The sequence below is a fragment of the [Zimmermannella] bifida NBRC 103089 genome (assembly GCF_001570925.1).
GTDB lineage: Bacteria > Actinomycetota > Actinomycetes > Actinomycetales > Microbacteriaceae > Gulosibacter > Gulosibacter bifidus.
The window spans coordinates 115,343-230,685 of sequence record NZ_BCSP01000001.1 but is presented as its reverse complement, the minus strand read 5'-3'; the positions used below and the strand labels follow the sequence as shown (position 1 = coordinate 230,685).

At 60.6% G+C, this 115,343-nt stretch carries 102 protein-coding genes, 4 tRNA genes, 1 other RNA gene and 1 pseudogene (2 of these 108 running past the window's edge); 57 read left to right on the top strand and 51 right to left on the bottom strand.

Going from position 1 to position 115,343, the window contains the following annotated elements:
* The 5 genes in view from sufB to ZBI01S_RS01030 are tightly spaced (at most 26 nt apart) and all read left to right on the top strand, a layout consistent with a single transcriptional unit that may run on beyond the window.
* On the top strand, positions 1–335 hold the 3' portion of the coding sequence (gene sufB / locus ZBI01S_RS01050) for a Fe-S cluster assembly protein SufB (RefSeq protein ID WP_066055035.1). It extends 1,087 nt beyond the left edge of the window; only the last 335 of its 1,422 coding nucleotides appear in the window; the start codon falls outside the window, past its left edge; it ends in the stop codon at positions 333–335.
* Positions 336–338: 3 nt separating this feature from the next.
* The gene (gene sufD, locus ZBI01S_RS01045) at positions 339–1,532 is read left to right on the top strand and encodes a Fe-S cluster assembly protein SufD (RefSeq protein ID WP_066055032.1); all 1,194 of its coding nucleotides are present in this window, start codon (positions 339–341) and stop codon (positions 1,530–1,532) included.
* Complete coding sequence (locus tag ZBI01S_RS01040) at positions 1,529–1,861, top strand: non-heme iron oxygenase ferredoxin subunit (protein ID WP_066055029.1); 333 nt, start codon at positions 1,529–1,531, stop codon at positions 1,859–1,861. Before sufD ends, ZBI01S_RS01040 begins: the two co-directional genes overlap by 4 nt.
* 2 nt (positions 1,862–1,863) lie before the next feature.
* Positions 1,864–2,628, top strand: coding sequence for a Fe-S cluster assembly ATPase SufC (gene sufC / locus ZBI01S_RS01035; protein WP_066055025.1), 765 nt, complete (start codon positions 1,864–1,866; stop codon positions 2,626–2,628).
* A 26-nt stretch (positions 2,629–2,654) separates the two neighbouring features.
* Complete coding sequence (locus tag ZBI01S_RS01030) at positions 2,655–2,987, top strand: metal-sulfur cluster assembly factor (protein WP_066055022.1); 333 nt, start codon at positions 2,655–2,657, stop codon at positions 2,985–2,987.
* A gap of 84 nt (positions 2,988–3,071) precedes the next feature.
* Here ZBI01S_RS01030 and ZBI01S_RS01025 read toward each other — a convergent pair whose 3' ends face one another.
* Positions 3,072–3,350 carry a cupin domain-containing protein gene (locus tag ZBI01S_RS01025; protein WP_066055019.1) on the bottom strand — a complete coding sequence of 93 codons (279 nt, stop codon included), beginning with the start codon at positions 3,348–3,350 and terminating at the stop codon, positions 3,072–3,074.
* Positions 3,351–3,466: 116 nt separating this feature from the next.
* Positions 3,467–4,099 (bottom strand): biotin transporter BioY, encoded by a 633-nt coding sequence (locus ZBI01S_RS01020; protein ID WP_066055016.1) that lies wholly within the window; start codon positions 4,097–4,099, stop codon positions 3,467–3,469.
* 173 nt (positions 4,100–4,272) lie between these two features.
* On the opposite strand from ZBI01S_RS01020, the gene ZBI01S_RS01015 reads away from it, so the two are divergent.
* From ZBI01S_RS01015 to ZBI01S_RS09405, 3 genes and pseudogenes are all read left to right on the top strand, one after another.
* Complete coding sequence (locus tag ZBI01S_RS01015) at positions 4,273–4,773, top strand: TetR/AcrR family transcriptional regulator (protein ID WP_159421331.1); 501 nt, start codon at positions 4,273–4,275, stop codon at positions 4,771–4,773.
* 210 nt (positions 4,774–4,983) lie between these two features.
* A complete protein-coding gene (locus ZBI01S_RS01010) occupies positions 4,984–5,874 on the top strand; it encodes an EamA family transporter (RefSeq protein ID WP_110477015.1) in 891 nt (296 codons plus the stop codon).
* A gap of 119 nt (positions 5,875–5,993) precedes the next feature.
* Positions 5,994–6,405, top strand: a pseudogene (locus ZBI01S_RS09405) (DDE-type integrase/transposase/recombinase).
* Positions 6,406–6,427: 22 nt separating this feature from the next.
* Here ZBI01S_RS09405 and ZBI01S_RS01005 read toward each other — a convergent pair.
* Complete coding sequence (locus ZBI01S_RS01005; RefSeq protein ID WP_159421330.1) at positions 6,428–7,627, bottom strand: PucR family transcriptional regulator; 1,200 nt, start codon at positions 7,625–7,627, stop codon at positions 6,428–6,430.
* A gap of 165 nt (positions 7,628–7,792) precedes the next feature.
* On the opposite strand from ZBI01S_RS01005, the gene ZBI01S_RS01000 reads away from it, so the two are divergent.
* The 3 genes from ZBI01S_RS01000 to ZBI01S_RS00990 all read left to right on the top strand — a co-directional run bounded on the left by ZBI01S_RS01000 (position 7,793) and on the right by ZBI01S_RS00990 (position 13,621).
* Positions 7,793–9,823, top strand: coding sequence for a hydantoinase/oxoprolinase family protein (locus tag ZBI01S_RS01000; protein ID WP_066055008.1), 2,031 nt, complete (start codon positions 7,793–7,795; stop codon positions 9,821–9,823).
* A gap of 2 nt (positions 9,824–9,825) precedes the next feature.
* Positions 9,826–11,802, top strand: a complete 1,977-nt coding sequence (locus tag ZBI01S_RS00995) for a hydantoinase B/oxoprolinase family protein (protein WP_066055005.1) — start codon at positions 9,826–9,828, stop codon at positions 11,800–11,802.
* Positions 11,803–12,019: 217 nt separating this feature from the next.
* Complete coding sequence (locus ZBI01S_RS00990) at positions 12,020–13,621, top strand: ABC-F family ATP-binding cassette domain-containing protein (protein ID WP_066055003.1); 1,602 nt, start codon at positions 12,020–12,022, stop codon at positions 13,619–13,621.
* 44 nt (positions 13,622–13,665) lie between these two features.
* On the opposite strand, the gene glsA is transcribed toward ZBI01S_RS00990, so the two are convergent.
* The 4 genes from glsA to ZBI01S_RS00970 all read right to left on the bottom strand — a co-directional run bounded on the left by glsA (position 13,666) and on the right by ZBI01S_RS00970 (position 16,630).
* The gene (gene glsA, locus ZBI01S_RS00985) at positions 13,666–15,048 is read right to left on the bottom strand and encodes a glutaminase A (protein WP_083524381.1); all 1,383 of its coding nucleotides are present in this window, start codon (positions 15,046–15,048) and stop codon (positions 13,666–13,668) included.
* A gap of 65 nt (positions 15,049–15,113) precedes the next feature.
* Positions 15,114–16,034 carry an SURF1 family cytochrome oxidase biogenesis protein gene (locus ZBI01S_RS00980; protein WP_245610489.1) on the bottom strand — a complete coding sequence of 307 codons (921 nt, stop codon included), beginning with the start codon at positions 16,032–16,034 and terminating at the stop codon, positions 15,114–15,116.
* Complete coding sequence (locus ZBI01S_RS00975; protein ID WP_306301607.1) at positions 16,015–16,305, bottom strand: hypothetical protein; 291 nt, start codon at positions 16,303–16,305, stop codon at positions 16,015–16,017. Before ZBI01S_RS00975 ends, ZBI01S_RS00980 begins: the two co-directional genes overlap by 20 nt.
* On the bottom strand, positions 16,298–16,630 hold the full coding sequence (locus ZBI01S_RS00970) for a DUF3099 domain-containing protein (RefSeq protein ID WP_159421329.1): 333 nt from the start codon (positions 16,628–16,630) through the stop codon (positions 16,298–16,300). Before ZBI01S_RS00970 ends, ZBI01S_RS00975 begins: the two co-directional genes overlap by 8 nt.
* Before the next feature lie 178 nt (positions 16,631–16,808).
* Here ZBI01S_RS00970 and ZBI01S_RS00965 point away from each other — a divergent pair, with 178 nt between their 5' ends.
* Complete coding sequence (locus tag ZBI01S_RS00965; protein ID WP_066055619.1) at positions 16,809–17,522, top strand: beta-ketoacyl-ACP reductase; 714 nt, start codon at positions 16,809–16,811, stop codon at positions 17,520–17,522.
* Positions 17,523–17,657: 135 nt separating this feature from the next.
* Here the strand turns inward: ZBI01S_RS00965 and serB are convergent, their stop codons facing one another.
* Entirely contained in the window at positions 17,658–18,362 is a 705-nt protein-coding gene (gene serB, locus ZBI01S_RS00960) for a phosphoserine phosphatase SerB (RefSeq protein WP_083524378.1), read from the bottom strand.
* On the bottom strand, positions 18,359–19,606 hold the full coding sequence (locus ZBI01S_RS00955) for a glucose-1-phosphate adenylyltransferase (protein WP_066054997.1): 1,248 nt from the start codon (positions 19,604–19,606) through the stop codon (positions 18,359–18,361). The genes serB and ZBI01S_RS00955 overlap by 4 nt, the downstream gene beginning before the upstream one ends.
* Positions 19,607–19,668: 62 nt before the next feature.
* Here ZBI01S_RS00955 and glgA point away from each other — a divergent pair, with 62 nt between their 5' ends.
* The 4 genes from glgA to ZBI01S_RS00935 all read left to right on the top strand — a co-directional run bounded on the left by glgA (position 19,669) and on the right by ZBI01S_RS00935 (position 23,682).
* A complete protein-coding gene (glgA, locus tag ZBI01S_RS00950; protein WP_066054994.1) occupies positions 19,669–20,868 on the top strand; it encodes a glycogen synthase in 1,200 nt (399 codons plus the stop codon).
* Between the two features lie 89 nt (positions 20,869–20,957).
* The gene (locus ZBI01S_RS00945) at positions 20,958–21,743 is read left to right on the top strand and encodes an ABC transporter ATP-binding protein (protein WP_066054991.1); all 786 of its coding nucleotides are present in this window, start codon (positions 20,958–20,960) and stop codon (positions 21,741–21,743) included.
* Between the two features lie 165 nt (positions 21,744–21,908).
* On the top strand, positions 21,909–22,166 hold the full coding sequence (locus ZBI01S_RS00940; protein WP_066054988.1) for a type B 50S ribosomal protein L31: 258 nt from the start codon (positions 21,909–21,911) through the stop codon (positions 22,164–22,166).
* A 115-nt stretch (positions 22,167–22,281) separates the two neighbouring features.
* Positions 22,282–23,682 carry an MFS transporter gene (locus ZBI01S_RS00935; RefSeq protein WP_083524377.1) on the top strand — a complete coding sequence of 467 codons (1,401 nt, stop codon included), beginning with the start codon at positions 22,282–22,284 and terminating at the stop codon, positions 23,680–23,682.
* Positions 23,683–23,808: 126 nt separating this feature from the next.
* Here the strand turns inward: ZBI01S_RS00935 and ZBI01S_RS00930 are convergent, their stop codons facing one another.
* Both ZBI01S_RS00930 and treS read right to left on the bottom strand, forming a co-directional pair.
* Positions 23,809–24,528 (bottom strand): 3'-5' exonuclease, encoded by a 720-nt coding sequence (locus ZBI01S_RS00930; protein ID WP_083524376.1) that lies wholly within the window; start codon positions 24,526–24,528, stop codon positions 23,809–23,811.
* Positions 24,528–26,261, bottom strand: coding sequence for a maltose alpha-D-glucosyltransferase (treS, locus tag ZBI01S_RS00925; protein WP_066054985.1), 1,734 nt, complete (start codon positions 26,259–26,261; stop codon positions 24,528–24,530). The genes ZBI01S_RS00930 and treS overlap by 1 nt, the downstream gene beginning before the upstream one ends.
* A 95-nt stretch (positions 26,262–26,356) precedes the next feature.
* Here treS and ZBI01S_RS00920 point away from each other — a divergent pair, with 95 nt between their 5' ends.
* The 4 genes from ZBI01S_RS00920 (at position 26,357) to ZBI01S_RS00905 (ending at position 31,375) form a co-directional block, all read left to right on the top strand.
* A complete protein-coding gene (locus tag ZBI01S_RS00920) occupies positions 26,357–27,244 on the top strand; it encodes an alpha/beta fold hydrolase (RefSeq protein ID WP_083524375.1) in 888 nt (295 codons plus the stop codon).
* A 103-nt stretch (positions 27,245–27,347) separates the two neighbouring features.
* Complete coding sequence (locus ZBI01S_RS00915) at positions 27,348–28,160, top strand: TrmH family RNA methyltransferase (RefSeq protein WP_066054982.1); 813 nt, start codon at positions 27,348–27,350, stop codon at positions 28,158–28,160.
* A 63-nt stretch (positions 28,161–28,223) separates the two neighbouring features.
* Complete coding sequence (locus ZBI01S_RS00910; protein ID WP_066054979.1) at positions 28,224–29,396, top strand: acyl-CoA dehydrogenase family protein; 1,173 nt, start codon at positions 28,224–28,226, stop codon at positions 29,394–29,396.
* Between the two features lie 176 nt (positions 29,397–29,572).
* Complete coding sequence (locus ZBI01S_RS00905; RefSeq protein WP_066054976.1) at positions 29,573–31,375, top strand: DEAD/DEAH box helicase; 1,803 nt, start codon at positions 29,573–29,575, stop codon at positions 31,373–31,375.
* Between the two features lie 150 nt (positions 31,376–31,525).
* Here ZBI01S_RS00905 and ZBI01S_RS00900 read toward each other — a convergent pair whose 3' ends face one another.
* Together ZBI01S_RS00900 and ZBI01S_RS00895 are read right to left on the bottom strand one after the other, a co-directional pair.
* Positions 31,526–32,284 carry a DedA family protein gene (locus tag ZBI01S_RS00900; protein ID WP_306301606.1) on the bottom strand — a complete coding sequence of 253 codons (759 nt, stop codon included), beginning with the start codon at positions 32,282–32,284 and terminating at the stop codon, positions 31,526–31,528.
* Between the two features lie 124 nt (positions 32,285–32,408).
* Positions 32,409–32,497: transfer RNA gene (locus ZBI01S_RS00895), tRNA-Leu, on the bottom strand.
* Positions 32,498–32,803: 306 nt separating this feature from the next.
* Here ZBI01S_RS00895 and ZBI01S_RS00890 point away from each other — a divergent pair.
* The 3 genes from ZBI01S_RS00890 to mshC all read left to right on the top strand — a co-directional run bounded on the left by ZBI01S_RS00890 (position 32,804) and on the right by mshC (position 36,477).
* Positions 32,804–34,108: a M20/M25/M40 family metallo-hydrolase gene (locus ZBI01S_RS00890; RefSeq protein ID WP_066055604.1), complete on the top strand. Its 1,305-nt coding sequence runs from the start codon at positions 32,804–32,806 to the stop codon at positions 34,106–34,108.
* Positions 34,109–34,194: 86 nt separating this feature from the next.
* A complete protein-coding gene (locus tag ZBI01S_RS00885) occupies positions 34,195–35,031 on the top strand; it encodes an undecaprenyl-diphosphate phosphatase (RefSeq protein WP_066054974.1) in 837 nt (278 codons plus the stop codon).
* A 141-nt stretch (positions 35,032–35,172) separates the two neighbouring features.
* A complete protein-coding gene (mshC, locus tag ZBI01S_RS00880) occupies positions 35,173–36,477 on the top strand; it encodes a cysteine--1-D-myo-inosityl 2-amino-2-deoxy-alpha-D-glucopyranoside ligase (protein WP_083524374.1) in 1,305 nt (434 codons plus the stop codon).
* A 41-nt stretch (positions 36,478–36,518) separates the two neighbouring features.
* Here the strand turns inward: mshC and ZBI01S_RS00875 are convergent, their stop codons facing one another.
* Entirely contained in the window at positions 36,519–37,433 is a 915-nt protein-coding gene (locus ZBI01S_RS00875; RefSeq protein WP_066054972.1) for a PAC2 family protein, read from the bottom strand.
* Positions 37,434–37,526: 93 nt separating this feature from the next.
* Here ZBI01S_RS00875 and ZBI01S_RS00870 point away from each other — a divergent pair, with 93 nt between their 5' ends.
* The 10 genes from ZBI01S_RS00870 (at position 37,527) to lnt (ending at position 47,938) form a co-directional block, all read left to right on the top strand.
* Positions 37,527–38,228, top strand: a complete 702-nt coding sequence (locus tag ZBI01S_RS00870; RefSeq protein ID WP_066054969.1) for an HAD family hydrolase — start codon at positions 37,527–37,529, stop codon at positions 38,226–38,228.
* A gap of 72 nt (positions 38,229–38,300) precedes the next feature.
* Complete coding sequence (locus ZBI01S_RS00865; RefSeq protein ID WP_083524373.1) at positions 38,301–39,380, top strand: tRNA (adenine-N1)-methyltransferase; 1,080 nt, start codon at positions 38,301–38,303, stop codon at positions 39,378–39,380.
* Between the two features lie 3 nt (positions 39,381–39,383).
* The gene (locus ZBI01S_RS00860) at positions 39,384–40,286 is read left to right on the top strand and encodes an FKBP-type peptidyl-prolyl cis-trans isomerase (protein ID WP_066054966.1); all 903 of its coding nucleotides are present in this window, start codon (positions 39,384–39,386) and stop codon (positions 40,284–40,286) included.
* Between the two features lie 59 nt (positions 40,287–40,345).
* Positions 40,346–41,401, top strand: a complete 1,056-nt coding sequence (locus ZBI01S_RS00855) for a helix-turn-helix transcriptional regulator (protein WP_066054963.1) — start codon at positions 40,346–40,348, stop codon at positions 41,399–41,401.
* Complete coding sequence (locus ZBI01S_RS00850) at positions 41,394–42,353, top strand: helix-turn-helix transcriptional regulator (RefSeq protein ID WP_066054960.1); 960 nt, start codon at positions 41,394–41,396, stop codon at positions 42,351–42,353. The genes ZBI01S_RS00855 and ZBI01S_RS00850 overlap by 8 nt, the downstream gene beginning before the upstream one ends.
* An 8-nt stretch (positions 42,354–42,361) precedes the next feature.
* Positions 42,362–42,733 carry a hypothetical protein gene (locus ZBI01S_RS00845; protein WP_066054957.1) on the top strand — a complete coding sequence of 124 codons (372 nt, stop codon included), beginning with the start codon at positions 42,362–42,364 and terminating at the stop codon, positions 42,731–42,733.
* The gene (gene tatA / locus ZBI01S_RS00840) at positions 42,733–42,978 is read left to right on the top strand and encodes a Sec-independent protein translocase subunit TatA (RefSeq protein WP_066054955.1); all 246 of its coding nucleotides are present in this window, start codon (positions 42,733–42,735) and stop codon (positions 42,976–42,978) included. The genes ZBI01S_RS00845 and tatA overlap by 1 nt, the downstream gene beginning before the upstream one ends.
* A 4-nt stretch (positions 42,979–42,982) precedes the next feature.
* Entirely contained in the window at positions 42,983–43,819 is an 837-nt protein-coding gene (gene tatC / locus ZBI01S_RS00835; RefSeq protein WP_245610488.1) for a twin-arginine translocase subunit TatC, read from the top strand.
* Positions 43,820–43,850: 31 nt separating this feature from the next.
* On the top strand, positions 43,851–46,274 hold the full coding sequence (locus tag ZBI01S_RS00830) for a DEAD/DEAH box helicase (RefSeq protein ID WP_066054950.1): 2,424 nt from the start codon (positions 43,851–43,853) through the stop codon (positions 46,272–46,274).
* A gap of 11 nt (positions 46,275–46,285) precedes the next feature.
* Entirely contained in the window at positions 46,286–47,938 is a 1,653-nt protein-coding gene (gene lnt, locus ZBI01S_RS00825; protein ID WP_066054947.1) for an apolipoprotein N-acyltransferase, read from the top strand.
* 95 nt (positions 47,939–48,033) lie between these two features.
* On the opposite strand, the gene ZBI01S_RS00820 is transcribed toward lnt, so the two are convergent.
* Positions 48,034–48,561: an RNA polymerase-binding protein RbpA gene (locus tag ZBI01S_RS00820; protein ID WP_083524371.1), complete on the bottom strand. Its 528-nt coding sequence runs from the start codon at positions 48,559–48,561 to the stop codon at positions 48,034–48,036.
* A 222-nt stretch (positions 48,562–48,783) separates the two neighbouring features.
* On the opposite strand from ZBI01S_RS00820, the gene ZBI01S_RS00815 reads away from it, so the two are divergent.
* Complete coding sequence (locus ZBI01S_RS00815) at positions 48,784–49,563, top strand: SDR family oxidoreductase (RefSeq protein ID WP_066054944.1); 780 nt, start codon at positions 48,784–48,786, stop codon at positions 49,561–49,563.
* Between the two features lie 72 nt (positions 49,564–49,635).
* Here the strand turns inward: ZBI01S_RS00815 and ZBI01S_RS00810 are convergent, their stop codons facing one another.
* The 3 genes from ZBI01S_RS00810 to ZBI01S_RS00800 form a co-directional block, all read right to left on the bottom strand.
* On the bottom strand, positions 49,636–50,109 hold the full coding sequence (locus ZBI01S_RS00810; protein ID WP_159421327.1) for an SRPBCC family protein: 474 nt from the start codon (positions 50,107–50,109) through the stop codon (positions 49,636–49,638).
* Between the two features lie 113 nt (positions 50,110–50,222).
* Positions 50,223–50,402 (bottom strand): hypothetical protein, encoded by a 180-nt coding sequence (locus ZBI01S_RS00805; protein ID WP_066054941.1) that lies wholly within the window; start codon positions 50,400–50,402, stop codon positions 50,223–50,225.
* A gap of 728 nt (positions 50,403–51,130) precedes the next feature.
* A complete protein-coding gene (locus ZBI01S_RS00800; protein WP_066054938.1) occupies positions 51,131–53,278 on the bottom strand; it encodes a prealbumin-like fold domain-containing protein in 2,148 nt (715 codons plus the stop codon).
* A 252-nt stretch (positions 53,279–53,530) separates the two neighbouring features.
* Between ZBI01S_RS00800 and ZBI01S_RS00795 the strand changes: the two genes are divergently transcribed.
* A complete protein-coding gene (locus tag ZBI01S_RS00795; RefSeq protein WP_245610487.1) occupies positions 53,531–55,018 on the top strand; it encodes a S1C family serine protease in 1,488 nt (495 codons plus the stop codon).
* A gap of 49 nt (positions 55,019–55,067) precedes the next feature.
* Here ZBI01S_RS00795 and ZBI01S_RS00790 read toward each other — a convergent pair whose 3' ends face one another.
* The 7 genes from ZBI01S_RS00790 to ZBI01S_RS00760 all read right to left on the bottom strand — a co-directional run bounded on the left by ZBI01S_RS00790 (position 55,068) and on the right by ZBI01S_RS00760 (position 64,250).
* Positions 55,068–57,197, bottom strand: a complete 2,130-nt coding sequence (locus ZBI01S_RS00790; RefSeq protein WP_066054935.1) for a DNA gyrase/topoisomerase IV subunit B — start codon at positions 57,195–57,197, stop codon at positions 55,068–55,070.
* A gap of 157 nt (positions 57,198–57,354) precedes the next feature.
* Positions 57,355–58,374 carry a sugar-transfer associated ATP-grasp domain-containing protein gene (locus tag ZBI01S_RS00785; RefSeq protein WP_066054932.1) on the bottom strand — a complete coding sequence of 340 codons (1,020 nt, stop codon included), beginning with the start codon at positions 58,372–58,374 and terminating at the stop codon, positions 57,355–57,357.
* A 5-nt stretch (positions 58,375–58,379) separates the two neighbouring features.
* Entirely contained in the window at positions 58,380–59,399 is a 1,020-nt protein-coding gene (locus ZBI01S_RS00780; protein WP_066054930.1) for a sugar-transfer associated ATP-grasp domain-containing protein, read from the bottom strand.
* A gap of 29 nt (positions 59,400–59,428) precedes the next feature.
* Positions 59,429–60,124 (bottom strand): coenzyme F420-0:L-glutamate ligase, encoded by a 696-nt coding sequence (locus tag ZBI01S_RS00775; RefSeq protein ID WP_066054927.1) that lies wholly within the window; start codon positions 60,122–60,124, stop codon positions 59,429–59,431.
* Positions 60,125–60,200: 76 nt separating this feature from the next.
* Positions 60,201–61,622, bottom strand: a complete 1,422-nt coding sequence (locus ZBI01S_RS00770) for an RNA polymerase sigma factor (protein ID WP_083524369.1) — start codon at positions 61,620–61,622, stop codon at positions 60,201–60,203.
* 219 nt (positions 61,623–61,841) lie between these two features.
* Positions 61,842–63,185 carry an MFS transporter gene (locus ZBI01S_RS00765; protein WP_066055593.1) on the bottom strand — a complete coding sequence of 448 codons (1,344 nt, stop codon included), beginning with the start codon at positions 63,183–63,185 and terminating at the stop codon, positions 61,842–61,844.
* Between the two features lie 156 nt (positions 63,186–63,341).
* Positions 63,342–64,250, bottom strand: a complete 909-nt coding sequence (locus ZBI01S_RS00760; RefSeq protein ID WP_066054925.1) for a proteasome assembly chaperone family protein — start codon at positions 64,248–64,250, stop codon at positions 63,342–63,344.
* Positions 64,251–64,288: 38 nt separating this feature from the next.
* Between ZBI01S_RS00760 and ZBI01S_RS00755 the strand changes: the two genes are divergently transcribed.
* The 3 genes from ZBI01S_RS00755 (at position 64,289) to sucB (ending at position 69,089) form a co-directional block, all read left to right on the top strand.
* Entirely contained in the window at positions 64,289–65,761 is a 1,473-nt protein-coding gene (locus tag ZBI01S_RS00755) for a leucyl aminopeptidase (protein ID WP_066054922.1), read from the top strand.
* A 207-nt stretch (positions 65,762–65,968) separates the two neighbouring features.
* Positions 65,969–67,342 carry a dihydrolipoyl dehydrogenase gene (gene lpdA / locus ZBI01S_RS00750; protein WP_066054919.1) on the top strand — a complete coding sequence of 458 codons (1,374 nt, stop codon included), beginning with the start codon at positions 65,969–65,971 and terminating at the stop codon, positions 67,340–67,342.
* Positions 67,343–67,373: 31 nt separating this feature from the next.
* The gene (sucB, locus tag ZBI01S_RS00745; protein WP_066054916.1) at positions 67,374–69,089 is read left to right on the top strand and encodes a 2-oxoglutarate dehydrogenase, E2 component, dihydrolipoamide succinyltransferase; all 1,716 of its coding nucleotides are present in this window, start codon (positions 67,374–67,376) and stop codon (positions 69,087–69,089) included.
* Positions 69,090–69,203: 114 nt separating this feature from the next.
* Here sucB and ZBI01S_RS00740 read toward each other — a convergent pair whose 3' ends face one another.
* Positions 69,204–69,989, bottom strand: a complete 786-nt coding sequence (locus ZBI01S_RS00740; protein WP_159421326.1) for a hypothetical protein — start codon at positions 69,987–69,989, stop codon at positions 69,204–69,206.
* On the opposite strand from ZBI01S_RS00740, the gene ZBI01S_RS09780 reads away from it, so the two are divergent.
* Both ZBI01S_RS09780 and ZBI01S_RS00735 read left to right on the top strand, forming a co-directional pair.
* Positions 69,951–70,394, top strand: a complete 444-nt coding sequence (locus ZBI01S_RS09780) for a hypothetical protein (protein ID WP_159421325.1) — start codon at positions 69,951–69,953, stop codon at positions 70,392–70,394. The two genes, ZBI01S_RS00740 and ZBI01S_RS09780, sit on opposite strands and share 39 nt — an antisense overlap.
* Positions 70,395–70,516: 122 nt before the next feature.
* Positions 70,517–71,221, top strand: coding sequence for a DUF4191 domain-containing protein (locus ZBI01S_RS00735; protein ID WP_066054911.1), 705 nt, complete (start codon positions 70,517–70,519; stop codon positions 71,219–71,221).
* Between the two features lie 89 nt (positions 71,222–71,310).
* On the opposite strand, the gene ZBI01S_RS00730 is transcribed toward ZBI01S_RS00735, so the two are convergent.
* The gene (locus ZBI01S_RS00730) at positions 71,311–71,727 is read right to left on the bottom strand and encodes an RDD family protein (RefSeq protein WP_066054908.1); all 417 of its coding nucleotides are present in this window, start codon (positions 71,725–71,727) and stop codon (positions 71,311–71,313) included.
* A gap of 105 nt (positions 71,728–71,832) precedes the next feature.
* On the opposite strand from ZBI01S_RS00730, the gene glnA reads away from it, so the two are divergent.
* Entirely contained in the window at positions 71,833–73,257 is a 1,425-nt protein-coding gene (gene glnA / locus ZBI01S_RS00725; RefSeq protein ID WP_066054906.1) for a type I glutamate--ammonia ligase, read from the top strand.
* A gap of 90 nt (positions 73,258–73,347) precedes the next feature.
* Here the strand turns inward: glnA and ZBI01S_RS00720 are convergent, their stop codons facing one another.
* Together ZBI01S_RS00720 and ZBI01S_RS00715 are read right to left on the bottom strand one after the other, a co-directional pair.
* Positions 73,348–76,311 carry a bifunctional [glutamine synthetase] adenylyltransferase/[glutamine synthetase]-adenylyl-L-tyrosine phosphorylase gene (locus ZBI01S_RS00720; RefSeq protein ID WP_066054903.1) on the bottom strand — a complete coding sequence of 988 codons (2,964 nt, stop codon included), beginning with the start codon at positions 76,309–76,311 and terminating at the stop codon, positions 73,348–73,350.
* Positions 76,312–76,337: 26 nt separating this feature from the next.
* On the bottom strand, positions 76,338–77,669 hold the full coding sequence (locus tag ZBI01S_RS00715; protein WP_066054901.1) for a glutamine synthetase family protein: 1,332 nt from the start codon (positions 77,667–77,669) through the stop codon (positions 76,338–76,340).
* Between the two features lie 155 nt (positions 77,670–77,824).
* On the opposite strand from ZBI01S_RS00715, the gene panB reads away from it, so the two are divergent.
* Positions 77,825–78,643, top strand: a complete 819-nt coding sequence (gene panB / locus ZBI01S_RS00710; RefSeq protein WP_066054898.1) for a 3-methyl-2-oxobutanoate hydroxymethyltransferase — start codon at positions 77,825–77,827, stop codon at positions 78,641–78,643.
* On the opposite strand, the gene ZBI01S_RS00705 is transcribed toward panB, so the two are convergent.
* Positions 78,640–78,855 carry a hypothetical protein gene (locus ZBI01S_RS00705; RefSeq protein WP_066054896.1) on the bottom strand — a complete coding sequence of 72 codons (216 nt, stop codon included), beginning with the start codon at positions 78,853–78,855 and terminating at the stop codon, positions 78,640–78,642. The genes panB and ZBI01S_RS00705 overlap by 4 nt on opposite strands.
* 12 nt (positions 78,856–78,867) lie before the next feature.
* On the opposite strand from ZBI01S_RS00705, the gene map reads away from it, so the two are divergent.
* Together map and ppgK are read left to right on the top strand one after the other, a co-directional pair.
* A complete protein-coding gene (map, locus tag ZBI01S_RS00700; RefSeq protein ID WP_066055590.1) occupies positions 78,868–79,752 on the top strand; it encodes a type I methionyl aminopeptidase in 885 nt (294 codons plus the stop codon).
* An 88-nt stretch (positions 79,753–79,840) separates the two neighbouring features.
* On the top strand, positions 79,841–80,626 hold the full coding sequence (gene ppgK / locus ZBI01S_RS00695) for a polyphosphate--glucose phosphotransferase (RefSeq protein ID WP_066054893.1): 786 nt from the start codon (positions 79,841–79,843) through the stop codon (positions 80,624–80,626).
* Between the two features lie 108 nt (positions 80,627–80,734).
* On the opposite strand, the gene rnpB is transcribed toward ppgK, so the two are convergent.
* From rnpB to ZBI01S_RS00675, 4 genes are all read right to left on the bottom strand, one after another.
* Positions 80,735–81,082: RNase P RNA component class A (gene rnpB / locus ZBI01S_RS00690), an RNA gene on the bottom strand.
* A 30-nt stretch (positions 81,083–81,112) separates the two neighbouring features.
* Complete coding sequence (locus tag ZBI01S_RS00685) at positions 81,113–81,577, bottom strand: reverse transcriptase-like protein (RefSeq protein WP_066054888.1); 465 nt, start codon at positions 81,575–81,577, stop codon at positions 81,113–81,115.
* Positions 81,574–82,308 carry a zinc ribbon domain-containing protein gene (locus ZBI01S_RS00680; RefSeq protein WP_066054885.1) on the bottom strand — a complete coding sequence of 245 codons (735 nt, stop codon included), beginning with the start codon at positions 82,306–82,308 and terminating at the stop codon, positions 81,574–81,576. The genes ZBI01S_RS00685 and ZBI01S_RS00680 overlap by 4 nt, the downstream gene beginning before the upstream one ends.
* A gap of 84 nt (positions 82,309–82,392) precedes the next feature.
* A complete protein-coding gene (locus tag ZBI01S_RS00675) occupies positions 82,393–83,232 on the bottom strand; it encodes a Nif3-like dinuclear metal center hexameric protein (protein WP_066054882.1) in 840 nt (279 codons plus the stop codon).
* A gap of 37 nt (positions 83,233–83,269) precedes the next feature.
* Between ZBI01S_RS00675 and ZBI01S_RS00670 the strand changes: the two genes are divergently transcribed.
* The 3 genes from ZBI01S_RS00670 to ZBI01S_RS00660 are packed head-to-tail and all read left to right on the top strand — an operon-like array spanning position 83,270 to position 84,913.
* On the top strand, positions 83,270–83,776 hold the full coding sequence (locus ZBI01S_RS00670) for a PH domain-containing protein (RefSeq protein WP_066054879.1): 507 nt from the start codon (positions 83,270–83,272) through the stop codon (positions 83,774–83,776).
* Positions 83,769–84,311, top strand: a complete 543-nt coding sequence (locus ZBI01S_RS00665) for an adenine phosphoribosyltransferase (RefSeq protein WP_066054876.1) — start codon at positions 83,769–83,771, stop codon at positions 84,309–84,311. Before ZBI01S_RS00670 ends, ZBI01S_RS00665 begins: the two co-directional genes overlap by 8 nt.
* Positions 84,308–84,913, top strand: a complete 606-nt coding sequence (locus ZBI01S_RS00660; RefSeq protein ID WP_066054873.1) for a DNA-3-methyladenine glycosylase I — start codon at positions 84,308–84,310, stop codon at positions 84,911–84,913. The genes ZBI01S_RS00665 and ZBI01S_RS00660 overlap by 4 nt, the downstream gene beginning before the upstream one ends.
* Before the next feature lie 357 nt (positions 84,914–85,270).
* On the opposite strand, the gene ZBI01S_RS00655 is transcribed toward ZBI01S_RS00660, so the two are convergent.
* Positions 85,271–85,344, bottom strand: a tRNA-Val gene (locus tag ZBI01S_RS00655).
* A 127-nt stretch (positions 85,345–85,471) separates the two neighbouring features.
* The gene (locus tag ZBI01S_RS00650; protein WP_066054870.1) at positions 85,472–85,951 is read right to left on the bottom strand and encodes a redoxin domain-containing protein; all 480 of its coding nucleotides are present in this window, start codon (positions 85,949–85,951) and stop codon (positions 85,472–85,474) included.
* A 376-nt stretch (positions 85,952–86,327) separates the two neighbouring features.
* Here ZBI01S_RS00650 and aceE point away from each other — a divergent pair, with 376 nt between their 5' ends.
* The 6 genes from aceE to ZBI01S_RS00620 all read left to right on the top strand — a co-directional run bounded on the left by aceE (position 86,328) and on the right by ZBI01S_RS00620 (position 93,965).
* Entirely contained in the window at positions 86,328–89,057 is a 2,730-nt protein-coding gene (gene aceE, locus ZBI01S_RS00645) for a pyruvate dehydrogenase (acetyl-transferring), homodimeric type (RefSeq protein ID WP_066055588.1), read from the top strand.
* A 15-nt stretch (positions 89,058–89,072) separates the two neighbouring features.
* Positions 89,073–90,284, top strand: a complete 1,212-nt coding sequence (locus tag ZBI01S_RS00640; RefSeq protein WP_066054867.1) for a PucR family transcriptional regulator — start codon at positions 89,073–89,075, stop codon at positions 90,282–90,284.
* Positions 90,285–90,381: 97 nt separating this feature from the next.
* On the top strand, positions 90,382–91,296 hold the full coding sequence (locus ZBI01S_RS00635) for an ACP S-malonyltransferase (protein WP_066054864.1): 915 nt from the start codon (positions 90,382–90,384) through the stop codon (positions 91,294–91,296).
* 12 nt (positions 91,297–91,308) lie between these two features.
* Positions 91,309–92,316, top strand: coding sequence for a beta-ketoacyl-ACP synthase III (locus tag ZBI01S_RS00630; protein WP_066054861.1), 1,008 nt, complete (start codon positions 91,309–91,311; stop codon positions 92,314–92,316).
* Between the two features lie 76 nt (positions 92,317–92,392).
* On the top strand, positions 92,393–92,641 hold the full coding sequence (locus ZBI01S_RS00625) for an acyl carrier protein (protein WP_066054858.1): 249 nt from the start codon (positions 92,393–92,395) through the stop codon (positions 92,639–92,641).
* 73 nt (positions 92,642–92,714) lie between these two features.
* Complete coding sequence (locus ZBI01S_RS00620) at positions 92,715–93,965, top strand: beta-ketoacyl-[acyl-carrier-protein] synthase family protein (RefSeq protein ID WP_066054855.1); 1,251 nt, start codon at positions 92,715–92,717, stop codon at positions 93,963–93,965.
* A gap of 196 nt (positions 93,966–94,161) precedes the next feature.
* Here ZBI01S_RS00620 and ZBI01S_RS00615 read toward each other — a convergent pair whose 3' ends face one another.
* Positions 94,162–94,665 (bottom strand): DUF3145 domain-containing protein, encoded by a 504-nt coding sequence (locus tag ZBI01S_RS00615; RefSeq protein WP_066054852.1) that lies wholly within the window; start codon positions 94,663–94,665, stop codon positions 94,162–94,164.
* A gap of 230 nt (positions 94,666–94,895) precedes the next feature.
* Entirely contained in the window at positions 94,896–97,451 is a 2,556-nt protein-coding gene (gene glgP, locus ZBI01S_RS00610; protein ID WP_306301605.1) for an alpha-glucan family phosphorylase, read from the bottom strand.
* Between the two features lie 68 nt (positions 97,452–97,519).
* Between glgP and ZBI01S_RS00605 the strand changes: the two genes are divergently transcribed.
* Positions 97,520–97,596: transfer RNA gene (locus ZBI01S_RS00605), tRNA-Ile, on the top strand.
* Between the two features lie 148 nt (positions 97,597–97,744).
* Here the strand turns inward: ZBI01S_RS00605 and ZBI01S_RS00600 are convergent.
* Positions 97,745–99,031, bottom strand: a complete 1,287-nt coding sequence (locus tag ZBI01S_RS00600) for a glutamate-5-semialdehyde dehydrogenase (RefSeq protein ID WP_066054846.1) — start codon at positions 99,029–99,031, stop codon at positions 97,745–97,747.
* 105 nt (positions 99,032–99,136) lie between these two features.
* Positions 99,137–100,312 carry a glutamate 5-kinase gene (gene proB / locus ZBI01S_RS00595; RefSeq protein ID WP_066054843.1) on the bottom strand — a complete coding sequence of 392 codons (1,176 nt, stop codon included), beginning with the start codon at positions 100,310–100,312 and terminating at the stop codon, positions 99,137–99,139.
* Between the two features lie 113 nt (positions 100,313–100,425).
* Here proB and ZBI01S_RS00590 point away from each other — a divergent pair, with 113 nt between their 5' ends.
* The gene (locus ZBI01S_RS00590; protein ID WP_066055584.1) at positions 100,426–100,767 is read left to right on the top strand and encodes a thiamine-binding protein; all 342 of its coding nucleotides are present in this window, start codon (positions 100,426–100,428) and stop codon (positions 100,765–100,767) included.
* Between the two features lie 57 nt (positions 100,768–100,824).
* Here the strand turns inward: ZBI01S_RS00590 and ZBI01S_RS00585 are convergent, their stop codons facing one another.
* Both ZBI01S_RS00585 and ZBI01S_RS00580 read right to left on the bottom strand, forming a co-directional pair.
* Positions 100,825–102,108 (bottom strand): glycosyltransferase, encoded by a 1,284-nt coding sequence (locus ZBI01S_RS00585; protein WP_083524366.1) that lies wholly within the window; start codon positions 102,106–102,108, stop codon positions 100,825–100,827.
* A 121-nt stretch (positions 102,109–102,229) separates the two neighbouring features.
* A complete protein-coding gene (locus tag ZBI01S_RS00580) occupies positions 102,230–103,150 on the bottom strand; it encodes a DMT family transporter (RefSeq protein ID WP_066054840.1) in 921 nt (306 codons plus the stop codon).
* 51 nt (positions 103,151–103,201) lie between these two features.
* Between ZBI01S_RS00580 and def the strand changes: the two genes are divergently transcribed.
* Entirely contained in the window at positions 103,202–103,777 is a 576-nt protein-coding gene (def, locus tag ZBI01S_RS00575) for a peptide deformylase (RefSeq protein WP_066054837.1), read from the top strand.
* A gap of 4 nt (positions 103,778–103,781) precedes the next feature.
* Positions 103,782–105,065, top strand: coding sequence for an APC family permease (locus ZBI01S_RS00570; protein ID WP_066054834.1), 1,284 nt, complete (start codon positions 103,782–103,784; stop codon positions 105,063–105,065).
* Between the two features lie 100 nt (positions 105,066–105,165).
* On the opposite strand, the gene ZBI01S_RS00565 is transcribed toward ZBI01S_RS00570, so the two are convergent.
* The 9 genes from ZBI01S_RS00565 to ZBI01S_RS00525 form a co-directional block, all read right to left on the bottom strand.
* A complete protein-coding gene (locus tag ZBI01S_RS00565; RefSeq protein ID WP_083524364.1) occupies positions 105,166–106,224 on the bottom strand; it encodes a M23 family metallopeptidase in 1,059 nt (352 codons plus the stop codon).
* Positions 106,225–106,455: 231 nt separating this feature from the next.
* A tRNA-Asn gene (locus ZBI01S_RS00560) sits at positions 106,456–106,530 on the bottom strand.
* A gap of 117 nt (positions 106,531–106,647) precedes the next feature.
* Complete coding sequence (locus ZBI01S_RS00555; RefSeq protein WP_245610486.1) at positions 106,648–107,670, bottom strand: D-isomer specific 2-hydroxyacid dehydrogenase family protein; 1,023 nt, start codon at positions 107,668–107,670, stop codon at positions 106,648–106,650.
* Entirely contained in the window at positions 107,667–108,680 is a 1,014-nt protein-coding gene (locus tag ZBI01S_RS00550) for an ATP-binding cassette domain-containing protein (RefSeq protein WP_066054829.1), read from the bottom strand. The genes ZBI01S_RS00555 and ZBI01S_RS00550 overlap by 4 nt, the downstream gene beginning before the upstream one ends.
* 115 nt (positions 108,681–108,795) lie before the next feature.
* Entirely contained in the window at positions 108,796–110,655 is a 1,860-nt protein-coding gene (gene dnaG / locus ZBI01S_RS00545; protein WP_066054826.1) for a DNA primase, read from the bottom strand.
* A 9-nt stretch (positions 110,656–110,664) separates the two neighbouring features.
* Positions 110,665–111,966: a deoxyguanosinetriphosphate triphosphohydrolase gene (locus ZBI01S_RS00540; protein ID WP_066054823.1), complete on the bottom strand. Its 1,302-nt coding sequence runs from the start codon at positions 111,964–111,966 to the stop codon at positions 110,665–110,667.
* Positions 111,967–111,971: 5 nt separating this feature from the next.
* The gene (dusB, locus tag ZBI01S_RS00535) at positions 111,972–113,150 is read right to left on the bottom strand and encodes a tRNA dihydrouridine synthase DusB (protein ID WP_110477006.1); all 1,179 of its coding nucleotides are present in this window, start codon (positions 113,148–113,150) and stop codon (positions 111,972–111,974) included.
* A complete protein-coding gene (locus tag ZBI01S_RS00530; protein ID WP_066055578.1) occupies positions 113,144–114,532 on the bottom strand; it encodes a glycine--tRNA ligase in 1,389 nt (462 codons plus the stop codon). Before ZBI01S_RS00530 ends, dusB begins: the two co-directional genes overlap by 7 nt.
* A 178-nt stretch (positions 114,533–114,710) precedes the next feature.
* Positions 114,711–115,343, bottom strand: partial view of an isoprenyl transferase gene (locus ZBI01S_RS00525; RefSeq protein ID WP_066054817.1) — the 3' portion only. Its footprint extends 153 nt past the window's final position; the window shows 633 of its 786 coding nt (coding positions 154–786); its start codon lies beyond the right edge, outside the window — the gene reads right to left on this strand; the stop codon is at positions 114,711–114,713.

Genomic DNA, 115,343 nt, shown 5'->3' with positions numbered 1-115,343 from the left:
GTTACCGCGGGGAAGTTCGTATCGCCGAAGAAGCCCACAACTCGGCGAACTCGGTTGTGTGTGACGCGCTGCTCGTCGATAACCACTCGCGTTCCGACACGTACCCGGCAATTGACATTCGTGTAGACGACGTCGAGCTCGGCCACGAAGCCACGGTGACCAAGGTCTCAGAAGACCAGCTGTTCTATCTCATGAGCCGCGGTCTTGAAGAAACCGAAGCCATGGCAATGATCGTCCGTGGCTTTATCGAGCCAATCGCTCGTGAACTGCCGATGGAATACGCACTTGAGCTCAACAAACTCATCGAAATGAACATGGAAGGATCGGTCGGCTAGCAAATGACTGTCACTGAAACCCCACGTTTGCCAGAGAACGCTGGCAAATTCGTACCGGTTCAGACCCGATCGGAACGTCCCAAGTCATTTACGCCAGAAGACTTCGCCGCGCCTAAGGGACGTGAAGTTGACTGGAAGTACTCGCCAGTAGCCAAGTTCGCCGAGCTGTTCGTTAACGAGCCGGGTGCAGGCAAGCTGAAGATTGATGTTTCGGCGCCAGAGTCGGTTTCACTCGGAACGCTTGCTGAGGGTGCAGCTCCGCGCGGTACGGGACTCGTGCCCGAAGACCTGCCGTCGGCAATCGCATCCCGTCAGACGGCGGAGGCTGCCTATATCGCGGTACCGGCAGACACCGAGCTCGATGCACCGATCACCATTACGGTTTCGGGTGAGGATGCAGCCGCTCGCGAGTTTGCCCACATCGTGCTGCACGCACAGGCGAATGCCAAGGCCACGATCGTGCTCGACCACACCGGTTCGGTGCTGCTGAGCGAGAACGTGGAAATCGTTGTTGACGAAGGTGCGTCGCTTGACGTCATCGTGATCCACGACTGGAATGACGACGCGGTGCACACCGGTTCTCACCAGGCTGTTCTGGCCAAGGATGCGTACCTCAAGCACACGATCGTCACCTTCGGTGGCGAAGTAGTTCGTGTCAACCCGAGCCTTCACCTGAACGGCACCGGCAGCGAGGGAATTGCCAAGGGGCTGTACTTCTCGGACGCTGGCCAGCACTTTGAGCACCAGGTGTACATCGATCACGTGGGCGAGCGCACCGTTAGCGATGTCAACTACAAGGGTGCCCTGCAGGGTGCTGGCGCACGCAGCGTATGGATCGGTGACGTTTTGATTCGTCAGAGCGCCGTCGGTACCGAAAGCTACGAGCAGAACCGCAACCTGGTGCTCTCGAACGGCGCTCGCGCCGATTCGGTCCCCAACCTCGAGATCGAAACAGGCGACATTGCTGGCGCGGGTCACGCATCCGCGACCGGCCGTTTCGAAGAAGACCAGCTCTTCTACCTGATGGCGCGCGGTATCGACGAACCAACTGCTCGTCGACTTGTGGTTCACGGCTTCCTCAACGAGATCGTGCAGTCGATCAGCGTGCCGGAGCTGCAAGAGCGCATGCGTGAATCGCTCGAGCGTGAGCTCGAGAACAGCATTGAAGCGCTTATGGCACAGGGAGCCGTCCGATGACCTTTGTTCGCGCTTGCGCGCTTGACGAAGTGCAGGTTGACTCGCCATTCCGTGTGGAGATCGAAGGCCAGGCGATCGCTGTCGTGCGCGACTCGGCCGGTCAGGTATTCGCCATTGGTGACCGCTGCACGCACGGTGACATTTCGCTCTCCGAAGGCTTCGTTGAAGAAGGCACTCTCGAGTGCTGGGCTCACGGCTCGAAGTTCTCGCTGTGCACTGGCTGGCCAGAAAACCTCCCGGCATTTGAGCCGGTCCCCGTATTCGACGTCAAGGTCGAAGACGACGCAATCTTTATTGATCCGACTCCGATCTACAAGGAGAACAAGTAGCAATGTCCACGCTTGAAATTCGTAACCTGCACGTTCAGGTTGAAACTGACCAGGGCCCGAAGGAGATTCTTCGCGGAGTCGACCTGACCATCAACTCGGGTGAAATCCACGCCATCATGGGTCCAAACGGTTCGGGTAAGTCGACGCTCGCGTCGGCAATCGCCGGCCACCCCGCCTACGAGGTCACCGAGGGAACCATCACCCTCGATGGTGAAGACGTCCTCGAAATGGAAGTTGACGAGCGCGCCAAGGCTGGTCTCTTCCTCGCCATGCAGTACCCGGTCGCCATTCCCGGCGTATCGCTCTCGAACTTCCTGCGCACCGCGAAGACCGCTGTGGACGGCGAAGCCCCTGCGCTCCGTAGCTGGATGACCGAGCTGCGTGACGCAATGGGCAACCTGCGCATGGGCAACGAGTTCCTCGAGCGAAACGTCAACGAGGGCTTCTCCGGTGGTGAGAAGAAGCGCGCCGAGATTCTGCAGCTCGAAATGCTCAAGCCAAAGATGGCGCTGCTCGACGAGACCGACTCCGGCCTCGACGTTGACGCACTCCGCATCGTTTCGGAAGGCGTCAACCGCGCGCAGGCCGCTAACAACTTCGGTGTCATGCTTATCACGCACTACACCCGCATCCTCAAGTACATCAAGCCGGACTTCGTGCACGTATTCGTGAACGGTCGCATCGCCGAACAGGGTGACGCTAGCCTGGCCGAGAAGCTCGAGGCCGAAGGTTACGACAGCTACCTCAAGGCGGCTTCGGACGCCTAGGCGGCCGGCAAATCAGGAGGTGCCGCATGGCATTGATTTCACTTACACCGGAACGCTACGACGAGTTCGAAGAAGCGTTGAAGGAAGTTGTCGACCCTGAACTGGGCGTCAACATCGTCGACCTAGGCCTGATCTATGGTCTGGATTGGGAAGACGAGCTCGACGCGCTTGTTATCTCGATGACGTTGACGTCGGCGGGTTGCCCGCTGACGGACATCATCGAGGACGAGATTTCGAAGTCGTTGGACGGTCACGCCGAACGATTCAAGATCAACTGGGTGTGGATGCCGCCATGGGGCCCGGAGAAGATCACCGACGACGGTCGCGAAATGATGCGCGCGCTCGGCTTCAACATTTAAGCCATACCGCCAGTACCAACGATTGTGCGGCCCCAGCCATGGAGGTTGGGGCCGCACAATCGTTTGGGTCAGTCGACCGAGCAACTATCCGAGGTATTCAACCTCGATGAACACGATGTCGTCGGTACCTCGGTTGAAACATGCATGTGCCGAGCCAGCTGCGCGGCCGTAGGACGTCCCGCGTTGCATTTGTGCCTCGAGTACCTCGCCGGTGTCGGTCTCGACATGCATCACATTGTTACTCAGCGGCACGACGACATAGTCGTACTCGTGAGTGTGCATCGGGATGCTGTCGCCGGGTGCAATTGTCCAGCGGGTAGCGCGAAAGCGTTCGTTCTCAAACTTCACTTCGTTGTGGGCCATGCAATAAGTACACACGGTTCTACGGCTGGCGGCAATAACCAAACGAAGCGCAACGAAACATGTGCGGTGAACTGGATGCGCGCATCCGGATCACCGCACATGTTCTATCGGATTGTTTATTTAACGTCGTGGTGTCGATCGAGTTTGCGCACGCCCATCCATGCCAGGGGCAGGACCGCTGCTGCGATGATCCACTTGACGATGCCGCCAGGAATAAAGGGGAGAACGCCATATTCCATCGCTAGGCTAACGTTCATCGGCACGCCAACGATGTGTTCAAGCACGTAGCTCATATACGGCACACCAACGAGGAACGGGATGCAGCTGGCACCGAAAAACGCCAGCAGTGACAGCATCGGGCGACGGTCCCACTTACGCTGCGAGCACCAGCCTGCAAACGCTGCGGCACCGATGAAACCGACGATGAAGCCGAACGAGGGCTCGGCAATCGACTGGGGGCCGCCGGTGAAACCTGCGAATACCGGAAGGCCAGCAAGGCCAGCGAGTAGATAGGTAAGCATTGCCGCAGCGCCTCGCCACGCGCCGAGACTGGCGCCAACAAGCATGACGCCGAGCGTCTGGCCGGTGATCGGAACCGGCTGCAGCGGAATCTCAACCTGCGCCAACAGCGCCACCAGTGCTGCTCCAGCCGCGATCAGCGTGGCGTGGTGGAGCCAAGTGCGAGGCATTACGAGTGCGTCAGCGAGCACTTGAACCTGGGTTGGGGCGACAGCGGTTTGCGAGGTCATGTATTTCCTCTGATCGAACGAACACGTGATTCAATAAGCGTACGGCTTGAACACCGTTCAAGAGTGTTGAGAATCGCCCTATTGTGAGCAAAATCGTTGTGAGTTCTGCACAAGTCAGCCCGTCGGTTGCGGGATCCGAATCCGTCACTCGAATCCTCGATGAAGCGGTCGAGTTGATCAACGCGCACGGGCTGGCTGGTTTTAGTATGCGTGCGCTGGCCAAAGCGCTGGGCCAACAACCTGGTGCGCTGTATTGGCATATTCGTGACAAACAGACACTCTTGGCTGCCGTTGCGCAACGATTGTTGGCGTCCATTCCGCACGATCCCGAAGAGTCACTTTTGGATGTTGTCACTGCGTTTCGCGTGCAACTGCGCGAATTGACAGATGGTGCAGAGATCGTATTGAGCTCGATCGCGATGGGCTTCAACCTTGACCAGCTTCACGCGCGATTTGTGGCTGCTGCTGAGCGTGATGGGCGTGAGCTTAACGAGGCTCGTACGCTCGCGACGACACTCGTGCATCACTGCCTGGGGCATGTCATGCATGAGCAGCAGTGTGCACAGACAAGGCGCCTTGGCCTTCACCAAGGCGCCGGTGACTCGGCATCGGTTGCCATTACCGCCGACGACGAAACATTTCAACAGTCGGTGCGGTTGATTTGCGGTACGTAGCTATCTAGGCGTTAGACTTCCCGCGGAAGTTTCACTCTGGCGCCGACGCGTCGGGAGCCGGCTTACAGCGGAAAGTTGGTTGCTTTGGGTACGGAACAGCGTAGTTCCTCGATCGTGTTGCCGGTGTCGTTGCTGGTTGTTGCAGCGCTGTCCATTCAAACCGGAGCCGCGCTGGCGGGGACGCTGTTCGATCAGATCGGCCCATGGGGTATGAATATTTTCCGAGTGGGCATTGGTGCGCTGGTGCTCGCTGCGATCGTGCGGCCAAGGTTTTGGAATTGGTCGGGCGGTCAGTGGCGCGATGTGTTGATGTTTGGGTTAGCGATGGCTGGTCTGAACGGCGTCTTTTATCTGGCGTTGGAGCGGCTGCCGTTAGGGGTTGCTGTTGCGATCGAATTTCTTGGGCCGCTGACGCTTTCGGCAGTATTGTCACGGCGGCTGCTTGATTTTTTGTGGGTCGGACTGGCCGCCGTTGGCATCGGTTTGATGGGCTGGGAAGCAGCACACGGGGCGAGCGCGCTTGATCCCCTCGGCGTCGTTTTCGCACTCATTGCCGGGGCGAGTTGGGCGGCCTATATTCTTGCCGGGGCGCGTGTGGGAAAGAGCGTGCCGGGTGCCGGTGGCTTGTCGGGTGCAATGATGATTTCGTTCATCATCGTGTTGCCATTTGGGATTCCAGGTGTGGTGTCAGGTGTCGACTCGATGCAGCTGCTGCTGCTTTCAATGGCTGCCGGTGCGATGGCTGGGTTGATTCCGTTCAGCCTGGAGTATTTCGCACTCACGCGAGTGCCGCAGCGGGTATTCGGTGTGCTGACCAGTCTCGAGCCCGCCTTCGCAACACTTATGGGGTGGCTGATCTTGCAGCAAGAAGCGAGTCTGTGGCGGTTGGGCGCCGTTGCGCTGGTGATCGCTGCAACAATCGGAATTACCCTCGGTGCTCGCAAGGTTGTCGAAGTCGAGCTGCCGGGCGGCGAAGATCTGTCAACCGGTCCGATTGAACTGCCGCTGAGTTCGGGCCATTACGACCACAACATTCTTGGCGAAACAACACAGCTCCACGATGAGGACGATGACCAGGTCACGGAGCAAGACACGAAATAGTCGCCACTGATCGGTTCGCCAAAGGCCAGTTTGCTTGCGGCCGGTTTGACCGAGATAACAGCTCCGGTGCTGTTGCAAAGTTGGGGCAGTAGGAAGAGCGACGTGAAATAATCACAGTCATGGGTATCTTCTTGGGTCGTCATTTCCCCGTGACATCATCCTGTGGGCAGTGCGGTGGTACTGCCGCTACGGAGTGAGCTACCTCGATCTGGAGGAAATGATGACCGAGCGGGGCGTGCCGGTCGATCACACCACGATCTACTGTTGGGTCCAGAAATACGCCCCTGAGCTGGACAAGCAAACACGGTACCGGCAGGTGAAATACCTCAACAACATCCTGGAAGGCGACCATGGTCGACTGAAGCGGATCCTCGGGCCGAAAGGTGCGTTTAAGAACCGGACATCTGCATATCGGACGTTGAAAGGGATGGAGGCGATGCACTCATTGCGGAAAGGGCAAGGCACGATGTTTGCCTACGGGCAACCGAACACGGACGCGGTGATCTCAACCGGGTCTTCGAGACGGCCTGAGAACGCCCACACGCAGCGGCCATCAGGGAATGAGAAACTGAGTCTTCGCTGCTTTCCGCCCAACTTCGCAACAGCACCACAGTTCCGGCAGCAGCATTAGGGTCAGATTCGCGAGGTCGATTGCCGATTGTAAATCGACACCACATAGTCGCTGGATTCGTTCTAACCGGTATCGAACCGAATTTGCGTGGAGAAATAGCGCTTGTGCGGTGCGGGGAATGTGCATCCCGCACTGTAAGTACGTGAGCAGGGTTTCTCGTAACTGTGGGGTTTCATCGAGTGGTGCCAATACGGTGCGTGACCGTTCAAATAGTTCGCGTTGTGGTAGGGCACTGGCTGCCCATGCGGTCAATGGTAGGGATGCATACCCGAGCGGAGCGGGTACGTGGTCGTCAGCGCTGTAGTCTCGAATCTGCTGGGCGAGTTTCAGGGTTGACTCGGCTTCGTGTAGCGCGCGGGGGATGTCTTCGAGAAATTGAAACTCACTGGAATGTGTCACCAGGGCGTCCGAGAACTTTGCGTGCAACCAACCGCGCGCTGACGAAGTTGCAGGCGTGACGATGTGCACGGCACCTGCGGCCGTGGTTCGCACAAGTTGGTGCGAAATCAGCAGCCCGATGCGCTGTTCGGCAGCGTCATCAATCAAATGAAGCAGTCGGGCGGTCGTCGCGTGCTGACTGTTGCGTGGAACTGCGATCGTGACCTGGAATGGGTGGTGGGCAGGAAAACCAAAGGATTCCATTCGCGGCCAGTAGTGGTGTTCATGTGAGCGGTCGATTCCGCGCGCTAAGTCGCGCAAGACTTGTGCCATCATGTTCAGGCTCCGGTGCGCTTGTGCCCGTTCGAAGGCACCCGCGGCGGTAATGGCTGCTGCGATTGCTGCCACCTGGTCTAGATGGAGTACCGCGGGGTCATTGCGGTGCGTTGCCAAGGTAAGTAGGCAGCGCTGCGTAGCCAGTTCAATTACACGGTGATGGAGCTGCCACAGGCCAATTGAGGTAATTGCCTCCTGCGTCGTGTCATCGATGCGTTTGGCGTGTGATCGAAGGGGTGACAGCGGCAGTGCACCGACCGTGGCGAGCACCTCGCCGCTATCGCTTATCAAAGCAACCGCGCAACCGAAGTGCTGAGCCACTCGATTACAGAGCTGCTGCATGGGGGCCGCTTCATCGAGGCTGTGAAATAGCTGAGCAAATAGTGAATCAATCCTTGGAGCATCCACGGTGTCAATCCTCCAGACAGCACACTCCTCGTTGAGTGCGCATCGCTTGTAGAACATGAGAATAATAAGCGGCTCTCTTGGGTGTTTCACCGTAGATTTTCTAGAAGGCGGTTGCCACGATGTTTCACACGTTCAACGAGGAACGTCTAACCCAGGAGGTAAGCAATGGCGCAACTCCGAGTTGCAGTTGACGTAGGTGGCACGTTCACCGACGTTTGTATTTTCGACGATGACAGCAAGACGATGCGTGTCACCAAGGTCCCTTCGACGCCACACGACCCGATGATCGCGGTCATGAACGGTGTCGAGCGCGGTGAGATCAACTTGGCTGATGTCTCGCTCTTCTCGCACGGTACGACCGTGGCGACGAACGCGCTGATCACCCGTCGCTTCCCGAAAGCCGCACTGGTCACGACGGAAGGTTTCCGCGACGTCATCGAAATCCGTGACGGTACCAAGGACGACCTTTGGGATGCATACAACGACGTCCCAGGTCCATACATCGCACGTCGTGACCGCTTCGAAGTTGCCGAGCGTATCGACTATGCCGGCAATGTGGTCACACCACTCGACGAGGCCAAGGCACGCGATGTGGCTCGCCTGTTGAAGAAGCGCGGCACCACGACGATCGCCGTGTGCTTCCTCAACTCGTTCGCAAACTCGAGCCACGAGCTGCGGATGCGCGAGATTCTCGAAGAAGAGATTCCAGAAGCCACCGTAACCACTTCGGCCGAGATTCTTCCCGAGATGTTTGAGTACGGCCGCTTCAACACCGCAGTTGCTAACGCCGTTCTGGCCCCGCTGGTTTCGGGTTACGTCAACCGTCTTGCTACGGCGCTTGAAGAAGGTGGCTACAAGGGCGACCTGCTGCTGCTCCATTCGGGTGGTGGCTCGATGACCCCGCGCATGGTTGAGCGATTCCCTGTTCGCCTGGCCGCATCCGGTATCGCGGCCGGTGCGATCTCAGCCCAGCACATTGCAAGCCAGTGCGGCTACAGCCACGCGGTGAGCCTTGACATGGGCGGTACTTCAACTGACATTTCCCTCGTTGCCGATGGCGAAGTCCGTGTCACCCAGGAATGGGAAGTCGAATACGGCCACCCCATCATCTTCCCCTCGATTGAGGTACTCACAATCGGTGCTGGTGGCGGCTCGCTGGCCCACATCGATATCGCCGGTTCCCTCCGCAACGGACCACAGTCGGCTGGCGCCGATCCAGGCCCTGCCTGCTACGACGGTGGCGGCACCAAACCGACCAACACCGACGCGAACATCGTCCTTGGCCGTCTTGGCACCGACCTTGCCGGTGGTGCGAAGACCCTCAAGAAGGATCTCGCCGCGAAGGCCATCATGGAGCACATCGCCGAACCACTCGGTATGGGCCTTGAAGAAGCTGCCGAAGCCATCGTCCGTGTTGCCAACGCCAACATGGCGGATGCGGTGCGACTGATCTCGATTCGTCGCGGTTACGACCCGCGCGACTTCGCGCTCCTCGCATTCGGTGGCGCTGGCGCCCTCCACGGCGTTGACGTTGCGCGTGAGCTCAACATTCCTGCCGTTATCGTGCCGCCTAACCCCGGCGTTACCAGCGCCATGGGCTGCCTGTTGGTGGACATCCAGCACGACCTCTCGACGATGGTTACCGGTCTCGCATCCGAGGTCGACACCGCCGACATCGAGCAGCGATTCAAGGAGCTCGAGGTCGAAGCCGAAGCACGTCTGCGTCACGAAGGCGTAACCGGTGACCAGGCCGTACTGCAGCGCCTCGTCTCGATGCGTTACGCGGGTCAGTGGCGTTCGCTTGTGGTGCCAATGGGCAGCGACGACAACGCGCTGCACACGGCAATCGAGGCCTTCCACCAGCAGCACGAGCGCGAATTCGCCTTCCGTAACGACGAGGCTCCGGTGGAGATCTACCAGCTGCAGCTCAAGGCCATTGGTAAGACCCCGAAGCCGAACTTCGAAGCCGCGACGCTCGAGCCCAACGCCGAAGTGTCGCCAATCGAGAACCGCCAGGTGTACTTCGACGGCGAATGGCACGACACCCCGGTGTACCAGCGTGAGACCACGCCGGCGGGCTCCAAGATTCAGGGCCCGGCGATCATTAACCAGCTCGACTCAACCACCGTTGTCCCGCCGCAGTGTCGCGCCGAGATCGACGAGTGGCTGAACATTCGCATCTACTTGGAGGACTAATCATGGCTACGAACTCGGTAACCAAGACCGACCGGACCCTTGATCCGGTCACATTCGAAGTGCTCAAGAATGCCTTCGCAACCAGCGTCGACCTCATGAGTGAGCAGATCCTTCGTACCTGCTACTCGTTCGTGATCTACTCGCGCGACTTCTCGTCGGCGCTCTGCGACGCAGAGGGCAACACAGTCATGCAGGGATCTGCTGACATTGCGGTGCACGTCGGTACCCTGCACTTCCAGGCCAAGGCGGTCATGGAAGAGTTCGGTGACGACATCCACCCAGGTGACGTCTTCATGATCAACGACCCGTACCGGGGTGGTACGCACTTCAACGATGTTTCGTTCGTGCGTCCAATCTTCAGCGAGGGCGAGATCATCGCGTTCTCGCAGAACAAGGGTCACTGGGCTGACGTGGGTGGTGTCGTTCCAGGTTCGTTCTACGTGAACGCCGGTGACCACTTTGGTGAAGGTCTGCGAATCACTCCGGTTCGCGTATGGAGCAAGGGCACGTTCCTTAAGGACGTCGCGCAGCTCATCGTCTCGAACACTCGTGCCCCCGAACAGGCACTCGGTGACCTCCACGCCCAGTCGGAAGCAACTGCGGTGTGTGAGCGCGAAATCCTGCGCCTGGTAGACCGCTACAGCAAGCAGACCGTTGTTGACGCGATGCAGGAGACGCAGGACTACGTTGAGCGCACCGTGCTGGAGCGCATCAAGGGACTGCCACGCGGCACCTGGGAGACCGTCGACTACCTCGACAACGACCCCTCGACGCCGGAGGGCATGGTGCCGATCCGTATCAAGCTCACCATCGATGACGACGGCATCCACTACGACCTGAACGGCTCGGCTCCGGCCGTCGGCACCTTCCTGAACTCCGCATACGGTACGAGCCACTCATCGCTGTACTCGGGCACCAAGACGTTCTTCCCGGATGTCCCACTGAACTCGGGCTTCTACCGTGCGGTTACCGCCGACCTCGGCCCAGAGGGCACGGTCATCAACGCACAGTGGCCGAACGCGGTGACCGGTTTCTGCGCTGGTCCGCACGAGAAGATCATGAACGGCGTCTTCGAGCTCTGGTCGCGCGTCATGCCTGAGCGTGCCATGGCTTGCTCGTTCAACCTCGAGTATCTGCTCGTTGGTGGTCGTGACGCGCGTAGCGAATCGCGTCCGTACTTCATGTGGTACGACTGGATGGCCGGCGGCTGGGGTGGCCGCTCCAACCAGGACGGCTCGAACGCCACCGCGCCAGTGTTCGGTGCCGGTCTCGCCGTACAGCCGCTTGAAGGTCAGGAACGACTTTCGCCGGTGATCACTACCGAGCATGCGATCGCCACCGACTCGGGTGGCCCGGGCCGCTTCCGCGGTGGTTGCGGTATCGAAAAGGGTGGCATGCTGACCGACGGCGATAAGACCGTCATGAGCTACTGCTGTGACCGTGCCCGCTCGATCACCTGGGGCATCGAGGGCGGCTTGCCTTCGTCGCCACAGGGCGTGTGGCTGAACAAGGGCACCGACGAGCAGCAGTTCCTCGGCTCGGTATTCTCCTCGGTGCCGATCGGCCCTGGCGACAAATTCACCCGTCCGTCGGCCGGTGGCGGCGGTTTCGGCGACCCGCTTGAGCGCGACCCGGCTGAGGTCTGCGAAGACGTCATCGACGGTTACGTTTCGGTTGAGCGTGCCGGCCTTGATTACGGCGTGGTCATTGAAGTTGGCGACCCAGAGCTCGACGAGTACTCGGTCAACGAGGACGCAACCAAGGCGTTGCGCGACGAAATTCGCAGCAAGCGTGCGGGCGGGCTCGCCGAAGATCCAGCAGCCGTAGCCGAACGCTACCGAGGCGGTGAGATCGGCGAACTCGACGCCATCCGCCGCTACGGTGTCATCCTCGACTGGGGAACCGGCGAACTGCTGGAGGAAACTACCAAGCAGTACCGCGAGCGCATGAGCGTTCGTACCAGCGGCCACTGGGCATAACCCATTCAGGGGTGTTCACGGACGGCACCATCACTGAAATGGCATGGTGGCGGTAAACACCGGATGCGGGAGGTTCACGAAACTTCTCGCATCCGGTGTCGTCGTGTTGGCAGCCCTCTTGCCGCTGCACCTGTAGTCGTGGTCGTCGACGCCCTAGACTTGTCAGGTTGTTGGCTCGCCATCGGGCGCGCCGCGTTCGCGATGTTAGGACCTGCCGATGCTTGCCGTACACGACCTCGAGATCACTCTCGGCGCTCGCACGCTCATGAGCGATGTCAATTTCCGTGTCCAAGACGGCGACAAGATCGGCCTGGTCGGACGCAACGGTGCCGGTAAAACCACGCTCACCAAAGTGCTCGCCGGTTGGACGCTGCCGACCGACGGCAAGATTGAACGCGTCGGCGAGATCGGCTACCTGCCGCAGGATCCGCGAGCGGGAGATCCGACACAGACCGCGCGTAACCGCATCCTGGATGCGCGTGGACTCGGTGACGTGCGCGCTCGGCTCGCTGAGGCGGCCACGTTGATGTCGACCGCTGAAGATGAAGCGGACCGGCAACGATTTATGCGCCGGTACGCGCGGCTTGACGACGAGTTCACGGTGCTCGGTGGGTACGCGGCGGAATCTGAAGCTGCCGCTATCGCATCGAACCTGAGCCTGCCCGATCGCATTCTCGACCAGCCGCTGGAGACCCTGTCGGGTGGTCAGCGTCGTCGTATCGAACTCGCACGCATCCTGTTCTCGAACGCACAAACGATGATTCTTGACGAGCCGACGAACCACTTGGATATTGACTCGGTCGTGTGGCTGCGTGACTTCCTCAAGACGTACAAGGGCGGGCTCATCGTGATTTCGCACGATGTCGAGCTTGTTGGTGAAACCGTAAATCGCGTGTTCTACCTGGATGCGAACCGTCAGGTCATCGACATCTACAACATGGGCTGGAAGCAGTACCTGCGTCAGCGCGAAGCCGATGAAGAGCGTCGTCGCAAGGAGCGCGCGAACATCGAGAAGAAAGCCACTGCGCTCCAGCAGCAAGCCGCACGCTTCGGGGCAAAGGCCACCAAGGCTGCTGCCGCTCATCAGATGCAGCGCCGTGCCGAGAAGATGCTCGGCCAGCTCGAAGAAGTTCGCGTGCAAGATCGCGTCGCCAAGCTGCGCTTCCCGACGCCATCGCCTGTTGGCAAAACGCCGATTCAGGCACGAGGGCTCTCTAAGTCATACGGTTCGTTGGAGATTTTCGCGGGCGTCGATCTCGCCATTGACCGCGGTTCGCGCGTTGTTGTGCTGGGACTCAACGGTGCCGGTAAGACGACGCTGCTGCGTATTCTCGCGGGAGTTGATGCTCCCGACACGGGTGAGATTATTGCCGGCCACGGGCTCAAGGTCGGCTACTACGCGCAGGAACACGAAACGCTCGACGTGGATCGCAGCGTGCTGCAGAACATGATTTCGGTATCGCAACACCTGACGGAAACCGAGGCGCGAAAGGTGCTCGGCTCGTTCTTGTTCTCGGGCGACGACGTCCACAAGCCGGCCGGTGTGCTCTCCGGTGGTGAGAAGACCCGATTGGCGTTGGCAATGCTGGTGGTCTCCAGCGCCAACGTGCTGCTGCTTGACGAACCCACGAACAACCTCGACCCGGCATCGCGCGAACAGATTCTGGATGCGCTCAGCCACTACGAGGGCGCCGTGATTCTGGTCTCGCACGATGAGGGTGCAGTGACCGCGCTGAATCCCGAACGCGTGCTCATCATGCCCGAGGCAGTCGAAGACCTTTGGACGCCGGAGTACTTCGACCTGATTGAGATGAACTAGCGGTCGTTAACAAACACGGTGTGACTCGAGCTTGAGGCGGTCGACTACGCGTCGGCTTCGCCAGTGGAGTCCGCCTGATTTTTGGCTCGGGTAGGGGAGTCGGTCGCCGAATCCGCGACCGTATCGGTGATGAGATCGATGTTGTCTTCGAGGTATTCGTCTTCTTCGAGGTAGTCCGCGACATCCTCCAGTACGGGGATGGCCGCGCGATCGTGACTGCGCGGGTTCGGGATGCGGCCATGCGGGTCAATGAGCGTGATCGCGTGGCCGTCTCGGCTCAGCCGGGCGATGCCTTCTCGTAGCATGCGTTCGCCGACATCATTGATTCGCGGAACGAGGGCCAGGTCGACGACCACCTCGCAATCACTCGCGGGAATCTCTTCGAATCGACGCAGCACCAACTCGGCTGTGGGGAAGTTGAGCGCACCTTGGATCTCGACCACCTGCGACCCCTGCTCCGAGGTGGTGCGAGACCCGATTGCGTCAATTGATGGCGCGGGCAGCGCCATCAGGTGCAGATCCATCGACTGTGAGCACTGCTCGAGCATGTCGATGCCACGAACGGAGTGCCCGACTTCGTCCAGTCGGGGCGAGAAAGCACTTAACCCGACCTGACCGGGGAGCGCGCCGAAAATGCATCCCGAGACACCGCTTTTTGCGGGGAGACCTGCCGAAGTAAGCCAGTCTCCAGCGGCGTCGTACATGCCGCAGGTGGCCATGACGCTCAGCACGCGACGACACACCTGTCGAGGGATGACCTCTTTGCCGGTGATCGGGTTCTTGCCGCCGTTCGCGAGCGTCATCGCCATTACCGCGAGGTCTCGCACGGTCACCTGCGTGGCGCACTGCGTGGTGTAGCCCCAAACCGCGTCCTCGGGTTCGACGGTGATGTAGTTGTTGCTGCGCGCCATGGCTGCGAGCGCGAGATTTCGATAGCGGCCGGTCAGTTCGGAGTCGCGCAGCTTCACGTTTACATCGAGGTCGCGGCCAGCGAAATCGCTCAAGCACGCGATCGCGTAGTCAACGCGTTCCTGCGGTGTCATGGAGGGGTCACCGATGAGGGTATGTGCCGTGATCGCGCCCATGTTGATCATTGGATTGCGTGGGCGGCCGTTGTCGGGATCGACGGAGATGTCGTTGAAGCGTTCGCCGGAAGGCTCCACATCGATGATGTCGTCAATAGCGTCGATGCCGCGGTCGCGCAGGGCGATGGCGTAAATGAATGGCTTTGACGCCGATTGCAGTGTGAACAGGTGCTCGTCGTCACCGGTCGAATACACCTTGCCAGCCGGTGTGCACAGCGCCAATGCCGTCTTCTCGGGGTCGACGTTGGCGAGTTCCGGGATGTACTCCGCAGGGCTACCGCTCGTGTCGCGGCGTGCGTTGCGACAAATTTCGTCGAGGTACTCAGGAATCGGTGTCTTCACCGTTCGAGTGTTTCGTGTCGATCTCCACTCAAGCTGAGCGGTCAACGGCGAGAGGCTCGCTGGCGCTACTTGTCGTAGGCGTCGATGAGCTCGTCTTCGAGTTCGGCATCGGTCTTGCGGGTGCGCTTCGCGCGTTTCGCGGCTTGGCGAGCTTTTGCACGCTGCACCGACGGTGCATCCGCATTGCGTTCGCGGAACTCTTCGCGAATGCCGTAAACGAGACCAATGGCGGCGATCACCGCAAAGATAATCCATTGCACGGCGTAGCTTAGGTGGTTGCCTTCGGTGAGCTCGGGCTTTGCTGTGAGCGCACCGTGCTCGGCCGAAACGGATTCGCTGCGGAGCAACCCGTAGGCACCCACGTACACCCGATCGGCTCCGAGGTTCTCAGCGAACGTCGGCAGGTGGATCGTGGCGATTTGCCCGGCGGGAGCGCTGCGGCCCGGAATCGATCGTTCACCCGGCTTCAACCGCGCCGTGACGGTCACCTTTCCGGTCGGTGCAGCGGGAATCGCATCCGGCGCATCCTGCGTCTGACCGGTTGGAATCCAACCGCGGTTGACGATGAAGATCTCGCCCGATTCCGTTTGCAGGGGAGTAAGGATCTCGAAGCCGGGCAGGCCGTTATGTGGCCGCGCACGGGCAAGCAATTGGTCGTCGACCAGGTACTCACCAGTCAATTCAACTGGCAGCCATTCCTGGTCTTCCGAGAACGCATCGAGCGACGGCAGTGCCTTGGCAATCGGTGTTGGCTGGGCATCAAAGTTGTGGCTGATGTACTGATTCTCGGCAACCTTCTCATCGCGACGCTCGAACTGCCATTGCGAAAGCCAAGTGCACGCAATGGCGAATAGCACCAACAGCACGAAGTATGAGATCCAGCGACGTGAGATGAGAAATCGCAGTCCGCCGCGATTCAAAGTTGTCTCAGCGTCGCGGGATGCCGTTGCTACCGGCTGCGTCGAATCAGTAGTTGGGGGAGTCACGAATCGGTTCCTCATTAACAGGGTCATGCACATCCGCAATGCGCATCGGGAATCCGCGAGTATCCAAGAACCCGCGAAGGAAGTCGAGGTGTGTGCCGCAGGCGAGCCAAATCTTGACTCGGTCTTCGGTATGGATGCGGGGGTTGCGCCATTCGAGTCGGTATTCGGCCGCGTTGTTGCACGCGGCACGCGAACACTGTGGCACCGGGGCTTGGTCTTCCACGAGGAATCCGCGCAACCGGCTACGCAGATCGAATTCTCCGCTACTCATGAGTGCTTCCTTGCGCTCGGGGGTTTTCGGATGCGGTGGTTGAGTCGGTTGTCGTGGCTCGGAACCACGCATCGGCAGAAATGGGTTCGCGATAGACCGTGACCGCGGTGGCGTGCGGTGTCTCGACGGGCTTGCGTCGACGCTGCGAAACGTGGTTGGCGAGGACGACGGCGATCCAGGGCATGAAAATGGCGACGGCCGCCACAACCCAGAGCCACCAGCCGCGGACAAACACCATCAGGATCAGGCAGATAGTACGAATCGCCATCATGATGAGGTATCGCTGGGTACGCGATCGGCGTTCTTCTTCGGCCGATTCGGTCATGGAAGTGATGTTGACAACTGGTGTTCCCAGAACCATCACCTCCGTACGCGGTTCGTGCATGCACCACGGCCATTTCGGCAGCATGACCGTTACCCGACAAGCCTACTCCGGCGCCGGCGAAGTACCAGCGTGACCGTATGATTGGCAGACTTCCATCACCATATTCTTGAGGAGCATGATGACGACTCAACGCACCGTACTCGTGACCGGCGGCAATCGCGGCATTGGCCGCGCAATCGCCGAAGCTTTCCTGGCCGACGGCCACCGTGTTGCCGTTACGTCGCGATCGGGCGAGGGCGGACCAGCAGGCGCTTTGACTGTGGCTGCAGACGTAACGAATGCCGAATCAATCGACAAGGCCTTCGCCGAGGTGGAAGCCGCCTACGGTCCGGTTGAAGTCCTCGTAGCTAACGCCGGCATCACCAAGGACACGCTCTTGCTGCGGATGACCGAGCAGGACTTTGAAGACGTCATCGACACCAACCTCACCGGCGCCTTCCGTGTCATCAAGCGAGCAACGAAGGGACTGCTCCGAAACAAGTGGGGTCGCGTTGTGCTGATCTCATCGGTGGTTGGACTGTATGGCTCGCCCGGTCAGATAAACTACGCTGCCTCGAAGTCGGGTCTTGTCGGAATTGCCCGTTCGCTGACCCGCGAGCTTGGCAGCCGCAACATCACTGCAAACGTTGTCGCTCCCGGGTTCATCGAAACCGAAATGACGGCTGTGCTGCCAGAAGCCACCCAGGAGCAGTACAAGTCGAGCATTCCTGCTGGCCGATTCGGTCAGGTCGAGGAAATCGCCAAGGCCGTGACCTGGCTCGCCAGTGATGACGCCGCCTATATTTCTGGCGCCGTGATTCCAGTCGATGGCGGTTTGGGCATGGGGCACTAACCGTTCAAGACAGCATGCGCGGGATGCATCCGGTACAGAAACCGGGCATCCCGCGCATTGTCGTTTGGTGAGCAAACGACGTCCTCATCATTGATGTGGACGGTCACCGTGCTGTCCTTACTCACAGCAGCGAATTTAGTGCGCTGCGGGAATGCCGAGCAGGGGGAGCAGCTGAGTCATGTCGCGGTCGCGCATGGCTACGCTTGCCTGCTCTCGCACGACAGGCTTGGCGTCGAACGCGACGGAGAGGCCCGCAATTGCCATCATGCCGAGGTCGTTAGCGCCATCGCCAACTGCGACGGTGCGTTCCATCGGCACGTCGAGTGATTGCGCCCAGCTGCGCAGCGTGCGTGCCTTGACCTCACGACCGACAATGGTGCCGGTCACTTCGCCGGTGAGCACACCCGCGTCATCGGTTGCAAAGCGGTTCGCGCGCCAGAGGTCCAGGCCTAGATCCTTAGCCAGCGGGTCGAGCACCTCATGGAATCCGCCAGATACACATCCGACTCGACCTCCGGCAGCGTGAACTGCGGCAATCATCTCGGGCACACCCTTGGTGACGGTAATACGGTCGCGTACTTCGGCAATTTGTGCGGTCGTTACGCCTTTAAGCAACGCGACGCGTTCACGCAGACTGCCTTCGAAATCGAGCTCGCCGCGCATGGCACGATCGGTGACTTCTGTCACCTGATCGCGGACATTCGCATAGTCGGCGATCAGCTCAATGACTTCGTCTTCAATCAGCGTCGAATCGACGTCGAGGACAACAAGGAAGCGGGCACCGGGAGTAATGGTGCCCTCACCGTGCATTGGCGAAAGCGTTAGATCGTTGGGGGTCATGCCTCAACGATGCCATTCTTTGGCACCACAGTGATACCCGACGCGGTGACCGTGAAGCCACGAGCCCGGTCGTGCTCGGGGTCGATACCGATGCTGGCGCCTTCGCGCACGATGACGTTCTTGTCGAGAATCGCTCGGCGTACCTGCGCACCCGGCTCAATCGAAACGCGGTCGAACGTGATCGAGTCCACAACCAACGCGCCCGAGTGCACCTGCGTCCATGGACCGAGCACCGAACGCTCAACATGCGAACCGGAAATTACCGAACCAAGCGAGATGATCGAGTCGATCATGGTGCCGGTCGAGCCGCGTGCGTCGCGCACAAACTTTGCCGGTGGCGAGTTGAGGGCCTGCGACATGATCGGCCAACGCTCGTTATAGAGGTTGAAGATCGGCATGGTCTGGATGAGGTCCATGTGTGCGTCAAAGAACGAGTCGATGGTACCCACGTCGCGCCAGTAGTCACGGTCGCGCGGGGTGGAACCCGGCACGTCGTTGTTAATGAAGTCGTAGACACCGCAGTCACCGTCACGAACGAAGGCAGGAATGATGTCGCCACCCATGTCGTGTTTCGAAGTCTCATCGGCAGCATCGCGAGTAACCGCCTCAACGAGCTTGTCAGCGTCGAACACGTAGTTACCCATTGACGCCAGAATCTCGTTCGGGCTGTCTGGCAGGCCTTCGCAGGTTTCTGGCTTCTCGAGGAACTCGCGAATCCGCGTGGGGTCTTCGGGATCAACATCGATGACACCGAAGCTGGTCGACATCGACTTAGGCTGGCGGATTGCCGCCACCGTCGCGCCGCGACCCGAGGCAATGTGTTCCTCGATCATCTGCGAGAAGTCCATGCGGTAGACGTGGTCGGCACCGACGACAACCACGATGTCCGGCTTCTCGTCGTGGATGAGGTTCAGCGACTGGAAGATTGCGTCAGCGGAACCTGAAAACCAGTGCTTACCGCGGCGCTGCTGCGCAGGCACACTCGAGACGTACGAGCCGAGCATTGCCGGCAGACGCCAGGTCTGCGACATGTGGCGGTCAAGTGAGTGTGACTTGTACTGCGTAAGTGCCACGATCTGCTGGAGACCAGAGTTCACCAAGTTTGAGATCGCAAAGTCGATCAGTCGGTACTGGCCCGCAAACGGCACGGCCGGTTTTGCCCGGTCTGCCGTGAGCGGCATCAGGCGCTTGCCCTCGCCACCAGCAAGTACGATTCCGAAAATTTTTTTCTGCCCCGTCGCCATGAACCACACTGTAAGGGGGAAACATTAATGGAACTGTTCATTTGAGTGTCTAGCCTGAGAACATGCGCGTTGATGTGATTAGTCGTGAGTACCCACCCCACGTTTATGGCGGAGCCGGAGTCCATGTAACTGAGCTTGTTCGGGCGATGCGCGCGAACATCGATGTTGCCGTTCGCTGCTTTGACGAGCCGATTGAAGAGCCGAACACCACCGGTTATGACGTTCCCGAAGACCTCCGTGACCGCAACGCGGCGCTCGGGTTCCTCGGCGCAAATGTCCGGATGGCCGCCGATGTCGAGGGTGCTGATCTGGTGCATTCACACACTTGGTACGCCAACCAGGCAGGCAATATTGCTGCGCGACTGCACGGCATCCCGCACGTCATTTCGGCACACTCACTGGAGCCACTTCGTCCGTGGAAGGCCGAGCAGCTCGGTGGCGGTTACCGCCTGTCGAGTTGGATGGAGCGGGATGCGTACGAAAACGCTGACCGCATCATCGCGGTTTCGAACGGGATGCGACGCGACATTCTTCGTTGCTACCCGCAGCTAGACCCAGACAAAGTTGTGACCATCTACAACGGCATTGACACGGAATGCTGGCACCCGGTTGATGACCCGGAGATCGTTCGTAGCCTTGGTGTAAACCCCGACCACAAGACGGTCATTTTCGTTGGCCGAATCACGCGTCAAAAGGGTCTGCCGTACCTGCTGCGCGCAGTTCGCGAGCTCCCGGCTGATGTGCAGATTGTGTTGTGTGCGGGTGCTCCGGATACTCCGGCGATCGAACGTGAAGTGCGTGAGCTTGTCTCGGTACTGCAAGCAGAGCGTGAAAACGTTCATTGGATTTCCGACCACTTGCCGCGCGAACAGATCATGGCGCTGCTCACCGCAGCCGACGTGTTCGTTTGCCCATCCATCTACGAGCCGCTGGGCATCGTCAACCTCGAAGCCATGAGCTGCGGCACCGCCGTCGTAGGCTCGGGCACCGGCGGTATCCCCGAGGTCGTTCAGGATGGCGTAACCGGACGTATTGTGCCGATCGAACAGGTTCAGGACGGAACCGGAACGCCGACTGACCCGGACAAGTACATTGCTGACCTCGCATCCGCGCTGAATGAAGTGCTTGCCGACCCGGAGCTTGCGGCAAAATACGGTCAGGCCGGTCGTGAACGCGTCGAGCGCGAGTTCACCTGGACGCAGATCGCCGATCAAACGATCGAGCTTTACCGGACTATCCTCGCTGAACGTGCCAATAGCTAACGCGCAACGAACCGCGTAAGCGTACTCATGAATTGCCGCAGTGCTACCGCAATGCGCGCAACCAATGGACTGAAAGTGGATCAATACCTATGACTGAAGTGCTCTCCTTTAGCGGCACGAGTGTCGTGCGCAACGGTCGCGCAATTCTCGACGACGTGAACTGGTCCGTTTCGGATGCGGACCGCTGGGTCATTCTGGGACCGAACGGCGCCGGAAAGTCGACGCTACTGGCGCTCGCATCGGCGTATCTGCATCCGACCAGCGGTGAGGTTGAGGTACTTGGGGAAGCGATCGGCACTTGTGACGTCAACGAGCTGCGTCCGCGAATCGGTGTTGCCAGCAGCGAGATGGCAGCGCGTCTGCCTAATACCGAAACCGTTCGTGACGCGGTCCTCACCGCTGTCTACGGTGTGACCGGACGCTGGACCGAAGAGTACGACGAGATCGACTACGCCCAGGTAGATGAGGTGCTTGAACAATGGCAGCTCAGCGAGCTGGCTGATCGAACCTTCGGCACGCTGTCGGATGGCGAACGCAAGCGCGTACTGATTGCCCGGTCGGTCATGAGTGACCCTGAGTTGCTGCTGCTGGATGAACCGAGTGCAGCACTCGATCTCGGGTCGCGTGAGCGGCTGCTCGCGTCGCTGACGGAATACGCCCAGAGTGACTTTGCGCCGGCCATCGTGATGGTCACGCACCACGTTGAGGAAATCCCGGCTGGGATTACGCACGCGATGCTGATGCGAGAGGGGAAGATCATGGCAGCGGGCCCGATTCGCGACACGCTGACCAGTGCAAACCTCGAAGCAACCTTTGGCCTACCGTTGGAGGTTCAGGAACAGTACGGGCGATTCACCGCCCGCGCGCTGGCATAACTTGCCAGTGTGCTCGCATTTGCGGTCAACCGCATGCTAGTATTGCCCCTTGGCTTTGCTTGGGCCTAACCGTACGTTCATGCGCGTGTAATTTCGTCATTGATGTACGGGGTTACGCAGCCCAGCATTTGAAACTTGCATCAACTTGTCGAAGAAGGAAACACGATGAAGGCAGACATCCACCCGGACTACCACTACGTGGTGTTCAACGACCTCGCTTCGGGTGAGAAGTTCATCACCCGTTCGACCGTCACCAGCCAGAAGACCATCGAGTGGGAAGACGGCAACACCTACCCGGTAGTTGACGTTGAAATCTCGAGCGCTTCGCACCCGTTCTACACCGGTAAGCAGCGCATCATGGACTCGGCCGGTCGCGTCGAGAAGTTCAAGAACCGCTACGCCAAGTTTGGCAAGAAGGCCTAGTTCGACTAGCACCTTCAGCACTACGCGAAGCGGTGGGAACTCGATTGAGTTCCCACCGCTTTTGCGTTTCCCATAAACTGATTCCCGAACCTGCGATACGAAAGTCGAGGATGCGATGGCTCGCAACGTTGCAAGCGATCCCTCCGAATCTCCCACTCCGTCGGGCACAACCGGCTCGAAGCTGCCCCGGGCACTGCAACCGTTTCGCTCGCCCGATTTCCGCATCCTCATGCTCGCCATGGCGATGTCATTGTTCGGTTCGGGGATGTGGGCCGTCGCGATGGTCTACGAAGTCATCGAACTTGGCGGCGATGAAGTTGCCGTGGCAATCGTCGGCACCTCAACGGCGATCGGTCTGATCACGACCGCCATTCTCGGCGGGGTTGCGGCCGATCGCTTGCCTCGACGTTGGATCTTGCGCGCCGTTGAACTGGTTAACCTACTCGCCGTGAGCTTTAGCGCCATTCTGGGTGCGCTCGGACTGCTGCAGGTCTGGCACCTTGCGGTCACCGGTGCGTTGCTCGGTATCGCCACTGGCTTTTTCTTCCCGGCATACTCGGCCTCATTGCCGCGCATCCTTCGCGAAGAAGAGCTGCTTGCCGCCAACGGTATTGAAGGGATGGGGCGGCCAGTGCTGACGCAGGCACTTGGACCAGCCGTTGCGGGCTATGTCACCGCCGCGCTTGCACCGTCCGTGGCGATCATCGTGATCGCTGGTGCTCACTTGCTTGCGTTGCTGGCGCTGTGCTGGCTGCACCCGCGCGTTGACCAGGGGGAGACCTCGGGAGCAACACCGCCAATACAGGTGAGTTCACCCGTTACCGGCGCCATCCTGCTGCCGAGCATCGCTGAAACAACGGCTGCGGAAGATTCTGGCAAGCTGGCGAAGACCACCGCATGGGAAGACCTGCGCGAAGCCGTACGTTTCGTTGCGAAGACTCCCTGGGTTGCGTGGACATTGGGATGGAGCTCGTTCATCCTGTTTTTCTACCTCGGACCGCTCGAGGTGCTGACACCGTTCTTGCTGCGTGAGCAGCTCGGTCTGGGGTCGGATGCGTTCGGTATGGTGCTTGCCGGTTTTGGCGTGGGTGCCGCGCTCGGCTCATTCGTCATTTCTTCGCTGGCGCTGCCGCGTCGCTACCTCACGGTGATGCTGAGCCTTTGGGGACTGCCGCTCGCGCTGTTCGGTCTTTTTGGATTTGTTGGGCAGCTCTGGATCATCGTGGTGCTGGCGTTCATCATGGGTGCTACTGGTGGTGCCGGAAACGTGATCTGGGGCACGCTCTTGCAGCGCCGTGTGCCGCGGCACATGCTCGGCCGAGTCTCGAGCCTGGACTTCTTTGTATCGCTCGCGTTGCTGCCGCTGTCAACGGCGATTGCGGGTCCGGTTGGCAAGTGGTTGCCGATCGAGTGGATTTTCGCCGCCGTTGCGGTGATTACGGTTGCTGCCACTGTCTATGTGCTGCTCTTTGCCGGATTGCGTCAGGACGAACTCGATCACCCGATTCGAGACTAACGACACCGCCAATCGCAGCATGAGGTTGCGCGGCGCTGCCGCAACGAATTTGGGGCGAGTTCATCTGCATCACGCAGGAACTCGCCCCAAGCGGATGTGGGTCTGGTTCGCCCACGCTCTGGCTGGCTAGCCGCGGATCGGCCAGCCGCGATCGGCGGTGAAGTTCGGGTCGCGCTGACGACGCATGTACGACTCGAAATCTGTCGCCTGCGCATCCGCCCACTGCGCCTGCAGATCGTGCAGCTCCGCCAGCGGAATAGCGAGCTGGTCGGGGTACTTGCGTGCCATCGCCTGCGCCACCTGACCGCTGGCAATCGCATCCGCGCCGGCATCATGCGCATCGAGAAGCTCGACGCCATAAACGGGCGCCGAGTCAGTAAGCGTGCGCTTACCCTTGCGGAACTTATCAACCTGACGGTCAATCACCAGCGGGTCAATCACCTGCTTGCCGAGCGGCGGGAACGGTACGCCGTGGCGATTGCACTCTGCCGCAAGCAGCGTGAGGTCGTAGGGAGCGTTGAATACGACCAGTGGCAGGCCGCTTCGTGCGACCCACTCGAGGGACTTCGCGAGCTTGGCGATGACTTCGGCAGCAGGCTCACCCTCGCTCTGCGCGGTCTCTGTGGTAACGCCGTGCACGGCAGTGGCGCGTTCGGGAATCTCGATACCCGGGTCGGCGAGCCAATCGGTGCCGCGCTCGACTTCGCCGTCCGCATCCAGAATGCCGAAAAACGCGGTCACAATTCGGTCATTCATTGGATCAATACCGGTGGTTTCGGTATCGAAAACGACCACGCGATCCGCCCACTGGGCGGAAGGTGCCGCTACAGCCGATGCGTCACTCACTATGTATTCCTTTCAAACTGCGGCTGGTGCAAACGCAGCCAATAGAACTGCTGCGCACCGAAGGTCAAATCGACAGCGCCGTCCTCACCAATAGTGGGGAATTCCTGTCCACCAAAGCAGTCTTCCATAGCCATGCCCGCAAACTCGGGCAATTGGATGCGTGCGTGTACGGGACTGTGCGCAAACGAGAACACGCACAGGATGCGTTCGGCGTGCGAATGCATGCCACCTCGGTTGGCGTGGGCTTCGTCGCTCATGCTGCGCACGAATGCCAGCACCGATTCGTGATCAGTCTCGACAACCTGCAGATTTCCGAGACCGAATACGGGATGCTCGCGGCGAAGGTGCAGGATGCGTCGGGTCCAGTGCAGGAGGGATGCAGACTGTGCCATCTGGGTCTCGACGTTCACGTGACCGTAGTTGTACACGAGCGACTGCACCACGGGCAGCGAGAGCTTGCCAGCATCGGCGCTTGAGAAGCCGGCATTCCGGTCGGGCGACCACTGCATCGGGGTACGGGAGGCGTCACGGTCATTCAGCCAGATGTTGTCGCCCATACCGATCTCATCGCCGTAGTACAAAAACGGTGAACCCTTGAGCGAAAGCAAGAGCGCATTCGCGAGTTTGATTTCGTCAAGGTTGTTTTCGAGCAGGGGAGCCAGGCGGCGTCGGATCCCGACGTTAACGCGCATCCGCGGGTCGTAGGCGTACCAGCCGTACATTGTTTGGCGATACTCCTCATCAACCATTTCCAGCGTTAACTCGTCGTGGTTACGTAGGAATACACCCCACGCTGCGGTGCTCGGGATCTCGAGTTGTTCACGAAGAACGTCTTCGAGTTCTTGCTTCTGCTGCGACCGGAGCGCATAAAAGATGCGGGGCATGGTGGGGAAGTCGAACGCCATGTGGCATTCGGGCTCCTCTTCGGTACCGAAGTAGTCAACCACTTCGTGCGGCCACTGATTAGCTTCGGCGAGCAGCACTCGGCCGGGGTATTCTTCGTCGACCATGGCGCGCAGGCGCTTGACGAATTCATGGGTGGCCGGCTCCGATTCACCGTTACCGTCTTCGGTTTCGTACAGGTACGGAATCGCATCCAAGCGGCAGCCATCGACACCCAAATCGAGCCAGAACCGAACGACGTCAAATACCTCACGTTGTACGGCCTCGGATTCAAAATTGAGATCGGGTTGATGCGAGAAGAACCGGTGGAAGAAGTACTGGCGTCGCTCAGTGTCAAACGTCCAATTGGATTCTTCGGTGTCGACGAAAATAATGCGATAGTCCTCGTATTTTTCGTCGGTATCGCTCCACACGTAATAGTCGCCATATGGACCGTCTGGGTCTCGACGCGATTCCTGAAACCACTCGTGTTGGTCAGATGTGTGGTTAATGACGATGTCAATCAGCACCCGCATATTGCGTTCGTGGGCTTTCGTGACCAATTCGCGAAAATCATCGATAGTGCCGTACTCGGGAAGCACTGAACGATAATCCTCAACGTCGTACCCACCATCGCGAAGCGGCGACTTGAAGAATGGCGGCACCCAAATCACGTCGATGCCGAGCCATTGCAGATAGTCGAGCTTGGAAATCAGCCCCTGGAAATCGCCAATACCATCACCATTTGAATCGGCAAATGCACGCACGAGCACCTCGTAGTACACGGCACGCTTGAACCAGTTCTCGTCTCGTTGCAGTCCGGGCAGTAGTGGTGGTGTGCCAAAGCTCATCGGGGGATCCTCGCTATCGGTCGTCGACGCTTGCAAGCGCTCTTGTTCGTGCGTTACGTATTGAATTCAGTAGGGACTCACTACACTTTTTCATAATGACTCCGCGCAACCCCTTGGAAACGCATCTTTCGGCAATTCCCACGAAACACACCGTGTTCACAGTGTGCGATGCCCGCACCGCGGTATGGACCTACGGGCCCGACGACGCCGCAACCACGTTCATCCTGGTGCACGGCTTTCGCGGTACCCACCACGGACTCGAGCTGCTCGCGGCAGCCATGCCCGAATGCCAGTTCATTGCTCCCGACCTCCCCGGATTCGGCGAATCGCAGCCCTTTTCGGGAACACACTCGCTCGAGCAGTACGCGGGCTGGCTCACGGAGTTTTGCGAGATCGTCGACCCGGATGCGTCGGCTATCGTCCTCGGACACTCGTTCGGTTCGATGATTGTGGCGAATGCGGTTACCAATCTGTCGCCGCGCAGGATCTCGCTCGTCAATCCAATTGCCGAGAACGCGCTTTCCGGACCGGACCGCATCCTGACCAATATCGCCATTGGCTACTACAAGCTCGGTGCACTGCTGCCAGAGCGATTGGGGAGCTGGCTGATGTCCGCCCCATTCATTACTCGCATCATGAGCGAGGTCATGGCGGTGACGCGCAATCGCGCGCTGCGACAGTGGATTCATGCGCAGCACCACGCGCACTTTTCAGACTTCGCGAACCGCCAGGTACTGCTCGAAGCATTTCGCGCATCCGTATCCGATGACGTCACCCACCACGCGGCTGATTTTCCGAGCGGTACGTCGCTGATTGTCGGCGAACGAGACAAGATTGCGCCGCTACCGAGTTCGCAGCGACTGCAGGCCGCCATGCCCGGCAGCCAATTATTCGTGATCGAAGGCGTAGGCCACCTGGTGCATTACGAGACGCCGCTGGCGCTTGCCCGGGTGCTCCGCGAGACGTACAACACCGGCAGCTAGCGTCCCGTTACTCGTTGCAGGCTGGCAGCGCTGCGTGTGTCACGGCACGCGATCGTGCTGATGGTCGCGCCTCAGCACCAACTCGCACTGGCACAATTGGTGGGTGCAGCGAATCGACATTGACTCCCTCGACCACCCCGGACTTCGCGACTACGTCAACCTGACAGATGTCGCGCTTCGCCGCGTGCTCGAGCCCGAGGGCGGGCTATACATGGCTGAATCGTCGAAAGTGATTTCGCGTGCGCTAGCCGCCGGACACCGTCCGCGTTCGGTGCTGACGCAGCCAAAGTTCTTGCCGCAGGTAGAACATCTGCTGGTGGCGCACCCCGCGACACCGGTGTTTGTTGGGAGCGAAGCGCTGCTCGAAGACTTGACCGGCTACCGGATGCACCGCGGCATGATGGCATCAATGCATCGACCCGCACTTCCGGATGCGCGCGAGTTGCTCAGCCAGACGAAGACGGCACTCGTGCTCGATGGAATTGTCGATCACACCAATGTCGGCGCTGCCTTTCGCAATGCGGCAGCGCTTGGAGCCGATGCGGTGTTCGTGACTGAGTCCTGCGCCGATCCACTGTATCGACGCAGTGTGCGGGTATCGATGGGGACGGTACTGCAGATTCCATGGACCCGGCTTCCTGCCTGGCCGAGCGCATCGCAGCTCTTTGCGGATGCGGGCGTTTCGCTTGCCGCATTGGCGCTCGACGATCGTGCGGTGACGCTCCGCAGCTTTGCCCGAAACCGTCCCGACCGAGTGGCGCTCGTGCTTGGCACCGAAGGACACGGTCTTGATGCATCAGCCCTGCGCGCCGCCGAGCACACCGTCATGATCCCGATGCAACACGGCGTAGATTCGCTAAATGTCGCGGCCACGAGTGCCGTCGCCCTCTACGCCCTCATCGACGCTGCCGAATAGTTTCTGTCACGGTCGGAATCCGCACTTCGAGGCATGTCGGAGGGGCGGCGTAGGCTTTGCCACATGGCAACAAGCGTGTTTCACCCCCTCGACCTCAGTGACGATCTGCTCGAAGCGTTCCGCGCACGCGCGGCCGAGCACGATCGCGAGAACAGTTTTCCGGTCGCCGACCTCGAAGACCTGCAGCGCATCGGTTACCTGCGCCAGTTTGTGCCGGCCGAACTTGGAGGCTCCGGTCACGGCTTGCGTGAAGTCGTACACCAACAGGCGCGCCTGGCCGCCGCTGCGCCGGCAACGGCGCTTGCCGTGAACATGCACTTGATTACCGGGGGAGTCGCGCGGGTGTTGGCCGAGCGCGGCGCACCCACCTTGGGGCCGAATGACAACGACTTGGTGTGGCAGCACATCGCCGACGACGCGGTCATCGCGCTGGGTATTTCGGAGCCTGGCAACGATGCGGTGCTGTTGGACTCAACCGTGTCCGCAGTGCCGGATGGTGCAGGCGGATATCGCCTGACGGGAACCAAGATCTTTACCTCGCTCTCGCCGGTCTGGACACACCTCTGGTGCTTTGGCCGCGACGACTCCGGTGATACTCCGATGCTGGTCCACGCGCTTATCGAGCGCGGCGATGCGGGCGTTACGATCAAAGACGATTGGGACACTCTCGGTATGCGAGGTACACAATCGTGTTCGACCACGTTCAACGATGTGCACGTGCCCGCATCCCGAATTCTGGGTACTGCACCGGTCGGCCCGAGTTCGAGCCCGATTATCTTCGGCATCTTCTCGAACTTCCTGACGCTGCTCGGTGCCTGCTACCTCGGTATTGCCGAGCGCGCCACCGAACTCGCGGTTGCTGCCGCCCACAAGCGCACCAGCCGAGTTGCTGAGAGAAGCAGCTTCGCCGAAGACGGCGGCGTGCGCGAGATCATCGCGCAGATGGGCAACCGACAGCTGGCAGCCCGGATGCAATTGGAGTCGGTCGCGCAAGATATTGATGCGCTTGAAAACTACGGTGCCGAATGGCCGGTGCGTCTCAGCGCGGCTAAGTACGCGGCAACGGCTGCGGCCCGGGCGAATGTGCAAGCAGCGCTGGAGATCGTTGGCGGTGGCGGGTTCCGTCGCGGACACGAGCTCGAACGGCTGTACCGAGACGTAGCTGCCAGCGTCTTTCACCCGTCCCAAGACCGCAAGGTGATGGCGGCTATCGCCAGCTGGCTGCTCGACGCCTAAGCTGCGTCAGCTGCCCCACCTTTCATCACAGCATCGGCGAACGCACCGCGTTCATCCCCAGACCACGACCTGCTCACGCGGGCAGTCAACGGCTAGAATCGGATGTTTGCGGTGCCCAGGTCGTGCGCCCCAAGGCATTGCCCAAGGTCACCATCATGCACTTGTGAGGAGGTCGCGTGAACCAAGCTGAACGGTCAGCTAATGCGTTCGGTACCTATGCCGCCGAGCATCTTTCACCGGCGTTTCCCGCTCGCGCACCGTGGGGTACCGCCGGCAACTTGCGTGCCTGGCAGCAAGAAGCGTTGGCGCTCTATATGGCCCGGCGTCCGAAGGACTTTCTTGCCTCGGCTACGCCAGGCGCAGGAAAGACTACGTTCGCTCTCCGCCTGGCTGCGGAACTCCTTCACGAAGGCGAAGTGAACCGCGTCATCGTGGTGGCGCCGACCGATCACCTCAAGACACAGTGGGCGGCATCGGCCGCGCGAGCCGGTATCAAGCTTGACCCAAAGTTCTCCAACGCTCAGCGATCGCTTTCGCGTGAATTTCACGGTGCCGCCGTAACGTACGCGCAGGTGGCGATGAAGCCGTACGTGCACGAGCACCTGTGTTCGTCGGCGCGTACGCTCGTCATTCTTGACGAAGTACACCACGGCGGTGACACGCTTTCGTGGGGTGACGCGCTTCGAGACGCCTACGAATTCGCCGAACGTCGCCTGTCGCTGACCGGCACGCCGTTCCGTTCTGACACCGCACCGATTCCCTTCGTGCGATACGAGCGGGATGCGGAGGGCATCCGAGTCTCGAAGGCCGACTACACCTATGGTTACGGGCGAGCGCTTCGTGACGGTGTGGTTCGCCCGGTGATGTTTATGAACTATGCCGGCAGCATGCGTTGGCGCGACACCGCGGGCGAAGAAATGTCCGCGAGTCTGTCAGACGAAAACACCAAGGACATTGTTTCGCAGGCCTGGCGCACCGCACTCGACCCCGAAGGTGAGTGGATGCAGCAGGTACTGCGCGCTGCGGATCGTCGCCTTTCCGAGGTGCGTCAAGACGTGCCGGATGCGGGTGGCTTGGTGATCGCGACCGACCACGAGTCCGCGCGAGGTTACGCAGCCCTGCTTGAGCACATTACCGGCACGCGACCGGCGCTGATTCTGAGCGATGACAAGGGCGCTTCGGCGCGCATCGACAGTTTCTCGGACTCCACCGAACGCTGGATGGTGGCGGTGCGCATGGTGTCCGAAGGTGTGGATGTGCCGCGGCTGGCAGTCGGTGTTTACGCCACGAGTTCGTCCACCCCGCTGTTCTTCGCGCAGGCGATCGGCCGTTTCGTGCGTGCACGACGTCGTGGCGAAACAGCAACGGTGTTTATGCCGTCGGTGCCAAAGCTCAGCGCGCTGGCACACGAAATGGAGACCGAACGCGATCACGCGCTTGACCGCCGCGAGTCTGGCGACGCCGACGATGTCGACGGCATGACCGAAGAAGAGCGTGAACTGGCCGAGGCCGAGCGTGAGGACAACGCCAGTGACGAGCTGACCCGGTACAAGTTCGAGGCGATTTCGTCTGAAGCGCAGTTCGAACGGGTGCTGTATGACGGCGGAGACTTTGGCTACGCGGCGGAGGTCGGGTCGCTCGAAGAGCTGGAGTATTTGGGGCTGCCAGGCATTTTGGATCATGACCAGGTCGGTGAAGTCTTGCAGGCCCGCGCGCAGCGACAGCAACGTATTCAAGAAGATCGGTCAAAGAATCTGATCAATGATGGGCACAAGACTGTGCAACCGCTGCATCGCTCACTCAAGGAACAGCGCACGCTCTTGAACTCGCTGGTTGCGGTGTACGCCCGCCAGTCGAGCATGCCGCACGGGAAAGTGCACACGGAACTGCGTCGGATTTGTGGTGGCCCTGCCGTGGCACAAGCCACTGCACATCAGATTCAACAGCGCATCAATGAGCTGCGTCGGCGCCTGCACTGACGCGGCGTACTGGCTGCCCTTGTGCAGAAAACTGGCGGCACCCGCATCCCACACGGCACTGTTGCCGCTAGCACGCGCAGGCGGGGAGGCAACGCAAACGGGACCCGCGAATATCGCAGGTCCCGAACGCATCCCGTAACAACTGACTGACTAGGCGTTGTCTCCGTCACGCAATTGCGGGTTCAAATCTGGGTGGTCCTGGGGGAGCGGGTCCTGCAAATCTGCATTCACGCCACCCTTGCGCTTCTTGGCACTCTGCCGAAGCTTATGCACGATGTACCAGATACCCACGATGGCGACGACACCGATCACCAGGTACTTGAGCCAGTCGGCAACATTAATGATTGCCTCCCAGTTCGATCCGAGCATGTAGCCGCCGTAGACAAAGATGGTGTTCCAGATCGCCGAGCCCGCAAATGTGAGCAGTCCGAACTTCCACCACTGCATCTTTTCGACACCGGCAGGAATCGAAATCAGTGACCGGAAGATTGGCAGCATGCGACCAAAGAACACAGTCCAGTAACCGTTCTTGTTGAACCACGCGATGGTCTTCTCGATGTCCTTGCGATCAACCAGGGGCAGGGCCGCCAAGAGTCGAACGGTGCGATCATGACCGAGCGCAGCACCAAGGCCGTAGAGCGCGTAGGCGCCGACCGTGGAACCAACCGTTGCCCAAATCAGCGCCTCAACCCAGGTGAAACCGGAGCCGGGCAGGCCAGAGGTGAACCCTGCCAGCGGCAGGATGACTTCCGAAGGGATCGGCGGGAAGAGGTTCTCAAGGAGCACCAGCAGGCCGACACCAATGGCACCAAGCCAATTCATGACCGATACGGCCCAGTCGCCAATGGCCCCAAACGATTCCGAGGCAGCGGGAGCCGCCTGCGTCATGAGCAAAGTTACGTTCATCATCCCGGCAAGGCTAGCAATGGGATGCGGATGCGGTGACAGGCGCGCGGCCGCGGGCGCCTGCGAAGACGCCGTGAAATGCAAATTGCCCCGAACCAAAGTTCGGGGCAATTTTGTCCAGAGGACCTGGTGCGCGAGGGGGGACTTGAACCCCCACGACCTAATGCGGTCACTAGCACCTCAAGCTAGCGCGTCTGCCTATTCCGCCACCCGCGCAGGTGTGCGGCTCAGTGAGCACGAAGTAATACATTACCGGATTTTCTGGAGTACGCAAACTGAGCACGCTCCGCGTGTCGCGTCCAGGTGGTCCTGCTGGCAGAGGTGGGCCCATTTAGTTCGAAACGCAGGTGATGCGCAGCCGCGCAATGAAGCCGCTGCGGGCGCGCCTGAAGATCTGACCCGGCGGCAGAAATTAGCATGACTGCCATGTCCGACGACCATTGCGCATCCACATCGAACCGTACGACACCTGCAACCGAGCAGCTGGCTGGTTCGACTGCGTGGATCACCCCAGAAATTGGCATGCTCGAGTCGGACCCGACGGTGGTGACCACCCGAGAACTCATTCGCATGGACACGCAGAACTGGGGCGGTGGTGTCAGTAGCGGTGAGCAAGAAGCCGCAGAATATCTCGAAGCACGGCTTCGCGGGCTTGGCGTAACGCCCACCGTGTTTGAAGCAGCGCCCGGGCGAACGTCGGTCGTGGCGCGCATTCCCGGTCGCAATCCAGATAAGCCCGCGTTAGTTGTTCACGGTCACACCGATGTCGTACCGGCCGCCGCGGACGACTGGACCTACGACCCGTTTGGGGCCGAGATCCACGACGGCATGATCTGGGGTCGGGGAGCGGTGGACATGAAGAACATGGACGCCATGATCATCACGGCACTCGAATCCATGCAGCAGCGCGGCCTCGCGCCCGAGCGTGAACTGATTGTCGCGTTCTTTGCCGATGAAGAAGATGCCGGCCGGCTTGGCGCACAGTACGCCGTCGATACGCATCCAGAACTCTTTGCCGGTGCCACCGAAGCCATCAGCGAAGTTGGCGGATTTTCGATCAACGTCGATGGCAAGCGTGCCTATCTCATGCAGACCGGTGAGAAGGGGATGCTTTGGCTTCGGTTGCACGCGCACCGTCGTGCCGGTCACGGCTCCCGCAAGATTGATCCCGCGGACAACGCGATCATCGCGCTCTCGGAGGCCATCTGCCGCATCGCGAACACCGATTGGCCGCTCGAACTTGGTGAGACCGCGAGTACGATGGTCGCGGCGATTGCGTCGCTCGCTGATGCTGCTGAGCCTGGGTCGCAGTCACCTGACGACCTCGCTGCGCGTGCGGGTACGGCGGCCAGTTGGCTGACGGCCGCACTTCGCGTCACTGCCAACCCAACCATGTTGACCGGCGGTTACAAGCACAATGTCGTTCCCGAGTCCGCATCCGTCGCCATTGACGTGCGACCGGTACCGGGCAAGGAGCAGGACACGCTGGAACGAATCCGTGAGATCGTTGGCCCCGAGATCGACGTTGAAATTGACTGGCAGGTGAGCGGATACGAGTCACCGGTTTCATCGGAATTGGTTTCGCAAGCTACGCGGTCGCTGCGATCAGCTGACCCCGGTGCAGCGATTATTCCGTACCTATTGCCAGCCGGCACCGACAACAAAGCGCTCGGACGGCTTGGCATCGCCGGCTACGGGTTTACACCGCTGCTCCTGCCAGCGGAGCTGAACTTTCCGGGAATGTTCCACGGGGTGGACGAGCGGGTGCCGATGTCTTCGCTCGTGTTTGGGCGCGTGGTGCTCGAGGATTTCCTGCTTCGGTACTAACATCAGGCGCGCTACTACGAACCCCAATCTGGTCGAATGTAGTCGGTGCGGCAACGCCATACCGAACGAATACAGAAAGTTGAATCATGGGCTGGTTAGAAGCATTCATGCTCGCCGTGGTGCAGGGGCTCACCGAGTTCCTGCCGATCTCGTCTAGTGCGCACATCCGCATCTTCGGTCAGTGGTTGGGCACCGGGGACCCCGGCGCAACCTTTACGGCGATCATTCAGATCGGTACGGAGCTTGCGGTTCTGGTGTACTTCTGGGGCGACATCGTGCGCATCATTCGAGCATGGTTCGGTTCGCTGCGCGGCACCGTCGCCAAAGATGATCCCGACGCACGCATGGGCTGGCTGGTCATCGTCGGTTCGATTCCGATCGTCGTGCTCGGATTCTGCTTCCAAGATGTCATCCGTACGAACTTCCGGTCCCTGTGGCTGGTCGCCGCAATGCTGATTCTGTTCGGCATCATCCTCGGTCTTGCCGACGTGCTGGGTCGACGGGCAAAGACGCTCGACAATCTCTCGTGGCGCGATGGCCTGCTTTTTGGTGGCGCGCAAGCCCTTGCTCTCATCCCGGGTGTATCACGCTCGGGCGGCACCATCACGGCCGGTCGAATCATGGGATACGACCGTCCGTCAGCCGCTCGATACGGCTTCCTGCTGGCGATTCCTGCGGTGCTCGGTTCGGGCGGTTACGAAGTGTTGACCGCGTTCCGTGAACCTGACCCAAACTTCGCTTGGGGACCGACGCTCATGGCAACGGTGGTCACCTTTGCTGTTGGCTGGGTGGTCATTAAGTTCCTAATGAAGTGGGTAGAAACCCGCAGCTTCATGCCGTTCGTGCTGTACCGCATTGCCCTCGGTACGCTGCTGCTCATGCTGCTGATCAGTGGTGTCTTGGATCCGATGGCGGGCGCCTAGCGATTATGCGGGCTACACCCCCAGACGGGTGCGCGGCGGCGCCGAGTGCTATTGGCTCGGCGCCGCCGCTATTTGTACCGCCGATATCGGGTTGCTCATTGGTCATGGACGGTGATTGCTCGTACTGCATAAACTGATCTGGTGAAACGTACGCACAGCTGGCCCGAGCCCACCGTTCCGACACTCGCTGGCGAGGGCTTTCCCGTAGCGCTGTACGACAGCGCCCGAGGCGAAATCGCGCCGGTTGCCGTGCACGACGGACGTGCATCCATCTATGTGTGCGGTATTACCCCCTATGACGCGACGCACCTCGGACACGCGGCAACGTACGTCGCCTTCGACACGTGCATCCGTGCGCTGCGTCAGGCCGGCGTCGCCGTTGATTACGCGCAGAACATCACCGATGTCGATGATCCGCTCTTTGATCGCGCCCGTGACACGAACGTTGACTGGCGTGAACTGGGGGAGTCGCAGACGAACCTGTTCCGCTCCGATATGGCAGCGTTGCGCGTGATCCCGCCTCGTGACTACGTGCGGGTTCAGGATGCGATCGATGACGTTGCCCAGGCCGTGGCCGCGTTGGTCGAGGCTGGATTTGCGTACTCCGTACCGACTCCCGATTCGGTAGGCGGCGAGCAAGACATCTACCTCGATATCTTGGCGGTACAGCAGCGCACCGAGTTTGCGGTGGCGCAGATCAGCCACTACTCGCCAGTCGAACTCTCTGAGAAATTCGTGGAGTTCGGTGGCGACCCCGATCGAGCCGGTAAGCGTTGCATGTACGACCCGCTGCTTTGGCGCGCAGCCCGTGCCGATGAGCCGTCCTGGACGACAGTCGTTGGTACCGGGCGCCCCGGCTGGCACGTTGAATGTGCGGTAATCGCGCTTGGCACGCTTGCGGATGCGAATACGGATGCGGATGCGCCGAGTTCAGTCACGATTCAGGCCGGGGGCCGTGACCTCAAGTTTCCCCACCACGAAATGACCGTGGCCCACGCCACCGCACTCACCTCGAAACCGTTCGCGACGCACTTCGCACACGCGGGTCTAATCGCGTATGAGGGCACAAAAATGTCGAAATCACTCGGCAACCTCGTGCTGGTCTCAAAGCTCACGGCAGCCGGTGCTGACCCCGCGGCGATCCGGTTGGCGATTCTCGCGCACCACTATCGCTCAGACTGGGAGTGGACCGATGCGGCGCTCGAAGCCGCGACCGAACGGCTGCGGAACTGGCGCGAGGCCGCGCTGACCGCATCCACCGAACCGTGTGCCGAAACCGAGCAGCTGGTGCAGCAGATGCGTCGGGCTATTGCCGATGACCTCAACACGCCCGAAGTCACTGCCATCGTGGATCGTTGGGTACAGCAACCGGTACGAGGTAGCGAATGTATCGACGCGGTGGATGCACTGCTCGGTATTGATCTGCGCGGTACCGATCTGCGCTGAGTAGCTCGGTTTGCGCACGAGCGCGGTCAGGGAGACTGCAGCTAGCGGTCTTCGCCCTCGTCGCGCGGCGACTCGTCGGCGAGGAAACGCTCGAACTCGGCGGCAATCGCCTCACCCGAAGCCGCTTCGGAATCAACGGTGTCGCGCGCCTGCTCGAGGAACTTGACGTATTGCGTCATCTCGTCATCCATAGCGATCGCATTCGTGACCTGCGTCTCCCAATGGCTGCTGGCCTCTACAAACGAATCGATGTCCACCTCAACCAGCAGCACTTCGGCAAGCGCATTGAGCAGTGCCAAGATCGCCTTCGGTGAGGATGCTTCGGGCGCAGCCGCATAGTGCGGCACCTGAGCCCAGAGCGACAGCGCCACGATGCCTTCTTGCCGCGCGCGCTCAACGATCGCGGTCATGGCACCGGTTGGGCCCTCGTATTGCGACGACTCAACGTCGAACTCCTGCTGCACGGATTCGTCTTCGCTCGTGCGAACCACCGGCACATCACGGGTGTGTGGGGTATCGGCAAGTAGCGCACCGACCACGACTAGGCGGTCGATCTCCTCGCGCTGGCAGAACTCAACCACCTCGCTGGCATATTGCCGCCAGCGCATCGAAGGCTCGGCACCGGTGAGCAGGTAGAGACGATTCGCGTTTGGCAACACGCGGGCCGCAGCGTTTGGCTGCGGGTGCTTCGCGGCATGCACCTTGGTTGCGGGCCATTCGAGGATGCGATGCCCATCGTCCTGACGCACGATTCGTGGGCGTGCGGTGCAGTAGTCGTAGAAGTCGTCACCCTCAAACGTGGCCACAACGCGGTTCAGCTCGAGCTGACGAGCGAGCGCGGTGACCGCGGTGCTCGCAGCTTCACCGGCATCGTTCCAGCCGTTCATAGCGATCACGAGCGTACGGCCACCTGCAAAACCTGCCTGTTCCAGGCCGTCGAACAGCGAGTTCTCCATCACGTAGTTGTGCTCCAAGAATTTTGTACGGGTTGTTCAAGCCTACGTGGTCGGGTCGGTCTCGCGCAGGTGCGGCCACGTAGACTCAGGCCTATGACTTCATACGGTCCCAAGGCGGTGCTGTGGGATATGGACGGCACCATTGTTGATACCGAGCCGCATTGGATCCGCTCGCAGCACGAGTTCCTGACGCGACGCGGCCTACCGCCGCTTTCGGCGGCGCAGGAAATGCGCCTGGTTGGCGCATCGCCAACGATTACTGCCGAGGTATTTCACGAGCAGGGCGCGGTCGGGAACGCCGCGGAGTTTGCCGCTGAAGTGACCGCGGAGGTTGTCGTTTCGGTCCGTAGGTCGGTGGATGCGCGCCCCGGCGCCCTCGAATTGCTGCGCGACATGCACGCGGCCGGTATCCCGCTCGCGCTCGTAACGAACTCGAGCCGTACGCTCGTCGATGCCGTGGTCGAAGGGCTCGGGATCGAAGACGTATTCGCCACCTGTGTGGCGGCCGAAGACGTGACTGAGGGCAAGCCCGACCCGGAACCGTTCGTGACGGCCGCATCCCGTCTCGGCATATCTGCTGCCCAATGTCTGGTGATCGAAGACTCTCGCAACGGTTTGCGCGGGGCGCTTGCTGCCGGATGCACGGCGCTGGCGGTTCCGCACGGCGTCGCGATTGATCCGCATCCGGATTATCTGCGACTTGATTCATTACGCGGCGTGACCTGGCAGGATTTATGCGAACTGTTCGTAGCCTTTCATCAGCGCGGCGAACACCATGCCGACGACTCTGCATAACGGTCTGACTCTCGCACCCGCTGGTTGGCGTGCCCCCACGCCACATCGACACTCTGATTTGAAAGCCCACACATGATTCCTGCCCCTCCATCCGGCCCATTTCGCGAGGGTGAGCGAGTACAGCTCACCGACCAAAAGGGCCGCATGACCACGACCTGGCTCACTTCTGGTGGCAAGATGCACTCGCAATACGGCACGATCTCGCATGACACGCTCATCGGCATGCCAGACGGTTCGCTCGTGACGAGCACGGGCGGGACCGAGTACTTGGCGCTCCGCCCACTGCTGAACGACGTCGTGATGTCGATGCCCCGCGGCGCCGCGATCATCTATCCCAAGGATGCGGCGATGATTCTCGCGAAAGCAGATATTCGCCCGGGTGCGCGCGTAATCGAAGCCGGTGTCGGTTCGGGGGCCCTCTCGCTCTGGCTGCTTCGCATGCTTGGCGGCACCGGAAAACTCACCAGCTTTGAGCGTCGCCAAGAATTTGCCGACGTTGCTCGGGGCAACGTTGAAAGCGTGTTCGGCACGAACCCGAACAACTGGGAGATCGTGATTGGTGATCTGAGCGAAGCGCTGCCCAATACGTTCGCACCCGGCACCGCCGACCGCGTGATCCTCGACATGCTGGCACCGTGGGAATGCCTGCCTGAAGTATCGCGTGCGCTCATCCCTGGCGGCGTGCTCTGCTGCTATGTCGCGACTGTTACGCAACTGTCGCGCATTGCTGAAGCCATTCGCGCACACGGGGGCTTCACCGAGCCCGAGGCCGACGAAACTATGGTGCGTGGCTGGCACGTCGAAGGACTCGCGGTCCGACCAGATCACCGCATGGTGGCGCACACCGGGTTCCTCCTCACCGCTCGCCGACTGGCTGAGGGTGCGCGGCTTCCCAAGAAGCCCGCGAGCACCAAGACACCGGGAACCGTCGAGGACGTCGAAGCCTGGACGCCGAGCGACAACGCTGCTTGGTCGCTCGATGCCATTGGCCAGCGCAATGTCAGCGACAAAGTGCTGCGAAAGCGCGGTCGGGATGCGGTGCGTGCGGCATCGCAGGCTCGTCACGAACCGCCGGTAACCTTCACGCAGGCCGACGACATCGCGACCGAAAATCCCCAAGTTGACGACGCATCCGCAAAGGAAACTGACTAAACCATGGCGAAACTGCCCACTCGTACGCTCGCTACCCTCGCATCCGTCATGGTCGTTACATCGGCACTAACCGGATGCGCGACGATCGCAACCAGCGATCAAGTATCGTCGTGCGAACCAACGCAGAAATACGCCGTCGAGCGACAGGGAACGGGGACCGGGCCGGTGATTACCGACAACGGCATCGCGACCTTCACGCTGCAGGTCGTCGACGACAAGGGCGAAGTCATTGTGCCGCAGGGGCCGGTGTATGTCGGTAGCGATATGCAGCCAGCACCCGGGCCGGTCAAAGCGCTGAACGATAACGGCTACGGCTTCATCACCGACATCATGAGGTGCGCGCAGGCGGGCCAAACCGTTACCGGTAAGGTTCCGGTCGCTGAGTTTGTGGCGTCGCAGGCGCAGCTGCCTAACAATAGTGCCGAAGGCGATGTCACCATCACCGTTGAAATCGACAAGGTATATCACTCGAGCGCATCCGGACGAGTGCAGCCACCGCAGTCGGGAATTCCGGCCGTCGTAACCGCACCAAACGGCGAGCCAGGCGTGACCATGCCAGACGGACCGGCACCAACCGAACGCAAGTCGGCAACGACGATTGCCGGATTCGGCTCCACCGTCGAGCGCGGCCAGGTTGTCACCCTCCAAGTAACAGCCTTGAGCTGGCAAACCGGTCGCGTGGTGACCTCGACCTGGCAAATGTCTGGTCCCGCGATGCAGGTACCGGTTGGTCCGGACGACCAGCTGTACGGCATTACCGAAGACCTCGTAGGTGAGCGCGTCGGCTCGCAGCGGGTCATCATTGTTCCTGGCGAAGCGATCCACGCTAACCCGATGGGATTTGAGCGCGTGATCAAGCCAGATGATGCCGCGGTCTTTGTCGTCGATGTGCTCGGCGCCGAATAGCTACCGGCTGAATACGCATGAGGTCGAGTCGTAACCGCACGAATGCGGGGGAGTAGCGGATGACCCCGCCCAACGCATCCATTTTGCCGGCTCAAGAACAGCGGCGCTGGCAACTCTTGATCGCCCTGCAGCAGGCTGGCCGCCCATTGGCCGCAAACGAACTGTTTCAGCTCGTGCCCGCATACCGTGAGTACGGCGAGGGCCGTTCTGACGCACTCGAGAAGGCCTTTGAACGCGACCGGAACACGCTCAAAGGCCAGGGAATCGAAGTCAGCGTGGTGCCTGACCCGCAGGCGCCCGACGATCGGGCACGCTGGCGGTATGCGCTTGCCGAGCATGGTGTGACACATGTGCGCTTGTCCGCCGAAGAGACGATGCTGGTCGCACTCGCTTCGGATATCTGGCTCGACCAGGATCTCGCGCTCGACGCCCGTCGCAGCTATATCAAGTTGATGGGAATGGGGCAGGCCGGCGCCAGCGCACCGGCGGCCACGCCAACGTTGACGTTGGTGACGCCACCGGCGTTTACCGCGCTTCGAGACGCGATTGCGCGAAGCATTGCCGTGCGCTTCGACTACTCGAACCAGAGCGAATCACCGGCACGTGAACGCCATGTTGCCCCATTGCAGCTCGTGCAACACGGCGGGCGATGGTTGCTCAACGCCTGGGACTTGGTTCGGGATGCTGAACGCAACTTCATTCTCGAGCGCATTACCTCGACGGTGACGTTGCTGCCGTCAGAGCCGCACACGTATCGGGCGGTGACGAACCTTCCCGAGGTACTGGGCGGTCTTGCTACCCAGAATCCAGTGTCGTTGCTGGTGCGAAACGGGTCTGATGCGGCCGTCCGACTCGGCCGCCGAAATCAGTTGGTGTCCTCTTCGGTTCCGGATGCGGGACCAACGGCGTGCGAGACCGCTCCCGTCGATACGAACACCGACGAGTGGATTCCGATGGTGCTGCACGATTGGGATCACGGCATGCTGGCGGATGAACTCGCCGCGTTCGGAACCCAGGTGCGTGTGCGTGCACCACAGGCGCTACGCGATCGGATTCGGGCACGGTTGCAAACCGCGATGACATTGCACACGGATGAGGGCGCAGGCGATGACTAACACGGCAACTGCAGATGTGCTGACCATGGTGAATGTGCTGCGCTATTTGCGCACGCAACCGCACGGCGTTGACCTGAGCGAGTTGGCAGACCAATTCGGTCAGTCACCCGAAGGCATGCGTTCAATCATTGAGTACCTATGGACCGTTGAAATCCTCGACTTGGATGGCATGCCGAGCCCGGGCAACATGATCGACTTCGATGCCGCGGGGCTGGAACTCGAAGAGCCCTGGGTCAAGCTCACTCACGACCCAGTGGGGGATTTGGCGATGTCATTCAGCCCGGCCGAACTCGCCACTGTGCGCCTAGGGCTTGCCGCATTGGCAACGGTGGCCGATGCCTCGGACGCGGCGCGCGTTCACGCACTCATCACCAAACTCGCCGGTGACGGTGCTGCGGCAGTTACGCCTGCATCCGACCCGCATGCCGAAACGCTACGTGAGAGCTTGCGTGTGCAACACGCGGTCCGGATTCGCTACCGCAGCGAAACGGCCGCGGCGCCGACCGAACGCATCATTGAACCGCTTCGCCTCGAATCACTCGATGGGCTGCTTTACGTCAATGCCTATTGCCGGCAGCGTGAAGCACTGCGGTGGTTTCGTGCTGATCGCATGCTCACGGTGGCACTTACCGACTCACCAATCGGCGTGCACAGCGAAGCGGACCGTAATCGAGAACTCACGGTTTCCGGTCGAAACTTTGTGAAGGTGCAATGTCGAGTGAACGCCGCAGGACTCACTGCACTGCAGCCGTATTTGCGGGGGCGCCGTCGTCCGGTGCAGCTTGGCGCGCAGGGGACAGCCGAGGTGCAGTTTGCGATTCGTTCGCTGGATGCGCTGGCAGCGTTGGTCGCCGGGCACTCCGGCGATATCGAGGTCACGTCCCCGCAGTCGGCGCGGACACACGTTACCGCCTGGTGCCGTGCGGTTTTGGCACATCACGACGTAGACTAGAGGGCACTATGCCGTGGTGGAGTTGGGTACTGATTTGGGGCGGACTCGTAGTCTTGCTCGTAGCAGTACTTGTTGTCGGCGGAATTTCACTGTTCCGAAAGGTCCAGTTGCTTGCGGCCGAGGCTGACAGGCTCGAATCAATCACGCAGCAATTGCGAGATGAACTTGAGTCGAATCCACCCGTGCGTGCCGAGCCCAAGCCCGCAGCAATTCTGCGTCCCCGCGAAGCGGTACGTGAGGAACGCCGGGCCTACGTCGAAGCACGAAACGAAGCAAAACAGCTTCGGCACGAAGCGAAACTGCGACGCGCTCGCGCGCTGATCGCTACCGACCCGAAACGGTTTCAACACCTGGTTGACGCCAAAACGAAGGGAAACTAATGCCTGTTGCTGGACTTCAGGGATGGCACCTTGTCATCATCCTCGTGCTCGTTCTGCTGCTGTTCGGAGCACCAAAGCTGCCGCAGCTCGCGAAGAGCCTTGGCCAGTCGATGCGCATCTTCCGTGGCGAAATGCGTGAGATGAAGCAAGAAGGAAACGCTGCCGACTCGTCGACTGCGCCGTCGAACAACGCACAGCAGTCGTCGGCTGCGAAGAACGACTCGGACTCGTCCACCACCAACTAGTCCCGTGACCGCTTCCCGTTCCGTTACAAAGCGGCCGAAGTACTCACGCAAGCACAATCCCGAAGGCGCCATGGGCCTGATGGATCACCTTGTCGAGTTTCGCAACCGCTTTGTCATCTCGACCATCGCCATTGTCCTGGCGATGGTCGTTGGGTTCGTGGTTTCGGATGCGGTCTTCGATCTGTTGCGTCGCCCCGTCGAAATGCTCACCGAAGAGCGTGGCGGCCGGGTCTCCATCAACTTCGGAAACGTCACCACCGCATTCGATTTGCGCCTGCAGATGGCGCTGACGCTGGGTGTGGTGATCGCCTCGCCGGTCTGGCTGTATCAGTTCTGGATGTTCCTCATGCCGGGCCTGAAGAAAACCGAGCGCCGGTATGCGCTCGGCTTCCTGGGCGCGGCAATTCCGCTCTTCTTGGGTGGCGTCGTGCTCGGTGTCGTGGTGATGCCGCGCATCGTGGAGGTCATGGCGACCTTCGCGCCCAAGCAAGACACTGTTTGGTACGAAGCGAAGATGTACTACTCGTTCGCACTAACACTCTGTGTGGCGGTAGGAATTGCGTTCGTAGTGCCGGTGGTCCTGGTCATGCTGAACTTTGCTGGCCTTTTGCGCGGCAAGACGATTCTGAAAGCCTGGCGTATGGCTGTCATGGTCTCAGCGCTCTTTAGCGCCATGGCAACCCCATCAGCAGATGTGCTCAGCATGTTTCTGCTGATGATCCCGATGATTTTGCTTTACTTCATCGCCACGGGCATTGCGCTCGTGCATGACCGCGGTGCTGATCGCCGCCAACGAAAACGAGAAGCTGCGCTCGAAGACGAGCTCAACACGCAGGCCTAACCGCCATCAACTACCTAGGAGCTGAGTGAGGATGTCGGAGCCGAGCCCGTCGGAACGGTACGCGCAGTCGAAGCGTGACGCCGCGCATCCGAGCCTGTCGCTCTTTTGTCGCCTGCAGCGATTCGACCTGGATGACTTCCAGCGCCGTGCCTGTGAATCGCTTGAAGAAGGCAATTCGGTGCTCGTGGCAGCACCGACCGGTGCAGGTAAGACCATCGTCGCCGAGTTCGCCGTGTTCTGCACAATGCGCGACCCGAACGCGAAGATCTTTTACACCACGCCAATCAAGGCGCTCTCGAACCAGAAGTTTCGCGAACTCGTAGAGACATACGGCGCCTCCGAAGTCGGGTTGCTGACCGGCGATGTCAACATCAATTCGCAGGCACGCATCGTGGTGATGACCACCGAAGTACTGCGAAACATGATCTACGCCTCGAGTTCGCTGCTCGATGACCTTGCCTTCGTGGTCATGGACGAAGTGCACTATCTCGCCGACCGATTCCGCGGTGCGGTTTGGGAAGAAGTCATCATTCACCTCGGCAGCGAAGTGCGCATGGTCGCGCTCTCCGCCACTGTGTCCAACGCCGAAGAGTTCGGTGATTGGCTGCAAACGGTGCGCGGTAGCACCGATGTGATCGTGTCCGAGAAACGACCCACACCGCTGTACCAGCACGTACTGGTTGGCGACCGGATGCACGACCTGTTCCGCCAGCGAGATGGTCGCAGCACAAATCAGGTGAATCCCGAACTCGAACGCGCCACGCAGGCAGCCGGTGGACGGGGGAGTAACCGATCAAAGCGTGGCGGCTATCACCGTCGGGAGCATCAGCGGTTGGACCGAGGCCCGTTCGTTGACATGCTCGACGAATTCAACCTGCTGCCGGCCATTTTCTTCATCTTTTCGCGAGCGGCCTGCGACGACGCGGTTCGCCAAGTCTGTCGATACGGCATCTCGCTGACCACCCGAGATGAGCGCGAAGAAATTCGCGAAATTGTCGAGGGCGCAACCCGCAATTTGCTCGACGAAGACCTCGCCGTGCTTGGGTTCTGGCAGTGGCGGGATGCACTTGAACGCGGTATCGCGTCGCATCACGCCGGTCTCCTCCCAGTGTTCAAGGAAGTCGTCGAAACCCTGTTTCAGCGCCGGCTGGTCAAGGTCGTGTTTGCGACCGAAACCCTTGCGCTGGGCATCAATATGCCGGCTCGAACCGTGGTGCTCGAGAAACTTGACAAGTTCAACGGTGTCGCACGTGTGCCCATCACACCAGGCGAGTACACCCAGCTCACCGGACGTGCCGGTCGACGCGGTATCGATACCGAAGGCCACGCGGTCGTACAGTGGCGCGAGGGAATGCATCCCTCAGCCGTTGCGAGCCTGGCCTCGCGTCGCTCGTACCCGCTGAACTCCTCGTTTCGCCCGACGTACAACATGGCCGTCAACCTCATCGGGCGCTTCGGCCGGGAACGTACGCGCGAACTCTTGGAATCGTCATTTGCGCAGTTCCAGGCCGACCGCGCGGTCGTGGATATCGCACAGCGAGTTACTCAGCAACAAGCGGCGCTGCAGGGGTATCGCGACGCCATGGAGTGCCATCGTGGAGACTTCCTCGAGTACTCCCGGCTGCGCCGTGAGCTCAGCGAAGTCGAAAAGCAACGCATTCCAAAGGGCGAGAGCGGCACTGCCACGGCTCGCCAACAGCGCAACGAACAGTTGACCGGCCTGCGTGATGCCATGAAGCGTCATGCCTGCCACGACTGCGCGGAGCGCGAATCGCACGCTCGTTGGGCAGAACGATACTGGCGACTTGAGCGCGACACCCAGCGACTCATCGACGAAGTTCACGACCGCACCGGCTCCGTGGCCCGAACCTTTGACCGCATCACCGACCTCCTCATCCGCTTGGGATACATCGTCGATGATCCCGCAACCGCGCGGCTGACGGCCAGCATGCACGGCACCAACCTGCAACGCATCTTTGGCGAGCGAGACCTGCTCGTTGCCGAATGCATCCGCAAGCAGGTCTGGCTCGACCTCGACCCGGCGCAATTGGCCGCCATGTGCTGCGCGCTGACGTTTGAGCCTCGACGCGAAGAAGAGAACCCGCCAGAAGGGCACCTGCCAAAGGGCAAGTTCCGCGAGGCGATGACGGCAACCGAGCAGATCTGGATGCGCCTAGACGAGCTCGAAGACGAATTCCACGTGCCGCGCACGGTTCCGCTGAGTACCGCGCTGGTGCCGGCCATGTATCGCTGGGCGAGTGGCGTACCGCTTGATCGGGTGCTGGAACGGACCGACCTCGCAGCGGGCGACTTTGTGCGTCAGGTGCGACAGGTGCTTGACCTGCTCGACCAATTGCACACGGTTGCCGGTGGCCGACTCGCTGCGACTGCCAAGCAGTCTCGACAATTGATCTTCCGCGGCATCGTCGCACACACCGGGGCCGAGGTCGAGTGAGCCGGACCTCGATGACGGTTGTCGCGTCGAATAGTCGCCAACAGTTTGCGTTGCGCGTCTGCTGGGCAGTGCTCGGCGGACTCCTGATGGTGTTCGCATTCCCCGACTATGGCCTCTGGTGGCTCATCTTGCCAGCGTTGATGTGCATGCTGGGGGCATTGCGCGGCAGCCGTCCGGGCCAGGGCGCGCTCATTGGCGCCGCGGCGGGTGCGTCGTTCTACTTGGCGCATATTTCTTGGGCGCAGGAGTTCCTCGGTCCGATTCCGTGGCTTGCGTTGGCCGGGCTGATGACGCTGTGGTGGGCCGGGTTCGGCGCAGTCATCGCCGTGGCATATCAGCGACTCCGAACAGGTTCCGCGATGGCAAAGCCGGCTACATCCGCGGCGATCATGGCACTGGCAATCGCGGGGCTCTGGACCTTCCGCGAGTGGTGTTCGTCAACGTTGCCGTACAACGGGTTCGCCTGGGGGCGCGTCGCGCAATCGCAGCAAGACTCGCCTGTTCTCGAAGCTGTCTCGTGGCTGGGTACCTCGGGCCTAAGCTTCGCCCTCGTCTGGTGCGCAGCCTTCGCGCTGGAGCTCGTCGTACAGTACCGAGCGCACGCTGCCCGGGGTGAACGAAACGTAGTTGCTGCCGGAGACCAGCACCGAACACTGGCCATCGTGAGGCACGTCCGCACCGGTACGGCAGCGCGATTCCTTGGCCAGATGGCTGGGGGACTGGCAGCACTTTCAGTCCTCGCCGTCATTCCGGCGTGGGCGACGCTGACACCGGGCGACACGCAGGGGGAGACCACCATCCTGGCCGTGCAAGGTAACTCGCCCGGCGCGAGCTATTTCATCCCGTCAGCACCCGGGCAGATCATCCGAGAGCACCTCGATGCGAGTTATGACGCCCTCGAGGCAAATCCGCAGGCGCGACCCGACCTCATCCTGTGGCCCGAAGGTTCGCTGGACGTAAATCCTGTGCTGAACACGTCGGTGGAAACCGCGTTGAACAAGCTGACTGAGCGGGCTGGGGCACCGCTTCTGGCGAATACCGTCACTTGGCAGGGCAAGCTGCAGTCTGACGATGCTGAGTTCTACAACTCGCAGGTGCTGTGGACGGATGGTGCCATCGCCGGCCAATACGACAAGCGACGCCCCGTACCATTTGGCGAATACGTGCCCGATCGGCACATCTACGAAGCGATCGTGCCAGATCTCATCGGTCTCATTCAGCGCGAATATCTACCGGGGGAGCGCAGCAATGTGCTCGCAGTGAATGACGTCGCATACGGCATATTCATTTGCTTCGACATCGTGGATGACGAGCTTGCGCGCACTGCCGTTCGTGAAGGTGCTCAGGTGCTGCTTGCTCCAACGAATAACGCTGACTTTGCCTATACCCACGAAGCGGCGCAGCAACTGGCATTTGCGCGGATGCGGGCGGTCGAGACTGGTCGTTCGCTCGTACAGGTTTCTACCGTTGGCATGAGCGCCAGCTACGCGCCCGATGGCGCCGTCCTCGATGCTCTGCCCTGGTACACCAGTGATGCCATGCTCGTGACCGTGCCCTTGCGCACGGGAACCACGCCCGCCGTTGCCATCGGACGCTGGCTCGAAGCAGCAGTGAGCGCAATGGGCGTACTGCTCGCGTTTGGAATGCGTCCCCGTCGCGAGTAGCGACGGAAACGTCGTAGCGCCGCAGCAATCAGGTGACCTGTGCGGCGCTACGGAGCAAACACAGCAAGCTGTCTTGCTAGCGACTTCTTCGCTCGTTACTTTTTCTTTTTGGCGGCAGCAGCCTTCTTCTTCTTTTCGGCCTTGGCTGCGGCTTCTTTCTCGGCCTTCGTCTGGGCGCGTGCGCGGCCCTCGATCTCGAGTGGTGCCGGGGCGGGCTCCGACGAACGGCCGGTGGTCTGTGGACGGCCAGCGGTAGGTTCGCGACGTACCTGAGTACCGCGACGCTCACGCAGGTACTCGAGACGAATGTCGAGCACCTCTTCGAGTTCTTCTGCGGTGCGACGCTCGAGCAGCATGTCCCAGTGGGTGCGTTGTGGCTTGGTTTCGGGAGCCTCGTACGGCACGAATTCGCCCGAGTCTTCGTCGATCAGACGCCCCTCGTTACCGGTCTTTGGTGACGCCCAAGTTTCCGGAGCTTCAGCATCGGCGGCAAAGGTCACCGCAAACCGCTCACCGTCTTCGGTCTGGTAGGTACGCAGCTGGTGATCAACGAGGATTACGCCCTCGTCACTCTGCAAACTCTGTGCGCCGAGGCGCATACCGCGCAAGCTTCGATCTGCCATCGCCTGGCTCCTTTCGTACGTGTGCCCGCGAGCAAGCGCGGGCAGATTTCTCCATTCTACCGCCAAACGATCGGGGAGTCTGCGATACCGCCGGATACGCATCCACGCTCATCGATATCGCCTGACCGAATGGCAGACTGTGGCATTCGCACCACGAATCTGGCAAAGACTTGGCGAATCGCCTGCAGCCGCTGTGGATGCACCACAACTAGCATTGCTCGCATGGCACTTGAAACCACAAACCCACTCGCCCCGAACTCGCTGGCAGGCAAGCGCATCCTGGTAACCGGATCGTCGCGCGGAGTCGGAGCCGACACTATTCGCTACTTTGCAGCGGCCGGCGCCCAAGTCGTCGTGAACTACCGCAACAAGGCCGCCCGCGCCGAGAAGATTGTCTCGGAGATCACTGCAGCTGGCGGTACCGCGATTGCCGTTGGTTGCGACATTACCGACGCCGACTCGGTCGCCGGCATGATGGCGACCATTCAGGATGCATTTGGCGGGCTCGACGTACTCGTCCTGAACGCTTCTGGCGGTATGGAATCGAACATGGGGGAGGACTACGCACTTCGTCTGAATCGTGACGCACAGGTTGGTCTGCTGGATGCGGCGCTCCCGCTTATGAATGAAGGTGCACGTGTCGTGTTTGTCACGAGCCACCAGGCCCACTTCATTCGCACCACACCAACGATGCCCGAGTACGAGCCCGTCGCGCTGTCAAAGCGTGCGGGGGAGGACGCCCTGCTCGCACGCGTTCCAGGGCTTGCGGAAGCCGGAATCGGGTTCGTCGTGGTATCTGGGGACATGATTGAGGGCACGATTACCGCCACGCTGCTGAATCGTCTGAACCCCGGCGCCATTGAAGCCCGCCGTGAGCAGGCTGGCAAGCTGTACAACGTAGCCGAGTTTGCTGCCGAAGTCGCACTTGCGGCGGTAGAACCGGTGCCGGAAAACAACCTGCGACTCGTCGGCGACGTTTCGAGCTTCGTAGCTGAGAACTAGGCGACGAATCGACACGAGACGATATTGGCCGCATCCCCGAGGTAATCGCTGGATGCGGCCAATATTATGTCACTAACGCGTGGGAAATTCACCGTCGAGCGTGGCACGAAGCCGAGCCAGGGTAGCTGGATTTTTGAGATGATCGGCGAGTGCGGCGACGAACGAACGCCAGCCATCACGGCACTCACTCACGATCACACCGGCGTTCTCAACATCCGGAAACTCGGTTTCGATGATGCGAAGTCGAGTCGCACTGGCAAGTTGGGCAACCTGAAGCGTGAGTTCGGTTGTGTACCCACGCGGCGTTGCGCGGACAAAAGCACGGATGTACGGCTGCTTTGCGGCGGAAATCACCTTGCCCTCGATGGTGCGCGGCCGTTTCTTGCGTGGGCGAGGTGTCACCAGATGCACCTTGCTGCCTTTGCGTCGAGTGAGTTGCAGGTCTGGCCACCAGTGAGCGGTTTCACTCGGTGTGGTGAGCACGTACCAAACGTATTCGGCCGGCACCGAGAAGCGTACGGACATGTCCAGAGAAGCGCTGTGCATGATCTTTCCTTGCAACTGGCGTGAGATGGGTGGGCTTCAGCGCAGCAATTCGGGCTGCGTGAATGCAAATCGCTCCTGATCGATGACCAGGAGCGATTACGCGTCGAAAATCGTTACTTGCGGCTGTGGCCGACGATCTGCCACGGGATGAAGAACGCCAGCGAGTTCAGCAGGATGCCTGCAGTGAACAGCAAGAACGACATGGTTGGGTCACCCATCTCGAATGCGAGAGCGTAGCAGCCAAGGCCAGCTCCAAAGATTAGGATGCAAAGTACGGTGATGATCGCAGACAAGTGTTTCTCCCAGAAACGAACGATGGAAAACGTCCGTGCGTAACGCACTGATGTTGATCTTACGTCAAGAAGTCAGTATTGCCGAACTTGAGCGCCGTTCGTGTCGGAGAATCCTGGCGAGGTTGCTTGCGGGCGCGCCGGTTCGGAGTACGTTGAACTATCTGCGTCCGTCAAGTGTGCGTATTGTTTCGCCGCACGAGCATTATCCGATAATGCACATTATGTCATTATGAGTTGAAGGCAATGCCCCCTTCCTCCTGCTCCCTGAGCGACAGTGTTGACTCAGATCTGTCGACTCCCACCCGATGTCGTCTGCTGCTAGAACAAGTCGTGGTCACCTGCAACTTAACCTGTCGACTCAACACATTTACGAATTCACTGCTGACTATCGATTTGCGCATTGCAGATGTTGTTGCGATCGCGATCATCCATTCAAGTCAGAGATCGATCGACCTAGCACTCAGCACATGACACCCAGGCAAGTCGTACACGATCTGGCAATGCGTGCTTCTGCTTGAACCGAACGGGTAATTTTGCGTTGCGAGGTCCGTATTCCGAATATTCCCACCCCGCCTGAACCGTTGCGAAATCATGTGCTGAAGGACGCTACTGCTATTTGGTGTCACCGCAAGAGCGCACCTGAGGTCGTACGTAGGTCGACCTCACTGATTCGGGAAAACAAGAGTGGGTGAGGAAGCTCGCAGCACTTCCCCACCCACTGTGGCTAGCTAGTCGAGGTTGTTAGCATTTCGACGTCGAGTCGTCATCAACAGCGCAAGGCCTGCAGCGAGTGTTGCCAGTGCTCCGATGAATACGGGCTCAGGGGTATTACCTGTGGCAGCGAGTCCAGCAGCTGGCTCGGGCGATGCTGGGATTGGCACTGGGGAAACAGTTTCGTCGCCGGGGGTTTCAGGCGTAGCCGGTGTCGTCTCGCTCGGTGTCGTCTCGCTCGGTGTCGTCTCGCTCGGTGTCGATTCGCTCGGTGTCGATTCGCTAGGTCCTGGCGGGCTTGGCTCAGGCTCGCTTGGCTCAGGCTCGCTTGGCCCCGGCACAGGAGTGTTCGTCACGCCGACTGAAACGGCGCTGATGCGTTCTTGCTCGGTGGCACGTTTGGCAACGGTAAAATCCGTGAAAGCTGCTTGCTCGGACGGAGTCTCGTATCCTTCTGGCACGGTCACCTCTCGGAGTGAGTAGGAACCCGGCTCGAGAAGCAGACCATTTTCAGTGACGATGATGCCGTGGCTGTCCGCCTGCGGCAACTGACGTACGGATTCATCGTCCGCTAGTGCAGCCAGGTCACCGTTGTAGAGACGTACCTTTCCGGATGCGTCGGTGGTGAAGGTCGCCTCTGTCAGTTTTGTGGTGTGGTCAGCGGACCATAGTTCGAACTCTGCCCCCGCAAGTGCAGCTTCAGTGGCGGCGTCCGACTTGGCAATTTCAACTGCCCCGGGGATCGAGCGATAGGTGCGGTAGAGGTGTTGGCGCAGCAGTACTTCACCAGTTACGGGGTCGGGCAAATATGTGTATGTAAGGTTCGTGTCGTCTGGTAGATCGTCATCGACAAATACATATCCCGGCACGGTCGCGTTGAGCGAGTTGGCCCATTCCTCGGATGTCGGCGAGATTGGGTAATTTGGAAAATCGTGGTTCATGAGCCGCTGTTCAAACGGACTGTCGGGCGAAACGCGTAGGCCCTGGAGGTTGTACGCCTCAACGGACGGCGCGAGTTCATCGATTCCCAATGGCAAATAACCAACACGCTGCTGACGTGGTGCGGCAGCATCCGCATTACGGTCAAGCGCAACCTTGTTTGGTCGGGTCAACAATGCCGCAGTGGGTTCGTAACCCATCAGTTCTCGATAGTTCTTGTCCAGTACGTGGTGCACTTCAACCTGCGGGATTCGCTCAAACTGTTGCCGGGTAAATACCGTTGTGGCGGAGTTGGATATTCCGGTGGTGCGGAAGTTGTTACGGAACTGCACCTGTACAAGCTGGTCCTTTGGCACATCGTAGGCAAATTGGAAGTGCCGGGTAAAGTGGTCGCCATCTGTCGAACGGTTATAGAAGTTCTGCCACACCGCCGACTCTTTACCAGCGGCATCGACGGTGATTTGTGACTCGCGCGAGTCGAAGACCGGTGATGGTGTGCCATCAATGACGAGATCTCGAAGCTCCCCGTAGCGATACTGGTTGCTTGCTTGCCAGTCGCCATTTGCACCCTTGACGACCGGCAGTTCAAACACGAACATTGCAACATCCGCTCGACTTACGATGGGTGCGGCGCCATCATTTACGTGGAACTTCACTGATCGATATAGCGTGTCGCCCGGGTTGAATCCCGTGTTTCGCCAGGACCCCGCGAATGGAATGACGAGATTCAGGTCTCCCGTTTGGTTGTCTTCACGGAGCACGAAGTCAATGATCCCAAGTCCAGTAGTCCCCTGAGTTCTGGTGGGATTGAAGAACGACGTGTATCGCTGATCATTGAGCGCCGTACGTACGGCTTCTGACTCTTCCGGAGAGTCTTTCTTGGCGAGCCAAGCGTTACGCATGTCGTTGAATGTCCAGCTCAAGTTCACGACTTTGCCGCTATTCGTGGTGATGAGGATGTCCTGGCCTTCGCGCTGAATCATGTCGCGAATCTCGGGAGCATACTCGGCACCGTGGTTGTTACCGTCGTCGAAACGAATCAGGTAGTCAGCATGGTCAGGCAAGAAATGGTTGCCGTCCTCAACCGCAATGGTCTCGGTCGCAGGTTCGTCTGGGTAGGTCTCCGCAGTGCCAGCGAATGCCTGGCTTGGCGGAAGCGTGACAGCAGACGCAACTAGGGCGCTGGCAAGGGCCGCGGTCAAAAGCGTACGCCAACGTGACGTCAAGGACCGCACAGTACTGAAATTCGTGGCCATAAAACACATTTTAACGATTTACATAACCATCGGCTGGCTCGCAGCATCCTGATGTCGACAGCATCGGCGGTCTGCTTAGTCTTACGAACCCTTCGAATTCGCCACGATCATCCCACGGGACCCTTGTGATCGTCCACATGGTGGAAAAGCCGCTGTAGTTGTCCCAGGTTTCAGTTCTCGGTGCCACACTCGTTTTACTGTCCAGAAGACGAGGATCTCAGCATGACCAATCAATTCGATCTGCCACCGTTGCCGCCACTGCCACCGCAGTCTCCCGATCTTCCCGCGGGCACAGATCCGATTCGTCAAACGGCACCATACGGTTCCTCACACGCTGCGGCCGGGAGCAGCCGCGCGTCGATGCCGATGAGTTCGAAGTACGGCGTACCGACACCGGCAAACGCGACCGAACGGATTGCGCCGCTTTCCACCCCCGCCGCTCCCCTGCATCCACCGCAGCTGCCAATGTACGCAGATGTGCGCATGCAGTCGCCGGTGATGTACCGTCGCGGTCGCGGATCTACTCGTGCACCGCGGGAACAGTTCGCAGCGCGCGTCCGCCCGAACGCAGCTACCGCACCGGGCACCTTTGGCCCTGCTACCACTCGTCCTGCGCAGTCCGGCCTGCGCCAATCAAATACGCCATGGGGTGCGATCATCGCCACTGCCGCGATCACCGCACTCGTCGTCAGCGCGGCCAATGCCATGCTTGACCGCGCATTCGCGCCCGCACCGGCCCAAGCGTCGGCTCCCGCGGCACCGGCAGAGGTCATTAGCCAGCAGGATTGGACGGTTGCCGCAGCATCCGCTGGCGAAAGTGTGGTGTCGATCAAACTTCGAGACGGCAAACAATCCTCGCAGGGGTCTGGTGTCGTTTGGGACACTGACGGTCACATTGTGACCAACCACCACGTCATTGAACTGGCGACCGCGACGGATGCCACCGAGATCACCGTGCTCGTCAATAACCAGTCGTTTACCGCCGAACTCGTCGGCTCCGACCCGGCAACCGACCTTGCCGTGCTGAAAGTCAACGGGCTCCCCGACCAAGTCGTGCCGATACCGCAGGGCGATTCTGAGAAAGTACAGATTGGCGAGAACGTCATGGCGATCGGCTCTCCACTGGGGCTCCACGATTCGTTTACTACCGGCATTGTCTCGGCACTCGATCGACCCGTGACCACGGGCAAGACCGAAGGCAACTCGGTCGTGACCAACGCCATCCAAACTTCTGCTCCCCTAAACCCCGGCAATTCCGGTGGCGCGCTAGTGAATCACCGCGGTGAGCTCATCGGCATCAACTCGTCAATTGCGACCGTTGGCGGGGCAAAGTCTGGTTCGATCGGCATTGGCTTTGCGATTCCGCAAAAGCTCGTCACCCAGGTTGCGAATGAACTGATCAAGGACGGCAAAGTAGCACACGCGTGGCTCGGCATTTCAACGGTGGATGGGGCGGCAGCAGACGGTTCGGGAACGCGCGTCGGCGCCGAGGTGCGCTCGATCGAGCCGACCGGCCCGAGCAGCGGAGTCGGCATTCAGCCCGGCGACGTCATCATTCGCGTGGGCGATACGGAAATTTCCGGAGCCTCGCAATTGGTTGGTGAAGTTCGCACCTACTTGGCCGGTGACGAGGTCACCGTGGAGTACTTGCGTGACGGTAAAACACACACCGTGGACGTCACACTCGGTGAATCCCCCACGCTGAACTAGGCTTCGGTCGACGCGAGCCTGCGGCCGAGCAGCGTTGCTGTTCGGCCGCTTAGGCGTCGATGAGCTGCGGCACGACGTGCTGGGCGCCCTCGACAATGAACTCGCGACGAGGGGCTACCTCATTACCCATGAGTACTTCAAAGACCTTCTCTGCCTCAGCGGCGTCCTGCAGGTTCATTCGGCGTAGCAGTCGAGCCTGCGGGTTCATGGTTGTCTCCCACAGCTGGTCTTCATCCATCTCACCCAGACCCTTGTAGCGCTGGATTGGGTCCTGGTACTTCTTACCGGCACGTTCGAGCTTCTTCAGCAGCTTCTGCAGCTCGGCCTCAGAATAGGTGTAGATCGTCTCGTTGGCCTTCTTGCCGGGGTTGAGCACGACAACGCGGTGCAGCGGCGGTACTGCGGCGTACACGCGCCCGGCCTCGAGCATCGGTCGCATGTATCGGAAGAACAGCGTGAGCAGCAGCGTGCGGATGTGCGCACCGTCGACATCCGCATCCGACATGATGATCACCTTGCCGTAACGTGCTGCCGAGAGGTCAAAGCTACGCCCCGAACCGGCACCCAGTACCTGAATGATGTTCGCGCACTCGGCGTTCTTCAACATGTCGGCAAGAGAGGCCTTCTGCACGTTAAGAATCTTGCCTCGGATGGGGAACAACGCTTGGTACTCCGAATCGCGCGCTGGCTTCGCCGTACCGAGTGCCGAGTCACCCTCAACGATGAACAGTTCAGAACGCTCGACCTCGTTAGTGCGGCAGTCGACGAGCTTGGCCGGCAGGGATGAATTCTCGAGCGCGTTCTTGCGCCGCTGCGTCTCTTTGTGGGCGCGCGCCGCGATGCGGCTCTTCATCTCGGTGACGATCTTCTCGAGCAGCAGCGAAGTCTCGGTCTTGTCCTGTCGCTTCGTGCTGCTGAAACGTTCCTTCATGCCGTTGACGATGGTGCGCTGCACAATGGCGCGTGCCTGCGGCGTACCGAGGACTTCTTTGGTCTGTCCCTCAAACTGCGGTTCAGGGATGCGGACGGTTACGACCGCGGTCAGCCCGGCAAGTACGTCGTCCTTCTCGAGCTTGTCATTGCCAGCCTTGAGCTTCCGTGCGTTCTTCGTGACCTCGTCGCGTACGACCTTGATGAGTCCGGCTTCGAAACCGGCCTGGTGGGTTCCGCCCTTGGGTGTGGCGATGATGTTCACGAAGCTGCGCAGTGTGGTGTCGTATCCCCCACCCCAGCGAAGGGCGAGATCCACTTCCATGTTGCGATCGACTTCGCGTGAAACCATGTGACCGGTCGCTTCATCGAGCACTGGGATCGTCTCGGTGTAGGCGCCTTCGCCCTGAAGCCGCCAGGTATCGGTCAGTGCCTGATCGGGCGCCAGGAACTCAACAAACTCTGAGATGCCGCCGTCGTACTTGAACGACTCCGCAACCGGTTCACTCCCCCGGTTGTCGCTGAGCGAAATCTCCAAACCCGGCACGAGAAACGCCGTTTGGCGAGCGCGGTCGCGGAGCTTGTCGAGCTGAAAATCCGCATCCCGTACAAACACCTGCGGGTCGGCCCAGTACCGCACACGCGTACCAGTAACGCCGCGCTTGGCCTTACCAATCTTGCGCAACGTTGCTTTGCCTGGCTCAGGGGTGAACGATGCGTCCGGCGATGGGGTTCCGGATTTGTCATCGAACACGCCCGCGTGGCCACGCTGGAAGCTCATGGCATAGGTGGCACCACCGCGATCAACTTCAACGTCCATTCGCGACGACAGCGCGTTGACAACCGAGGCGCCAACACCGTGCAGACCACCGGCTGCGCCGTAGTTGCTACCACCAAACTTTCCACCCGCGTGCAGCTTCGTGTAGACCACCTGAACGCCGGTCCAACCCGTTCTTGGCTCGATATCGGTGGGCACACCGCGGCCGTTGTCGCGGACCTCTACTGAGTGATCGGGGTGCAGGATAATTTCGATGCGCTCACCGTGGCCGCCGAGTGCTTCATCGACCGAGTTGTCGATGATTTCCCACAGGCAGTGCATGAGGCCACGCGAGTCGGTGGAACCGATGTACATGCCGGGGCGTTTGCGAACGGCTTCAAGCCCTTCAAGTACTTGCAGGTTGTCGGCGTTGTACGAATCCGCTCCGGTTTCCTTAACGGTCGTCTTGGCACCGGGGGTGGTAGCTGACATGCAGAAGGCCTCCTTGAATCTTGGCAATTCTAGGAGGCCTCTTGCATGATGTGTGTTGGACGCACCGGCCAGTCAAATACTGGCCAATCGCGACCGCATCCGTGCCATTGATCGTTGAAGCTGTGGTCGATGACTGGACAAACCGCTTCGACGTGGACTAGGCACCGTTGATCTGTCGCTGGTAGTGCGGCAGCAATCCGATCTTCGACCCCGAAACCGAGGGTTTTGCCTGGAAGACGCTCGAGTTGTGGTTGCCTTCGATGATCAGTGGCCCGTGCTCGGTTACCGCCACGTCCCAGCCAACGTACGGTACCGACGGGATGCGGCTGGCCGCGTCTTCGAGCATCGTCATGATCTCTTCGAAGTGCGGCACCTGGAATCCGGCGATCTGCTCGTTCGTCAGCGGGTGTGTGGCAAAGACTTCACCGTTCTTGTTGACGCCCGGGTACAGCGCGGTGCCGTGCTCGTCGAGCATGGTGTACATGCCGCCGCTGGCGAAGTTGTCGACGGCGTCGCCGCATCCGATGCGCAGCACGGCGGCGAGCAGGCGGAAGTCACCCTTGCCCTTGTTAAACCCGATGATGCGGATCGTGTTGACGCTCTGTGGATGCAGCCGGGCAAGCTCCGGGTGCTGTTCGATGCAGGCTTCCACCAGCGACTGGTTCGAGGCCAGCAGTTCGGCACGAAGCGCAGCAGCGTCGGTTACGTCAGTGAAATCACGCTTGGCAACCCCTGCCCCACCGTGACCATCGAATGGTTTGACGACGACCTGTGGATGTTCGGCGATGAATGCGGCAAACTCTGCATCCGTGGCGCTACGAGCGTCGATCCAGGCACGGCCAAGCAGATCATCAAAGCGCTGGTAGAACGCGAGCTTGTCGCTGAATAGCTTGCGATCGTGTTCGTCGTTGTAGCGCTCGTTAATGAGGTGCGACTTGGGGTGCGTCATCCAGGTTTTGCGTTCGCGTGCGTTGAGCGAAGCAAACTCCCACATGGCGTAGTCGCGGAAACCGAGCTCGTGCCGGACCGAGCACCACAGCATGTCGGCGATGATTACCGGCGTTGGTTTCCTGGTAATCGGCTTGGACTGTCGGGCAAACGCCGCGAGGTTTGCGGGGCTCAGCCGTGCGGCGCGCTCCGCATAGAACGCAAGCTTTGCAAGGATTGGGTTGCTCATATGGGTTACTTGAACTTCATTGCACGCTGGTAAACGGGCAACAGGCCTTCCTTGGTTCCCGTCACTGCGGGGCGAGTCTGGAACACACCGGTGTTGTGGTTACCTTCAATAACCACCGGCCCTTCAGGCGTGAGCGCAATGTCCCAACCGATGTACGGCATTTCGGGAACGCGTACTGCGAGCTTCTTCGCAAACTCGATGACCTCGTCGAACATCGGTACTTGGAAGTCAGCGATGCGGACCTTGGTGGCCGGGTGGATCTCAAACACGGTGCCGTTGCCGTCGTACGCGGCGTGCAGAGCGTGACCGTGTTCATCCATCATCGTGTACATGCCGCCACCGCTGTAGTTGTCGATGTTGCCACCGTTACCCATCTTGAGGACGCGGGCGAGCACATGCACCTTCTTCGCAGGGTCAACATACGTCACGATGCGCATCGTGTTGACGGCTTCTGGGTACAGGCGCGACATTTCGGGGTGCTGCGTCAGGAACTCTTCAACCAGTGGCGTGCGTGCACGCTTGGCTTCCTTCGCCCAAGTCTGTACATCGGCGTAGTCCGCCACGTTGTACACCTTGATGTCATCGCCACCGACACCCTCAGGGTCCTTGGCGATCACCTTGGGGTGTCGCGCTACGAAATCAGCGATTTCGGTTTCGGATGCGGTGCGCAGGTCAATCCACTCGCGACCGATGCAGTCGCTGAAGACCTTGGCGAACTCAACCTTGTCATCGAAAATCTTGCGCTTAGCCTGCGAGTTGAAGGCACGCGAAAGCATCGCCGACTTCGGCTCGGTCATGAACGTGGCGCGTTCGCGACCACGAAGCAGACGGTAGTCCCATTGCGCGTAGTGCTCGAACGTGGTCTGGTAACGCACGACGCAGAAGAACATGTCCGGGATGATGATCCACAGCGGCGTGCGTGGGGTTACGCGTTGAGCTTGGCGAGCGAACCCAATGATTCGCTTGAAGTTGATCTTGGTCGCGCGTTCAAACACGTACCGGATTCGCGCAATAAACCAGCGCATCCAAGTGCCTTTCTAATAGCGTTGAAGGATTAGTTCTTCTTGCGCAGGATGCCCATTGGCGTGGATTGTGCGCCCTGGCCAAGCGGATTGTCTTGTAGTACGGCGACCCAGTGATCGTTGAGCTCGTCATCGAGGGTCGAGCCGAGGATGTTTCCGCCGATGTCGTTGATGTCGACGATGAGCACATCAACCTTGTTGCCGAGCAGAATCTTGAGGTCGCGGGCAACGCGCTCGGGGTGTTCGGGGCCGAGCACAATCGATTCGTCATATGGCGGGATGGTGCCCTCGGTGGGGCCGTCAATGGCGCGGGCACGTTCGCCGGCCACGCGGTAGAAGTCACCGCTGCGGCCGAGCGCCTTCGAGATCACCGAGATTCCAGCGGCAGCGAGGATGCGCGGGGTACCGCATTCGCGCAGTGCCATCTCCATCGTTTCTGGCATGCCAAGACCGATGCCGTACGGCGTCTTCTTTACGTACTTCGACAGGAACGTTGCCAGCGGGCGCGGTTCGACATCGCTCACGAGCATGGAACGGCCCTGCGTGATCGCTACGATCTTTTCGGTGACGAACAGGACGTCACCCGGTTCGATGACGTCCTGCGCGTACTGCTTCACGAAGCTGCGCAGGTCATCACCGTCCATGACTACGTGAGTCTTAATTGGCAGGCGTTCATACGTGATGCCGTCAACGGTCGATTCCAGGGATTTTCCCTCGTTAGCTTGCAACGTGCAGCTCCTAAGTCAATTGTTTGTGGCGTCGATAATGACGCACGCATCAGTGCGTTGCGAGTACCCGAATTGTTTACTCGAGGTAGTCGCGCAGAGACTGTGAACGCGATGGGTGGCGCAGCTTTGCCATCGTCTTCGACTCAATCTGGCGGATGCGCTCACGGGTGACGCCGAAGGTCTCCCCGATTTGGTCGAGCGTCTTTGGCATACCGTCACCGAGGCCGAAGCGCATGCGGATGACGCCCGCTTCGCGCTCCGACAGCGAATCGAGCAGCGACTCGAGCTGGCGCTGCAGCATCGTAAAGCTCACGGCATCGGCGGGAACAACGGCTTCGGTGTCCTCAATGAGGTCACCGAACTCCGAGTCGCCGTCTTCGCCAAGCGGGGTGTGCAGCGAAATGGGCTCGCGACCGTACTTCTGAACCTCGATGACCTTCTCAGGGGTCATGTCGAGCTCGTGGGCGAGCTCTTCCGGAGTTGGTTCACGGCCGAGGTCCTGCAGCATCTGACGCTGAACACGGGCAAGCTTGTTAATGACTTCGACCATGTGCACCGGAATACGGATGGTGCGGGCCTGGTCGGCCATGGCGCGCGTGATTGCCTGACGAATCCACCAGGTTGCGTAGGTCGAGAACTTAAAGCCCTTGGTGTAGTCGAACTTCTCAACCGCGCGAATCAGACCGAGGTTACCTTCCTGAATCAAGTCGAGGAACTGCATCCCACGACCCGTGTAACGCTTTGCGAGCGAAACGACCAGACGGAGGTTGGCGCCCAGCAGGTGGCTCTTAGCGCGGCGACCGTCACGGACAATCCACTTGAGTTCGCGCTTGAACTTCGGGTCAAAGTCAGGATTGCGCAGCAGCTTGTCTTCGGCGTAGAGACCAGCTTCGATTCGCATCGCCAGGTCGACCTCTTCGGCCGCGTCCAGCAGCGGAACCTTACCGATCTGCTTCAGGTAGTCCTTGACCGGGTCGGCGGTCGCACCGGTGATCTGGGCCGAGTAGACGGGCGCCTCATCGTCGTCGGTGTTCTTCAGAACAAGCGCACCCGCAGCCTTCACGGCCGACTCTGCCTTGACCTGGTCTTCTTCGGGGTCTTCGCTCTTCTCGTCACGCTTACCCATATCTGGGTCATCGTCGTTCTCGACTTCGTCGACTTCGTCCTCGACCTCTTCGAGATCGACCTCGTCAATGTCGTCTTCGTCGATCTCGTCGTCCTCGACCTTGGACTTGGACTTGGCTGCCTCAGTCTTCTTGGGCGCGGCCTTCTTTGGTGCGGCTGACGCGCTCTTGGTCGCTGCCGACTTCTTCGCTGGTGCTGCGTCCGAGCTGGATGCGGTGTGTGCCACAAGCGCTTCCACGAGGTCGGTCTTCCGCAGCGCCGATGCGCCCTTCAGACCCGTCTCCTTAGCGATCGCGCGAAGCTCGGCGACCGTCTTACCTGCAAGCGTTTCGGCGCTGTAGGTCGAAGTGGAGGTGGATGCACGTGCTGCCATTGATACTCCCTGAGATTCGGGCAAAAAATGAGAGCCCATGTCAAGCCGCGACAACGGCTGACTGGGTCAGTGTCCACAATTCTACACGGTGCGACCCTGCACTATTCCCAGCAACAGCGTTTGTCAAGAGCTGTTTGCGATCGATCATGCGTTGTTCACACGTGCATGCGCCCGCATCTGTTGGCCGAACTAACATCGATGCCAAACACTCGTTCGTGATTACGGTTCGTTGGTGCGACGGCGCCAACGGCGGGCAATGACGCCCCAAAGCGGCGCGACAACCACACCTTCTTCGGCCGCAAGCGCACGCGTGCGGTGACGAGAATCCCAGACCCCCAAAATGCCAATGCCAATGGTGATGGGTACGGCCCAAAATGCGATGCGGAACGCCGCCCAATCGGGGGTGCTTCCGTGCGTCACCGCATCCAACAACAAACCAATCATCAGCAGAGCAATTGAGCCCGATGTGAACCCACCTACGTTGACGATGCCGGATGCGGAGCCGTAGCTCGAAGTCGGGTTGAAGGTACGCGCAAAGTCAAAGCCAATTGTGGATCCCGTCGATCCGAGACCGGTAATAATGAGCGTCAGCAAGAAGAACCACAGCGGTGGCTGACCCGGCCACATAATGACCCCGATCCAGAACAAAGCCACCACCACGCTGATCGACATGACCAGCGTCGACCGACGCAGCGGGAATCGCGCGGTAAGAATACCGAGCACCGGACCGATAACCACACCAGACAAGACGGGAATAAGCAGAAAAGCCGCGGCAACGCGTTCGTCAATACCGAGGCCCTGCACCATCAATGGGAAGCCCCAGAGCAGACCAAACACGAGCCCCGGAAAAAGCAGTGTGAAGTGTGACCAATAGCCAAGCCGGGTGCCGGGACGGGCGAACGCGGCGCCGAGTTTCGCAAACGCTTCTCGAAGCGAAACTGGATTGGACTCGAATCGCGTACCCGGTGCATCCTTGAACGCCGCAATGCCGATTACGGCAACGATGAAGCTGATCGCCGCAACACTGATAAATGCCGTCTCCCAAGCGGTTAAGTGAAGCAGCATCGCGAACGGGACCGCCGATAAGAACTGGCCGAACTGTCCACCGTTAGCAAGCCACTGCTGCATGACCGGCACTTTGCGCGGACGGAACCAGGCAGAAACTAGCCGAAGCGCGCTAACGAAGGTGGTCGCATCCCCCAGGCCAAGGAGCACTCGCCCACCGGTGGCCACCTCGATAGTTGGCGCCAGTGCCACGATTAACTGGCCCGCACCCATGAGCAGCGCACCGCCAATAATCAACCGAGACGGACCAAAGCGATCGAGCATCATGCCAACGGGAATCTGCGCCAGCGCATAGACGACGATCTGCAGCAGCGCGAGCCCCGAAAGCGCAGTTGCCGAGGCATCCCAGCGCGATTGTGCCTCCAGACCCGCCACACCAAGTGATGTTCGCTGCGTCACCGCGAAGGCATACGCAAGCAGCGCGAGCGCAAACATGATCCCGGGTAGCCGTCGAGGAATCGTTGCCAAGACTTGCGTGTTGGGTACCTGCGGATCCATGAATGTCTCACCTGCTTCGTCGGGTCGGTCGGCCACGTTGTCCGGCCGTAGTGCATGTTGGAGAACCGGTGGCGCAGTCAGCTGGGGTGCTGACTGCCGTGCCAGTTCTCGTGGTGAATTTGGGCGACAGCTTCGTCCCGTCGTGCGAGTCGATCGCTAGTCGATATTTCGGCGGGCCGAGAGGTACCGCTCTAGTTCAGCGGCGATGGCATCGGCACTTGGCAGTTCGCCATCGGCATCGGCAAACGGATTCTCCTGGGGTGTGCCCTTAATGAACCCGTCGTATTGCGATTCCAACAGCCCGATCATGCGCTGAGCTTCTTCGTTCTCCGCAATCTGCGCATCGACTTCGGCACGAACCGTTCGCTCTCGTTCACGGAGCGACTCGGTTTCGATCATGCGACCGGATGCGGTGCCAATCGACTCGAGCAAACGGTGCGCAGCTGCCGGCACGGTTCCCTCGGCAAGATAGTGCGGCACCAAGACGACCAAGTCGACGACCGGAATGGATGCGCGCGTCAGTTCAAACTCGACCAGGTGCAGTGCGTGGGCCGGGGCCTCGATATCGCTCTCCCACATGGAGAGGCGTTCGATGAGCTCTTCGCGATTCCCCGTTGCCGCCAGGCGGATTGGTCGGGTGTGCGGTACCGGCATCGGGATTGCATGCGCCCAAGTGAATGATTCCACCCGGAAATGCTGGATACATGCCAATACCGCGCGGGCGAACTTCTCCCACTTGAAGTCCGGTTCATATCCGTGCAGCAAGAGGTACTTCTGCCCAAGGGAGTCTCGCATTAAGCGCAGATCAAGCGCGGGCTGGCGAAACCGCACGATCTGGTGGTCCTCGATTTGCACTCGCGGGCGACGCGCACGGTAGTCGAGCAGCGCATCCGCATGAAACCGTGCCACGAGCTCGCCTTCGTCTTGCTGCATCAGGCTTGCATTTGCCTGGAACAGCGTGGCCCCGGCGTCGCGGTATCCAGCAAGCAGCGCGATCATCGGGAGTCCAGGCTCGACCAGAGACCAGGCTGGGGCCGGTTGGTACAACGGGTCTTCGGGGAACATGCGGCAATAGTACGCCTAGGCAGCGTAGGCTCGTCTGCATGACTATGGCTGAGTTGAAAACAGATCTGACACAGTACTCCAGCGATGCAGTAACCGTAGTCCCGGTTCTCGCTGGCACCACCCCAGAATGTTGCGCAAGCAGCGACCTCGGCATTGACGCCGATCGTCTTGCGCGCCTTGGCGTGACGGGTAAGGCAGGCGAAACGCTCCGCGTACTCGTAACCGCCGAATCCGCTTCCGAAGAAGCACCCGTGCTCCTGGTCGGTGCTGGTAAGGAACGCACCGCTGAGGCACTGCGCCGCGCCGCCGGTATTGCGGCACGTGCGCTTAAAAGCGAATCGACCGTCGTATACGACCTCAAGGAAGCGACGGATGTAGAGCTCGAGGCACTGCTGACCGGTCACTTGCTCGGTGGCTACCGTTTCGATCGCTTCCGTGGTGAAGCTGACGAGACCGTGTCGGCGGAGCCACAGCAGCTCAGCGCCGTTGGTGTGGGCGAGGCAGTCATTACCCGTGTCAACGCCATTGCTGGTGCAGTTCGCATCACTCGCGACCTGGTGAACACTCCCCCGAGTGCGCTGGTTCCAGAAGACTTTGCTGACTTTGCACTCGACCTGTTCACCGACAGCGCGGTTGAAGTTGAGGTTTGGGATGAAGAGCGCCTCGTTGAAGAGTCCTGTGGCGGCATCCTCGGTGTGGGGCAGGGTTCCGAGAACCCACCTCACGTTGTTCGCCTTAACTACGCACCTGAAGGTGCTACAACGCACGTTGCTCTGGTGGGTAAGGGCATCACCTTTGACTCGGGCGGCCTTTCGATCAAGCCTGCCGGTTCGATGGTCGGCATGAAATTCGACATGGGTGGTGCAGCGTCGGTGCTCGGCACCGTGCGCGCCGTTGCTGAGCTCGGCCTGCCTATCGCGATCACCGGTTGGTGCATGCTGGCCGAGAACATGCCATCGGGTAGCGCCATCAAGCCCGATGATGTACTCGTTACGCGTTCCGGCAAGACGGTTGAAGTCACAAACACCGACGCCGAAGGTCGACTGGTGCTCTGCGACGGACTGACGCTCGCATCCGAGCAGCAGCCAGATCTGATCATCGACATCGCTACCCTCACCGGCGCTGCCATCGTCGCGCTCGGTGACCGCACCACCGGCATGGTCGGTAACGACCAGGCGTGGGTAGACCGCGCAATGGCGGCGTCGAAGAAAAGCGGCGAAGACTTCTGGCCGATGCCGATCCCAGAAGAGATCGCTGAGCGTCTCAAGTCGCCAGTTGCTGACATGGTCAACTCGAAGCCGGGTGACCGTTCCGCAGGCATGCTGTTCGCAGCAGCGTTCCTCGAGCGTTTTGTTGGCGACGACGAATCGGGCAAGGCACTCCCCTGGCTCCACCTCGATATTGCAGGACCAGCCGAGACCAAGTCGGCCTACGGTTACGTGCCCGAAGGCGGTAGCGGTGTGCCGGTACGCACGCTCGTTTCGCTCTTCGAAGCGCTCACCAAGAACTAGTTCAAACCGGTGACCTCAGTAGCGATTTGCCGCTGAGGTCACCGCCATACTCCGGGTGTAGGCTGGCGATCCGGTGCGCAAACCATGCGCCAACCCAACCCCTTACCTAGCGCGAGATCCGAACAACCTGCGGGTCACGCATCCACTACTGGCCGAATCTCCACACTGTGGTCCACCGGCCGTGACTGAAGACAGGGAGCGATTCGAGTGGCCGAACAGAACTTCGACCTCGTCGTCCTCGGAGGCGGTAGCGCAGGCTACGCCGCTGCAATTCGAGCGACCCAGCTGGGCATGCAAGTTGCCCTCGTAGAAAAGGACAAGCTTGGTGGCACGTGTTTGCACCGCGGCTGCGTTCCTACCAAGGCCATGCTGCATGCGGCAGAAGTTGCCGAGGCCGTTGAAGACGGCGCTCGCGTAGGCGTTTCGCTGACACTCAATTCGGTCGATGCGGAACAGCTGGGAGCATTCCGTGACGGCATCGTTTCGAGCAAGTTCAAGGGCCTGCAGGGTCTGCTCAAGGCGAAGAAGGTCAACGTTTTCGCAGGTGAGGGCAAGCTGCTCGCCGCGAACAAGGTTGCTGTGGGTGACGACGTACTGGTCGCCAAGAACGTAGTCCTCGCAACGGGTTCGTACTCGCGTTCAATCCCGGGACTTGACATCACCGGCAACGTGATCACCAGCGACCAGGCACTGCAGATGACCTGGATTCCGAAGCGCGCTGTCGTGCTCGGCGGCGGTGTTATTGGACTTGAGTTTGCGAGCCTGTGGCGTTCGCTGGGCGCTGAGGTCACCATCATTGAAGGCCTACCCCACCTGGCACCTGCCGAAGACGAAGCCATTTCGAAGTCTCTGGAACGCGCCTTCAAGAAGCGCGGCATCAACTTCCAGGTCTCCACGAAATTCGAATCGGTCACGCAGGATGAATACGGCGTGCACGTCAAGACGGACAAGGGCGAAACCATCGACGGTGACGTGCTCATGGTTGCCGTTGGTCGTGGACCGGTTACCCAGAACATGGGCTTTGAAGAAGTCGGAATCGCAATGGATCGCGGTTTCGTCACTGTCAACGAGCGTCTTGAGACCAGCGTCCCCGGCGTGTATGCGATCGGTGACATCGTTCCAGGCCTGCAGCTCGCGCACCGCAGCTACCAGCACGGTGTTTTCGTGGCCGAGCAGATCGCCGGCATGGAACCGGTCATGGTTGACGATGTCAACATCCCGAAGGTCACCTACTGTGAGCCACAGATGGCATCGGTAGGCCTCAGCGAAGCAAAGGCCAAGGAAATTCACGGCGCCGACAACGTCACCGCCTATGAATACAACCTTGCCGGTAATGCAAAGAGCTCGATCCTCGGCACCGCCGGTTTCGTGAAGGCTATTCGTCTGAACGATGGCCCCGTTCTCGGCATCCACATGATCGGTGCTCGCGTTGGCGAACTTGTCGGCCAGGCACAGCTCATCGTGAACTGGGAAGCATTCCCAGAAGATGTTGCCCAGTTGATCCATGCCCACCCAACCCAGAACGAAACTATCGGCGAGACGATGATGGCCCTCGCTGGCCGTCCGCTCCACGCGATGTAACCCTCGAACTGAGATTTTTTAGGAGAACGTAATGAGTCAGGACGTCACCCTGCCCTCGCTTGGCGAGAGCGTGACTGAGGGTACTGTTACCCGCTGGTTGAAGAACGTGGGCGACACCGTGGCCGTTGACGAGCCACTGGTCGAGGTTTCGACCGACAAGGTTGACACCGAAGTGCCCTCGCCGTTTGCCGGCACCTTGCAGGAAATCCTCGTTGCCGAAGACGAAACCGCTGAGGTTGGCGCCATTCTCGCTCGCATCGGTGATGGCGCAGCCGCACCAGCCGCAGCATCGGCACCTCAAGAAGAGGCCGCGGCTCCCGCGGCGGAGCCTGCTGCGGCACCGACTGCGGAACCAGCCGCATCCCCCTCGCCGTCGCCCCAGACCGGCGATGCAAATGAAGTAACGCTGCCGTCGCTTGGTGAAAGCGTCACCGAAGGTACGGTGACCCGCTGGCTGAAGCAGGTTGGCGACCAGGTGAACGTCGACGAGGCGCTCGTTGAGGTCTCGACCGACAAGGTTGACACCGAGGTTCCTTCGCCGTTTGCCGGCACGCTGCTCGAGATCCGCGTTAACGAGGATGAAACCGCTGAAGTTGGTGCGGTCCTCGCGCTTGTTGGTGATGGTGCTGCGGCGCCAGACTCGCAGCCTGCGGCGGAGTCGCCTGCTCCCGCTGAGCCGGAACCTGCCGTTGAAGCACCGGCCGCGCCAGCTCCGTCAGCACCAGCGGCATCGGCTCCAGCCACACCTGCACCTGCTGCTGCGCCCGCCTCGGCACCCGCTGCTCCGCAGCCGCCAAAGCGTCCGGCTTCGGCAAGCGACCCGCGTTACGTCACGCCAATCGTTCGCAAGCTCGCCACGGCTAAGGGCGTAGACCTCACGCAGGTCAGCGGCACTGGTGTGGGCGGCCGCATCCGCAAGGAAGATGTACTCAAGGCCGCTGAAGCACAGGCCGCGCCGGCACCGGCAGCATCCGCTGCGCCTGACGCTACCCCGGTGGCCTCGGCGCCGGACACCTTCGAGGTTTCGGAACTGCGTGGCACCACGCAGAAGATGTCGCGCCTGCGCAAGGTTATTGCTGCTCGTGCCGTTGAATCGATGCAGCAGACCGCTCAGCTCACGACCATGGTCAAGGTTGACGTCACCCGCGTTGCTGCGCTCCGTCAGGCCAAGAAACAGGAGTTCTTGGAGAAGACTGGTAGCAAGCTGTCGTTCTTGCCGTTCTTCACGCTGGCCGCCGTCGAAGCGCTGCAGTCCTACCCGGTGATCAACTCGACCGTCAAGGACGACGAGATTCACTACCCCGACCACGAGAACATCTCGATCGCAGTGGACACCGAGCGTGGCCTGCTGACCCCGGTCGTGAAGAATGCCGGTGGCATGTCGCTTGCAGACCTGGCCAAGTCGATTGATGACCTCGCCTCGCGTACTCGTGACAACAAGCTAACCCCGGATGAACTTGCTGGTGGTACCTTCACGGTCACCAACACCGGTTCGCGTGGCGCGCTGTTCGACACGCCACTGGTGTTCCTGCCGCAGCAGGCAATCCTGGGCACAGGTGCGGTCGTTAAGGAACCTGCCGTTATCAAGACCGATGATGGTGGCGAGGCCATTGCCATTCGTTCGATGGTTTACCTGGCACTGAGCTACGATCACCGAATTATCGACGGTGCCGATGCGGCTCGCTTCCTGAGCCAGATGAAGCGGCGTCTCGAGAACGGCAACTTCGAACCAAACCTCGGAATCTAGTTCGGTCTTCGCTACGGGTATCCCTGTGGCGAGCAGGTGTGGGGCTGGCGATGTGATCGTCGGTCCCACACCGCGTTTCCAGCCCTTCGCAGTGGTTCCGGCGAGGAGTGACCGCTATGCCAACGCACCGGTCATAGTCACGAACGCACCCGTTCCGGCCAGCGCGAGCCAAATAGTGGGGCGTACGGCAGCACTGCGCGCGATCAACTGAAACTGCAGTTCCCGCATCCGTTCGCGAAGGGTCACCTGTTGCGTCGAATTCAGCGACCGACGCACGGGTCGTTTGACCGCATCCTTGGTTGGCAAGGGCAGATTGTCATCAATTAGGTCACCGCCCGGGTCGACCGATTTCGTTGACTCAGCCCGGCGATGCCCACCGCGGCGACCCGGCGCGGTGCCCGTATGTATCGCTGTTCGTATTTGCGTCGATCCTCCCGTGCTTCGATTCCGAACGTTTTTACTCGGCTGTTGGTGCCCGGTTTCGCAGCATTCATTGGCAGCTTGACCAGAATCAACTGCATTTGCCAACCCAGATCGCGCGTACAGATGCGCCGGTTCAGCAGGCGACCAGGCAAACAGAAGATCTTGCAGCACCAGGTATTCGTCAGCCCCTGCACGTCCACTCGCTAACGGGGAAAGCTGATCACGAATATGCTGCGGCACCGAGCCGCGAACACGGTGTAGTAGCGCATCGATGATGGCGAATACCTGCTTCGCATGGTCTTGTCTCAGCACGTCGCCACGAAGTGCCGAATGGTCGTCGGCGACGAACGCGGACCGCCACCATTCAAAAACGGGGCGACCCTGTGCATCCAAATAGCAGTCGCGAAGCTGGATGCGCCGTGGCAAGACACCCACGCGATGTGCCAGCATGATCGTTTCGAGCAGCGGCACGATCATCGTTACGACAACCCCCGGCGAGAATCGCACCTCATCGCCAATGATCTCGGCGTAGGAACGCAATTGCTGCCAGGGCCGAACGCCGACAACAGCCTGCTCGGTCCGGATGCATTCACTGAACTCGATAATGAAATCGCCCCCAAGCCGGCTTCGCACAGCTGCTTCGGCAGCAAGCATGGCCCCGGCTTGCTCCCCCATCGCAATTTGCAAGTGAGCGGTGCGATGCTGCGCCACCGGCGAAACGATCGCGGCATCATCCCAATGTGGGGAGGCCGGTTGCCCGATGTCCGCACCGGATTCGGCTACCGCGGCAAAATGCATGGTTCCGTCATCGTCACCGGAGGAAAGGCGACGGACAAGTTTCCAGCCGGCGATGATCGAACCGATGGCAAATGGTGGCGATGAAGTATGCATGCGTCATAGATTGCCGCACGGCACGGTGTTCGGTGACGGAATCGAAATTTTGTGAATAACTCCCGGTGTTCGACGCCTGTGGATAGCCAAGCTGGGGGTATCCTGGGGGCACTATGGCAACTACGAACGAACGCGGTGCGGGTGAGCCCGGCCGCATGAAGCAACTGGTCGACGTCTTCAAGATGACGGCCAAGTACGACAAGCCAGGCATTGCCATGATGATCGTGGCACTGGTGCTGCCGATCATCGCAGCGGTACTTGCCTCGATCTTTGTCTACGACAACAACGTCATCATGTGGATCCTGCTCATGCTGCTTGGACTGATGATCGGGTTCTTCCTGTTCATGCGCATCCTGAACTGGCGTGCCGAGCGAGTCATGTACTCGCAGATTGAGGGCCAGCCAGGTGCAACTGGCGCGGTGCTCCAGGCAAGCCTGCGCGGTCAGTGGCGATCGAGCGATATGCCCGTAGCCATCAACCCGCGCACCAAGGATGTGGTATTCCGTGCCATCGGCAAGCCAGGTGTGGTGCTGTTCACGGAGTCAAATAGTGCTGCAGCAAAGAAGCTGCTCACTGACGAACAGCGAAAGCTGCAGCGTACGCTGCCGAACGTACCCGTCCACCACATCCTCGTTGGCCCAGCAGGCGTCAAACTCGCTGACCTCCGTGGCGAAGTAAAGAAGCTGCCGAAGAAGATCCGCCGTGAGGAGATCCTGGCGATTGACGCCCGACTCGCTTCGCTGCAGCGCCAGAACCTGCCGATCCCGAAGGGTGTCGACCCCAACCGCATCCGCCCATCGCGTTCGAACCTGCGCTAGCAACGACGCTGCGCCCGTCGCAACACGAAATATCCCCGCACCACTCAGGTGCGGGGATATTTCGTTTACAGGCAGCTGCGGAAAGACCGTTAGCGGAACCGACGCAACACGAGACCAGGCAGGACATCATGGGCGCCGCGACCGTCCTCATCCACGACAAGAGCGGGTACAACAAGGGTGAGCAGCACTTGTCGGAGTGCCGGGCGCCAGTATCCGGGAGCTTCGCCTGCGACCGTATTCAGCCGCATGCCGACAACCAAGTGGCCAATGGTGCCGCCGAGCAAAATGATGCTCAGGTAGCTCAGGCCCAGGAACAGCGCCATGATCGCAATCGGGTCATATGCGAACCACGTCCACGAGATCAGTGAGGCGATGCCCCAGTCGATGATGAGGCCGAGGATGCGCGGCCCCATCGGTGCCAGCGAACCAACACCCGTCTCTGGCAGCCCGAGCCGCTGGCCCGGGAAATCATTCGTATCGTTCGAACCTCGTGTGGATGCTGGCATATCGCAATTGTACGTAGCCCGGAACACTCCCAGAACGTTCATAGTCCCCCGCCGCGGCGACGTAGACTATTCCTATTGTTTTCCAAACGCATTGGACGGAGCTACATGTTCAACTCACCCACCGAACTGATGGAGTACATCAAGGAAAAGAAGGTGCGGTTCATCGACATTCGATTCACCGACCTTCCGGGTGTGCAGCAACACTTCAACATCCCCGCCACAATGGTGGATGAAGACTTCTTTAGCGAAGGCCAACTCTTCGACGGTTCTTCGATTGCTGGATTCGCCAGCATTCAGGACAGCGACCTGCAGCTGATCCCGGACATCACGACGGCCTACATGGATCCTTTCCGTAGCGAGCCGACGCTGATCATCCTCTTTGACATCTATAGCCCCCGCACCGGCGAGATCTACCACCGCGACCCGCGTCAGGTGGCAAAGAAGGCCGAGAAGTACCTCGAGTCGACCGGCATCGCCGACACCGCGTTCTTCGCGCCCGAAGCCGAGTTCTACATCTTCGACTCGGTGCGCTTCGAAACGAAGCCGGAGCGTAGCTTCTACGAGGTTGACTCGATTGAGGGCTCGTGGAATTCCGCTCGCGAAGAAGAGGGCGGCAACCTCAGTAACAAGGTCAAGATCAAGGGCGGGTACTTCCCGGTAACCCCCGTAGACCAGACCGCGGAGGTCCGTGACGCGATCTCGGTCGCCCTCATCGAGGCCGGTTTTGACCTCGAGCGTGCCCACCATGAGGTCGGCACCGCCGGCCAGCAGGAGATCAACTACCGCTTCAACACGATGGTGCACTCAGCAGACGACCTGCTGAAGTTCAAGTACATCGTGAAGAACGTTGCTAACGACTGGAACATGGTCGCGACGTTTATGCCGAAGCCAATGTACGGTGTTGCCGGATCCGGTATGCACGTGCACCAGTCGCTGTGGAAGGGCGGCGACCCGCTGTTCTACGACGAGGCTGGCTACGGCTCGCTGTCGGACACCGCTCGCTGGTACATCGGTGGTCTGCTGAAGCACGCGAAGTCGCTTGCGGCGTTCTCGAACCCGAGCGCTAACTCGTACCACCGCCTGGTCAAGGGCTACGAAGCTCCGATCAACCTGGTGTACTCGGCCGGTAACCGTTCGGCTGCCATCCGCATCCCCACCACGGGCACGAACCCGAAGGCAAAGCGCATTGAGTTCCGCGCGCCGGACGGTTCGGCAAACCCGTATCTTTCGTTCGCAGCCCAGCTCATGGCTGGACTCGACGGCATTCAGAACCGCATTGAGCCGCTCGACCCGATCGACAAGGACCTCTACGAGCTGCCACCAGAAGAGGCAAAGAGCATCCCGCAGATGTCGACGTCGCTGCTTGAGTCGCTCAACGCGCTTGAAGCCGACCACGAATACCTGCTTAAGGGTGGCGTCTTCACCGAAGACCTCATCCGTACGTGGATCGACTACAAGATGGCCACCGAAGTGACCGCACTCGCTGAGCGTCCGCACCCATACGAGTACGACCTCACGTTCGGCTGCTAGTTTCGGCCAGCTAACGTACAGTGCGCCGCAGGATAGCATTCCTGCGGCGCACCGCCGTTTTCCGATTGTGTCAGTTGCTGCTGGAGCGAGCTAGTCGCCGTAGAACAACCGCTCAAAGGCCGAACGAGCCCTACGAGTCGCGTTCAGATAGTCATTTTCGAGCTCCACGCCGCTGCCCTCGTCGTATCCGAGTAGACGCGCGACACGCTCAAGCGCAGCGTGATCGTTCGGCAACACGTCGGTCTGCGCATTCGTGTAAAGGTAGACAGCTGAGCGCACCTGACTTGCCAATCGCCAGGCTCGGTTGAGGGTCTGCGCATCCGTATGCGAAATGATTTGGTGCTCGCTGGCAACCCGGAGCGCATCGAGTGTCGAGGTCGTGCGCAACTCGAGAATGGCATGACCGTGATTGAGCTGAATTGTTTGCGCTAGCCACTCAACATCTGAGAGCGAACCGCGGCCAAGTTTCAGGTGACGCTTTGGATCGGCACCGTGGGGCAGGCGTTCGTCTTCGACGCGGGCCTTGATGCGGCGAATCTCTCGCATCTCCGACTTACTCAAACCCGTGTCTCGATAGCGAGTGCGGTCCGCGATCGCCATAAACCCGTCGATGAGATCCGGGTCACCGGCAGCTCCGCGGGCACGAAGCAGCGCTTGTGCTTCCCAGCCGAGCGACCATTTCTCGTAATAGGTCGAGTACGCCGCAAGCGACCGAACCAACTCCCCTGCCCGACCTTCAGGACGCAGATCCGCATCCAAATCGATGGGGAGTCTCACATCGTCGAGCACCGCAGTCAGCCGGTTCACGAACGTCCGGGCAGCGCCCGCCGCGTTGCTGCCGTCGTAGCCTTCGGTGCCGAACACATAGAGCACGTCGAGGTCAGAACCGAATCCGAGTTCAGCGCCGCCGTAGCGCCCCATTGCGATGATCGCGAGTGGCGGATACTCACGGTCATCGATCCGGCGTACGGCGCGCATCCCGGCAGCGATCGTGACATCGGCGATCGTGGTGAGGCCCCGTGCGGTGGCATCGATCTCATTGACGCCAAGAACCGCGCCGAGTGCCAAACGCAGAACTTCGCGACGACGCAGCGCGCGAATAATGCGCCCGAGCCGGACTTCATCGTCGTACCGGCTGAATGCTCCCTCGAGTTCTGGCGCCAATTGTTCGCTCGTCCGTGGCCGCAACAGTTCGTCTCGGTCGAGCCACTGCACGGCCTCGGGAAAGAGTTCGAGGAACGTGGCACAGAACTCGCTATTGGCCAGCGCATCGCACAGCCGACGTGCCGCGAGATTCGAATCGCGCAGCAATCGCAGGTACCAGGATGCATCCCCGTTCTGCTCGGAGAGTTTGCGGAATGCGAGTAGCCCCTGGTCGGGATTTGAGCCCTCAGCCAGCCACTCAAGCAGCACCGGTAGGAGCTGCCGCTGCATGCTGCTCCGCCGGGCGACACCACTGGTGAGCGCACGGATATGCGTAAGCGCCCCCTGCGGGTCGAGGTAGCCGATGGCGCGCAATCGGGTGACGATCCGGTCGCTTGCCAACTGAAAGGCTTCAGGACCGAGCGATGCGGCAGCGGCGACCAGCGGACGGTAGAACAGCTTCTTGTGCAGGGTACGTACTCGGCGCTGCACCTGCGCGACTTCGCGTTGCAGGTCACTCACCGATGGGATGCGGGCCCCGCGTGCCAAGGCGCGCAGCTCTTGCTCGGAGTCTGGCAGCATGTGCGTACGGTGCAGCGTACGCAACTGAACGCGGTGCTCCAAGAGGCGCAAGAATCGATAGTCGTTGGTGAATTCGGATGCGTCATCACGTCCGATATATCCGCCTGCGGCCAGCACCGAAATCGCGTTGAGGGTCCCGGGTTCGCGTAGCGACTCGTCAATCTGGCCGTGCACGAGTTGCAGCAGCTGCACCGGAAACTCAACATCACGCAGGCCACCGGAACCGAGCTTGAGGTCGCGACCGGCTTCATTCGCCGGAATGTGGTCGATCACCCGCTTACGCATCCGTCGCATTTCTTGCACGAACTCGTCACGGCTGCCGGAGTTCCAGACCAGCGGCGTGATGGCCTCGACGAATCGCTCGGCAAGGGCACGGTCACCCGCCATCGGGCGAGCCTTGAGCAGCGCCATGAACTCCCAGTTCTTGGCCCAGCGTTCGTAGTACTGCAGGTAACTCGAGAGCGTGCGCACCAGGGCGCCGTCCTTGCCCTCGGGCCGAAGTCCCGCATCCACTTCCCACAGGGCAGGTTCCACGTCAAAATCGCTGGTAACCCGCATGAGCGTCTGCGCCAGTCGCGTACCGAGTTTCACCGCACGATGCACTTCGAGATCGCTGTCCACCTTCGGTTCGGCGATGAACATGACGTCGATGTCCGAAATGTAGTTGAGTTCTTGCGCGCCGCACTTGCCGAAACCGATCACCGCAAAGTCCAATGCCGCGAGTTCTTCAGCGCTGCACTTTCCAAATCCGGGTTCGGCCGACACCAATTGCCGCTTAGCAATCTCGAGGGCCGCGCGCATGGCCGCATCCGCAAGAGCAGCCAGCGCCTCGCCGATTCGTTGAATTGACACTACCGGTTCGGGCAGGCGCAGGTCATAGAGCGCGATCTTGGCGATCTCGATGAGGTACTGGATGCGCAGAGCCGAGACGGCCGCGTCGGTGCTATCGCCGGCCTGTGCAATTCGGTGCTGCATCCGCTGCTCGATTTGCTCCGGTGTAGCGAGTTCGTGCGATTGCTCGTGAATCTCTGCCAACGCATCCGGATGACGTCGCAAGAGACCCACGAATGCCGTAGAGGCCGACATCAATGAGATGGCACTACGCAATAACTCGGGGGTTTCAGCCCAAGCACGTGCCGCCTTGGGTTCATGCTCGGCCACTTCCTCGAGTCCCAGCAGTGCCGCGTCTGGGTCCGGATCGTGTCGCTCGACACTTTCTAGCAAGACCTCGTCACTAATTCCGAGCAGCTCGCTCAGGGCGGTTAATTTGGCAACGGCCTCGGTTGAGTCGATGAAGCCAATGCGCAGCACTCGCGTGCGAATACTCATGCGATTCATGGTGTGTGGCGTATGAGCTATCGGTTGAGTCCCGAACGCAATTCAAAGTCGGTGACCTGCGTGCGGTAGGCCTCCCACTCGGCGCGCTTGTTGTTCAAGAAGTAATCAAACAGCTGCTCGCCCAAGGTGGATGCGACGAGTTCCGATTGTTCACAGGCCGCGATTGCTTCATCCAGGCTGCCGGGCAGCGACTCGTACCCGAGCACCTTGCGTTCACGAGCGGAGAGATCCCGAAGGTCACCGTCAATCTCCTCGGGCACCTCGTATTCACCTTCGATCCCGCGTAGACCGGCCTCGAGCATGACCGCGAATGCGAGGTACGGGTTGGCGACGGTGTCGATCGCGCGGTATTCGACGCGTGCCGAACGTGGCTTGTCTGGCTTATAGGTGGGTACACGAATGAGTGCGCTCGAGTTGTTGTGTCCCCAGCAGACCCAGCTCGGGGCTTCGTCGCCGCCCCACAGTCGCTTGTACGAGTTGACCGATTGGTTGGTGATGGCGCTGATCTCGCGCGCGTGGCGGAGCATGCCGGCAATGAATCGGCGACCGGTAATCGAGAGCTGGTGCTGTGCTCCAGCCTCGTAGAAAGCATTCGTTTCGCCTTCAAAGAGCGAAATGTGACAGTGCATACCTGAGCCCGGCCAATCGGCATTTGGCTTGGGCATGAACGTGGCATGCACACCAAGTTCGGCGGCAACTTCATGCACAACTGTGCGTACCGTCATGAGGTTGTCGGCCATGGTGAGCGCGTCGGCATAGCGCAGGTCGATCTCGTTCTGGCCGGGGCCGCCTTCGTGGTGGGTGTACTCGACCGAGATGCCGAGTTCTTCAAGCATTCGGACCGCACGTCCGCGGAAACGGTGAGCTATACCTCCGGAAATATTGTCGAAGTAGCCGGCGTCATCAACCGGAACCGGTTTGCCGTCAACGAGCTCATTCGACTTAAGAATGTAGAACTCGACTTCGGGGTGAATCTGGCAGGTGAACCCGAGCTTTGCGGCCCGTTCCAGCGTGCGACGCAGCACCTGTCGCGGGTCAGCCATGGCCGGCTGGTTGTCTGGTGTGCTGAGGTCGCAGAACATCCGCCCTGTGGCGTCGTCCATCGACCACGAAAGAATCTGGAAGGTACTCGGGTCGGGGTGCAGCAGCATGTCTGACTCGCTGCGCCGGGTGAGCCCCTCGATGGTCGAACCGTCGAAGCCAATGCCTTCGGCAAATGCGCCTTCGACTTCGGCTGGGGCCAGCACGACGGACTTCAATGTGCCGAGCACATCGGTGAACCAGCAGCGAACGAACTTGATGTCACGTTCTTCGATGGTCTGGAGCACATAATCTTGCTGCTTCGTCATAGTTCTACCCTAGGCAACCACAGCCAGGGGAACATGAGCGCGCCCGGCATATCGACAAATGCCGGTCGTTCGAGCTGTCGGGCTCGGATCAATCGCCAGCGTCACGGTTCGTCAGTTCGGCGACGCGAATGCACATCCACTCGTAGACTCGAAGCATGGTTGATACTCCCCCGCGCAAACGCGTTCGCACCCGCTCGCTGGCTCAAGCGAAAGCACAGGGCACCAAGATCGTTGCGCTTACGGCCTACGACGCCCCAACTGCAGCGATCTTCGACGAGGCCGGCATCGATGTGCTCTTGGTCGGAGATTCCGCGGCAAACGTGGTCTTGGGGCAGCCGACGACCCTGTCGATCACGCTCGATCAGATGATCATGCTCACCCGCGCGGTTAGCAGTACCGTGCAGACGGCACTTGTTGTGGCCGATCTCCCCTTCGGCAGTTATGAGGCTGATAACGCGACCGCGGTTGCCAGCGCGGTTCGGCTCATGAAAGAGGGCGGCGCGCACGCGGTCAAACTCGAGGGCGGCACCCGCATGGCCGAGCGCATCCGTGCCATCACCGATGCCGGTATCCCGGTAGTTGCCCACATCGGCTACACCCCACAGGCCGAGCACGGTCTTGGCGGCCACGTGGTGCAGGGTCGCCGCGGCCAAGATGCCGCCCTTCTCGACGACGCGCGCGCTGTAGAGGCCGCGGGGGCTTTCGCCGTGGTCATCGAGATGGTCCCGGCAGATGTCGCCAGCGAACTCACCGCAGCACTACGCATCCCAACCATCGGTATCGGCGGCGGTGCCGGATGCGATGGTCAAATTCTCGTTTGGCAGGATGCGTTCGGCTGGAACCGAGGCCGCGTACCGTCATTCGTGCGTCAGTACGCGAATCTCGGCGAGCAACTCCTTGATGCAGCTGCCAAGTACGCCGACGACGTTCGCCGAGGCCATTTCCCGTCCGAGTCTGAGAGCTTTAGCCGCTAGGCATCGTCTTCTGCAGCTTCGCGGGCGTCTTCCTCGGCCCAAGCTTGCGCATTTGCCGCAAGCTTTTCGTTAGCGTGCGCGGCTTCTTCGGCCGTCGCAAACGGACCGATGCGTTCGTGTGCGGGTGAGAGCTTGCCCTGTTCAACTTCGCCGGTGCGGCTGTTGAAGAAGAACTCAGGGGTCGGGTTCGATGCGTTGTTTTCGGTAGCCATATGATCGAGGGTATGCCGCGAAATTCTGAAACAGCTCGATTGACCCCAGGAACCGTCACGCCGATGCGGAGCGTACCTAACCACATCCCGCGCCCCGAATACGTTGGCAAGGCAACACCAAACGAGCCAGACGGCACCGGTGACTTTTACACCGCCGAGGAAATCGACCGCGTGCGCGCGGCTTCGCGATTGGCCGCGGCAACGCTCGAGCACCTCGAACAGTTCGTCGTACCGGGAGTGACCACCGAAGAGCTCGACCGTATTGCGCACGAGTTCCTCGTGGCACACGACGCCTATCCGTCAACCCTCGGCTACCGCGGCTACCCAAAGTCCTGCTGCACCTCGCTCAACGAGGTCATCTGCCACGGCATTCCTGACGACACCGTGCTGCAAGACGGCGACATTCTCAACATCGATGTCACGGCCTACCTCAATGGCATGCACGGTGACACCAACCGCATGTATCTCGTCGGTGACGTTGACGAAGACGCACGCTTGCTGGTTGAACGTGCGCACGAAGCCATGATGCGCGGAATCAAGGCCGCAAAGCCCGGTCGCGAAGTAAACGTAATCGGCCGCGTGATTGAAAAGTACGCCGGCCGTTTCAACTACGAATCCGTACGCGACTACACCGGTCACGGTGTCGGCCGAGCTTTCCACTCGGGTCTGATCGTGCCGCACCACGATAGCGATCAGTTCCGCGATGTCATTGAACCAGGCATGATCTTTACGGTCGAGCCCATGCTCGTAACCGGATCCCAAGACTGGGAGCAGTGGGATGACGACTGGACCGTGGTCACCCGCGATGGTTCGTGGTGCGCGCAGTACGAGCACACCATTCTCATCACCGAGAACGGTGCGGAAATCCTGACGTTGCCGCCGTCGCAACTCGACTAGCGTCGGGCCTGCACGGGGGAGAATCTGCTGGCCGAACTATTGCCAGTCTTGCAGCTTGCCGCGCCTGAGAGCACCTACGCTAAGCCACATGACTGCTGAAGCTACGCGTTACGCAATCGGGATCGATATTGGCGGCACCGGCATTAAGGGCGCCGTCGTGAACGTGGCCGACGGCACGCTGGTTGGTGAGCGCTGCAAGGTCAAGACACCCGAGGGCGCTTCGATCACCGAGGTACTCGATGCGGTTGCTACGCTTCGTACGTCGATCTGTTCACAGGCGCTTGATCTACCGCGCTACCTGCCGGTGGGTATCTGCATGCCCTCAGTGATCCGTCACGGCCGTTCCTGCACCGCGGCGAACATTGCGCCCGAGTGGGTTGGGTACGAGGCTGCAACCGGCTTCTCAGAGGCACTTGGACAACGGGTTTCGTTGGTGAATGATGCGGATGCGGCTGGGTACGGTGAGGTGCGCTTCGGTGCGGCACGAGACACCTCCGGCAGCATCTTGGTGATCACGCTCGGTACCGGTATTGGCTCGGCGCTGATCTACAACGGCAAGCTGTTCCCAAACACCGAGCTTGGCCACTTGGAGCTTGACGGGCATCCCGACTTTGAACGAGTTGGTTCAGCCCGCGGGCGCGAAGTTTCGGGCTTGAGCTTTAAGGCTTGGGCCCAAACGCGTCTTACGCCGTACTTCCAGAAGCTTGAGCAGTTGATCTGCCCGGATGCGTTCATCGTCTCGGGTGGCGTCTCTAAACGCCCCGAAACATTTCTGCCGTACATCGACTGCCAGACACCGATCGAAGTTGCGGGACTCACCAACAACGCCGGAATCATTGGCGCAGCGCTGCTCGGTGCTGAAGGCTGGGACTAGCAGCGGCATCGCCCGAAACCGGGCGGCTGAATGTGGGCCTGCCGATGCCGGGCGCATCGGCGCAAAGCGTCGTCGGACTTTGACGGCCAACTGCTTGTAGCAAGTGATTGAGTGGGCCAGCCGATAAGCCGGGTTCTGTCCAAACACTGGGTTTGGGATGACCATCTATCTGGACGATACGTTGCCGCATCGCTCTAGCAGCACACCCGGAAACTCGGCGAGCAGCGTCGACATTTCCTGTTGGCCTTGCTCCGGACGAGGTTTACCGTGCGAGTCGCGTCACCGCGACCCCGGTGGGCTCTTACCCCACCCTTTCACCCTTACCCTTGCGGGCGGTTTGCTTTCTGTGGCACTGTCTCGCGGGTTACCCCGGGTGGGCGTTACCCACCGTCCTGCTCTGTGGAGCCCGGACTTTCCTCGAATCGACAAGCGATCCGCGACCATCTGGCTGGCCCACTCATTCGGCCAAGTTTACTTGACGTCGACCTAGTCGAACAGTGCCGCGCCCGCATCCGTGAGCGGATTTGGCCCGGCGTGTGCTGCCGGGTCGTCCATGGCAGCGTTCGCAGCCGCATCCGCCCGCTTGTTCTCGGCACGCGGTACCCAGGTATAGGTCACCGACGTAGCTGTTGCCGACACTTCACGAGCACGTGCCGCAAGCACCTTCATGTCGGGGTGCTTGATCTTCCAACGACCCGACATTTGCTCGACGACAAGCTTGGAGTCCATGCGAACGTCGATTTCAGCATCCGGGTAGTACTTCAGGATGCGTTCGAGACCGAGTACGAGTCCGGTGTATTCGGCCACGTTGTTGGTGCAGGTGCCGAGCGAGCGGGAGATCGTTTCGAGCACTTCCCCGCTTTCGCCATCGATGATCACGGTGCCGGATCCGGCAGGTCCGGGATTACCCCGCGAGCCGCCGTCTGCTTCAAGGATGAATTTGCGGCTCATACGTCAGACCGGTCGGTACGGATGAGCACGGTGCCGGTGTGCGGACAGAACGTCACATCGTCAGCCGCGAGCGACCGCATCCGCACCATATCGGCCGTTTCGATGACCTCGTTTGATGCCGAGGAAACATTGCCCACAAGCTCGGCCGCGCCGATACCGGTGCGCTTGCGGCGGTCATCGTAGAGCTTTAACAGCTCAGCATCGATACCCGACACGAGCGCTTTCCGGTCATCGCGAAGCGTCTTCGCTTCAATTTGCAGGTTGCGTTTCGCCAGTTCTCGGCGCTCAAGCAAATCGGATGCGAGATCTTCGAGTTCTCGCATTGTGTCGCGAGCAGTCTCGTAGCTGGTGGTCGCGTCTGCCACGGCTGCGGTCAGTGCATCGGCGTCGTCTCGCAGACGAGCTTCGCGACGTTCAAGCGAGTCAATCTCGCGCTGCAACCCAGCGATCACCTTCGTATCGCTCGATGCCAGCATGGTGGCCTCATCGTGTGCCCGGCGTTGACCAGCCTTGACGATGTCGTCCTGCACGCGTGCTAATTGCGTCTGCAGATCCTCGAGCTCACCCAGAGCTGATGCTGCCGCCGCGCGACGCGATCGACGATCCTGCTCGATCGACACCAAGTGTTGCTGTTCTGGCAGGTTGGATGCGAGGTGCTGCAGGCGCGCAAAGCCAGCGTCGATTCGGGCAAGTTCTAGCAGCTTGAGCTGCTCGTTCGGGTGAGCCTTCATAGTGCTAACCCTAGTTGTTTCCGCTGACACGGACGGCACCGGCTCGAAACACACCGGACGGCGGCTGCCCATGAATCCATCGGCCTAGAGCGATTGGGCGCCGATGACAAACGACCACGGGTCAGTGTTGCGGTGCGAAACCGTGACCGTAAGGTCCGGGTGACGTTCCCGCAAACGTGCGGCCAGCCCATCCAGCCACAGCCACTCACTCGCGTAGTGCGCGGTGTCAACGAGCGCTGGTCCTTCGCCAAGCGCGGTGTGTTCGAGCGACTCCGACGCGGGGTGATGGCGCAGATCGCTCGTCAGGTACACATCGGCGCTGCGTACCAGCGGATGCGATAGCAGGCTGTCCCCCGCGCCCGAACAGCAAGCGATGCGTTGCACCTGCCGCTGTGCATCCCCCGCTACCCGGACGCCACCGGCAGTTGCCGGAAACACTTCGGCCACGTGAGCCGCGAAATCGGCGAGCGATACGGGCTCGGGAAGATCCCCCACCAGCCCGATACCGCGCGGTGAGTCCGGTGCCGTGGGCTTGATCGGTGTGCGGTTGCTAGGCCCTTGCGGAATCCCGAGGCGATCAAAGATGACGCCGGTCGGTCCCGTCTCAACGACATCCGCGTTCGTGTGTGCGCTGAACAGCGCGCATCCGCCACGAATCAACCGCGCCAGCAGCGCACCCTTATACGTGTCCTCAGCAATTGTGGTCACGCCGCGAAGCAAGAGTGGATGGTGCGTGAACAGCAGTTGCGCACCAGAATCGACGGCTTCGGCAACGGTCTCGGCCACCGCATCCACGGCCAGCAGCACTCGCGTGACTTCGGCGTTCGGATCGCCGGCAGTAAGGCCGACGGAGTCCCAGGATTCGGCGTCTTGTTCTGGATAGAACTCTTGGAACGTCTGTTGCAATTCGCGCAGGGTCGTCATGACGTCAGCGTAACTGCTGCACGCTAGGGTTAGGCCTATGGCACTACCTAAGCGGCTGCTCGGCGCCGACGAACACATCGTTTTCCACCTTCGCACGCACATCAAGCGCATTCTCGGATGGCTCTTGCTCGGCGTGCTGTTGATTGCAGCAGCGATCGCCGGGTCGATCTTCATGCCCAAGGAAGCACAGCCCATTGGTAACTACATCGTTTGGGGCCTGTGCGTGGTGCTGCTCGTCCCCGTGGTCATTGTCCCCTGGTTGAACTGGCTCACCAACACCTACACGATCACCGATCGCCGCATCATTACCCGCACGGGCATCTTCAACAAGCGCGGGCACGACATTCCGCTGAGCCGGATCTCGAACGTGTCGTATGACCGTTCGCTGGTCGACCGGATGTTCCGTTGCGGCACGCTCATTCTTGAAACGAGTGCCGAGAACCCCGTGCACCTCGATGACATTCCTCGCATCGAACAGGTACACGTTCGCATGACCGAGTTGCTGTTCAATGCTGGCCAGGGCGGAAACCGCACCGATGCCTAAGTGCTCGATTCGCGACGCCCAGGCACTCATTCACCAGATTCCGGACTATCCGGAACCCGGCATCATCTTCCAAGACGTCATGCCAGTGCTGGCGAATGGTGATGCGTTGCAGGCGGTTGTGCGACACCTGATCGAACCGTTTGCGGGCATGTTTGACGTCGTGGCTGGTGTTGAAGCCCGCGGATTCTTGCTTGCCGGCGCTGTGGCCGCGCACACGGGTGTGGGAATGTTGCCGATCCGAAAGGCAGGAAAGCTCCCTCGCCCTGCAGCGAAGGTTCGCTACACCCTCGAATATGGCAGTGCCGCCATCGAGGCGCAGGCCGATATCGCAGCGGGCGCGCGCGTACTCATTCTTGATGATGTGCTTGCTACTGGCGGCACCCTGTCGGCGAGTGAAACGCTCATCAACAAGCTCGGCGCCACCGTTGTTGGCCACGCTGTGCTGCTCGAGATTGTTGAACTCGGTGGCCGAAAGCACCTCACCGCTCCCCTGCACTGCGTATTTCCCGAGCAGGTTTCCGGATACACCGAATGACTCCTGTCGGTGACAAGGTGCGCCCACGCTGGGCAGAAGCAAGCGAACTGCTGCGCGCCTACTACGACACCGAATGGGGCGTGCCGGTCACCGATGAACGTGGTGTGTTTGAACGGTTGACGTTGGAGGCGTTCCAATCCGGATTGAGCTGGTCCACGATCCTCCACAAACGGGATGCGTTCCGACGCGCGTTCGCGGGTTTTGATCCGGATGCGGTCGCGCAGTTCACCAAAGACGACATCGCACGGTGCATGGCCGATGCGTCGATCGTGCGCAACCGGCGCAAGATTCTCGCCACAATCGGGAATGCCCGTGCCAGCGTCGCTGCTCGCGATGCCGTGCCGCTTCACGAATTGGTGTGGCAGCACGTCCCGACGGTGCGTACGGGGTTTACAAATGAGCAGTCGGTCCCGACGCAGTCTCCCGAGTCTGTTGCGCTCTCGCAGACGCTCAAACGGTGGGGGTTTACGTTCGTGGGTCCGGTCACCTGCTACGCGCTGTTCTGTGCCATTGGACTGGTTAATGCGCACCCGGTGGGCACCTGGAGATACGAGACTGTCGAGCAGTTGCAATTGGATGCCCGGCGACACTTCGTTCGCTAAGGCTTCGCCACGTAGTGCCCCTGGCCAGTGGGCCCTGAGGGACTCGACTCCCCATTTGCCATCTCTGCGCACCGCGAGCGGCGCACAGAGCCTCCAGCAACGGGGCCCCACCCAAGGCGGTTCGAGACTCTGCCAGATTCCACGGAAAACGACTAGCGGCCCAGCCAAAAGGCTGGACCGCTAGTCGTATCAGTGGGCCCTGAGGGACTCGACTCCCCCGCCGCTCCTCGCAACGCTGCCCGCAGCGCCGCGAGCCTCCCGCGGCCGGGGCCCCACTAAAGGGTTCTCGTGCTCCACCAAACTCCACAGGAAACGCAATTCGGCCCAGCCAAATGGCTGGACCGAATTCCGTATCAGTGGGCCCTGAGGGACTCGAACCCCCGACCCTCTGGGTGTAAACCAGATGCTCTAACCAACTGAGCTAAAGGCCCTTGCGACTGATTAAGCATAGGTGAACGTTTTTGACCGTGTCAAATCGGCGCGTATCCAAATGATCAATGCCACCAACTTCCGCGTAACTATGCGGAACACGCCCGCATCCCTTCGGCGTGTCGAAACCTAGGTTTGTTGCTGCTCACTGGCCCAATAGACACCCTGCAGGTGGTCGCGCATGGTGCGCTTCTCGCCAGATGCCACCGCAGCCACCCGCATCCGGGTACCGTCAGCACGTATCGCCCAGGAGTGACGCAGTGCTTGTCCGAAACGCTCATCGAATGCACCCAGTCGCTTCGCCAATGCGCCGTGCGGCCAGTGATCCGACAATCCAAGCACCGTCGACGACACACCGAGATCTTGCAACCAGCGCGCCAGCGTTGCCGGCGCGTCACAGGACGCCACCATGATCTGCACGCGCAATGCCGCAGCGCGCGCGGCAAGCTCGCCAAGATCGCAAACCTCTTGTGTGCAGGTTGGCGTGAACGCGGCCGGAATAAACATGACGAGTCGAGCGCCACCCGCGCCCAGCACATCGATCTGATCTCCGCGGTGCGTTCGCACGATCAGTTGCGCAACGTTCTGGGTACCGGGCTGCTCAGTCATAGCGCCATTGTCCACCGCTGGGGTTACATCCACCAGGCAAGTTTGGTGACGCACAGGCAGCGATTGCTCGATCCGGCCCGATACTCATCCCCAACACGCCCAACCACGACAGCTCGCGTGTCGCATCCGCGACGGAAAACCCGCATCCACCACCCCAAATGAACAGGCTTCGTTTCCCTGCTATTTCTAGGATCTTGCTGCGGAAGTGAAATCCCACCGCCGGTGCTGACCGTGCCGCAAACACCTACTCCGACTGCATAAACCCTCATGCAAATTCGCGAATTCGTTGTGCGGTATCGCTAAACTGTTCGAGTGGATTCCAATCCGCCGCTCCGCAGTAGTTGCTCCACGCATGCAAACATTGAAAGAGGTTGCCGTGCCAGTACATCACCAGGACCCGTATTCGGAAGAGTACGTGGACACCGACCCGCAGGAAACTGCGGAGTGGAACGAGTCCCTCGACGCCGTCATTGACGAGCGCGGTCACCAGCGCGGTCGCGAGATCATGCTCTCACTGCTCGAGCACTCGCGCCAGAAACACCTCGGCGTGCCAATGCACCCGGTCACTGACTACATCAACACCATCGCGCCCGAAGACGAGGCTGAGTTTCCCGGCGATGAGCAGCTTGAGCGCACTTACCGCCGCTGGATTCGCTGGAATGCCGCCGTCACGGTGCACAACTCGCAGTCGCCAGACATCTCGGTTGGTGGACACATTTCGTCGTACGCCGCACAATCGGCAATGTACGAAGTCGGTCTCAACCACTTCTTCAAGGGCTACGACCACCCGCAGGGTCCAGACCAGGTGTTCTTCCAGGGCCACGCCTCCCCCGGTAACTATGCGCGTGCATTTCTTGAAGGCCGGGTAACCGAGGACCAGCTGAACGCATTCCGTCAGGAGTCGTCGAAGGCGCCGAATGGCTTGAGCTCGTACCCCCACCCTCGTCTTATGCCCGATTTCTGGCAGTTCCCCACCGTGTCCATGGGCCTTGGCCCTATGAACGCGATCTGGCAGGCACAGTTCAACCAGTACCTCACAAACCGTGGCATCAAGGATGCCTCCGGCTCTCACGTGTGGGCGTTCCTCGGCGACGGCGAGATGGATGAGCCCGAGTCGCGTGGACAGCTTCAGGTTGCGGCACAGTACGGTCTCGACAACCTCACGTTCGTGGTCAATTGCAACCTGCAGCGCCTCGACGGCCCGGTTCGCGGTAACGGCAAGATCATTCAGGAACTCGAGTCGTTCTTCCGCGGTGCCGGCTGGCACGTCATCAAGGTGATCTGGGGCCGCGAATGGGACGACCTGCTCGCCCGCGACTCACACGGCGCGCTGCGCCGCCTGATGAACGAAACCCCCGACGGCGACTTCCAGACTTACAAGGCAGAGTCCGGCAAGTTCGTGCGCGAAAACTTCTTCGCCCGCGACCCCGAAGCGCTCAAGCTCGTCGAGAACTACACCGACGACCAGATTTGGGCACTCAAGCGCGGTGGCCACGACTACCGCAAGCTTTACGCTGCATACAAGGCAGCGATGGAGCACAAGGGACAGCCAACGGTCATCCTGGCGCACACCATTAAGGGCTACGGCCTCGGCACCCGCTTTGAAGGTCGCAACGCCACTCACCAGATGAAGAAGCTGACGCTGCAGGACCTCAAGAACTTCCGCGACGGCATGCAGATTCCGATCTCGGATGCGCAGCTCGAGGGCGATCTCTACAACATTCCGTACTACCGCCCCGAGGCGAACGACCCGGCGCTCGAGTACATGATCGAGCGTCGCCGCGAGCTCGGTGGCCCGGTACCTGAGCGTCGCAGCAAGTACACGCAGATTGACCTGCCGAAGGACAAGACCTACGAGATCGCCAAGCGCGGTTCGGGTACGCAGCAGGTTGCCACCACGATGGGCTTCGTCCGTCTGCTCAAGGACCTCATGCGCGACGGTGAGTTCGGTAGTCGCATCGTGCCGATCATTCCGGATGAGGCGCGTACCTTCGGTCTGGATGCGTTCTTCCCGACCGCAAAGATCTACAACCCGCACGGCCAGAATTACATGGCGGTTGACCGTGAACAGCTCCTTGCTTACCGTGAGGGTGCCCAGGGTCAGCTCATGCACGTGGGTATCAACGAAGCCGGTGCGGTTGCCTCAATGAGTGCCGTCGGTACCTCGTACTCGACCCACGGCGAAGTCATGGTGCCGATCTACATCTTCTACTCGATGTTCGGATTCCAGCGCACCGGTGACGGGTTCTGGGCCGCTGCCGACTCGCTTACCCGCGGGTTCATCATGGGCGCTACCGCTGGCCGCACCACGCTCACCGGTGAGGGCCTCCAGCACATGGACGGCCACTCGCACGTGCTGGCCGCAACCAACCCGGCCATGGTCTGCTACGACCCTGCCTACGTCTACGAGATCGGCCACATCATGCGCGCCGGTATCGAGCGCATGTACGGCGGCAAACACGAAGACCCGAACGTGATGTACTACATCACCATCTACAACGAGCCAATGGTGCAGCCTGCCGAGCCGGAAAACCTCGACGTAGAAGGTGTCGTCAAGGGCATCTACTACGCGAAAGCCCCGACCCGCACCGACGGTCCTGAAGCGCAACTGCTCGCATCCGGTGTTGCTGTGCCGTGGATCATCGAAGCGCAGCGCATTCTCGACGAAGAGTGGGGTGTGCGCGCCCACGTTTGGTCGGTTACCAGCTGGAGCGAACTTCGTCGCGATGGTCTCGCGGCCGAAGAGTACAACTGGACGCACCCGAACGAGACCCCGCGCATCCCGTACCTCACCGACAAGCTGTCGGGCTCGAACGGTGTGTTCCTCGGCGTGAGCGACTTCTCGCACTCACTGCAGGACATGATCCGTCCGTACGTTCCGGGTGACTACGTCACCCTCGGTGCCGACGACTTCGGCTTCTCGGATACCCGTCAGGCTGCCCGTCGTCACTTCAAGATCGACTCGCACTCGATCGTGGTTCGTACGCTGGCTGAACTCGCCAAGCGCGGCGAAGTTGACCGCTCGGTGGTACAGACCGCAATTGATCGCTACGACCTCCACAACGCAGCTGCCGGTACTTCCGGTACTGCCGGTGGCGACGCGTAGGCGGCGCACTAGGACATGACTGCATCGAATTCTGCTGAACGCAGCCGCGAAGTTGCGTGGCTCCGGAGCATGACCGGCGACCTTTCGTCAACCGTCATGCGCCGCATGGAGCAAACCCTGCCGTGGTTTGCCGACATGCCACCGGGCCGTCGCTCGGCCGTTGGCATGGTCGCGCAATCGGGCATTACCGCAATCGTTGACTGGTTCGAACAGGGATCCGAGGCCACTTGGGTCGCACGAGACGTCTTCGACTCGGCACCGCGTGAACTCGTGCGCTCCGTGAGCTTGCAACAGACCCTGCAATTGGTGCAGGTCGTTGTTGAGGTGTTCGAGGAGCGCGTATCCGGTGCCTCCCCCGAGATTCGTGAGGGCGTATTGCGGTATTCGCGCGACATCGCCTTCGCGGCTGCCGAAGTCTACGCGCGTGCTGCCGAAGCTCGGGGGCTGTGGGATGCGCGCCTGGAAGCGTTGGTCGTCGACTCGATCCTCACCGGTGAACACGACGCCGAACTGCCCAGCCGCGTTGCCGCCCTCGGCTGGTCAAGCCACGGCGAAGTCGCGGTCATCGTTGGCACCACCCCCAAGGTGCTCGAAGTTGATCAACTTCGACGGATCGCCCGCCACAACCACACCGATCTGTTGGTCGGTATTCAGGGCAACCGGCTTGTGCTGTTTGTTGGCCGCAACGTCGATGCAGAACACGAGGGAAACAACGAGCACTCGTTCCTCGAGATCACCCGTTGTTTGGAGCACGGGTTCGGCACCGGTCCGCTCATCCTCGGACCGACCGTGCCCTCAGTGGTCGAGGCATCACGCAGCGCACGCGCTGCACTTGCGGCGTTCTCGGTGGCTCACGCCTACCGCAACCTCGAGCGTCCAACGCTCGCCGAAGACCTGCTGCCAGAACGGGCACTTGCCGGTGATCCGCTCGCGCGACAGGCGCTCATCCAGCGGGTCTACATGCCGCTCGCCGATCACCAGTCCGAGCTGCTCAGCACGCTGGGCTGTTATCTCGACAATGGCCGCTCGCTCGAAGCCACCGCACGCGAACTGTTCGTGCATCCCAACACGGTGCGCTACCGCCTCAAGCGCATCACCGAGATCATCGGTTGGGATGCAACCGGGCCGCGCGAGTCGCTGATCCTGCAATGCGCGCTCATCTTGGGGCGTATCGCAGAGCATCACGGCGGCGAGGGCAAGTCGACAGGCAAGTCGGCGAAACGATAGCTCACTCCTGCCAATGGGGGGCACTAGCATGTTGCACGCTCGACTCAGTCCCATTTGGCATCGATAACTCAGAACCGAAGCACATAGAAGCGAAATTATGACCGTATTCACCTTCCCCGGACAGGGCTCGCAAACACCCGGGTTCCTTGCGCCATGGCTCGAAGACGAAACGGCGCGCACCAAGCTCGCCACTATTTCTGACGCCATTGGCTGTGACCTCATCACCCACGGCACCGAATCCGACGCCGAGACAATCCGTGACACGGCAATTGCTCAGCCGCTGATCGTGGCCGCCGGAATACTCACCTGGGATGCATTCGTGGCACGCGGCATGTCGGTGGACAATCTCGCCGTTGCCGGCCACTCTGTTGGTGAAATCACCGCGGCATACGCGGCAGGAATCTTTGACGCGGAAACCGCGATGCGCTTCGTTGCGCAGCGTGCCCAGCTCATGGCTGCCGATGCCGCTGCCGTGACCACGTCGATGTCAGCGGTTCTTGGCGGTGTCGAAGAAGAAGTGATCGCCTACCTTGAGGCACGTGAGATTGTGCCGGCCAACTTCAACGGTGCCGGGCAGATCGTCGCGGCAGGAACTCCCGAGGCCCTCGCAGACCTCAAGGCAAACCCGGCGCCAGGTACGCGCGTGATTCCGCTGAAGGTGGCAGGTGCGTTCCACACGCACTGGATGCAGACAGCTCACGACGCCCTGAACGAACAGATCGATTCGTTCCCGGTTGCCGACCCCAAGCTGCCCATCTACACCAACGCCGACGGCACACGCGTCGAGTCGGGCGAAACTTTCCGCCAGCTGCTCGTGGACCAGGTTTCGCGCCCGGTGCGTTGGAACCGCTGCATGGACGCATTCGCACGCGACGGCCACCGACTGATCGCTGAGGCGACACCAGCAGGTACGCTTACCGGGCTCGCGAAGCGTGCCCTTCCCGAATTTGATCGCATCGCCATCAACGCTCCGGCGGACATCGATGCCCTCATCGACGCAATCGCAGAATAGGAGCGCTGCACGTTGTCTACTTCCGTAACGCTTAACACCGCGACCGGTCCAGCATTCACTCGCATCTACGGCCTCGGTGCCTACCGCGGTGAACATGCCGTGACCAACGAGGACATCGCCGAGCCGATCAACTCGTCTGACGAATGGATTCGTCAGCGCACCGGCATCATCACGCGTGCGCGCGCCGGCGAAGACCAGAACGTGGTCACCATGGGTGTTGCTGCCGGTGCCGATGCCCTGCAGGCCTCCGGTGTGCAGCCGGAACAGATCGGTGCGGTCATTGTCGCCACCGTCACCAACATGATGCAGACGCCAGCCGCGGCAACGCGTATCGCCGATGGTCTGGGCATCAAGGATCCAACCGCGTACGACATTTCGGCAGGTTGCGCTGGCTATTGCTACGCCATTGCCCAGGCGGATGCGCTGATTCGCGCTGGTATCGCCGAGTACGTACTCGTAGTTGGTTCCGAAAAGCTCTCGGACTTCATCGATCCAACGGACCGAAGCATCTCGTTCCTACTCGGTGACGGAGCCGGTGCCACCGTGGTTGGCCCATCGGACACCCCCGGAATCTCGCGCTCGGTAATCGGCTCAGACGGTTCCAAATGGGATGCGGTCTCGATGAGCGGTGAGCTGCACAAGCACCGTCTCGGTCTCGAGCCGTTCCCGACGCTGCGTCAGGACGGCAAGGCGGTATTCCGCTGGGCCGTATGGGAAATGGCCAAGGTCGCCCGCGAAGCCCTTGAAGTTGCCGGAATCACTGCCGACCAACTCGCTGCGTTCATCCCACACCAGGCGAACATGCGCATCATCGATGAGTTCGCAAAGCAGCTCGGTGTGCCCGAATCGGTCATCATTGCCCGCGACATTCAGGACACCGGGAACACCTCAGGCGCCTCGGTACCGCTGGCCACGCATCGCTTGCTGCAAGAGCACCCTGAGGTTCGCGGCGGATACGCGCTGCAAATCGGTTTTGGTGCCGGATTGGCATATGCTGCCCAGGTTGTTCGCCTGCCCTAGTGGCAGCGTTGACACCGAACACCACACACAAACTCCCTGACCATCCACTACGACCCCCACAAAATAAGGAGAAATCATGGCACTCACCAACGAAGAAATCCTGGCTGGCCTGGCCGAGCTCGTTAATGAAGAAACCGGTATCGCGGCTGACACCGTAACCGCCGACAAGTCGTTCACCGACGACCTCGACATCGACTCGATCTCGATGATGACCATCGTTGTTAACGCAGAATCGAAGTTCGACGTAGAGATCCCGGACTCAGAGGTCGAGAACCTCAAGACCGTTCAGGACGCAGTTAGCTTCATCGCTGCTGCCCAGGCCTAGTACGCATCGCGTGTGGGCTACGTCAAGTCGGCGTAGCCCACACGACCCCTGTTTTGATTAGGAAGCCACGCGCATGACCAAAAAAATCGTAATCACCGGAGTTGGCGCATTCAGCCCGCTCGGTCCAAATGCTGCCGCAACCTGGGAAGCATTGCTCCGGGGCGAATCCGGTGCACGTGACCTTCCGGAAGACATCTGCAAATACGACGTAGAGATCCCGGTCAACTTCGCCGCCACGGTGAAGGAACCCGCCAGCGACCACCTTGAGCGTGTCGCGGCAAAGCGACTTGACCCCTCCAGCCAGTACGCGCTGCTTGCCGGCCGTGAAGCATTCGCAAATGCGGGGCTCGAAGTGGGTAGCGTGGCACCAGAACGACTCATGGTCGACTGGGCTACCGGTATTGGCGGCGTTTGGACGCTGCTGGATGCGTGGGACACGCTCCGTGACCGCGGCGCGCGTCGTGTCCTCCCCCTTACCGTTCCCATGCTCATGCCAAACGGCCCTGCCGCAGCAATCGGCATGGATCTGGAAGCCCGCGGCGGAATCCGTTCCGCGGTGTCGGCCTGTGCCTCGAGTACCGAGTCGATCATCAACGCTTACGATCACCTGCAGGCAGGCCTTGCCGATGTGATCATTGCCGGTGGCTCAGAAGCCGCCGTGCACCCGCTGCCCATCGCCGCATTCGCTTCCATGCAGGCGCTCTCGCGAAAGAACGACGACCCGGCAACCGCATCCCGCCCGTACGACGTCAACCGTGACGGCTTCGTACTCGGTGAGGGTGCTGCCGCGCTCGTGCTGGAGACCGAAGAACACGCGCTGGCCCGCGGCGCCACGATCATTGCCGAAGTTGCCGGTGGCGGCGTCACCTCTGACGCCTACCACATCACCGCGCCTGACCCCAACGGTGCTGGTGCCATCCGCGCCATGGAAGCTGCCCTGCAGCAGGCGGGCGCCACGCCGGACGAGGTCGTGCACATCAATGCGCACGCCACTTCGACGCCGGTCGGCGACATTGCTGAAGCCACCGCGTTCGCCAACTTCTTTGGCGAACGTGCCCGGGAGATCCCGGTTTCGGCCACCAAGGCCTCGACCGGTCACCTGCTCGGTGGCGCTGGGGCAATCGAAGCCATGTTCACCGCGCTGGCCCTGCAGCAGAACCTGCTGCCACCAACGATCAACGTTGACGAAATGGACCCTGAGATCAACCTCGACGTGGTGCTTGAGCCGCGTAAGGTCGACATCCCGGTCGGAGGCCTCGCGATTTCAACCTCGTTCGGTTTCGGCGGACACAACGCCGTCGTTGCGCTGCGTAAGTACGCGTAACCACCACACACAACGAAACGGCGGGAACGTCTGGCTACAGGCCAGCGTTCCCGCCGTTTTACGTTTCGGCGTGATCGCCTACTGGAGGGAAGCGATCGCCACCACGCGGTGTGGGTCAGCTACCAAGCTCGTGGGCGCGAAGCTACGCACGAGACGATGTGCATAAGCTCGCGTGGTGGCCCAGCGCGGTCAGCGTTTAGCCGACGCGGTGCATCCACACGACGGAAGTGTCGCCACCGTCAGCACGGAATGGTTCGAGTTCCTCATCCCACGCCTGGCCCAGTGCGAGCTGCAGTTCACGGTGGAGTTCCGTTGCGTTGCCGCCGGCAAGTTCCATGGCGTAACGGATGCGGTCTTCGGGTACGACCATGTTGCCGGCCGCATCCATCTGTGCGTAGAAGATGCCAAGGCCTGGCGTGTGCATCCAGCGGCCGCCGTCGGTGCCTTCGCTGGCGTCCTCGGTCACTTCGAAGCGCAGGTGTTCCCACCCACGCAATTGGGATGCGATAGCCGCGGCGGTGCCAGCGGTTCCTCGCCAGGTGTAGGTTGCGCGGACGCTGCCCCGGATAACGGGCTGGCTCGTCCATTGCAGGTTCACCGGCTCGCCAAGAGCGCGACCGATCCCCCACTCCACGTGCTGACAGAGCGCACGAGGAGCAGAGTGTACGTAAAGTACTCCCTGCGTGGTGTTTGCAGCCATGTTTCCTCCAGATTTCACGGGTTGGTACGTCTTCCCCTACGACCATTCGTGAATGAGGCTTGGCTGCCCTACGGTATTCGACTGTCGTCAGGAATTATGCCCGATGTTAGCTATGAACCACAAGCATGTGATTCAACCTGGCGGCGTGTTAACGGGAAGTGGCCCCCACACCGATGTGTGAGGGCCACTTCGTACCGTTTCAACGACTACTTGGCTGGTGACGGTCGAGGCTAGGCGTACCGAACTAGGCCGAGCTCGGCTGGCGAGCGGAGCATTTCGTGCGCCGGCACTACCCGAACCGTAAAGCCGTAGTCACCTGGTGCATCCACAACGGTGGCAACTTCGTAATTGCCGTCGCTGGTCGGGGTCATGTTGACCACAGTCGGTGCAATAAGTTCACCATCAGCGCCACGTCGTCCGTAGACGCCCTGTACGGCGACGTCACTGCTCATGAGCGCACCCAGGTCGACCGTGGCCTGCAGTCGGCTTGCGCTGCCCGCCGCGGTGGCAGCTTCACCGGCCGAAGCCGACAGCACGCGTACGCCGTCCCAATTCTCGGCGATGCGAACCTTCCACTGCGCGAATGCGCGCGTACGCTCACGGTCGGCCGCCATGCGTGCGCTGCGGCCTGCCGGCAGGTACAGCTCGGTGCAGTAGTCGCGCACCATGCGTTCTGCACTCATCCGAGCACCAATTTGCGACATCGAGTTACGGACCTTTGCAATCCACTCCTGCGGTACGCCGTCTTCGTCACGGTCGTAGAACATTGGTACCACTTCGTGTTCGAGCATGTCGTAGAGCGCCTGAGCTTCCCAACGGTCGCGCTGGCTGTCGTCGCCGTGCGGCGCGGTTGGAATCGTCCAGCCGATCTCATCGTCGGCAACTTCATCCCACCAGCCGTCAGAAATCGACAGCGTCAGGCCCCCGTTCATGACGGCTTTCATTCCCGAAGTACCCGATGCTTCCTGCGGACGAACCGGGTTGTTCAACCAAATGTCCGAACCGGCAACGAGGAACTTGCCCATCGAGATGTTGTAGTCGGGGATGAACACGATGCGGTCACGCACGCCGGCTTCATCAGCGAAGCGCACGAGTTCCTGCAGGAGCTGCTTACCGCCCATGTCAGCCGGGTGTGCCTTGCCGGCGATGACAAACTGCACCGGGCGTTCTTCGTTCAGCAGAATGGCGCGCAGGCGGTCTGGCTGCTGCAGCATCAGCGTCAGTCGCTTGTAGGTGGAGACGCGACGCGCGAAACCAACGGTCAGGGCGTTTGGATCCAAGATGTTCTTGGTCCAGCCAAGTTCGGCTTCTTGGGCGCCGCGTTCCTGCCACGAGTCCGAAACCAGCCCTCGTGCACGAGTCACGAGCTCGGTGCGCAGTTCGTTACGCACGTTCCACAGTTCTGCCGCGGTGACCGCATCGGTGTGCTTCCACGCTTCGACCGTCGCAAGTTCTTCACCACCGGCCAGCGCATTGACGAGTGGCTTGATCGGACCGCGCGTCCAAGTTGGGGTGTGGACACCGTTCGTGATCGAGGTGATCGGCACCTCAGGCTCGTCGAAGTTCGGGTAGAGCCCCTTAAACATGCCGCGCGATACGGCACCGTGAAGCTTTGCTACACCGTTTGCGTACTGGGCCAGACGCAGGCCAAGGTGCGCCATGTTGAAGCGCGACGGGTCATCTTCGCGGCCAAGCTGCATGACTTCGTGAACTGGTACGCCCGGGGTAAGTCGCGAGGTGCCGTCGTCGCCTCCTTGCAGGTAGCGCTCCACCATGTGGTTCTCGAAGCGGTCGATTCCGGCGGGAACTGGCGTGTGGGTGGTGAAGAGGGTGGATGCGCGCACCGTTGCGAGTGCGGTTGCCCAGTCTTCGCCCTCGCCAATCATCTGACCGATACGTTCGATACCGAGGAAGCCGGCGTGGCCTTCGTTCATGTGGTAGACGTCTGGACGGGCTGCTCCGTTGATGTCGCAGTAGCGCTGCACCGCACGGACACCGCCCACACCGAGCACGAGTTCCTGCTTGATGCGGTGCTCGACGTCGCCACCGTAGAGCCGGTCGGTGATGCTGCGGAAGTCTTCTGGGTTCGACTCGAGGTTGGTGTCGAGCAGCAGCAGCGTGACGCGGCCGATGGCGGCCTTCCAGACGCGGATGTTCGCGATACGGTCGCCCGGGAAGAGCACCGAAACTTCGAGGTGGTTGCCCTGTTCATCAAGGACCGGTGCCACCGCAAGGGTCTCCGGTGCGTGCGACTCGTAGATTTCCTGCTGCCAGCCTTCGGCCGATAGCGACTGGCTGAAGTAGCCAAACGTGTAGAGCATGCCAATGCCCACCAGTGGCACGCCAAGGTCGGAAGCCGACTTCAGGTGGTCACCGGCCAGGACGCCAAGACCGCCCGAGTAGATCGGCAGCGACTGGTGCACGCCGAACTCCATCGAGAAGTAGGCAATCGAGGTGGCTGCGTCTTCGGTTTCGGCGGTCGTCTTCGAGAACCAGAGGTCCTTGGTCAGGTATTCGTGGAGGTCTGCCACTTCCTGGTTCATCCACAGCAGGAATGACTCGTCGTTTGCGAGCTCGTTCATACGGCTTGCCGGAAGCTGCTGCAGCATCATGATCGGGTTGTGACCCGTCTTGCTCCACAGCGCCGGATCCATTGACCGGAAGAGATTGTGCGCCTGCTCGCGCCACGACCAGCGAAGGTTCATGGCGAGGTCTCGAAGCGGCTGCAACGATTCGGGGAGGACAGGGAGGACGTGGAATGAGTCAAATGCCTTCACGTCTGTCACGATACAGATGCGAGTAAACACAAACCCAAGTTTTATACCGCCATTTTGCAGGTAGCATTGCATTCTCTGGGGCGGTAGCTCAGCCGGTTAGAGCAGCGGACTCATAATCCGTCGGTCACGGGTTCAAGCCCCGTCCGCCCCACCAGTTTCGTAACCACTCACGTTGGCGCAGGGGCGCGCAACGCTCAATCGCGTCGCGGGGTTCAAGCCCCGTCCGCCCCACCAGCGCAGCACAACAGGGCCACCCGAACATGACGGATGGCCCTGTTGCACGGTTGTTTTTGTTAACTGCCCTACGGGCGCACGTGCCCGTCGCCGATCACGATCCACTTGGTCGTCGTCAGCTCTGCAAGACCCATCGGTCCACGCGCGTGGAGCTTCTGTGTCGAGATACCCAACTCAGCGCCCAGCCCAAACATGCCACCATCTGTGAAACGTGACGATGCGTTAACCGCAACGACGGCCGCATCCACCTGATCGGTGAACTTCTGCATTGCGCGCACATCCTGAGTCAAGATCACTTCTGTGTGCCCGGACGTGTACTGCTGAATGTGTGCCACGGCGTCGTCCACAGAATCTACGACCTTGACCGCCAAATCAAGCGACAGGTACTCGGTTAGCCAATCCGCTTCGGTTGCGGCAACCACACCGGCAGATTCACCGAAAATCGCCCGCGCGCGGTCGCAAGCGTGCAGCGTTACATCGTGGGCCTGCAGCGCTGCCGCGACCTTGGGGAGGAACTCCCCCGCAACCGCTTCGTGCACCAGCAGCGTTTCTGCCGCGTTGCAGACGCCAATACGCTGCGTCTTCGCGTTGACGAGGATCTCGCTGGCATCAGCCAGGTCGGCGGTCTTGTCCACGAAGATGTGCACATTACCGGTGCCCGTCTCGATCACGGGCACGAGCGACTCGGTCACCACGGTCGAAATCAGCGAGGCCCCACCGCGCGGCACGAGCACGTCGATGTAACCACGTGCCCGCATGAGCGCGACCGCACCCTCGCGACCGAATGCATCCACAGTCTGTACCAGGTCGGGCGAGAAACCAGCTGCCGTAATCGCCTCACCAATGACGGCGATGATTCGCTCGTTCGAGTTCATTGCTGCCGAGCCACCGCGCAACAGCACGGCGTTGCCCGATTTCAGCGCAAGGGTCGCGGCATCGACCGTGACGTTCGGACGAGCCTCGTAAATCATGGCGACAACACCCATCGGCACGCGTACCTGGCTGAGCTTCATGCCGTTGGCAAGCGTGCTGCCGCGCACAACCTCACCTACCGGGTCGGGCAGCGATGCGACCTCCCGCACCGCTGCGGCAATGGCGGCGACGCGCCCCGTTTCGAGCTTGAGGCGGTCAAGCAGCCCCTGCGCCATGCCGGATTCGCGACCGCGTTCCATGTCGATGGCGTTGGCCGCGATGATTGCCGAAGCGTTGGCATCGAGGGCATCAGCGATTCCCAGCAGTAGGTCGTTCTTAACCGAGCTCGATGCGGTGGCAAGCTGTCGGGATGCGAGTTTTGCGCGGGTGGCAAGCTCACGCACGCCGTCGTGCGCGGTTGTCGATGCGGCAGTTTCCGTCATGATGTTTAGCTACTCCTCACGGGCATTGCGGCCCGAGTTGAATGTCGATGCACCGGTTTCGTGTGGCGCTGCCAGTGCGTTAGTTAACGATAGAAGCGGATGCGGTTAGTCCGCTACCGGCAGGCCGTTGCCGGTAATGACGTCGGTCACGGTTGGGCTCACGATGGTCATGTCGTCGCGGTGAACAACCGAACGCACATAGTCTTCGCCGAGTTCCTTGCGCATGTCGTCGGTCGAGCGGCCGAGCATTTGCGGCAATTCCGTCGAGGCGTATCCGACAATGCCATGCGCGATCATGTCTAGCGACTCCGACACGATCTCGACCGGGTCGCCTGCGGCAAACTCGCCACGAACCTCGCGAATGCCGGCGGCGAGCAGTGATGCACCCCGTTCACGTAGCGCGCGCTCCGCACCGGAGTCGACGATCAGTCGACCGGTCATCTGCGCTGCGTGCTCCAGCCACACCTTGCGTCGGCTCGTTCGGTTGCTCGAAGGCACGAACCAGGTACCGACGTCTTCACCACGTAGGGCCGCGCCAATGTTGCCGGTGGTGGTGAGCATCGTGGGGATGCCCGTAACCATGGCCATCTCAGCCGACTGCAGTTTCGTGATCATGCCACCGGTGCCAAACGCCGAACCGCGCCCGGTGACTTCCACGCCTTGAATATCGCGCAGGTCGTGAACTACCGGAATGCGTTCCGCTCCCGGCGTGGTTGGTGGCGCCGTGTACAGGCCATTGACGTCCGTCAGCAAGACCATGGCGTCGGCACGCACGAGCTGCGCTACGAGTGCGGCAAGCCGGTCATTGTCGCCAAAACGGAACTCACTGGTGGCAAGCGCATCGTTTTCGTTGACGATCGGCACCGCACCGAGTTCGAGCATCCGTTCAAAGGCCTGTACCACGTGTCGATACCGGTGACGACGCACGGTGTCGGCTGCGGTGAGCAGAATCTGCCCGGCCGTAAGGTCGTACGCGCGGAACGCATCCGTGTAGGTCGCCATCAGCGACGATTGACCGACAGCGGCCGCAGCCTGAGCCGTTGCGAGATCGTTTGGGCGCTTGGCCAACCCGAGCGGCACGAATCCAGCGGCAACCGCACCCGAAGAAACCAGGACGATCTGTTTGCCGCGCAAGACCTCCTCGGCGAGCACGTCGACCAGCTTTCGCAGCGCCGGAATATTCAATCGTCCATCCGGTCGAGTTAGTGACGATGACCCGATCTTGACGACAATACGATGCGCCTGGGCCAACTGTGCTCGTTCACGAATGGGTGAATTCATACGTCCTATCTTGCCGTGAATTGATCCAATTGAATGACATTCAGCCTATCGACCGCGCCGTTCAAACCGACACCAAAGTTGGGCGGATGCGCCACGCGCGGCAAACTATGTGCATGATTGCCGCAATTTCGATCGCACCATCTGGCCCCGCATCCGACCCAACCGTCACCCCTGACGCGCCTGGCTCCTACACGAACGCCGTGGCGGCAATGGTCAAGGTGATTCGCGCGAGCGGTCTGCCGAATGAGACCAGTGCGATGTTCACCTCAATCGAGGGCGAATGGGATGAGGTCATGGCCGTCGTCAAGGCAGCCTGCGATGAGGCGGGCCGGTTCGGGAACCGGGTCTCACTCGTGTTGAAGGCCGATATTCGCCAGGATGCGGCCGGCAACGAGATGCAGGGCAAGGTCGACCGCGTTGAGCGCGCGATTGTTGCCAGCAGCGAAAGCAACTAACCACCGCTGAACACGGGTGTGCAGGCCGAATCATCGGTCACCACACCCGTGCTGCAGCTATTCACCGTCTTGGGCGTTAGATTCTGGCTTGCGGATGATCGGCAGTGCGCCGGTCACCGGTTCAACGACGTCATCGAGGGAATGGTCCTGCTCGTTCCAGGAGTCCTTACCCACCGATACCGGGTCTTCTCCGTAATAGAGGCGCTCGAACAGTTCCATCGTGCGGTCGATGTCGTGCACCTGCACCATTTCGAGTCCGCGACGACCAAACTGCTCACGTTCTTCACGCGGCATCTCGAGCATGGTGCGTAGTGCCGTAGCGCATCCACCGACATCGCCCGGTTCGAATAGGAAGCCGTTCTCACCTTCGTGCACGAGGTGCGGTAGCGCCATTGCGTTCGCCGCGACCACTGGAAGACCCGATGCCATCGCTTCCATAGTGGCGATGGACTGAAGCTCGGCAATTGACGCAATCGCAAAAATCGTGGCGTCGCTGTAGATCTTGCGAAGCTCCTGGTCGGTCACATAACCGTGGAACAGGACGCGATCGTCGATACCGAGTTCGCGCGACAGTTTCTGCAGGTTTTCTTTCTGATCGCCGCCACCAACGATTTCCAAGCGCAGATCCGGCACATTGTTCAACTGCTGGAAAGCGCGCATCAGCACATCGATTTGTTTCTCGCCCGTGACGCGGCCAACAAACAGGATGCTGCGAGGCGTCTTTGGTTCAAAACGCGGGGTGTAGTCAGTGGTGCGCAGACCGCACGAGATTGCGAGGACTCCCTCGAGTTGGCCGTTTTCCTCCAAGAAGTTCGCGGCGCGACGCGTGGGCGTGGTCAACGCTTCGGTTTCAGCGAAGGTCTTGTGCGCATCGTGCCACCAGATCTTGGCGGCGATGTTCTGCAAGAAGTTCGGCAACAGCGTGTGGTCGCCCATGTTTTCAAGCATCAGGTGGTTGGTGCCGATGATGCGAATGCCGCGCCCGGCACCCTCGCGGACGGCGGCGCGACCTAGCACCACGGCCGACTGGTAGTGGATGACGTCGGGCTGTACTTCATCGAGCACTCGACGCATGTGGTGGCGTGCGCGCCACGGCTTCACGTACCGCAGCCAGTCGTGCGGGTAGTACCGGTCACTCGGCAAACGGTGCACCGTGATCTGCTGGCCGTCGTATTCTTCGGTCCAGGTGCCGTGACGTCGCGATGCCGCCGGTGCCACCACGTGGACATCGTGACCGCGCGCGGCCATGCCACTTGCGAGGTTCACGGTGAACGTTGCCGCACCATTCACATTCGGTGGGAAAGTATCGGCGGCAATGAGCAGGCGAAGCGGCTTGGTCATGAAGGTCTTCTGTCTGTTTCGAGGTCAAAGTGCGGGGCGAATTGCGCGGCGATCGGATCCGAAACGCAATCTCACGTGAGTGTGCACGTGCGGTTTGTCGCCATGTTACCGGGATGAATCGCTACTGAGACTTGTTTACCGCGTGTCTGCGCGCGGCAGTCACTTCTTCATCCGATGTGTGGAGCTGAAGTACGACGACTCCCGCAACCGCAATAGCACCGAAGATGACAAACAGTGCAAATGTCAGTGGCGACGCGCCCACTGTCTCGTTCAACAGCACAACACCGATCGCCACGGCGACGAGCGGATCGATCACCGTAAGCCCGGCAATCACCATATCGGTGGAACCGCTCGCATAGGCGGACTGCACCATATATCCACCCGCTAGCAGGGACAACACCATACCAATGGCGCAGGCGTACAAGATCGGGCCAATCTCTCCGCTCTGGAATCGTGCCAACACGATTCTGGCGAGCGTTGCGACAAACCCGTACAGCACACCACCGATCACGATGTACATGAATCCCCGCCAGCGGGTGCGCCGAAGCAAACCGAAAGCGATCGCCGCGAGCACGAGCGTCACGGCGAGGACAATCAGCACATTGATGGTTTCTCGGTCACCAACCGGGCCCTGATTCGCCGCGAATGCGGCCACAGTCACGAATGCCGCGACACCGAGTACACACAGCAACACGGCAGTGATCTTGCCCGCACGCATCCGCATCTTTGTCTGCCATGCAGTGAGCAGCGTCGTGACAACCAGTGACACGACACCCAGTGGCTGCACGACAACCAGGGGCGAGAACATCAGCGCAAACAGCTGCATGCCGATGGCCAAACCAATAAGCAAGGTGCCAATCAGCCAGCTGGGATTTCGCAGCATCGCGAGCAGCGCGGCTCCGCCGAGCCCCTCAGATTCACTGTCTCTCCCAGTTGCTTGGGCGTCCCCATTGGCTTGCGAGACCCCGCGATGCTGCAAGTAAGCGCTGAGCGACATGAGCACGGCGCCAACGAGCGCGATGGGAATCCCGAGATAGTGCACGTGGCGAGTTTACGGCCACACCGGTTACCAGCGAGCGATAGGCTCGCGATCATGACGATTCGCCCCATCACCATTTATGGCGAACCTGTACTGCACAAACGTGCCGACGAGGTTCCCGAGATCACCGACGAGATTCGCACGCTCGTCGCCGACATGTACGAAACCATGGATGCCGCTCCCGGAGTCGGTTTGGCAGCGCCGCAGGTGGGCGTTGGGTTGCGAATCTTCGTTTACGGCTGGGAAGACGAGGACGGCACGGTGTATCGGGGCGAGGCAATCAACCCGAAACTGTGGATTGCGCCAAGCATCCCCGAATCGTTTGAACCCGTTGATGAACACGAAGAGGTCGAAGGATGCCTTTCGTTCCCCGGTGAACGATTCCCGTTGCGCCGTGCACCGGCAGCGCTAATGGAGGCGACCGATATCGACGGCAACGACTACCGGATCGAAGCGACCGGCTGGTTTGCCCGCATCCTGCAGCACGAATACGACCACCTCGACGGGGTCATCTACGTTGACCGGCTGCCGTTGCCACTGCACAAGCAGGCCGGCAAGATCATGCGCAAACAGCGTTGGGGCGTGCCGGGACTCAGCTGGATGCCCGGCGTCGACAATCTCGAGGGCTAACGACGTGACTCCGGCGTTGCGACGCGAACTCAGTCTGCTCCACGCTTGTGGGATCGGCTTGGCCGCCATGATTGGCGCCGGTGTCTTCGTCGTGTTCGCACCTGCGGCAGCGGTTGCCGGTGAATGGCTGTTTGCGGGCATTGCACTGGCGCTGGTTGTTGCGGTCTGCAATGCGATTGCCACCGCACAGCTTTCGATGCAGTATCCGTCATCGGGCGGCAGCTACCACTTTGGCCGCGAACAGCTGGGCGAATGGCCCGGGTTTGTGGCCGGGTGGGGGTTCGTCATCGGCAAGACCGCATCCGCGGCAGCAATGGCGCTAACGGTCGGCACCTACATTGCCACGTCTGTCGTTGGCGGGGACTCGATTTGGCAACGTGTGATCGCCGTGCTTGCCATCGTCGTTGTGGTCGCATGCAACCTTGCCGGCATCACCCGCACGGCAACCGCATCCCTGTTCATCGTGGCCATCGTGTTGGTGGGTCTCGCCGCTGTGCTCGGTTCAATTTGGGTAGATGGCGGTGCGGATGCGCTGGTACCGGCGGCCACGCAAGTCGCCGAAGCCGGGCCGCTGGGTGCGCTTCAGGCTGGCGGGCTGATCTTCTTCGCGTTCGCGGGATATGCACGTATCGCCACGCTCGGCGACGAGGTGCGCGAGCCAACCCGCACCATTCCGCGTGCGATTGCGATCACCCTGCCAATTGTTGCGGTGCTGTATGTCGTCATTGCGATCACGCTGGTGGACACGCTCGGTGTGGCCGAGCTTGCCAAGTCGCCAGCGCCACTATCAGCAGCAACCGCGGGTATTCCTTGGGCGCAGGCGCTGGTGCCCGTTATTGCCGCAACCGCCGCACTCGGCGCGCTGCTCGCGGGTATCGCCGGCATTACTCGTACCGGATATGCCATGGCGTCGAACCGTGATCTGCCACATGCGCTGGCTGCCATCTCGCCGCGTAGCCAGGTGCCGGCGCTGCTCACCTGCATCATTGGCGTCATCGACATCGTGTTGGTCTGTTTCGGCGATATCCGCGACGTGATCGGATTCTCGAGCGTGGGTGTGCTCGTGTACTACTTTGTCGCGAATGCCGCCGCTTGGTCGCAATCGGATGCGCACCGCAGGTTCCCCCGCTGGCTGCAGTTGCTCGGCGCGACGCTGTGCCTGGTGCTCGTGGTCACGCTGCCACCGCTATCGGTGTGGTCAGGCATCGCGGTCCTGGCCGTTGGTGTGGGGTTCCGCCTGATTGTTCGCGCGACGTCGCGACCGAATGCATCCACGTTGGCTAAATAGTCCCCCGCTTGCAGCGGGGCATGTCAGGACCACGCGAACACCGGATCGGGCAAGCTCACCCCCGATGAACATGCCTCAATGATTGGCGGCCGCGCGCTGACTACGGCGTCGGCGTGCCTGCATCCACAGGAGTCGGTGTGGTCGTATTCGATCCGTCGGCTGGCGGAGTCACTGGTTCGGTCGTTGGCGCTGCCGGATCGGTAGCCTCAGGAACGGGAGTTTTCGGCGTGGTGGTTGCTGGGTCCGTCATGGCCGGATCCGTCGCTACAGGATCGGTTTCCGAGGGATCGGTCGTACTTGGAGCGGTTGGGTCCGCGGATTCTGCTGGCGCTGTCGGTGTCGGCTGTGCCGGATCGGTCGCTGCCGGAGGCTTCCATCCGTCGGCAGCATCATCGACTGGTGCGCCTTCCGGCGTGTCCTGCCACTGTACGTCCGGCAGTGTTCGGATCTCAACGGGCTTGCCGTCGGCATACTTACGCAGATATGCAAGTGGATCGACGTGCACGCCATCCACGATGACCTCGAAGTGCAGGTGCGGCCCTGTGGAAGCGCCGGTGTTGCCGAGCTGACCGATCTGGTCGCCGACTCGAACGACGTCGCCGACACGAACCGTTGCCGAGCCGGAAACGAGGTGAGCGTATACCGTGTGAACTTTCTTGCCGGCAAGCTGATGTTCGAGCACAACATACGCGCCAAAGGTCGACAAGCCCGGACGTGGCACGACTTCAATGACCTTGCCATCTGCAATGGCGGCTACAGGTTCGCCGGCCGTCCCACTGAAGTCTTGACCGCGGTGGTTGCTGGAACAAACTGGGCACGGTGGCACACGCGGGCCAAAGCCATCAGTGAGATTCTGGTCTTTACCCTTGAGCGGCCACTGCACGCGCGTTGACGTGGCGCTAGTGCCGCCAACAAAATCTCCGCCGCGTTGAATGTAACTGCCGTCAGTTGTTGTTGCAGGAGCCCTGTCAGCGCCAGGCTTTGACGGTCGTTGGTCGTCGCCGTCAACCGTGTAGCGCTGCACCGACATCGCAACGGGCACATCAGTGTTGACGTCGCTCTGGGACACCCCCACCACGGCTCCAACAGCTGAAACCGTTGCGGCAATTGCGATGATGCTGGGTACTGCGACGAGCGCTCCACGCATCCAAGCAGACATCTTCACCCGAGGTCTCCCAAATTTTTCAAGCGTATATCTAGCCTACGCCGGATATGTATTTCGGTTAAGCGTTTGACCTGTCAGGATGCTGGGAGGTTCCAAACCCGAGATCAATTCCGTTAGGTGTTGCAATCAACACCGGATAAACCCAGTTTCGGCGGGCACGATGCGACAAGATTTCAACCCGTGTGCGGGCAAGAAAAATGCCCTCACCGCGAGGGTGAGGGCTGGTGGCTCCCCGAGTTGGATTCGAACCAACAACCTGCCGGTTAACAGCCGGCTGCTCTGCCATTGAGCTATCGGGGATGACAACTCGAAGAGCTTAACACGGAATTTTCACAAATGTGAAATCGGCCAGCAATGATCCCGTGTTCCGTCAGTTGACCTGGGGTTTTAGTGCACCACGAGCGTCAGATGACATGTCTAGTAGCCAATGAGCGGGTCGGCGATGCCGACAAAACGGCCATGGTCGACATAGGCGCGCACATTGTCGTGCACGCGGCGCAGGATGAGCGGCAACACCATTTCGGGTGTATCCGCCGTGTGTGGGGTGATAATGCAGCGGTCGTTCGACCACAGCGGGTGACCGTCCGGCAACGGCTCGGGGTTGGTTACGTCCAAACCCGCACCGTAAATCTCCCCGGCCTCAAGTGCCGCAACCAGGGCATCCGTATCGACCAATGGCCCGCGTCCGATATTGACCAACACCGCATCCTCGCGCATCAATCGCAACTGTTCCGTACCGATCATGCCGCAGGTCTCCGGCGTTGCCGCAGCGGCCAACACGACCACGTCCGCATCCGGAAGCACCGCATCCATCTCACCAAACTGCACGGTGTGATCTGCACCGGCAACGGCACCGAGACTGCGGCGAACGACCGTTACGGACACCCCAAACGGTTCGAGGAGCCGGATGAGTTCGCGAGCGATGCCTCCGGCACCAACGATTACGATGTTGGCGCCAAAGAGCGACAGCCCCGACGATGTGCCCCAACTCGTTGCGCGCAGCCGCACCGGCAACTGACGCTGTAGCGCTAGCGTCAGCATCAGCGCGTGCTCGGCAACCGGCTGCGCATACGCGCCCTTGCCCGAGGTAAACAGCACGCCGCGCTCCGCATGCGGACGCAGCCGTTCAGCAAACGCATCAATTCCGGCGTACGGCAACTGCACCCAACCGATCTCGGGATACTGCTCAAGCGCGTTAATCAAGGTGTCGACATCACGATACGAGGTGTGGATGACCGCACGGGTTGCCGTCGACAGCGGTGCGACGTCTCCCCCAGCCTCCGCCACAACCTCGGCATAACGCGGCTGAATCGAGTTGACCGGCAGGATGCTGATGGCACCGATTTCGGGGCGCTGGTCTGCCGGTATCGCCACGGGTGCTTGCGACAGCACCTCGTGGTGTCCGAATGGTGACGGAACTGGCGTGGATGCGGCGGTCACGGTGATTCCTGCTCGTCCTTAGTTTCGCTGTGCTGTTCGCCGGTTTCGAAGCGCGCGAACTCGGGGCGCTCGGCAATGAGTCGGCGGCGCTCAGCCTCGGCTGCAATTTCGGCTGCTTCTTCATCGCTGATGTCTCCGAAGAGTCCGTCAACGACTCGCTCTGCCGCCGCGACCTGTTCTTGATCGATGAGCCCGGCAAGCGGCGCACTCGCGAATTCTCGGGCTTCTTTCATCCGGAGCAAATAGTGGTCCTGCGGGTCGGCGAGCACGTCGTCGATCTCACCGTGCGCAATGATGCGACCGTGATTGCACACCACGACCGTCGATGTCAGGCGCTCGATGGCAGCGAGGTCATTGCTGATTACTACCAGCGTCATGCCACGGGTTTGGTTGAGGCGTTCGAGCAGGTCGAACAGGGCTGGGCGGGCAAGAACGTCAACGCCCTGCGCGGGTTCATCGACGATCAGCACCTTTGGCTCGACAATCAGTGCCTGCGCAAACGCAATGCGCTGACGCTGACCGCGCGAGCACTCAAACGGGAACTTATTGAGCAGCCCGATCTCGAGGTCTACGGCATCCAGTAGCAGCGCCGCAGCCCGGCCAAGCGCCTTGCGATCAAAGTCGCGATCACGGCTCAGGATCGGTTCGACGACGTTCTCACCAACGGTCAGATCGTTGCGCAGTAGCTCACCGGAATCCGGTGCCAGGTACCCAATACTTAGCGGCAGCCGCAGTAGGTCGTTTTTAGTGGGGTGCCGCATGTCAATGTCCGCCACGGTTAGGCTGCCACCGCTAATCCACGGCCAGTCGCGCGATGCGCCTTTAAGTAGACCGCGCCCAGAAAGCACGCGACCGAGGGAAGTCTTGCCGCTGCCGGTAGCCCCGACAATACCGACAATCTCACCGGGGTTGACCGTCAGATTGACGCCCGAGATTACCCGCGCATCCGCGTTACCCACCTTTGGTCCGTGAGAAACCGAACAGTCAACCGCACTGATTACATGTTCCATGATTCGTACCTATCGTTGCGCGTGCGCATTCACGTCGTCGTTGGGGTTTGGCCGCAACCGGCCTGCTGCGCCACGAGCATTCGTGACGACCTTCGTGCCCGTAATGATCGCAGTATCAGCCTGCATGTTCGCGGATTGCTCGCTTCTGCCGTTCGACAGCAACGAGTTCCTCGCTCAACTCTCGGTGTCGCATCGGATCAACCTCGATATCCGTTCGCTGTAGTTCGCTCAAAAGCTCAGCCTTGCGGCGCAGCAGGTCACGTTCGATCAAAGAGGATGCGAGGGATCGCACGTAGGCAGCGACCTGTTCCGGCCCTGGTCCCGTCGGCAGCGGCACCATGGAGAGATCCATGGCGAGGGGCATAAATGCCTGCGGCAAATCTTCTTGCACGTTCGGCAACCACTGCGGGGTGCCGAGATACGGGCGCGACGTGATGATGGCGTTACGAATCGTGTCGAGCGCTGCATCGCCAAAGCGGTAGGTGAGCACACCGTCAAGTTGTGCTTCAGACAGCATGTGCGGATACTGCAGTACTGCCGCGATCACATCGCGTTCGTGGCGGGTCGTCGGGTCGTTTGGCAAATCCGAGATGCGCACGGATGGCGTAGGCGTGCCCATCGAGGGGTCCTGATACTCCCCCGCCGGTTGCTGGATCTGATGCTCAGCACGACGCACTTCAGCGCGCACCTGTTCGAGATCCATGCCTAGCCAGCCGGCCAATTGGCGGGTGTACTCGGGGCGCAGTGCGCGGTCACGGATGCCGCAGATCACCGGTGCCGCTTCGCGCAGCGCCGCCACACGGCCTTCGGCGTTGCGAAGGTCGTGACGCTTGAGCTGTTCCTTGATAACGAACTCGTACATTGGCATGGGCGAATTCACGAGCGACTGCACCGCCGCTGCACCGTGCTTGAGCCGCAAATCACAGGGATCAAGCCCATCCGGGGCGACCGCAACGAAGGTTTGCGCCACGAAACGGTTCTCTTCGGCGAACGCACGCATGGCGGCCTTGCGACCGGCTTCATCCGGGTCAAAGTTAAAGATCACCCGGCCGCGGTTCGACTCGTCGTCCATGATTCGGCGCAGGATCTTGATGTGGTCAACGCCGAACGACGTGCCACAGGTAGCAACCGCAGTGGTGATCCCCGCCAAGTGGGCTGCCATTACGTCGGTGTATCCCTCGACCACGACCACTTCATGATTTCGCGCGATATCGCGTTTAGCGAGATCGAGCCCGTAAAGCACTTTCGACTTGTGGTAGACGGGCGTCTCCGGTGTATTGAGATACTTCGGCCCCTTGTCATCATCGAAGAGCTTTCGCGCGCCGAAACCTACCGTCTGTCCAGAGGTGTCACGAATCGGCCAGACGAGTCGCCCACGGAACCGGTCGTAGTGTCGACCGCGATCATTGGTCGAGACGAGCCCCGCATCCTGCAAGTCCTGCATGCTGTATCCGAGGCCGCGCAGGTGATTCGTCAGCGCGTCCCAGCTCTGCGGCGCAAAACCGATCCCAAAGTGGGCTGCCGCCTCGGCGCTAAACGCACGAGCACCGAGAAAGTCTCGACCGGCTTGTGCCTCGGGCCGCGCCAGCTGTGCTTGAAAGAACTCCGCAGCCGCGGCATTCGCTTGCAGCAAGCGGAGTCGGTTCGACGGTTCTACCGGCGCCGCACTGCCCTCTTCGTACGTGAGGGTGTAGCCAATACGGGCGGCAAGACGCTCCACGGCTTCAACGAACGTGACGTGATCGATCTTCTGCAGAAAGCTGTAGACGTCCCCCGACTCACCGCATCCAAAGCAGTGATAGAAGCCGAGTTGCGGGCGAATGTGGAACGACGGTGTGCGTTCATCGTGGAAAGGGCACAGCCCTTTCTTCGACCCGACACCGGCGGATTTCAGCGTGACATATTCGCCAACGACGTCTTCGATATTGGTTCGTTCGCGAACCTGATCGATGTCCGCGCGTTGAATGCGTGCCATGTTCGAAGTCTAAGCCTTCCGAACACCGTCGATGACGGCAGCCACTGGCTGAGTACAGAGCTGTTGGTGCATGGCGATCGCCGATTGGTCGGTTAGCGATGCCACTTGGTCGACGACGATGCGACGGCGCTCGGCGTCTGAATCTGCCGCAACGAACGCGGCGCTAAACATTGTGTCTAGATGCGCGTCGCCGGTCTGCCAAAGGACGTCGAGGAGATCGGTGAGGATCTCTCGCTGGTGGGCATAGATCGGCTGTCGCGTTGGTAGCGACATCACGAATCCGGCAACAGCGCCCTTGAGCAGGGCGATCTCGGCGCGGACTTCGCGCGGCACGATGACTTCGGCACGGTAGCGAATCAACTGGGTATCCTCGCCGAACTCGGCAAGCGTCGCTTCGGTCGCGGCCTTCGCAAAACGGCCAATCAGCTGCGAGGTGAGGTTTTTCAGGGATGCTTGGGCTCGCGCCGTTCCGTCATACTCACGCACCCAGAACGGTTGCGAAGTGAGCCGTTCGAGCGCTTCGCCGAGTTCTGCCTCGTCGAAGCTCCGGCCCGACCACTCCGCTGCGTTGTAGAGAATGGCTTCGAGGTTTTCTGACGCGTGAAACTCGTTGAGCGGCAAGAATCCCTCGACCACCGCATCCTCGAGGTCATGCACCGAGTAGGCGATGTCATCGCTCAAATCCATGACCTGCGCTTCAATGCACTTGCGGTTTGCAGGCGCCTTCGCACGCAGCCAATTGAACACCGGCAGGTCATCGTCATAGGCACCAAACTTGCGGGTGCCGCGTGCGAGTCCTTCTTCACGAGTCCAGGGGTACTTGCACGATGCATCGAGACTAGCTCGCGTCAAATTCAAGCCAAACGGTCGTTCGTCGTCGGTAATGACTTTGGGTTCGAGTCGTGAAATCAGCCGGAGCGTCTGGGCATTTCCTTCGAAGCCACCGATGTCGGCGGCCCAAGCATCAATGGCCTTCTCACCGTTGTGCCCGAAAGGCGGGTGCCCAATGTCGTGGGCAAGACAGGCGGTGTCGACGATATCCGGGTCGAGTGCGAGCGATCCTGCGATTTCACGGCCAACCTGCGCCACTTCGAGCGAATGCGTCAGGCGGTTGCGAGCGAAATCAACGCCTGTGGTTGGCGAGAGCACCTGGGTTTTCAGTGCCAGGCGTCGCAGGCCCGATGAGTGCACGAGGCGCGCACGGTCGCGGGCAAACTCGGAGCGTCGACGGTTCTCGTGATGCTCCGGCAGAAAGCGCGCCTGGTCGTCATCAGAATACGGTGTTGCGGGGCCAGAAAGCGGCGTAACCAACGTGTCTAGCCTCCAGACGTATCGAGTTCAGCAGCGGCAATACCCAAGCGCTCAGTATCGTTCATGCGGCGGGATGCGAGCCAGCCGTCGGGTAGGGCGGCTCGGCGCGGGCTTCCGGCGCGTCCTCGAGGTCCCTCTGCCCCGACGCCCGGCCAAGGAGCGTCATCAAGCCCGTCTACGAGCGTGCGGAGTTCGTCGAGCGTGTCGATGAGCGCGAACGCCTTTCGGAGCTGGCCGCCAACCGGATAGCCCTTGAAGTACCAGGCCACGTGCTTACGGAGGTCACGGCAGCCGTGTCCTTCATCGTCAAAGAACTCGACAAGCAGCTCAGCGTGACGGACCATCGCCGCACCAACGTCACGAAGTCCCGGACGGAATCGCCGCTCGCTGCCAGCGAAGGCGGCTTCGAGGTCACCAAAGAGCCACGGACGTCCGAGGACACCGCGGCCGACGACTACGCCATCACACCCGGTCTCCGCGAGCATGCGCGGACCATCTTCGCCCTCAAACACATCGCCGTTGCCGAGTACCGGAATCGACGTGATTACCTGCTTGAGCTGCGCGATCGCATCCCAATCGGCCGTGCCCGAGTACTGCTGCTCGAGCGTGCGCGCGTGCAGGGTGATCGCGGCCACACCGGCTTGCTCGGCTGCCTTGGCAGCATCGAGGAACGTCATGTGTTCCTCGTTGATGCCCTTGCGGATCTTGATCGTGAGCGGCACGTCCCCGGCCGCTTTGACCGCCTTGGTGCAGATCGCCTCGAAGAGGTCTTCCTTCCACGGCAGCGCTGAACCGCCACCGCGCCGGGTGACTTTCGGTACCGGGCACCCGAAGTTGAGATCGATGTGGTCCGCACGATCCTCATCCACCAGCATGGCGACCGCGGCCGCCGTGATGTCGGGGTCGACACCGTAGAGCTGAATCGACCGGATCTCTTCAGACGGGTGGTGGTGAATCAACCGCATCGTGTTTTCGTGGCGTTCGACGAGGGCACGCGTCGTCACCATCTCGGTGACGTACAGGCCTGCGCCATACTCACGGCAGAGACGACGAAACGCCTCGTTCGTGACACCAGCCATTGGCGCCAACACCACCGGTGAATCGACCGTGATGTTGCCGATTCGCAGGTGGTGTGGCGCTGTGGATGCGGTAGCTTCCGTACTCAGTTTGGCGCCGCCTAGCAGTTGCCGAGCTTTTCGAACACGTAGACCGGCAGGCGGTCGATCGAGACGCGCTCCTGTGCCATGGTGTCGCGGTCGCGTACGGTCACGGCGTTGTCTTCGAGCGAGTCGAAGTCAACGGTGATGCACAGTGGCGTGCCGATTTCGTCCTGGCGACGGTAACGACGGCCAATAGCGCCGGCGTCATCGAAGTCAATGTTCCAACGTCCGCCACCGCGAACGGCGTCAGCGACCTTACGAGCAAGCGGCGAAAGCTGCTCGTTACGCGACAGCGGCAGTACCGCGGCCTTGACCGGTGCCAGACGCGGGTCGAGCTTAAGCACGGTGCGCTTGTCGACGCCGCCCTTAGCGTTCGGGGCTTCGTCTTCGTGGAACGAGTCCACCAGGAACGCCATCAGTGAGCGGGTCAGGCCGAAGCTTGGCTCGATGACGTATGGGATGTAGCGCTCGTCGTTGGCCTGGTCGAAGTAGCTGAGCTTGGTACCCGAAGCGTCGGTGTGCGAACCGAGGTCGAAGTCGGTGCGGTTGGCGACACCCATGAGCTCGCCCCACTCGTTGCCCTGGAAACCGAATTTGTACTCGAAGTCGATGGTTCCGGCCGAGTAGTGCGCGCGCTCTTCTTCAGGGACATCGAAGCGGCGCATATTGTCGGGGTTAATGCCGAGGTCGATGAACCAGTTCCAGCAGGCTTCTACCCAGGCGTCGAAGTGTTCCTGCGCAGTTTCTGGCTTGACGAAGTACTCGATCTCCATCTGCTCAAACTCGCGGGTACGGAAAATGAAGTTTCCGGGCGTGATCTCGTTACGGAAGGCCTTACCAACCTGGCCGATACCGAACGGTGGCTTCTTACGAGCCGTGGTGACCACGTTGTTGAAGTTCACGAAGATGCCCTGGGCGGTCTCGGGGCGCAGGTAGTGCAGACCCTCTTCGTCATCAACCGGGCCGAGGTAGGTCTTCATCAGACCCGAGAACATCTTCGGCTCGGTCCAGTTTCCGGGCTGGCCGGTTTCTGGGTCACGGATGTCAGCGAGACCGTTCTCAGGTTCCTTGCCGTGCTTGGCAACGTAGGCCTCGATGAGGTGGTCGGCACGGTAGCGCTTGTGCGTGTGCAGCGACTCAACCAGCGGGTCGGTGAAGGTGTCGACGTGGCCCGAGGCCTTCCAAACGTCCGTTGGCAGGATGACTGATGAGTCGAGGCCCACCATGTCGGCGCGTCCGCGCACGAAGGTCTGCCACCACTGCTGCTTGATGTTTTCCTTGAGTTCTACACCGAGGGGGCCGTAGTCCCACGCGGAACGCGAACCGCCGTAGATTTCTCCGGACTGGAAAACAAACCCGCGACGCTTCGCGAGGTTAATGACCTGGTCGAGCTTCGACTGTGCCATGAACGACATCTCTCCTGAATTGTGACGACGCGGCCGGCTGCCGTGTCGGAAGTCAACTCACCATGGTAGCCGCAACGCCGGTCCGTCCGGTGACATGACCGGCCCGGTGTTCCGGCGCGACTGTGCCCGCCACCGTGGTCCGGACTCGTTGCAGATTCCGGCCCGTTTCGGGCACTCGCTACGCGGTTGTCGGTGCGGATGCGTCTGGTTTCGGTTTATCGACCGCTCCCCCAAACCTGCGGTCTCGTCCGATGTACTCACCAATCGCATCCCACAGCTGCGCCCGTCCGAAATCGGGCCACAGGGTGTCCAGGAACACCATCTCGGCGTAGGCGCTCTGCCAGAGCAAGAAGTTGCTCGTGCGCTGCTCACCAGACGACCGTAGGAAGAGGTCAACGTCTGGCAGCTCTGGGTGGTAGAGATGCTGCGCCAGGCTGCGTTCGGAGATGCGTGATGGATCAATCTTGCCTGCGGCAGCTTCGGCAGCAAGTTCTCGCACCGCGTCGACCAATTCCAGGCGGCCACCGTAATTCACGCACATATTGAGCGTCATGGTGGTGTTGTGTTTGGTGAGCTCCTCGGCTGCACGCAAGTCGTTGATCACGGACTTCCACAGTTTGGGTTCCCGGCCCGACCACACGATCCGAACGCCCCACTCGTGCAGTTGATCGCGTTGACGATGCAAAACTTCGCGGTTAAAGCCCATCAAGAACCGCACCTCGGCGGGCGATCGCTTCCAGTTCTCGGTAGAAAAGGCATACACAGAAAGGTGCTTAACGCCCACCTGCAGTGCGCCAGCTACGACATCCAG

Excerpts from the sequence above, each read along its gene's own strand:
- ZBI01S_RS00635 (WP_066054864.1), top strand. The coding sequence starts at position 90,382 with ATGACCGTATTCACCTTCCCCGGACAGGGCTCGCAAACACCCGGGTTC.
- ZBI01S_RS00600 (WP_066054846.1), bottom strand. The coding sequence starts at position 99,031 with ATGACGGAAACTGCCGCATCGACAACCGCGCACGACGGCGTGCGTGAG.
- ZBI01S_RS00680 (WP_066054885.1), bottom strand. The coding sequence starts at position 82,308 with ATGAAGGCTCACCCGAACGAGCAGCTCAAGCTGCTAGAACTTGCCCGA.
- ZBI01S_RS00675 (WP_066054882.1), bottom strand. The coding sequence starts at position 83,232 with ATGACGACCCTGCGCGAATTGCAACAGACGTTCCAAGAGTTCTATCCA.
- ZBI01S_RS00620 (WP_066054855.1), top strand. The coding sequence starts at position 92,715 with ATGACCAAAAAAATCGTAATCACCGGAGTTGGCGCATTCAGCCCGCTC.
- ZBI01S_RS00935 (WP_083524377.1), top strand. The coding sequence starts at position 22,282 with ATGGCTCGCAACGTTGCAAGCGATCCCTCCGAATCTCCCACTCCGTCG.
- ZBI01S_RS00810 (WP_159421327.1), bottom strand. The coding sequence starts at position 50,109 with ATGCACAGCGCTTCTCTGGACATGTCCGTACGCTTCTCGGTGCCGGCC.
- ZBI01S_RS00790 (WP_066054935.1), bottom strand. The coding sequence starts at position 57,197 with ATGTCAGCTACCACCCCCGGTGCCAAGACGACCGTTAAGGAAACCGGA.
- ZBI01S_RS00910 (WP_066054979.1), top strand. The coding sequence starts at position 28,224 with ATGGCAACAAGCGTGTTTCACCCCCTCGACCTCAGTGACGATCTGCTC.
- ZBI01S_RS00660 (WP_066054873.1), top strand. The coding sequence starts at position 84,308 with ATGACTCCTGTCGGTGACAAGGTGCGCCCACGCTGGGCAGAAGCAAGC.
- ZBI01S_RS00640 (WP_066054867.1), top strand. The coding sequence starts at position 89,073 with ATGACTGCATCGAATTCTGCTGAACGCAGCCGCGAAGTTGCGTGGCTC.
- ZBI01S_RS00590 (WP_066055584.1), top strand. The coding sequence starts at position 100,426 with ATGATTGCCGCAATTTCGATCGCACCATCTGGCCCCGCATCCGACCCA.
- sucB (WP_066054916.1), top strand. The coding sequence starts at position 67,374 with ATGAGTCAGGACGTCACCCTGCCCTCGCTTGGCGAGAGCGTGACTGAG.
- dnaG (WP_066054826.1), bottom strand. The coding sequence starts at position 110,655 with ATGGCACGCATTCAACGCGCGGACATCGATCAGGTTCGCGAACGAACC.
- ZBI01S_RS00990 (WP_066055003.1), top strand. The coding sequence starts at position 12,020 with ATGCTTGCCGTACACGACCTCGAGATCACTCTCGGCGCTCGCACGCTC.
- glgA (WP_066054994.1), top strand. The coding sequence starts at position 19,669 with ATGCGCGTTGATGTGATTAGTCGTGAGTACCCACCCCACGTTTATGGC.
- ZBI01S_RS00785 (WP_066054932.1), bottom strand. The coding sequence starts at position 58,374 with ATGAGCAACCCAATCCTTGCAAAGCTTGCGTTCTATGCGGAGCGCGCC.
- ZBI01S_RS00685 (WP_066054888.1), bottom strand. The coding sequence starts at position 81,577 with ATGAGCCGCAAATTCATCCTTGAAGCAGACGGCGGCTCGCGGGGTAAT.
- ZBI01S_RS00955 (WP_066054997.1), bottom strand. The coding sequence starts at position 19,606 with ATGGCGACGGGGCAGAAAAAAATTTTCGGAATCGTACTTGCTGGTGGC.
- ZBI01S_RS00665 (WP_066054876.1), top strand. The coding sequence starts at position 83,769 with ATGCCTAAGTGCTCGATTCGCGACGCCCAGGCACTCATTCACCAGATT.
- ZBI01S_RS00755 (WP_066054922.1), top strand. The coding sequence starts at position 64,289 with ATGACTATGGCTGAGTTGAAAACAGATCTGACACAGTACTCCAGCGAT.
- ZBI01S_RS00730 (WP_066054908.1), bottom strand. The coding sequence starts at position 71,727 with ATGCCAGCATCCACACGAGGTTCGAACGATACGAATGATTTCCCGGGC.
- ZBI01S_RS00860 (WP_066054966.1), top strand. The coding sequence starts at position 39,384 with ATGGCGAAACTGCCCACTCGTACGCTCGCTACCCTCGCATCCGTCATG.
- ZBI01S_RS00670 (WP_066054879.1), top strand. The coding sequence starts at position 83,270 with ATGGCACTACCTAAGCGGCTGCTCGGCGCCGACGAACACATCGTTTTC.
- ZBI01S_RS00975 (WP_306301607.1), bottom strand. The coding sequence starts at position 16,305 with ATGAGTAGCGGAGAATTCGATCTGCGTAGCCGGTTGCGCGGATTCCTC.
- ZBI01S_RS00875 (WP_066054972.1), bottom strand. The coding sequence starts at position 37,433 with ATGGAGAACTCGCTGTTCGACGGCCTGGAACAGGCAGGTTTTGCAGGT.
- ZBI01S_RS01030 (WP_066055022.1), top strand. The coding sequence starts at position 2,655 with ATGGCATTGATTTCACTTACACCGGAACGCTACGACGAGTTCGAAGAA.
- ZBI01S_RS00830 (WP_066054950.1), top strand. The coding sequence starts at position 43,851 with ATGTCGGAGCCGAGCCCGTCGGAACGGTACGCGCAGTCGAAGCGTGAC.
- ZBI01S_RS00550 (WP_066054829.1), bottom strand. The coding sequence starts at position 108,680 with ATGGAACATGTAATCAGTGCGGTTGACTGTTCGGTTTCTCACGGACCA.
- ZBI01S_RS00740 (WP_159421326.1), bottom strand. The coding sequence starts at position 69,989 with ATGATCGTGCCGCTGCTCGAAACGATCATGCTGGCACATCGCGTGGGT.
- ZBI01S_RS00585 (WP_083524366.1), bottom strand. The coding sequence starts at position 102,108 with ATGACCAAGCCGCTTCGCCTGCTCATTGCCGCCGATACTTTCCCACCG.
- lnt (WP_066054947.1), top strand. The coding sequence starts at position 46,286 with ATGACGGTTGTCGCGTCGAATAGTCGCCAACAGTTTGCGTTGCGCGTC.
- serB (WP_083524378.1), bottom strand. The coding sequence starts at position 18,362 with ATGACCCCCAACGATCTAACGCTTTCGCCAATGCACGGTGAGGGCACC.
- ZBI01S_RS00845 (WP_066054957.1), top strand. The coding sequence starts at position 42,362 with ATGCCGTGGTGGAGTTGGGTACTGATTTGGGGCGGACTCGTAGTCTTG.
- ZBI01S_RS00995 (WP_066055005.1), top strand. The coding sequence starts at position 9,826 with ATGGCTACGAACTCGGTAACCAAGACCGACCGGACCCTTGATCCGGTC.
- ZBI01S_RS00900 (WP_306301606.1), bottom strand. The coding sequence starts at position 32,284 with ATGATGAACGTAACTTTGCTCATGACGCAGGCGGCTCCCGCTGCCTCG.
- glnA (WP_066054906.1), top strand. The coding sequence starts at position 71,833 with ATGTTCAACTCACCCACCGAACTGATGGAGTACATCAAGGAAAAGAAG.
- sufD (WP_066055032.1), top strand. The coding sequence starts at position 339 with ATGACTGTCACTGAAACCCCACGTTTGCCAGAGAACGCTGGCAAATTC.
- ZBI01S_RS01020 (WP_066055016.1), bottom strand. The coding sequence starts at position 4,099 with ATGACCTCGCAAACCGCTGTCGCCCCAACCCAGGTTCAAGTGCTCGCT.
- ZBI01S_RS00705 (WP_066054896.1), bottom strand. The coding sequence starts at position 78,855 with ATGGCTACCGAAAACAACGCATCGAACCCGACCCCTGAGTTCTTCTTC.
- ZBI01S_RS00890 (WP_066055604.1), top strand. The coding sequence starts at position 32,804 with ATGCTCGAGTCGGACCCGACGGTGGTGACCACCCGAGAACTCATTCGC.
- ZBI01S_RS00565 (WP_083524364.1), bottom strand. The coding sequence starts at position 106,224 with ATGTCTGCTTGGATGCGTGGAGCGCTCGTCGCAGTACCCAGCATCATC.
- ZBI01S_RS00815 (WP_066054944.1), top strand. The coding sequence starts at position 48,784 with ATGGCACTTGAAACCACAAACCCACTCGCCCCGAACTCGCTGGCAGGC.
- ZBI01S_RS00920 (WP_083524375.1), top strand. The coding sequence starts at position 26,357 with ATGACTCCGCGCAACCCCTTGGAAACGCATCTTTCGGCAATTCCCACG.
- treS (WP_066054985.1), bottom strand. The coding sequence starts at position 26,261 with ATGAGCTTTGGCACACCACCACTACTGCCCGGACTGCAACGAGACGAG.
- ZBI01S_RS00770 (WP_083524369.1), bottom strand. The coding sequence starts at position 61,622 with ATGGCAGCACGTGCATCCACCTCCACTTCGACCTACAGCGCCGAAACG.
- ppgK (WP_066054893.1), top strand. The coding sequence starts at position 79,841 with ATGACTGCTGAAGCTACGCGTTACGCAATCGGGATCGATATTGGCGGC.
- ZBI01S_RS00735 (WP_066054911.1), top strand. The coding sequence starts at position 70,517 with ATGGCAACTACGAACGAACGCGGTGCGGGTGAGCCCGGCCGCATGAAG.
- ZBI01S_RS00765 (WP_066055593.1), bottom strand. The coding sequence starts at position 63,185 with ATGGATCCGCAGGTACCCAACACGCAAGTCTTGGCAACGATTCCTCGA.
- ZBI01S_RS00850 (WP_066054960.1), top strand. The coding sequence starts at position 41,394 with ATGACTAACACGGCAACTGCAGATGTGCTGACCATGGTGAATGTGCTG.
- ZBI01S_RS00615 (WP_066054852.1), bottom strand. The coding sequence starts at position 94,665 with ATGGCTGCAAACACCACGCAGGGAGTACTTTACGTACACTCTGCTCCT.
- proB (WP_066054843.1), bottom strand. The coding sequence starts at position 100,312 with ATGAATTCACCCATTCGTGAACGAGCACAGTTGGCCCAGGCGCATCGT.
- ZBI01S_RS01040 (WP_066055029.1), top strand. The coding sequence starts at position 1,529 with ATGACCTTTGTTCGCGCTTGCGCGCTTGACGAAGTGCAGGTTGACTCG.
- ZBI01S_RS00530 (WP_066055578.1), bottom strand. The coding sequence starts at position 114,532 with ATGGCACAGTCGAAGCTCGACCAGGTCATTAACCTCGCGAAGCGTCGC.
- tatA (WP_066054955.1), top strand. The coding sequence starts at position 42,733 with ATGCCTGTTGCTGGACTTCAGGGATGGCACCTTGTCATCATCCTCGTG.
- ZBI01S_RS00885 (WP_066054974.1), top strand. The coding sequence starts at position 34,195 with ATGGGCTGGTTAGAAGCATTCATGCTCGCCGTGGTGCAGGGGCTCACC.
- ZBI01S_RS00650 (WP_066054870.1), bottom strand. The coding sequence starts at position 85,951 with ATGACTGAGCAGCCCGGTACCCAGAACGTTGCGCAACTGATCGTGCGA.
- ZBI01S_RS00715 (WP_066054901.1), bottom strand. The coding sequence starts at position 77,669 with ATGACGAAGCAGCAAGATTATGTGCTCCAGACCATCGAAGAACGTGAC.
- ZBI01S_RS00780 (WP_066054930.1), bottom strand. The coding sequence starts at position 59,399 with ATGCGCTGGTTTATTGCGCGAATCCGGTACGTGTTTGAACGCGCGACC.
- panB (WP_066054898.1), top strand. The coding sequence starts at position 77,825 with ATGGTTGATACTCCCCCGCGCAAACGCGTTCGCACCCGCTCGCTGGCT.
- ZBI01S_RS00970 (WP_159421329.1), bottom strand. The coding sequence starts at position 16,630 with ATGACCGAATCGGCCGAAGAAGAACGCCGATCGCGTACCCAGCGATAC.
- ZBI01S_RS00870 (WP_066054969.1), top strand. The coding sequence starts at position 37,527 with ATGACTTCATACGGTCCCAAGGCGGTGCTGTGGGATATGGACGGCACC.
- ZBI01S_RS01010 (WP_110477015.1), top strand. The coding sequence starts at position 4,984 with ATGAATATTTTCCGAGTGGGCATTGGTGCGCTGGTGCTCGCTGCGATC.
- ZBI01S_RS00760 (WP_066054925.1), bottom strand. The coding sequence starts at position 64,250 with ATGTTCCCCGAAGACCCGTTGTACCAACCGGCCCCAGCCTGGTCTCTG.
- ZBI01S_RS01025 (WP_066055019.1), bottom strand. The coding sequence starts at position 3,350 with ATGGCCCACAACGAAGTGAAGTTTGAGAACGAACGCTTTCGCGCTACC.
- ZBI01S_RS00855 (WP_066054963.1), top strand. The coding sequence starts at position 40,346 with ATGACCCCGCCCAACGCATCCATTTTGCCGGCTCAAGAACAGCGGCGC.
- ZBI01S_RS00795 (WP_245610487.1), top strand. The coding sequence starts at position 53,531 with ATGACCAATCAATTCGATCTGCCACCGTTGCCGCCACTGCCACCGCAG.
- def (WP_066054837.1), top strand. The coding sequence starts at position 103,202 with ATGACGATTCGCCCCATCACCATTTATGGCGAACCTGTACTGCACAAA.
- ZBI01S_RS09780 (WP_159421325.1), top strand. The coding sequence starts at position 69,951 with ATGTGCCAGCATGATCGTTTCGAGCAGCGGCACGATCATCGTTACGAC.
- ZBI01S_RS00625 (WP_066054858.1), top strand. The coding sequence starts at position 92,393 with ATGGCACTCACCAACGAAGAAATCCTGGCTGGCCTGGCCGAGCTCGTT.
- ZBI01S_RS01000 (WP_066055008.1), top strand. The coding sequence starts at position 7,793 with ATGGCGCAACTCCGAGTTGCAGTTGACGTAGGTGGCACGTTCACCGAC.
- ZBI01S_RS00865 (WP_083524373.1), top strand. The coding sequence starts at position 38,301 with ATGATTCCTGCCCCTCCATCCGGCCCATTTCGCGAGGGTGAGCGAGTA.
- ZBI01S_RS00965 (WP_066055619.1), top strand. The coding sequence starts at position 16,809 with ATGACGACTCAACGCACCGTACTCGTGACCGGCGGCAATCGCGGCATT.
- map (WP_066055590.1), top strand. The coding sequence starts at position 78,868 with ATGCCGCGAAATTCTGAAACAGCTCGATTGACCCCAGGAACCGTCACG.
- ZBI01S_RS00945 (WP_066054991.1), top strand. The coding sequence starts at position 20,958 with ATGACTGAAGTGCTCTCCTTTAGCGGCACGAGTGTCGTGCGCAACGGT.
- ZBI01S_RS00820 (WP_083524371.1), bottom strand. The coding sequence starts at position 48,561 with ATGGCAGATCGAAGCTTGCGCGGTATGCGCCTCGGCGCACAGAGTTTG.
- ZBI01S_RS00720 (WP_066054903.1), bottom strand. The coding sequence starts at position 76,311 with ATGAGTATTCGCACGCGAGTGCTGCGCATTGGCTTCATCGACTCAACC.
- sufC (WP_066055025.1), top strand. The coding sequence starts at position 1,864 with ATGTCCACGCTTGAAATTCGTAACCTGCACGTTCAGGTTGAAACTGAC.
- ZBI01S_RS00940 (WP_066054988.1), top strand. The coding sequence starts at position 21,909 with ATGAAGGCAGACATCCACCCGGACTACCACTACGTGGTGTTCAACGAC.